The organism is Massilia sp. YIM B02763 (assembly GCF_030412015.1).
Taxonomy (GTDB): domain Bacteria; phylum Pseudomonadota; class Gammaproteobacteria; order Burkholderiales; family Burkholderiaceae_D; genus Telluria.
Window position 1 is genome coordinate 57672 of sequence record NZ_JASNRD010000004.1, and the last position, 114831, is coordinate 172502.

Annotated in this window: 99 protein-coding genes and 2 tRNA genes (2 of these 101 running past the window's edge); 33 read left to right on the forward strand and 68 right to left on the reverse strand. The window is 67.6% G+C overall.

The features are described from left to right. The 11 genes in view from flgL to flgB are tightly spaced (at most 45 nt apart) and all read right to left on the reverse strand, a layout consistent with a single transcriptional unit that may run on beyond the window. A protein-coding gene (gene flgL / locus QPK32_RS07785) for a flagellar hook-associated protein FlgL (RefSeq protein WP_290412226.1) crosses the window boundary here: on the reverse strand, positions 1-764 show its 5' portion. It extends 148 nt beyond the left edge of the window; the window shows 764 of its 912 coding nt (coding positions 1-764); it begins with the start codon at positions 762-764; its stop codon lies off the left edge, out of view. An 11-nt stretch (positions 765-775) separates the two neighbouring features. Continuing rightward, positions 776-2149 (reverse strand): flagellar hook-associated protein FlgK, encoded by a 1374-nt coding sequence (gene flgK, locus QPK32_RS07790; RefSeq protein WP_290412227.1) that lies wholly within the window; start codon positions 2147-2149, stop codon positions 776-778. 45 nt (positions 2150-2194) lie between these two features. Continuing rightward, entirely contained in the window at positions 2195-2548 is a 354-nt protein-coding gene (locus QPK32_RS07795) for a rod-binding protein (RefSeq protein WP_290412228.1), read from the reverse strand. Next, the gene (locus QPK32_RS07800) at positions 2548-3726 is read right to left on the reverse strand and encodes a flagellar basal body P-ring protein FlgI (RefSeq protein ID WP_374046711.1); all 1179 of its coding nucleotides are present in this window, start codon (positions 3724-3726) and stop codon (positions 2548-2550) included. Before QPK32_RS07800 ends, QPK32_RS07795 begins: the two co-directional genes overlap by 1 nt. A 7-nt stretch (positions 3727-3733) precedes the next feature. After that, the gene (gene flgH / locus QPK32_RS07805; protein ID WP_290412229.1) at positions 3734-4396 is read right to left on the reverse strand and encodes a flagellar basal body L-ring protein FlgH; all 663 of its coding nucleotides are present in this window, start codon (positions 4394-4396) and stop codon (positions 3734-3736) included. A gap of 2 nt (positions 4397-4398) precedes the next feature. Beyond that, positions 4399-5184 (reverse strand): flagellar basal-body rod protein FlgG, encoded by a 786-nt coding sequence (flgG, locus tag QPK32_RS07810; protein ID WP_290412230.1) that lies wholly within the window; start codon positions 5182-5184, stop codon positions 4399-4401. Between the two features lie 33 nt (positions 5185-5217). Then, the gene (locus QPK32_RS07815) at positions 5218-5943 is read right to left on the reverse strand and encodes a flagellar basal body rod protein FlgF (RefSeq protein WP_290412231.1); all 726 of its coding nucleotides are present in this window, start codon (positions 5941-5943) and stop codon (positions 5218-5220) included. Between the two features lie 14 nt (positions 5944-5957). After that, the gene (locus QPK32_RS07820) at positions 5958-7148 is read right to left on the reverse strand and encodes a flagellar hook protein FlgE (RefSeq protein ID WP_290412232.1); all 1191 of its coding nucleotides are present in this window, start codon (positions 7146-7148) and stop codon (positions 5958-5960) included. A gap of 41 nt (positions 7149-7189) precedes the next feature. After that, a complete protein-coding gene (locus QPK32_RS07825; RefSeq protein WP_290412233.1) occupies positions 7190-7861 on the reverse strand; it encodes a flagellar hook capping FlgD N-terminal domain-containing protein in 672 nt (223 codons plus the stop codon). Beyond that, on the reverse strand, positions 7861-8265 hold the full coding sequence (gene flgC / locus QPK32_RS07830) for a flagellar basal body rod protein FlgC (protein WP_290412234.1): 405 nt from the start codon (positions 8263-8265) through the stop codon (positions 7861-7863). Before flgC ends, QPK32_RS07825 begins: the two co-directional genes overlap by 1 nt. Before the next feature lie 25 nt (positions 8266-8290). Beyond that, positions 8291-8650, reverse strand: coding sequence for a flagellar basal body rod protein FlgB (flgB, locus tag QPK32_RS07835; protein WP_290412235.1), 360 nt, complete (start codon positions 8648-8650; stop codon positions 8291-8293). A 178-nt stretch (positions 8651-8828) separates the two neighbouring features. Here flgB and flgA point away from each other — a divergent pair, with 178 nt between their 5' ends. Next, the gene (gene flgA, locus QPK32_RS07840; protein ID WP_290412236.1) at positions 8829-9455 is read left to right on the forward strand and encodes a flagellar basal body P-ring formation chaperone FlgA; all 627 of its coding nucleotides are present in this window, start codon (positions 8829-8831) and stop codon (positions 9453-9455) included. On the opposite strand, the gene QPK32_RS07845 is transcribed toward flgA, so the two are convergent. From QPK32_RS07845 to QPK32_RS07925, 17 genes are read right to left on the reverse strand one after another with little or no spacing between them, the layout of a single operon-like run. Then, entirely contained in the window at positions 9445-10194 is a 750-nt protein-coding gene (locus tag QPK32_RS07845; RefSeq protein WP_290412237.1) for a glucosaminidase domain-containing protein, read from the reverse strand. The genes flgA and QPK32_RS07845 overlap by 11 nt on opposite strands. Then, positions 10181-10615, reverse strand: a complete 435-nt coding sequence (flgN, locus tag QPK32_RS07850; RefSeq protein WP_290412238.1) for a flagellar export chaperone FlgN — start codon at positions 10613-10615, stop codon at positions 10181-10183. Before flgN ends, QPK32_RS07845 begins: the two co-directional genes overlap by 14 nt. Before the next feature lie 4 nt (positions 10616-10619). Beyond that, positions 10620-10889, reverse strand: coding sequence for a flagellar biosynthesis anti-sigma factor FlgM (gene flgM / locus QPK32_RS07855; RefSeq protein ID WP_290412239.1), 270 nt, complete (start codon positions 10887-10889; stop codon positions 10620-10622). A gap of 29 nt (positions 10890-10918) precedes the next feature. Next, positions 10919-11875 carry a flagellar motor protein MotB gene (locus QPK32_RS07860; protein ID WP_290412240.1) on the reverse strand — a complete coding sequence of 319 codons (957 nt, stop codon included), beginning with the start codon at positions 11873-11875 and terminating at the stop codon, positions 10919-10921. A 12-nt stretch (positions 11876-11887) separates the two neighbouring features. Further along, positions 11888-12781, reverse strand: a complete 894-nt coding sequence (gene motA, locus QPK32_RS07865) for a flagellar motor stator protein MotA (protein ID WP_290412459.1) — start codon at positions 12779-12781, stop codon at positions 11888-11890. Between the two features lie 32 nt (positions 12782-12813). Beyond that, a complete protein-coding gene (locus tag QPK32_RS07870) occupies positions 12814-13545 on the reverse strand; it encodes a FliA/WhiG family RNA polymerase sigma factor (RefSeq protein ID WP_290412241.1) in 732 nt (243 codons plus the stop codon). Between the two features lie 33 nt (positions 13546-13578). Beyond that, entirely contained in the window at positions 13579-14052 is a 474-nt protein-coding gene (fliL, locus tag QPK32_RS07875) for a flagellar basal body-associated protein FliL (RefSeq protein ID WP_290412242.1), read from the reverse strand. Between the two features lie 49 nt (positions 14053-14101). Beyond that, complete coding sequence (locus tag QPK32_RS07880; protein WP_290412243.1) at positions 14102-15358, reverse strand: flagellar hook-length control protein FliK; 1257 nt, start codon at positions 15356-15358, stop codon at positions 14102-14104. A gap of 2 nt (positions 15359-15360) precedes the next feature. Next, on the reverse strand, positions 15361-15705 hold the full coding sequence (locus QPK32_RS07885; RefSeq protein WP_290412244.1) for a hypothetical protein: 345 nt from the start codon (positions 15703-15705) through the stop codon (positions 15361-15363). Then, positions 15698-16087, reverse strand: coding sequence for a flagellar export chaperone FliS (gene fliS, locus QPK32_RS07890; RefSeq protein ID WP_290412245.1), 390 nt, complete (start codon positions 16085-16087; stop codon positions 15698-15700). Before fliS ends, QPK32_RS07885 begins: the two co-directional genes overlap by 8 nt. 16 nt (positions 16088-16103) lie before the next feature. Further along, positions 16104-17513 carry a flagellar filament capping protein FliD gene (gene fliD / locus QPK32_RS07895; RefSeq protein ID WP_290412246.1) on the reverse strand — a complete coding sequence of 470 codons (1410 nt, stop codon included), beginning with the start codon at positions 17511-17513 and terminating at the stop codon, positions 16104-16106. 47 nt (positions 17514-17560) lie between these two features. Continuing rightward, the gene (locus tag QPK32_RS07900; RefSeq protein ID WP_290412247.1) at positions 17561-18025 is read right to left on the reverse strand and encodes a flagellar FliJ family protein; all 465 of its coding nucleotides are present in this window, start codon (positions 18023-18025) and stop codon (positions 17561-17563) included. Then, positions 18022-19338, reverse strand: a complete 1317-nt coding sequence (gene fliI, locus QPK32_RS07905) for a flagellar protein export ATPase FliI (RefSeq protein ID WP_290412248.1) — start codon at positions 19336-19338, stop codon at positions 18022-18024. Before fliI ends, QPK32_RS07900 begins: the two co-directional genes overlap by 4 nt. Beyond that, complete coding sequence (gene fliH / locus QPK32_RS07910; RefSeq protein WP_290412249.1) at positions 19335-20039, reverse strand: flagellar assembly protein FliH; 705 nt, start codon at positions 20037-20039, stop codon at positions 19335-19337. The genes fliI and fliH overlap by 4 nt, the downstream gene beginning before the upstream one ends. Continuing rightward, positions 20036-21058 carry a flagellar motor switch protein FliG gene (locus tag QPK32_RS07915; RefSeq protein ID WP_290412250.1) on the reverse strand — a complete coding sequence of 341 codons (1023 nt, stop codon included), beginning with the start codon at positions 21056-21058 and terminating at the stop codon, positions 20036-20038. Before QPK32_RS07915 ends, fliH begins: the two co-directional genes overlap by 4 nt. Continuing rightward, positions 21051-22718, reverse strand: a complete 1668-nt coding sequence (gene fliF, locus QPK32_RS07920) for a flagellar basal-body MS-ring/collar protein FliF (RefSeq protein WP_290412460.1) — start codon at positions 22716-22718, stop codon at positions 21051-21053. The genes QPK32_RS07915 and fliF overlap by 8 nt, the downstream gene beginning before the upstream one ends. A gap of 59 nt (positions 22719-22777) precedes the next feature. Then, positions 22778-23119: a flagellar hook-basal body complex protein FliE gene (locus QPK32_RS07925; RefSeq protein ID WP_290412251.1), complete on the reverse strand. Its 342-nt coding sequence runs from the start codon at positions 23117-23119 to the stop codon at positions 22778-22780. 342 nt (positions 23120-23461) lie between these two features. On the opposite strand from QPK32_RS07925, the gene QPK32_RS07930 reads away from it, so the two are divergent. Genes QPK32_RS07930 through flhA form a run of 7 tightly spaced genes read left to right on the forward strand, consistent with a single transcriptional unit; the run spans position 23462 to position 29795 of the window. After that, entirely contained in the window at positions 23462-24328 is an 867-nt protein-coding gene (locus QPK32_RS07930; RefSeq protein WP_290412252.1) for a FliM/FliN family flagellar motor C-terminal domain-containing protein, read from the forward strand. Continuing rightward, positions 24329-24688, forward strand: a complete 360-nt coding sequence (locus QPK32_RS07935) for a FliM/FliN family flagellar motor switch protein (protein ID WP_290412253.1) — start codon at positions 24329-24331, stop codon at positions 24686-24688. After that, the gene (gene fliP, locus QPK32_RS07940; protein WP_290412254.1) at positions 24685-25473 is read left to right on the forward strand and encodes a flagellar type III secretion system pore protein FliP; all 789 of its coding nucleotides are present in this window, start codon (positions 24685-24687) and stop codon (positions 25471-25473) included. Before QPK32_RS07935 ends, fliP begins: the two co-directional genes overlap by 4 nt. Before the next feature lie 40 nt (positions 25474-25513). Beyond that, positions 25514-25783: a flagellar biosynthesis protein FliQ gene (gene fliQ / locus QPK32_RS07945; RefSeq protein WP_290412255.1), complete on the forward strand. Its 270-nt coding sequence runs from the start codon at positions 25514-25516 to the stop codon at positions 25781-25783. A 7-nt stretch (positions 25784-25790) separates the two neighbouring features. After that, positions 25791-26570 (forward strand): flagellar biosynthetic protein FliR, encoded by a 780-nt coding sequence (gene fliR, locus QPK32_RS07950; RefSeq protein ID WP_290412256.1) that lies wholly within the window; start codon positions 25791-25793, stop codon positions 26568-26570. Beyond that, positions 26563-27705, forward strand: a complete 1143-nt coding sequence (locus QPK32_RS07955; protein WP_290412257.1) for a flagellar biosynthesis protein FlhB — start codon at positions 26563-26565, stop codon at positions 27703-27705. The genes fliR and QPK32_RS07955 overlap by 8 nt, the downstream gene beginning before the upstream one ends. Continuing rightward, positions 27702-29795, forward strand: a complete 2094-nt coding sequence (flhA, locus tag QPK32_RS07960) for a flagellar biosynthesis protein FlhA (protein WP_290412258.1) — start codon at positions 27702-27704, stop codon at positions 29793-29795. Before QPK32_RS07955 ends, flhA begins: the two co-directional genes overlap by 4 nt. A 163-nt stretch (positions 29796-29958) precedes the next feature. On the opposite strand, the gene QPK32_RS07965 is transcribed toward flhA, so the two are convergent. The 4 genes from QPK32_RS07965 to QPK32_RS07980 form a co-directional block, all read right to left on the reverse strand. Then, positions 29959-30831, reverse strand: coding sequence for a hypothetical protein (locus tag QPK32_RS07965; protein WP_290412259.1), 873 nt, complete (start codon positions 30829-30831; stop codon positions 29959-29961). Between the two features lie 83 nt (positions 30832-30914). Continuing rightward, complete coding sequence (locus QPK32_RS07970; protein WP_290412260.1) at positions 30915-31781, reverse strand: flagellin; 867 nt, start codon at positions 31779-31781, stop codon at positions 30915-30917. 244 nt (positions 31782-32025) lie between these two features. Further along, a complete protein-coding gene (locus QPK32_RS07975) occupies positions 32026-33198 on the reverse strand; it encodes a DegT/DnrJ/EryC1/StrS family aminotransferase (RefSeq protein ID WP_290412261.1) in 1173 nt (390 codons plus the stop codon). 10 nt (positions 33199-33208) lie between these two features. Next, the gene (locus QPK32_RS07980; RefSeq protein WP_290412262.1) at positions 33209-35395 is read right to left on the reverse strand and encodes a tetratricopeptide repeat protein; all 2187 of its coding nucleotides are present in this window, start codon (positions 35393-35395) and stop codon (positions 33209-33211) included. Positions 35396-35688: 293 nt separating this feature from the next. Here QPK32_RS07980 and dusA point away from each other — a divergent pair, with 293 nt between their 5' ends. From dusA to QPK32_RS08000, 4 genes are all read left to right on the forward strand, one after another. Next, entirely contained in the window at positions 35689-36687 is a 999-nt protein-coding gene (gene dusA, locus QPK32_RS07985; RefSeq protein WP_290412263.1) for a tRNA dihydrouridine(20/20a) synthase DusA, read from the forward strand. 370 nt (positions 36688-37057) lie between these two features. After that, entirely contained in the window at positions 37058-38842 is a 1785-nt protein-coding gene (locus QPK32_RS07990) for a methyl-accepting chemotaxis protein (RefSeq protein WP_290412264.1), read from the forward strand. A 75-nt stretch (positions 38843-38917) separates the two neighbouring features. Beyond that, the gene (locus QPK32_RS07995) at positions 38918-39268 is read left to right on the forward strand and encodes an energy transducer TonB (protein WP_290412265.1); all 351 of its coding nucleotides are present in this window, start codon (positions 38918-38920) and stop codon (positions 39266-39268) included. Positions 39269-39454: 186 nt separating this feature from the next. Continuing rightward, positions 39455-39832, forward strand: coding sequence for a YXWGXW repeat-containing protein (locus tag QPK32_RS08000; protein ID WP_290412266.1), 378 nt, complete (start codon positions 39455-39457; stop codon positions 39830-39832). Positions 39833-39884: 52 nt separating this feature from the next. Here QPK32_RS08000 and QPK32_RS08005 read toward each other — a convergent pair whose 3' ends face one another. From QPK32_RS08005 to QPK32_RS08055, 11 genes are all read right to left on the reverse strand, one after another. Then, positions 39885-40541: a NeuD/PglB/VioB family sugar acetyltransferase gene (locus QPK32_RS08005; RefSeq protein ID WP_290412267.1), complete on the reverse strand. Its 657-nt coding sequence runs from the start codon at positions 40539-40541 to the stop codon at positions 39885-39887. Further along, on the reverse strand, positions 40538-40915 hold the full coding sequence (locus tag QPK32_RS08010) for a VOC family protein (RefSeq protein WP_290412268.1): 378 nt from the start codon (positions 40913-40915) through the stop codon (positions 40538-40540). Before QPK32_RS08010 ends, QPK32_RS08005 begins: the two co-directional genes overlap by 4 nt. Further along, positions 40912-41637 carry an SDR family oxidoreductase gene (locus QPK32_RS08015; RefSeq protein WP_290412269.1) on the reverse strand — a complete coding sequence of 242 codons (726 nt, stop codon included), beginning with the start codon at positions 41635-41637 and terminating at the stop codon, positions 40912-40914. The genes QPK32_RS08010 and QPK32_RS08015 overlap by 4 nt, the downstream gene beginning before the upstream one ends. A 1-nt stretch (position 41638) precedes the next feature. Then, complete coding sequence (locus QPK32_RS08020; RefSeq protein WP_290412270.1) at positions 41639-41848, reverse strand: hypothetical protein; 210 nt, start codon at positions 41846-41848, stop codon at positions 41639-41641. A 2-nt stretch (positions 41849-41850) separates the two neighbouring features. Next, complete coding sequence (locus QPK32_RS08025) at positions 41851-42894, reverse strand: ketoacyl-ACP synthase III (RefSeq protein WP_290412271.1); 1044 nt, start codon at positions 42892-42894, stop codon at positions 41851-41853. Between the two features lies 1 nt (position 42895). Continuing rightward, positions 42896-43174, reverse strand: coding sequence for a hypothetical protein (locus QPK32_RS08030; RefSeq protein ID WP_290412272.1), 279 nt, complete (start codon positions 43172-43174; stop codon positions 42896-42898). After that, on the reverse strand, positions 43171-44793 hold the full coding sequence (locus tag QPK32_RS08035) for an HAD family hydrolase (RefSeq protein WP_290412273.1): 1623 nt from the start codon (positions 44791-44793) through the stop codon (positions 43171-43173). Before QPK32_RS08035 ends, QPK32_RS08030 begins: the two co-directional genes overlap by 4 nt. A 192-nt stretch (positions 44794-44985) precedes the next feature. Further along, a tRNA-His gene (locus tag QPK32_RS08040) sits at positions 44986-45061 on the reverse strand. 114 nt (positions 45062-45175) lie between these two features. Next, the gene (gene murI / locus QPK32_RS08045; protein WP_290412274.1) at positions 45176-46006 is read right to left on the reverse strand and encodes a glutamate racemase; all 831 of its coding nucleotides are present in this window, start codon (positions 46004-46006) and stop codon (positions 45176-45178) included. 147 nt (positions 46007-46153) lie between these two features. After that, a complete protein-coding gene (locus QPK32_RS08050; protein WP_290412275.1) occupies positions 46154-47686 on the reverse strand; it encodes a fumarate hydratase in 1533 nt (510 codons plus the stop codon). A gap of 40 nt (positions 47687-47726) precedes the next feature. Beyond that, positions 47727-48335 carry a TIGR00645 family protein gene (locus QPK32_RS08055; RefSeq protein ID WP_290412276.1) on the reverse strand — a complete coding sequence of 203 codons (609 nt, stop codon included), beginning with the start codon at positions 48333-48335 and terminating at the stop codon, positions 47727-47729. A gap of 286 nt (positions 48336-48621) precedes the next feature. Between QPK32_RS08055 and acs the strand changes: the two genes are divergently transcribed. Continuing rightward, positions 48622-50613, forward strand: coding sequence for an acetate--CoA ligase (acs, locus tag QPK32_RS08060; protein ID WP_290412277.1), 1992 nt, complete (start codon positions 48622-48624; stop codon positions 50611-50613). 98 nt (positions 50614-50711) lie between these two features. Here acs and QPK32_RS08065 read toward each other — a convergent pair whose 3' ends face one another. Together QPK32_RS08065 and QPK32_RS08070 are read right to left on the reverse strand one after the other, a co-directional pair. Beyond that, a complete protein-coding gene (locus tag QPK32_RS08065; RefSeq protein WP_290412278.1) occupies positions 50712-51008 on the reverse strand; it encodes a KTSC domain-containing protein in 297 nt (98 codons plus the stop codon). A 222-nt stretch (positions 51009-51230) separates the two neighbouring features. Further along, a complete protein-coding gene (locus tag QPK32_RS08070) occupies positions 51231-53933 on the reverse strand; it encodes a polysaccharide deacetylase family protein (protein ID WP_290412279.1) in 2703 nt (900 codons plus the stop codon). Positions 53934-54173: 240 nt separating this feature from the next. On the opposite strand from QPK32_RS08070, the gene QPK32_RS08075 reads away from it, so the two are divergent. Beyond that, positions 54174-54264, forward strand: a tRNA-Ser gene (locus QPK32_RS08075). Positions 54265-54360: 96 nt separating this feature from the next. After that, on the forward strand, positions 54361-55698 hold the full coding sequence (locus tag QPK32_RS08080) for an IS4 family transposase (protein WP_290412280.1): 1338 nt from the start codon (positions 54361-54363) through the stop codon (positions 55696-55698). A gap of 190 nt (positions 55699-55888) precedes the next feature. On the opposite strand, the gene QPK32_RS08085 is transcribed toward QPK32_RS08080, so the two are convergent. Genes QPK32_RS08085 through QPK32_RS08095 form a run of 3 tightly spaced genes read right to left on the reverse strand, consistent with a single transcriptional unit; the run spans position 55889 to position 57293 of the window. Next, a complete protein-coding gene (locus QPK32_RS08085) occupies positions 55889-56266 on the reverse strand; it encodes a hypothetical protein (RefSeq protein ID WP_290412281.1) in 378 nt (125 codons plus the stop codon). Beyond that, positions 56263-56790 (reverse strand): penicillin-insensitive murein endopeptidase, encoded by a 528-nt coding sequence (locus QPK32_RS08090; RefSeq protein ID WP_290412282.1) that lies wholly within the window; start codon positions 56788-56790, stop codon positions 56263-56265. The genes QPK32_RS08085 and QPK32_RS08090 overlap by 4 nt, the downstream gene beginning before the upstream one ends. An 11-nt stretch (positions 56791-56801) precedes the next feature. Next, positions 56802-57293 carry a type VI secretion system tube protein Hcp gene (locus QPK32_RS08095; RefSeq protein WP_290412283.1) on the reverse strand — a complete coding sequence of 164 codons (492 nt, stop codon included), beginning with the start codon at positions 57291-57293 and terminating at the stop codon, positions 56802-56804. A gap of 297 nt (positions 57294-57590) precedes the next feature. Here QPK32_RS08095 and QPK32_RS08100 point away from each other — a divergent pair, with 297 nt between their 5' ends. After that, positions 57591-58922, forward strand: a complete 1332-nt coding sequence (locus QPK32_RS08100; protein WP_290412284.1) for a sugar MFS transporter — start codon at positions 57591-57593, stop codon at positions 58920-58922. Positions 58923-58934: 12 nt separating this feature from the next. Next, a complete protein-coding gene (locus tag QPK32_RS08105; protein ID WP_290412285.1) occupies positions 58935-61481 on the forward strand; it encodes a family 20 glycosylhydrolase in 2547 nt (848 codons plus the stop codon). A 121-nt stretch (positions 61482-61602) separates the two neighbouring features. On the opposite strand, the gene QPK32_RS08110 is transcribed toward QPK32_RS08105, so the two are convergent. Beyond that, a complete protein-coding gene (locus tag QPK32_RS08110) occupies positions 61603-64080 on the reverse strand; it encodes a glycoside hydrolase family 95 protein (protein ID WP_290412286.1) in 2478 nt (825 codons plus the stop codon). Positions 64081-64242: 162 nt separating this feature from the next. On the opposite strand from QPK32_RS08110, the gene QPK32_RS08115 reads away from it, so the two are divergent. The 4 genes from QPK32_RS08115 (at position 64243) to QPK32_RS08130 (ending at position 70352) form a co-directional block, all read left to right on the forward strand. After that, a complete protein-coding gene (locus QPK32_RS08115) occupies positions 64243-64596 on the forward strand; it encodes a hypothetical protein (protein WP_290412287.1) in 354 nt (117 codons plus the stop codon). A gap of 80 nt (positions 64597-64676) precedes the next feature. Then, a complete protein-coding gene (locus tag QPK32_RS08120) occupies positions 64677-65984 on the forward strand; it encodes a TolC family protein (RefSeq protein ID WP_290412288.1) in 1308 nt (435 codons plus the stop codon). Beyond that, the gene (locus QPK32_RS08125; RefSeq protein ID WP_290412289.1) at positions 65981-67213 is read left to right on the forward strand and encodes an efflux RND transporter periplasmic adaptor subunit; all 1233 of its coding nucleotides are present in this window, start codon (positions 65981-65983) and stop codon (positions 67211-67213) included. The genes QPK32_RS08120 and QPK32_RS08125 overlap by 4 nt, the downstream gene beginning before the upstream one ends. After that, entirely contained in the window at positions 67203-70352 is a 3150-nt protein-coding gene (locus tag QPK32_RS08130) for an efflux RND transporter permease subunit (RefSeq protein ID WP_290412290.1), read from the forward strand. The genes QPK32_RS08125 and QPK32_RS08130 overlap by 11 nt, the downstream gene beginning before the upstream one ends. Here the strand turns inward: QPK32_RS08130 and QPK32_RS08135 are convergent. Continuing rightward, on the reverse strand, positions 70349-71230 hold the full coding sequence (locus tag QPK32_RS08135) for a PAS domain-containing protein (protein ID WP_290412291.1): 882 nt from the start codon (positions 71228-71230) through the stop codon (positions 70349-70351). The genes QPK32_RS08130 and QPK32_RS08135 overlap by 4 nt on opposite strands. A 341-nt stretch (positions 71231-71571) precedes the next feature. Between QPK32_RS08135 and QPK32_RS08140 the strand changes: the two genes are divergently transcribed. Then, a complete protein-coding gene (locus tag QPK32_RS08140; protein ID WP_290412292.1) occupies positions 71572-72984 on the forward strand; it encodes a GntP family permease in 1413 nt (470 codons plus the stop codon). A 53-nt stretch (positions 72985-73037) separates the two neighbouring features. On the opposite strand, the gene QPK32_RS08145 is transcribed toward QPK32_RS08140, so the two are convergent. The 5 genes from QPK32_RS08145 to QPK32_RS08165 all read right to left on the reverse strand — a co-directional run bounded on the left by QPK32_RS08145 (position 73038) and on the right by QPK32_RS08165 (position 80720). Further along, entirely contained in the window at positions 73038-73634 is a 597-nt protein-coding gene (locus QPK32_RS08145) for a PEP-CTERM sorting domain-containing protein (RefSeq protein WP_290412293.1), read from the reverse strand. Between the two features lie 26 nt (positions 73635-73660). Then, complete coding sequence (locus QPK32_RS08150; RefSeq protein ID WP_290412294.1) at positions 73661-75175, reverse strand: PhoX family phosphatase; 1515 nt, start codon at positions 75173-75175, stop codon at positions 73661-73663. A 191-nt stretch (positions 75176-75366) separates the two neighbouring features. Continuing rightward, positions 75367-76179: an alpha/beta hydrolase gene (locus tag QPK32_RS08155; RefSeq protein ID WP_290412295.1), complete on the reverse strand. Its 813-nt coding sequence runs from the start codon at positions 76177-76179 to the stop codon at positions 75367-75369. 222 nt (positions 76180-76401) lie between these two features. Beyond that, on the reverse strand, positions 76402-78210 hold the full coding sequence (locus QPK32_RS08160) for a phytase (RefSeq protein ID WP_290412296.1): 1809 nt from the start codon (positions 78208-78210) through the stop codon (positions 76402-76404). A gap of 11 nt (positions 78211-78221) precedes the next feature. Continuing rightward, positions 78222-80720 (reverse strand): TonB-dependent receptor, encoded by a 2499-nt coding sequence (locus tag QPK32_RS08165; RefSeq protein ID WP_290412297.1) that lies wholly within the window; start codon positions 80718-80720, stop codon positions 78222-78224. 283 nt (positions 80721-81003) lie between these two features. Between QPK32_RS08165 and QPK32_RS08170 the strand changes: the two genes are divergently transcribed. Continuing rightward, positions 81004-81858 carry a GGDEF domain-containing protein gene (locus QPK32_RS08170; RefSeq protein ID WP_290412298.1) on the forward strand — a complete coding sequence of 285 codons (855 nt, stop codon included), beginning with the start codon at positions 81004-81006 and terminating at the stop codon, positions 81856-81858. Continuing rightward, positions 81855-82889: an AraC family transcriptional regulator gene (locus tag QPK32_RS08175; RefSeq protein WP_290412299.1), complete on the forward strand. Its 1035-nt coding sequence runs from the start codon at positions 81855-81857 to the stop codon at positions 82887-82889. Before QPK32_RS08170 ends, QPK32_RS08175 begins: the two co-directional genes overlap by 4 nt. Here the strand turns inward: QPK32_RS08175 and QPK32_RS08180 are convergent. The 4 genes from QPK32_RS08180 to QPK32_RS08195 all read right to left on the reverse strand — a co-directional run bounded on the left by QPK32_RS08180 (position 82886) and on the right by QPK32_RS08195 (position 89031). Next, the gene (locus QPK32_RS08180; protein WP_290412300.1) at positions 82886-85069 is read right to left on the reverse strand and encodes an HAF repeat/PEP-CTERM domain-containing protein; all 2184 of its coding nucleotides are present in this window, start codon (positions 85067-85069) and stop codon (positions 82886-82888) included. The genes QPK32_RS08175 and QPK32_RS08180 overlap by 4 nt on opposite strands. A gap of 100 nt (positions 85070-85169) precedes the next feature. Further along, positions 85170-87485, reverse strand: coding sequence for a xanthine dehydrogenase family protein molybdopterin-binding subunit (locus tag QPK32_RS08185; protein WP_290412301.1), 2316 nt, complete (start codon positions 87483-87485; stop codon positions 85170-85172). Continuing rightward, on the reverse strand, positions 87482-88495 hold the full coding sequence (locus QPK32_RS08190; RefSeq protein ID WP_290412302.1) for a xanthine dehydrogenase family protein subunit M: 1014 nt from the start codon (positions 88493-88495) through the stop codon (positions 87482-87484). The genes QPK32_RS08185 and QPK32_RS08190 overlap by 4 nt, the downstream gene beginning before the upstream one ends. Continuing rightward, positions 88492-89031 (reverse strand): (2Fe-2S)-binding protein, encoded by a 540-nt coding sequence (locus QPK32_RS08195; protein ID WP_290412303.1) that lies wholly within the window; start codon positions 89029-89031, stop codon positions 88492-88494. The genes QPK32_RS08190 and QPK32_RS08195 overlap by 4 nt, the downstream gene beginning before the upstream one ends. Positions 89032-89384: 353 nt before the next feature. Here QPK32_RS08195 and QPK32_RS08200 point away from each other — a divergent pair, with 353 nt between their 5' ends. Beyond that, the gene (locus QPK32_RS08200) at positions 89385-91298 is read left to right on the forward strand and encodes a diguanylate cyclase domain-containing protein (protein WP_290412304.1); all 1914 of its coding nucleotides are present in this window, start codon (positions 89385-89387) and stop codon (positions 91296-91298) included. A gap of 36 nt (positions 91299-91334) precedes the next feature. On the opposite strand, the gene QPK32_RS08205 is transcribed toward QPK32_RS08200, so the two are convergent. The 8 genes from QPK32_RS08205 to QPK32_RS08240 all read right to left on the reverse strand — a co-directional run bounded on the left by QPK32_RS08205 (position 91335) and on the right by QPK32_RS08240 (position 100653). Then, positions 91335-91589 (reverse strand): hypothetical protein, encoded by a 255-nt coding sequence (locus tag QPK32_RS08205; RefSeq protein WP_290412305.1) that lies wholly within the window; start codon positions 91587-91589, stop codon positions 91335-91337. A 108-nt stretch (positions 91590-91697) separates the two neighbouring features. Next, entirely contained in the window at positions 91698-92495 is a 798-nt protein-coding gene (locus QPK32_RS08210) for a TorF family putative porin (protein WP_290412306.1), read from the reverse strand. 91 nt (positions 92496-92586) lie between these two features. Then, the gene (locus QPK32_RS08215; protein WP_290412307.1) at positions 92587-93288 is read right to left on the reverse strand and encodes a response regulator; all 702 of its coding nucleotides are present in this window, start codon (positions 93286-93288) and stop codon (positions 92587-92589) included. Continuing rightward, complete coding sequence (locus tag QPK32_RS08220) at positions 93281-96001, reverse strand: ATP-binding protein (RefSeq protein ID WP_290412308.1); 2721 nt, start codon at positions 95999-96001, stop codon at positions 93281-93283. Before QPK32_RS08220 ends, QPK32_RS08215 begins: the two co-directional genes overlap by 8 nt. 57 nt (positions 96002-96058) lie before the next feature. Beyond that, positions 96059-96643: a potassium-transporting ATPase subunit KdpC gene (gene kdpC, locus QPK32_RS08225; RefSeq protein ID WP_290412461.1), complete on the reverse strand. Its 585-nt coding sequence runs from the start codon at positions 96641-96643 to the stop codon at positions 96059-96061. Positions 96644-96675: 32 nt separating this feature from the next. After that, positions 96676-98754, reverse strand: coding sequence for a potassium-transporting ATPase subunit KdpB (kdpB, locus tag QPK32_RS08230; RefSeq protein WP_290412309.1), 2079 nt, complete (start codon positions 98752-98754; stop codon positions 96676-96678). A gap of 1 nt (position 98755) precedes the next feature. Continuing rightward, positions 98756-100564, reverse strand: a complete 1809-nt coding sequence (gene kdpA / locus QPK32_RS08235) for a potassium-transporting ATPase subunit KdpA (protein ID WP_290412310.1) — start codon at positions 100562-100564, stop codon at positions 98756-98758. Further along, the gene (locus tag QPK32_RS08240; protein WP_290412311.1) at positions 100564-100653 is read right to left on the reverse strand and encodes a potassium-transporting ATPase subunit F; all 90 of its coding nucleotides are present in this window, start codon (positions 100651-100653) and stop codon (positions 100564-100566) included. Before QPK32_RS08240 ends, kdpA begins: the two co-directional genes overlap by 1 nt. A 354-nt stretch (positions 100654-101007) precedes the next feature. Here QPK32_RS08240 and QPK32_RS08245 point away from each other — a divergent pair, with 354 nt between their 5' ends. From QPK32_RS08245 to QPK32_RS08265, 5 genes are all read left to right on the forward strand, one after another. After that, complete coding sequence (locus QPK32_RS08245; protein WP_290412312.1) at positions 101008-102594, forward strand: GGDEF domain-containing protein; 1587 nt, start codon at positions 101008-101010, stop codon at positions 102592-102594. Between the two features lie 128 nt (positions 102595-102722). Then, positions 102723-103199 carry a MarR family winged helix-turn-helix transcriptional regulator gene (locus QPK32_RS08250; protein ID WP_290412313.1) on the forward strand — a complete coding sequence of 159 codons (477 nt, stop codon included), beginning with the start codon at positions 102723-102725 and terminating at the stop codon, positions 103197-103199. Positions 103200-103355: 156 nt separating this feature from the next. After that, complete coding sequence (locus tag QPK32_RS08255; RefSeq protein WP_290412314.1) at positions 103356-104378, forward strand: alpha/beta hydrolase; 1023 nt, start codon at positions 103356-103358, stop codon at positions 104376-104378. 234 nt (positions 104379-104612) lie between these two features. Then, positions 104613-105281, forward strand: coding sequence for an outer membrane beta-barrel protein (locus QPK32_RS08260; RefSeq protein WP_290412315.1), 669 nt, complete (start codon positions 104613-104615; stop codon positions 105279-105281). 116 nt (positions 105282-105397) lie between these two features. Then, positions 105398-108082, forward strand: a complete 2685-nt coding sequence (locus QPK32_RS08265) for a TonB-dependent receptor domain-containing protein (protein WP_290412316.1) — start codon at positions 105398-105400, stop codon at positions 108080-108082. 166 nt (positions 108083-108248) lie between these two features. Here QPK32_RS08265 and QPK32_RS08270 read toward each other — a convergent pair whose 3' ends face one another. Continuing rightward, the gene (locus tag QPK32_RS08270; protein WP_290412317.1) at positions 108249-110711 is read right to left on the reverse strand and encodes a TonB-dependent siderophore receptor; all 2463 of its coding nucleotides are present in this window, start codon (positions 110709-110711) and stop codon (positions 108249-108251) included. A 211-nt stretch (positions 110712-110922) separates the two neighbouring features. Here QPK32_RS08270 and QPK32_RS08275 point away from each other — a divergent pair, with 211 nt between their 5' ends. The 3 genes in view from QPK32_RS08275 to pgmB are tightly spaced (at most 48 nt apart) and all read left to right on the forward strand, a layout consistent with a single transcriptional unit that may run on beyond the window. After that, positions 110923-111951 carry a LacI family DNA-binding transcriptional regulator gene (locus QPK32_RS08275; protein WP_290412318.1) on the forward strand — a complete coding sequence of 343 codons (1029 nt, stop codon included), beginning with the start codon at positions 110923-110925 and terminating at the stop codon, positions 111949-111951. 48 nt (positions 111952-111999) lie between these two features. Beyond that, positions 112000-114348 (forward strand): glycosyl hydrolase family 65 protein, encoded by a 2349-nt coding sequence (locus tag QPK32_RS08280; protein ID WP_290412319.1) that lies wholly within the window; start codon positions 112000-112002, stop codon positions 114346-114348. Beyond that, on the forward strand, positions 114345-114831 hold the 5' portion of the coding sequence (pgmB, locus tag QPK32_RS08285; RefSeq protein ID WP_290412320.1) for a beta-phosphoglucomutase. The gene runs 167 nt beyond the window's last position; 487 of the gene's 654 nt are visible here — the first part of the coding sequence; the start codon lies at positions 114345-114347; its stop codon lies beyond the right edge, outside the window. The genes QPK32_RS08280 and pgmB overlap by 4 nt, the downstream gene beginning before the upstream one ends.

Below are 114831 nucleotides of genomic sequence, written 5' to 3' on the forward strand. Positions count from 1 at the left end.
CTGACGTTGGTGTGGTTGGCGTCCAGCGTCTTGAGGATGTTCTGCTGGCCGCCCAGCACGGCGACCTTGCCGCTGACGAGGTTCAGCGCATCGTCGAAGGCGCCCAGGGTGGCCGCGACGGTGGTGCGCACGTCCGGGTCGTTGGCATCGACGTCGGACTTCGACAGCGCGTCGATGGTCTCGTCCAGCTTGTTGAGCAGCTTTTCCAGGTCGGCCACGTTCTGGTTCGCGACCTGGGTGATGCCGTTGCCGACCACGACGTTCTGCGCGTTCTGGTTGCCGGCATAGCTATAGCGCTGGCCCAGGGTGCCGGTGGCGTTGTAGGCGATCGGCGCGACGTTGGTGGCGGTGCCGGAGAACACGTAGCGGCCTTCCTGGTCGACCGTGTTGGCCGTGTACACCAGACTGTCGCGCAGCGAGGACAGCGAGGTCACCATCGCGTTCAGGTCGTCCGGGGTGTTGGCGCCGTCCGCGGCCCACACCAGCAGGTCGCGGCCCGCGTTCATGTCGTTGACCATATTCGTCAGGTAGCCTTCGTTCTTCGACATGCGCTGCTGCAGCGCCGCGATGTTGGCGCGGTACTGGTCGATGGCGGCTTCCTCGCGCTTCAGGCGCGACAGGCGCACGCTGTCGACGGGGTCGTCGGAGGGCAGCTGGATGCGGTCGCCGGTGGACAGCTGCTGGTTGACGTAGGTGATGCGCTCCTGGTTCTTCTGGAGCGAAGCGGTCATGAATGCCTGGTACTGGCTGGATGCGATGCGCATGGTCGTCTTCCTTAACCCATCATGGCCAGGGTGGCATCGAACAGCGCGTTCGCGACCGATATCACCTTCATGTTGGCCTGGTACATTTTCTGGTATTCGACCAGGCTGACCGCTTCCTCGTCTTCGTTGACGCCGCTGGTCGACGCCCAATCGTTCTCGGCCTGGGTGCGCAGGGTCTGGGCGGTGGTCAGCGCGCCCTTGTTCTGCTGGCTGTCCACGGCCAGCTTGCCGACCAGTTGGGTGTCGGCGTCGGCGATCAGCACGGTACCCACGCGGGTCACGCTGATCGACTGGTTCTTGATGTCGACCAGCTTCTGCAGGTTGCCCGTGTCGCCGGGGCCGGCGGCCACGCTGGACGAGAAGGCCAGGTCCGAGGTCTGGAAACCGGCCGCCACCGACACCATGTTCGACACGCTGTTCGGGTCGAACACGAACAGCGCCTTGCCCGGGGCGCCGCTCATCGTGGTACCGGCCTGCAGCTGGGTGTTGATCTTGTCCGTCAGCTGCCGGGCCAGGTCGGCCACGCCCTGCTTGGTCGGCAGCAGCGTGTCGTTCAGGTAGGTCGACAGGCCGCCCATCTCGCCACCCATCCTGGCCGGATCGAGGTCGAACTGGGTGCCGGCGAAGGTCATGCTGAAGGTCTGCGAGAGACCGCCGTCCGTGCTCAAGGTGGCGCCCACGCCGCCCAGCACCAGCGACTGGCCGTTGGCGAGCGAGACGTTGCGGCTGCCGTCCGGCTGGTCGTTCACTTCCAGCTTCATCAGGCTGGACAGGCTGTCGATCGCCTGGTCGCGCGCGTCGATCAGCGAGGAGACGTTGGTGCCGCCCGCGCTGGCCGCGGAAATCTGCGTGTTCAGCGAGGCGATCGTGGCGATCGCGCTGTTGGCTTCGTCGACGATGGCGCTGCGCTGCTGGCGGATCGACAGTTCCTGGGTGTTGAAGACGTTGTTCAGGCTGTTGAAGCGCTGGGACAGCAGGTTGGCCGCGGTGACCACCTGCTGGCGCAGCGGCGTCGAGGTCGGGTCGACGCCGGCGACGGCGTTCAGGGCGGCGAAGAACTGGTCGATGCCGTCCGAGACGTTCGACTTGTCGTCGGCCATCACCTGCTCGAGCTGGGTCAGGTAGGGCTGGGTCTGCGAATACGCGCCCAGTTCCGAGGCGCTGGTCCACAGCTGCTGGGTCTTGTAGCCGTCGGAGAAGCGGATCAGCGCCGTCACCGACACGCCGTTGCCGACCTGCGAGCCGGCCGACGGCGCGACCGACGCCAGCAGCGCAGCCTGGCGGGTGTAGCCCTTGGTCTGCAGGTTGGCGATGTTCTGGCTGGCGGCGTTCAAGGCGAGTTGCGATGCGATCGCGCCGGACAGTGCGTTGTTCAGGATGCTCATGGGCCGTTCTCTCGGAATACGTGTTCAGTAGTTACAGGCGACCGTTTATTGCACCTTATTAAGTGGTGCCGGCAACAACTGCTTCAAAATCGCGTCGGCCACGCCGAAGGCGCGCTGGTTGGCGATATTCCCGGCCAACATGTTGTCGACCATGTCCGTCATGTTCTGGTTGACGCGGTCGCGCGTGGGGCTGTCTTCCGGCGCCAGCGTGCGGGCGCTTTCGCGCATCTGGTGCAGCATGTGCGAGATGAAGAAGCTCTCGAATTCCACCGCGACCTTGGTCGCCTTGGCCACATAGGCCGGGTCGAGCGCGCCGTCGGCGGCGGCGGCCACCTTTTCATCCTTGGCGTTGTCGAGCGGGATCGGCTGGGCGGCCAGGGGATTGAGCTTGTTGTCCATCAGATCACCACCAGTTCGCCTTCGATCGCGCCGGCCTGGTCGAGGGCCTGCAGGATCGCCATGATGTCGTCGGGCGAAGCGCCCAGGCTGTTGACCACGTCGATGATGGTCTGCAGGCGCGCGCCCGGCGGCCAGTGGAACATCTGGCCGGAGCCCTGGTCCACCTGCACCTTCGACTGCGGGGTGACGGCGGTCTGGCCGCGCGACAGCGGGCCGGGCTGGCTCACCGCCGAGCTTTCCGAGATCACGACCTTGAGCGAGCCGTGGGTGACGGCGGCCGAGCGCACGCGCAGGCCGTCCGAGATCACCACGGTGCCGGTGCGCGAGTTGAACACGACCCTGGGCGTTTCCGCGCCCGCTTCGATGGGCATGTTCTCCAGGCGCGCGACGAAGGCCACGCGCTCGGTCGGGTTGGTCGGCGCGACCACCTCGATGCTGCTGCCGTCGGCGGTCGTCGCGATCGGGCCATAGCGGCGGTTGATCGCTTCGACGACGTTGGTGGCGGTATCGAAGTTCGGGTGGCGCAGTTGCAGCAGCACGTGCGCGCGGGTGGCGAAGTCGGTCGGGATCTCGCGCTCGATCTGGGCGCCGTTCGGGATCCGGCCGCCGGTGGGCGTGTTCACCGTCACCGAGGAGCCGCTCTTGCCGGAGGCCGACAGGCCGCCGACCACCAGGTTGCCCTGGGCCAGCGCATAGACTTCGTTGTCGGCCGCGCGCAGCTGGGTCAGCAGCAGCGTGCCGCCGCGCAGGCTTTTCGCATCGCCCAGCGAGGCCACGGTGACGTCGATCTGCTGGCCGCGGCGGTAGCCGGGCGGGAACACGGCCGAGACCATGACGGCCGCCACGTTCTTGTTCTTGGCGTCCTGGCCTTCCGGCATCTTGACGCCGAACTGCTTGAGCAGGTTGATCACCGACTGGCTCGAATACTTCACCTGGGTCGAGTCGCCGCTGCCGTTCAGGCCCACCACGAGGCCGTAGCCGACCAGCGGGTTCTCGCGCACACCTTCGACGCTGGCCAGGTTGCGCAGCGGCTGGGTGCGGGTCATCGGCAGGGCGGCGGCGCTGGCGGCTGACTTGACCGCGGGCGCGGCCGCGGCCGGCAGGCTGGCGATGGCGCACAGCGCCAGGCCGAGGGAAACGATCCGCGCGAGCGGACCGGTGCGAAGGAATCGGTTCATGTCGTCCTCAGAACGGCATCAAGGGGCCGGTGAAGAAGCGGGTCAGCCAGCCGGGGGAATTGGCATCGGCCAGCGTGCCCTGGCCGGAGTAGGCGATGCGCGCGTTGGCCACGCGCAGCGAGGACACCTGGTTGTCGCTGTCGATGTCGGCCGCGCGCAGGTAGCCTTTCAGGCGCAGGAATTCCTCGCCCTGGTTCAGTTGCAGGCGCTTTTCGCCGGCCACGCGCAGCAGGCCGTTGGGCATCACTTCCTGCACGATCACGGTCACGGCGCCGGACAGCGCGTTCTGCTGGGTGCTGGTGGCGTCGCCCTGGAAGCTGCGGTCGGCGTTGATGCCGATGGCGGTCTTGGGATAGGTCTTGCCGAGCGCGGCGAGCGGATCGACGGCGACGGTGGAGCCCTTGCTGAAGCTGGTGCCGGCCTTCTTGCTGGCCTGCGTGGTCTCCTGCAGGATCACCGTGACGACGTCGCCCACGCGGAACGCGCGCGCGTCCGAGGTCAGCGACACGGTGTCGGCGCTGAACACGCCGCCCGACACGCCGCGCCGCGCGGCCTGCGCCGGGGGCAGGTCGAACGGGTCGGCGGCGGGAGCGCGCAGCGGCACGTTCGAGGCGCAGCCCGTCAGCAGCGTGGCCGCGGCGAGGAAGCCGGCGGTGGCGAAGCGGATCATGATCAGCGCGCCGCCTGCGACAGGTACTGCAGCATGTTGTCGGCCGCGGACAGCACCTTGGTGTTCATCTCGTAGGTGCGCTGGGCGGCGATCATGTCGACCATTTCCTCGACCACCTGCACGTTCGAGCCTTCCAGCGCGCCCTGTTTCAGCTTGCCGAAGGCGCCGGTGCCCGGCACGCCCTCGTTCGGCGCGCCGCTGGCGCCCGTTTCCGAGAACAGGTTCTCGCCCAGCGCCTGCAGGCCGGCCGGATTCACGAAGGTGGTCAGCGTCAGCTGGCCCAGTTCGGTCGGCGCGGTGGTGCCCGGGACGGTCGCGCTGACCATGCCGTTCTCGCCGATGGTCAGTGCCGTCGCGTTGTTCGGGACGGTGATCTGCGGCACCAGGGGCAGGCCCTGGGCGTTGGTCAGCACGCCGTTCTGGTTGACCTGCAGCTGGCCGGCGCGGGTATAGGCCGGCTGGCCGTCCGGACGCAGCACCTGCAGGAAGCCGCTGCCCGAGATGGCGACGTCGAGCGGCTGGCTGGTGGTCTGCAGGCTGCCGTTGGTGAACACCTTCTGGGTGCCGACGATGTGCGTGCCGTTGCCCAGCTGGGTGCCGTTGCTGACCGTGTTGTCGGCGGTCTGGGCGCCCGGCTGCTGGTCGACCTGGTAGAACAGGTCCTCGAACATGACGCGGTCGCGCTTGAAGCCGACCGTGTTCACGTTGGCCAGGTTGTTGGCGATGGCCTGCAGCTTCGCGTCCTGGGCCTGCACGCCGGTCTTGCTGATCCACATTGCTGGATTCATGATGTTCTCTCTCTCTTAATCGGTGGCAGGCGCTTATGCGCCGATCAGGCGGTTGCCCGTCTCGTTCATCTTGTCGCTGGCCTGGAACAGCTTCATCTGGATCTCGAAGCTGCGGTTCAGGCTCATGGTGGCGACCATTTCCTCGACCGCCGAGACATTGCTGCCTTCGAGGGCGCGCGGGCGCACCTTGACGTTCGGGTCGGCCGCCAGGTTGGCGCCGTCGCGCGAGACGATCAGGCCGGCCTCGTTCTTGGTCAGTTCCGTGCCTTCGGCATTCACCAGGCGCAGGCGGTCGACCGTCTGCATCTCGGTCGCGCCCTCGGTCAGGATCGAGATGGTGCCGTCGGTGGCGATCTCCACCGCGGTGTGCTGCGGCAGCACGATCGGGCCGCCTTCGCCCAGCAGCGCGTGGCCGTGCACCGACAGTTCGCCGTCGGGGCCGATCGCGATCTCGCCCGAGCGGGTATAGGCTTCGCCGTCGCCGTACTGCACGGCGAGGTAGCCCTGGCCGCCGATGGCCACGTCGAGCGCGCGTCCCGTCTCGCGCACGCTGCCGGCGCGGGTCGAGATGGTGTCGGCCTGGGTGGTGGCCATGTGCACGTCGTCGTAGCCGTAGCCGCCCAGTTCGACGTTGCCGGCCGTTTCCATGCTGGCGCGGTAGCCGGCGGTATCCATGTTCGCCAGGTTATTGGCGTGCACCTGCTGCGCGCGCATCAGGTGCGCGGCGCCGGAGGCGGCGGTGAAGATCAGTTTGTCCATGGTCGCTCGGCGTCTTACAGGGCCTGCATCAGGGCCTGCATCATCTGGTTCTCGGTGGTCAGGACCTTCGAGTTGGCCTGGTAGTTGCGCTGCGAGGTCATCAGGCCGACCAGTTCCGAGGTGATGTCGACGTTCGAGCCTTCCAGCGTGCCGGTGGTCAGCTTGCCCGACAGGCCCACGCCCGGGGTGTTGTACAGCGGGTCGCCTGAATTCGCGTTGGCGGTCCAGCTGGTGTCGCTGGTGGCGGTCAGCGCGCCTTCGTTCGGGAAGGTGGCGATGGCCAGCGTGCCGACCACCTGCGACTGGTCGTTGCTGTACTTGGCCACCAGCGAGCCGTCCGACGACAGTTCGACGCCGATGAAGGCGCCCGAGGCGTAGCCGTCGCTGCGGTTGGTGGTCGTGGTGGCGTCGCCGGCGTACAGGGTGCTGCCGGTGTAGTCGAAGGCGACGGAACCCGCCGTGGCTCCCGGGGCCTGGGCCGTCGTATAGGTGACGGTAGCAGTACCGCCGCCGGTCAGTTTGCCGTCGGTACCGAACGTGAGCGGCGCGGTGCCGGCCACCGTCGCGGCGCCGTCGAACGAGTAGTACACCTGGACGCTGTTGCTGCCGTTCTTGACGAAGTACTGCGACACGGTGTGCTGCGCGCCCAGCGAGTCGTACACGAGCGACTGCTTGACCATGTTGTAGCTGGCGGTGTTGTCCTTGTTGAACGCGACGGTCGGCGTCTTCCAGTCGGACGACATGTTGCCGACGTAGTCGATGCCCTTGGTGGCCACGGCGGGGATCTGGCCCGTCGGTACCTGGATGTCGCCCATCGCACCCAGCGCGCTGCCTGCGGTGGTCGGACCGTAGCCCTGCACGCGCTTGCCGTTGCTGTCGATCAGGTAGCCCTGCACGTCGGCCGAGAAGATGCCCACGCGGCTGTAGGTGAGGCCGCCCTGCAGGTCGCGGCTGACGAAGAAGCCGCGGCCGTCGATGGCGGCGTCCAGCGCGCGGCCGGTGGTCACGGCCGAACCGTTCTGGGCGATGCTCTGGGTGATCGAGCCGATCTCCACGCCGTTGGCCTTGGTGCCGGCATACACGGACGAGAAGTTGGCGCGGCTGCTCTTGAAGCCGTAGGTGGCCGCGTTGGCGATGTTGTTCGAGACGGTGGTCAGTTGTTCGTTGATGGCCTGGATGCCGGACAGTGCGATGTCGAAGCTCATGTCGATTCCTTAATGTTCTCTGGAGCGGTAGAGGAGGGGGCTCAGGAGCCCGTCTTGCCGTTGAAAGCGGTAACGTACGAAGGATCGACGTCGCCCAGGTTGGACACCTGCAGCACGACGCCGCCGCTGGTCACGCGCACGCTGTTCAGGCGCGCCGACACTTCGATCGTGGGCGAGCTGCCGTCCGACGGCTTGGCCGCGATCTTGTAGGTGCCCGGCGCCAGGCCGAGCGCGTCCGGGTCGATCGTGAATGCCTGCGCGCCCGATGCGTGGGTGCCCAGGTCGATCGTGGTCTGGCGGCCGTCGCTGCCGGTCAGCACCAGGCTGGTGCCCGTGCTCAGGCCGTTCAGGTTGACGATGCCGGACACCTTGTTGCCCTCCAGCTTGACGGTGTCGGTCACGACCGACACGTCGGAACCCACCTGGCCGCCCAGCGCCAGCGTCTGCAGGCTGGCCAGCACGCTGGCGTTGGCGCTGGTGAGCTTGGACAGGTCCTGCAGCGCTTCCGTCTGCGACAGCTGCGACAGCTGGTTCACGTATTCGGTCGGGTCCTGCGGCGACAGCGGATCCTGGTTCTGGATCTGCGCGACCAGCAGCTTGGTGAACATGTCGCGGTTGGCATCGGTCGAAGCCTGGGTCGCGACCTTGGCATCGGCGTTGGCCGCGGCGTTGCTGCCGAACTGGCTGTTGGTGGCGGACGTCGTGGTCGTCATCAGTTGTCTCCCAGCTTGAGCAGCGACTGCTGCATGGATTTGATGCGGCCCAGCACCTCGACATTGGTCTCGAAGGCGCGCGACGCGGTCATCATGTCGGCCATCTCGGCCACTTCGTTGACGTTGGTGTAGTACACCATGCCGTCGGCGTCGGCCTTGGGGTTGTCCGGCTCGTGCGCGCGGCGCAGCGGCTCGGCGCTCTCGACGACGTCGAGCACCTGCACGCCGCCGCCGTTGTCGCCGCCCATGAAGGTCGAGAACACCGGCTTGCGCGCGCGGTAGGCTTCGGCCTCGGAGCCGGCGGACGCGTTGGCGTTGGCCAGGTTGCTGGCGATCGTGTTCAGGCGCACCGATTGCGCGGTCATCGCCGAACCGGCGATCTGGGAAATATCCTTGAAGCCCATTGCTATGCCTTACCGGGTGGGCGCGTTACTGGCCGTTGATGGCTTTCGCCAGGCCGCGCAACTGCATGTTGATGAAGGTCAGACTGGTCTGGAAGTCCGATGCGTTCTGCGAAAAGGCGGCCTGCTCGACGCCGATCTCGACGGTGTTGCCGTCGGCGCTCGGGTGGAAGGGCACGCGGTACAGCGCTTCGCCGTCGCCCAGGCTCGGTTCGCCGTTCTCGCTGTCGATGCGTTCCTGCAGCATGGCGCCGAAGTCGACGTCACGGGCCGTGTAGCCGGGGGTGCTTTCGTTCGCGATGTTTGCCGCCAGCACTTTCGTGCGTTCGGCGCGCAAGGCGAGCGTGTCGGCATGCACTCCGAGCGCCTCCTTGAAATTGATCGTCATTGCAGGACCTCCGTCGTGTGGACCACCGGGCCAAAATTGCACCCGGCAATGGATTGGTTAGAATCTGGCTTTTGTCAGCCGCTATTCTCTAATGATTGCTTTCTGTAAGGCAACCCTTGTCGTTTCGATACTGGCGCTCGTTTCGGCGTCCGCGCAAGCGGCACAACCATCGGTTCCGATGCAAATCGAACAAGCCGCGCGCGCCGAACTGGAGCGGCAAATGGCGGCTTCCGGCTTGACCGAACCGCAGTTCGACGTCGCCGTCGTGACCCGCCGCGCCGCGCCGCCGTGCGCCCAGAATGTCGCCGTCGAGACGCTGGATACCCGTTCTCCCCAGAGGATGCGCTTCCTGGCGCGCTGCAACGACGCCCCCGGATGGCGGCTCGAGTACGTGGTCCGCGCGCGCGTCTCGGCGATGGTGGCGGTGGCCGCCGCGCCGGTCGCGCCCAACGAAGCGTTGACCGATGCACAAGTCACGCTGGAGCGCCGCGACATCTCGAACGTTGCCGATCCGATCACGACTCCCGAAGATGCGGTCGGACAAATGTCACGTCGCATGTTGCGTCCAGGAGACATCTTGCGCAGCGGCCAGCTGTCCAGCCCCGTCCTCGTCAAGCGCGGCGATGCCGTCGTCATGACCGCGCGCCGCGACGGCATCGAAGTCAGCACGGCCGGCGAGGCGCTGGACGCGGGCGCCAGGGGCGCCGTGATCCGCGTGCGCAATGCCAATAGCGGGCAGGTCGTGCGCATGCGCGTGGCCGGGGCAGGAGAAGTCGAGCCCATCGATTCAGCCGTCAACCGCTGATACCCTGCAATTTCCCCGCCAGGCGCGCGAGCTTGGCGGCATACGCCGGGTCGGTCGCATAGCCGCCCTTGGCCAGCGCGCCCGCGAAGGCCTGGGCGTCGTTGCCGGCGCCCAGCGCGCCGCGGAAACGCGGGTTATCGGTCAGCATGCGCGCATAGTCGCGGAAGGCGCTGGCCTGGTCCGGATAGGCGCGGAAACGCGCACTGGTCTTGACGGCCGCGCCGCCCACGTATTCGGTGGTCTGGTTTTCGGCCACGTCGCCGTTCCAGCTGTTGCCTGCCTTGATGCCGAACAGGTTGTAGGTCGAGCTGCCGTCGCTGTTGCGCAGGGGGCGCTGGCCCCAGCCGGATTCCAGCGCGGCGTGGGCCGACACCAGTTCCGGCGCCACGCCCAGCCGGTCGGCCGCTTCGCGCGCCCATGGGGCGATGCTTTCCAGGAAGGCCTGCTGGTCGGGCGAGGCCGTGCCGTCGCCGGCGCCATCGACGCCCACGACGCCGGCCGCGCTGGCGGCCTGCTGGCTGCGCGCGGCCCACATGCGGCCCTCGGCCGACAGGCTGGCGCTGCTCGTGAAGTCGTCGCTGCCCTGACGGATGAAGGTGGCGACCTCGCCCTGCACCTCGTTGAAGATGCCCGAGAATTTCACCGAGGCGTTGCCGCCGTTGGACAGCGGCGCCGTCGCCTGCGTGGCCGCGGTCGGGCTCAGGGCCGGGATGGACGTCGTGAATTCAGCGTGGCGCATAGGTCGCCTCCTCGCCGTACAGCACGCGCTGCATCACGCCATGCTGCTCCGCCATCAGGCTGCCGTTGCGCAGCGTCGCTTCCTTGCAGTCGCGCACCAGCGCTTCGAGCTGGGTCCAGGCCCGGGAGGCGGCATCGCGGCGGGCGGCGTCGAGCGTGGCGAACAGGTCGCCCATCGTGGCTTGCGGGCCGAGCAGGGCGCGCACGAGCTGCACGCGCTGCTTGCGTCGTTCTTCCATCGCGTCCAGCTGCGGCATGAGCTGCCCGGCCAGTTCGGCCAGCTCGGCGCCGTGGCGGCGCAGGGCGGCCTGGAACTGGCGTTCGAGCAGCTCGCGGACGGCGCCGCAGGCGGCGATGTCGCCCTGGATGCCGTCCAGCAGGCGGGCGACGGCCTGGTCGCGGGTCATGCGGGTTGCGCTCATGCCATCAGCCCTTGCTGCCGTGGAAACGCTGGATCGCGCCGGCCAGGCGGCCCGCGTCGAACGGCAGCTCGCCCTTGGCCAGCGCGTCGCGCAGTTCGGCCACGCGGGCGGCATCGAAGTCGGGCAGGGCGGCCAGCGCGGCCTGGGCCGGCTTGAGCACGCTCGATTCCAGCACCGCGTCGGTAGCGGCGGCGGCGGCCGGCGCGGCAACGGTAGCGCCGCCCGTCTGCGGATTGAGCTGGATGGAGGGAGTGGAGACGCCTGTGATCTTCATGCGCTGTCCTCGGGATTTCGATTGGATCGTCATGGTTTGTTCGCCAGTTGGCCGCGCAGTTCCTGCAGCGCCTGTTCGCCCGGTTTCGAGATCGCCACGTCCTTGGTCAACGAGTCGGTCGCGGCCGGAGGGCCGAACATGCTCTTGATGCTCGCGGCCTGGCCGCTGGTCAGGATCATGAGTTCGATGCGGCGGTTGATGGCGGCATCCGCGTGGTCCGGATCGATGGGCGCCTGGTCGGCCATGCCGACCAGTTGCAGCACGCTTTCGCTGCGCATGCCGCCGCTCAGCAGTTCCCCGCGCGCGGCCAGGGCGCGGTTGGCCGACAGGCTCCAGTTGGAATAGCCGGTCGGACCTTTATAAGTGTACTGCAAGGAATCAGTGTGGCCCACAATCAACATCTGATTTTCCATTTTTTCGAACAGCGGGGCCATCGCACGCAACAGTTTTGCGAACTTGTCGGTCGGCAGCGGGCTGCCGCGCACGAACATGCCCTGGCGGTCCGTATCGTGCAGCATCACGCGCAAGCCCGTCGGGGTGACCACCGTGGCAAGATTCGATGCCAGGCCGGCATCGGCGCTCATCTTTTGCAGCGCATGGGCCAGCGCCGCCAGTTCCGACGCGGATTCGTAGCGGGTGCGCGCCGCGGTCTGGGCGCCGGCGTTCGGGCCCTTGGCGCCGCCGTCGCTCCTCGGCATCTGGAAGCGCTCGATCAGGCTGCCGGCCGGGTTGGTCGCCAGTTCCGGCTTGCGGCCGGTGGATTCCAGCATGCCGTTGGCCATGTTGTCGCGCACGATCTTCTTGGCCTGCTGGGCGTCGCGCGAGGCGATCAGCCACAGCACGAGGAACAGCGCCATCAGCGCCATGCAGAAGTCGGCGAACGCCACCTTCCAGGCGCCGCCGTGCTCGTCGTCGTGGTGCTTGCCGCCGCCACGCTTGACGATGGTTTCCTCGTGGTGCTTGTCGCCCTTCTTGTTCGCTTGCACTGCGCGCTCCGTTTAGGCCTTGCGCTTGGCCGCGCCGGCATCTTCGCCGTCGGCCATCGCATTGATCCACGCTTCCAGCTGGGCGAAGCTGGGCTTCGTGTTCAGCTGGATCAGGCGCCGGCCGGCGTCGATCGCCAGCAGGGGCGGCTTGCCGGCCACGTGGGTGCACAGCACGACCTTGACCGTTTCCATGGTCGACGCTTCCGAGTTGACCAGCTGCTTCATCATGCCCGAGATCGGGTCCAGCACGCCGTAGCAGAAGAAGATGCCGATGAAGGTGCCGACCATCGCGGCGCCGATGCGCTCGGCGATCTCGGCGGTGTCGGCGCCTTCGCCGACCGAGTTCATGGTCAGCACGATGCCCAGCACGGCGGCCAGGATGCCAAAGCCCGGCATCGCCTCGGCCACCTTGTGCAGCGACTTGGCCGGCTGCGAGAGTTCCTCGTGGATGGCTTCCAGTTCCTGTTCCAGCACGCCTTCCAGCTCGTGCGCGTTGATCTTGCCCATGGCCATCAGGCGGAAGTTGTCGACGATGAAGGCCAGCAGCTTCGGCTCTTCCAGGATCAGCGGGTAGCGCTGGAACATCGGGCTTTCCTTGGGCGCCTCGACGTGGGCGTCCAGGGCCTTCAGGCCGCCGGCGGCGGTCTGCAGCAGTTCGTACATCAGCAGCAGCAGCTGGCGCTGGAATTCCGAGTCGTGCTTGTGTTTGCCGGCGATCTTCTTCATCTGCACCAGCAGTTCGGCCAGCACGTGCTTGGGGTTGGCCAGCACGAGGGCGCCGAGGGCGGCGCCGCCGATGACGACCAGCTCGGTCGGGTGCCAGATCGCGCCGAAGGTGCCGCCCATCAGTGCGAAGCCGCCGAACACGGCGCCAAGCACGATCAGGATGCCAAGGATTTGCATGATTGTTACCTCTCTCTTGTTCTTTGTGGACGCGTTCAGGCCTGGGCCAGCGCGGCTTTCATCTTGGCCAGCGCGCTCTTGTTGAGCTGGCAGACGCGGGCGTCGGACAAGTCCAGCACCGCGGCGATTTCCTTGTAGCTGAGCTCGAACTCGTAGATCATCTGGATCACCCGCTGCTCCTTCTCGTTGAGGGCGCCCAGCGCCTGTTCGAGGCTGCGCCGCACCAGGAACTGCTGCTCCGGGCCCGGCGCGCTGTGTTCCTGCTCGGTCGCTTCCTGCAGCACTTCGTCGAAGCTGAGCATCTCTTCGGCGACGTCGTCGAGCAGGAACTGGCGCCATTCTTCCTGGGTCAGGCCGAGCGCCTCGGCCGCTTCCCGGTCGTTCGGCTCGCGGCCCAGGCGGCGCGTGAGCGCGCGCACGGCGTCGCGCAGCTTGTGGCTGTCCTGGCGCACGGCGCGCGGCCGCCAGTCCTGGCGCCGCAGTTCGTCGAGGATGGCGCCGCGCACGCGCAGCGAGGCGTAGCTGGAAAAGCCGGCGTCGGGCGCGCCGTAGCGGCGCAGCGCCTCGAGCAGGCCCATCAGCCCGATCTGTTCCATGTCCTCGCGTCCCATGGCGCCCGACGCCTGCGAATTGAGCTGGCGCGCGATGCGCTTGACCAGCGGCGCGTAGGCGAGCAGGTGGCGCTGCTCTTCCTTCTCGCTCATGCCCGCGTGAAGCGCGGCGTCGGCGTATTCGCTGCTGGCGTAGCTGTCGGCGTAGTCGGTCATGTAGGCCACGTCATTCCCCGCTGGTCGGTATCGTCATTCGATGATCAGCTTGCCGATCATGACTTGTGCGAACGGCTTCTCGTTGTGCGCCTGCTCGTAGTCGGCGTCGAAGGACTTGTTCAGCGCCGCGGCGTACTGCTCGACCGTCATGGCGGATGCCTCGGCCATCGTGTACGACGACAGGGTGCGCACCGCCAGGCTGCGCAGCAGCGGCAGGTTTTCCTTGGTTTCCTTTTCCTTGGCGGGATCGGCGGCGAGCACGAGGTCGGTCGACAGGTAGTGCGTGTCGGTGTCGTCCGGGCCGCGGCGCAGCATCACGATCACCTTTTCCAGGGTGACGTACTTGAGCGGCTTGCCTTCCTTCGGTTTTTCCTCTTCCACCTTCTTGGCGGAGCCCGCCGCCGCGGCGGGCTTGGGCATGAACCACCAGACGGCGCCGCCGGCGCCGGCGGCGCTGACGACCACGGCACCGGCAATGGCGACAATCATCTTGACTTTGCTGTTCATCGTTATTTACTCATCGAGCCTAGTTGAATAGGACGGGATGGGGCCCGTGTCATGAATCGCGTCCGCCCAGCGTGAAGGCGGAGGCGTTGGTGCTGGCCTCGGCCAGGGCGCGGCCCGGGGCGGTGTCTCCCTGGTCGCGGCCCTGCTGGCGGCCGCGGCCCTGTTGCTGCGGATCGCCGAACGGCGCGGCGCCGTTCTTCGGCGCCGGCGTCACCGTCACGGCGACATCGGTGTACTGGCGCTGCGACAGGTCGCTGCGCAGGTTGTCGCTGACGGTCTGCAGCTGGCGCAGCACCTCGCCGTTGGACGCCGAGATGTTCACCTCGAGCGTGCCGGCGCTGTGGCGGATCGCGATGTCGATGCGGCCCAGCTGCGGCGGCTCGAGGCGGATCACGGCCTGCTCGACGTTCTTGCCGACCTGGACGTTCAGGCGCTCGCCCAGCGCTTCCTGCAGGCTCTGGCGCCATGCGGTCGGCGGGCCGGACAGCTTGACGGTATCGGCGGCCGCCTGCGCCGGCGCGCTGCCGGCGACGGCGGCGCCGGCGACCGGCGTGGCCGTGGCCTGCGTGCCGGCGTGGTCGGCGCCGCCGTCCTTGGCATCGGCGCCGCCGGCGTTGCCGGCATCGACGTGGACCGCCACGCGCAGGGCGGCGCTACCGTCCTGTTGCGCGGCCTGCGCCGTTGCCGGCTGTGCCGGGGCGGGCGTCGCGGGCGTGGCGGCCTGCACTGCCGCCTTCGTCGCGGCTTGTGCGGCGGCTTGTGCGGCAGCCTGCGCCGCGGCCAGTTGCGGCTGGGCGGCGCGCGCACCGTCCTGGCCCACAGCGTCGGCGGCCGGGGCGTCGGCGCCGGCGCCGGCATCCCTGGCGCCGGCCTGACCGCCCTGGGCCGCCTGCAGCGCCTGCGCGACCTGGGCCGCGGGCAGGGGCATCAGCGGCATCGCCATCGCGGCCAGCAGCGCATTGTCCGGTGCGGGGGCGGCGGCATCGTCGCTGCCGTCGCCCGCCGCGTCCTGGCCGTCCGCTGCCGCGGGGGCCGTGCCGTCGGTGCCATCGGCCTTTGCCGCCTTGGCGGCGAGCGACGCCTGCAGCGCCTGCGCGTCGGCCTGCTGGCCGAGCCACTGGGCGAACGGCTGCGCGCCCGGGGCGGGGCTGGAGGATGCGCCGGCGCCGGCCGAGGCAGCGGCGCCGGGGTTGGCCGCGCTGTCCGCCGCGGCGGTGGCGCCCGCGGCCGGCTGGGCGCCCGGCGCCGCCTGGACCGCCGGCGCCGGCGCTGCCGGCGTGGACGAGGTGAAAGTGGAGAGCATCATGGTCATTCCTGGCTTGCGCCTTCTTCTATATCGTTGTGCATCGCGTAGGCGAGCCAGCCTTCCTTGTTGGCGCGCATCGTTTCCAGGCGCGTCGCGAGTTCCCGGGCGGCCGCGGCGGCGGCGGCCGCCGCGTCGTCGTGCTGGCTGCGCAGGCGCACCAGCACCAATCGTTCGGCCGCATTCCACGGGCCGCGCGCGGCCAGCGCCTGCAGGGCGGGACCGAGGGCGCGCGCATGCTCGCCCAGCTTGTCCCAGTCGGCGCCGGCGGCGGCGGCCTGCAGGGCGTCGCCCATGGCCAGCAGCCGCGCGCGGCGGTCGCCCTGGACGCGCGTCGTGTCCTTATCCATTGCGCGCCTGCACGCCGGCCCAGCCCGCGCGGATCGTGGTCATGATCTTCACGACTTCGTCGATCATGGCCGGGTCCTGCTTGATGCCGGCGCCGTGCAGATGCTGGACGCAGAACTCGTACAGGTTGGACAGGTTCGACACCACCTGGCCGCCGCCGTCGAAGTCGAGCGAGCTGGACAGGCCATTGATGATGTCGATGCACTTGTTGAGGCTGGCTGCGCGCTGTTCGTAGCGCTTCGCCACCATGTGCGCGCGCGCCCGGGCCAGCTCGTCGAGCAGGCCGTCGGTGAGCAGCAGCACCAGCTCGACCGGCGAGGCGCGCGAGGTTTGCGCGTCCAGGCTGGTGGCGTGATAGCTGCCGTAGGCTTCTTGGTAGGACATCGGTGTTCTCTCAGGATTATTTCTTGTCGTCGCCGAACAGGGCGTCGAGCATCGTCAGGTTGGTCTGCATCGTCGACTGCAGGGTCTGCAGGTCGGTGAACTGCTTCAGGTAGCGGTCGTAGGACGAGTTGTACTGGTTGTCGCGCTTGGTCTGCAGGTCCGTGATCGCGGCCTGCGCCTTGCCGTTCGCCTCGGTGCGGCTCTTGAGCTGGCCGTTGGCGCTGTTGCTCCACTGGTTCAGGTAGGTGTTCAGCGCGCCGGCGGCGCCGCTCGGCGCGCTGGCGCTGCTCGAACCGAGCAGCTTGTCCAGCCCGTTCGGGTCGACCAGCAGCTGCTTGTTCAGGCGCGTCGTATCCAGCGACAGCGTGCCGTCGCGGTTGGCGATGATGCCGTAGGCCGCCAGCGAGCTCGAGCCCGTCGGGCGCAGGATCGACACCAGCTGGCTTTGCAGCGACTGCACGCCCGAGTCGTGGGCGAAGCCGCCGGCCGCCGTGCCGGCCGCCGCGTCGCCCGGCGCCAGCAGGGCATCGATGGAGGACTTGAGCTTGTTGTAGGCATCGACGAAGGCCTGCACGTTCTTGGCGGTACCGCCGCTGTCGCTGGCCACGGTGAGCGTGATCGGGTTCTCGGTGCTGGACTGGGCGCGCGTCACGGTCAGCGACACGCCGTCGATGTTGGTGAAGGTGTTCGACGATTGCTTGATCGGGGTGCCGGTCTTGCCGCCCAGGAGGACGATCGCATCCTGCGCCGCCGTGACGATGGTGCGGTTGCCCAGGCCCGACTTCAGGGTCGCGTCGCTCACGCCGGAAGCGTCCAGCGAGATCGTGTTGGCGACGCCCGTGTTCTTCGAGGTCATGACCAGGCGCGTCTCGTTGCCGATCGTGACGACGCCGGCCGAGACCTGGCCGTTGTTGCCGGACGCCTTGTTGATCGCGGCGGCCAGCTCGCGCACGCTGATCTTGCCGTCGCTGTCGGTATCCGCCGTCGCCGACAGGTCGACGTCGAAGGTGACCGGGGTGCCGGTGGCGCCTGCCGTTTCGTCGGACAGCTTGACGGTCAGCTTGCCGCCCGGCGTGGCCGCATTGGTGATGTTGTTGTACGAGACCTGGCCCGCAGTGGCGATCTGCTGCACGAACAGGCTGTAGGTGCCGGCGGCCGCCTGCGGCTTGGCGGCGGCGCTGCCGATGGTGGTGTCGGAGACGGTGGCGCTCGACGCCAGCACCGACTTGCCCAGGCCGGTGAGCGAGGCGAGCGAGGTCTGGAAGGTCGAGATCGCCGAGCTCAGCGTCGTCAGGGCCTTGGCCGTGGCCGAGGTCGACGCGGTCTGCGACGTGATCTTGCTGTCCAGGGCGGACACGGCCTTTTCCGCCAGGGCTGCGGCTGTCGAAGTCGGTTCGTAGGTCGGTGCGGTGATCGTGCTTGCCATGCTGGCTCCTTGTCCTTGTCGTTGTCGTTGCGTTGCTTGCGTGTCGATCAGCCGGCGCGGCCGGCCAGCCACGACTGGGTCGCGACATCGTCTTCACGCTTGCGCTGGCCGCGCTCCTGCGCGTGCGCGAACGCCGTCTCGTGTTTCTCGAGTACCTTGCCGAGCAGTTCGCGGCGGGTCCAGGCCTGGGCCAGGTTGCGCTGCGAGACCGCCATGTTCGCCTCGTGCAGGTGCAGGTCGGTGCGGTGCACGTCGGCCAGCGCGAACACGGCCTGCTTGTAGTCGCCGCAGTTCATCGCCAGCAGCGGCGACAGCGGACGGCTCCCAGCGGTGGCAGATGCGCCGCTGCCCTCGGCCAGCGCGGTCAGCTTGTCGACGCTGGACTGGTAGCGCGCCCGCACCGCTTCCTGCTTCGCCATCTCGGCCTGCAGGCGCTCGACTTCCGTGCTGCGCAGGCGCACCAGGGTGTCCAGACTCCGTATCGTGTTCGTGCTCGTGTTCTTCTTCGTCATGCCATCAACGCCTTCAGTTGTTCGATCGCCGGGGCGAACGGCGTGTCTTCGCGCGTGCCCTGGCACAGGAATGCCTCGATGTGCGGATGCAGCTTCACGGCGCGGTCGGTCTCCGGATCGGCGCCGGGCTGGTAGGCACCCAGCGGGATCAGGTCGCGCACGCGCGCGTGCCTGGCCATCGTCGCCTTGAGCTTGCGCGCTGCCTGCGCATGTTCCGGCGCGACCACCTGCGCCATGCAGCGGCTGATCGACTGGGCCACGTCGATGGCGGGGTAGTGGCCGCGCTCGGCCAGTTCGCGCGACAGCACGATGTGGCCGTCGAGGATCGCGCGCGCGCTGTCCACCACCGGATCCTGCTGGTCGTCGCCTTCGGCCAGCACCGTATAGATGGCGCTCATGCTGCCGCTCGCGCCTTCGCCGTTGCCGGCCGATTCGACCAGCTGCGGCATGTGCGAGAACACCGACGGCGGATAGCCGCGCGTGGCCGGCGGTTCGCCCAGCGACAGCGCCACTTCGCGCAGCGCCATCGCGTAGCGGGTCAGCGAATCGCACAGCAGCAGCACGTTCTGGCCGCGGTCGCGGAAGTGCGCGGCGATCGAATGGCACAGCTCCGTCGCCATCACCCGCATCAGCGGACTTTCGTCGGCCGGCGCCACCACCAGCACGGCGCGTTTCAAGCCATCGGGGCCGAGCGAGCGCTCGACGAACTCGCGCACCTCGCGGTTGCGCTCGCCGATCAGGCCGACCACGATCACGTCGGCCACGGTCTGGCGCGTGATCAGGCCGAGCAGCACCGACTTGCCGACGCCGGAACCGGCCATCAGGCCTACGCGCTGGCCCTTGCCGAGCGTCAGCATGGCATTGATCGCGCGCACCCCCACGTCCAGCGGTTCCTCGACCGGCGCCTTCTTCAGCGGATTGACGCGCGGCGGCGTCGTCGACAGCACCTGGTCGCCGCCCAGGCGTCCCAGCCCGTCGATCGGTTCGCCCAGCCCGTTCACCATGCGTCCCATCCAGGACGGGCCGATCGAGATGCTGGACGGGCCGGCGGCCGGCACCACGCGGGCGCCGGTGGCCAGGCCGTCGGCCTTCTTGAACGGCATCAGGTAGGTGACCTTGTCGCGGAAGCCGACCACCTGGGCGTCGAGCCAGTCGCCGTCGACGGTCTCGATGCGGCAGCGCTGGCCCGTGTGCAGCTTGCAGCCGACGCTCTCGAGCAGCAGGCCCTGGACCGCGACCAGGCGCCCGGTGGGCGTGGCCACCGGCACCGCGCCGATCTCGAGCGAGCGCAGGGTATCGGCGAGGGCGCTCACGCGGCCTCCTTCTCGTCGTCGGCGGCGAGCAGCGCGTCGTGGACCTGCTCCATGCACGCGGCCAGGCGGCCCTGGCAACCGGCGTCGACTTCATGGTCGCCCGACTTGACGCGGCATTCGCCCGGCTCGAGGCTCGGGTCGGGCAGCAGGTTCCATTTCTTGGCGCGCTTCGGATCCAGTTCCTGGATGCGCTTGAGCTCTTCCGGATTGAGCAGCACCTCGACCTCGTCGCGCGACGGCGGCATCGCGGCCAGCGCCTCGTCGACCAGGTTCAGCATCTGTACCGGCTGCAGCGCGAGTTCGGCGCGGATCACCTGGCGCGCGATCTTGCCGACCAGGTCCACGACTTCCTTGCGCTGGGCGTTGCGGTATTCGGTGGCCAGCGTCTTCAGGCTCTCCAGCATGGCGTCGACCGGCTGGGCCAGCGACTCCAGGTGCGCCAGCGCGCGTTGCATGCCTTCTTCGTGGCCGCGCGCCGCGCCTTCGGCATGGCCGGCCGCGTAGCCTTCGGCCTGGCCCTGCTCGAGGCCGCGCGCATGGCCGGCGTCGTAGCCGTCCTGCTGGCCCTGGGCATAGCCGTCCGCGACCGCGCCCTGCCAGTCCGCTTCCGAGGACGGGGAGGGCGCGTCGCCGTCCGCACCGTGCTTCTTGGGTGCGAGCTGGGCCAGCGGCGGGAAGTGGAAAGGCCGGAACTGCTTCATTCGGCGGTCGCCTCGGCAAACAGCTGCACTTCGATCTCACCGTTGTCGACCAGTTCCTTCACCTGCGCCATGATCTCGCGGCGGGTCTGCTCGATGCGCGACATCGGCACGGGGCCGGAGCGGCGCATCAGGTCCTCGAAGCTTTGCGCCTGGCGCTTGGGCATGGCGCCCAGCAGGGCATCGCGCAGGGCCGGCTCGGCGCCCTTGAGGGCGATCGCCCACTGCTCCAGCGGGATCTCGTCGAGCAGGCGCGTGATGGTCTGTTCGGTCTGGCGCGACAGGATGAAGAAGTCGTACATCGACATCTCGATCTGCGACACGACGTCCGGGTCGTGGGCGCGCAGCAGCTCCACCATGCCGGCGCGGTTGTTCGGCAGGCGATTCAGGATCTCGGCGGCCTGGCGCACGCCTTCCACCGTGGTGCTCTGGGTGTCGAGGGCGGCCAGGCAGCGCGTCACCAGGTCTTCCAGCTCGCGCAGCAGGTCGCGGTCGATCTCTTCCAGGCGCGCCAGGTTCAGCAGCACCAGCTCGCGGCCTTCTTCCGGCAGCGCGTCGATGATCTGGCCGGCCAGCGCGGGCGGCAGGAAGGCCAGGAACACGGCCTGCATCTGCACGTGCTCGGCGGCGATGTATTCGGCCAGCCACTTCGGCGAGGCGTACTGCAGGCGCGCCATCATCGGGCGGATCGCGTCGCCGTAGATCGTGTTCAGCACGCTGTTGGCGATGTCGCTGCCCAGCGCCAGGTCGAGCGAGCGCTTCAGGTAGGTGCGCGAGGCGCCGTGCAGGCCGCTCTGCTGGCGGTAATCGTCGAAGAACTTCTGGATCGAGGACTTGACGGCGTCGACCTTGATGCCGCTCATCCGGCTCATCACCTGGGTCAGCTCGATCAGTTCTTCGCGCTCGAGGCAGCGCAGCACGGCCGCAGCCGGTTCCTCGCCGATGGACAGCAGCACGATGGCGGCCTGTTCGACCGGGCTCAGTGCCACTTCCTGCTCGTCGTTATTGTCGAAATCAGCCATTTTTCTTCTGCACCCATTGTTTCACGACTTCCGCCACCCGTTCCGGCTCCTTGCCGGCCAGGACCTTCAGGTGATCGACCAGCACGTCCACGGCCGAACCGGCCGGCGGCAAGTCGTAGTTTTCCAGCAGCGGCTGGACCGGCAGCGCGCCGGCCAGCGCCGGCGCCGTGCCCGGCAATGCCGCGAGCGCTGCACCTGCCGCGCCTTCCGGCGCGCCCAGGGCGGCGGCACCGCCTGCCGGCGCGGCGCCCGCCAGGGCCGGCGCGGCGCCGGCGGGAATCGTCGCCAGCGGCGCGGCCGGGGCCAGGCGCTGGGTCGCGATGCGCATCAGCGGGCGCAGGACCAGGAACCAGCCCAGGATGGCGCCGACCGCCCACATCGCCCAGCCGGTCATGTCGGCCACGTTGTCGCGTTCCTGCCACCAGGGCTCGGGCGCCACCGGTGCCGGGAAGGTCAGCGAGGACACGGCCAGCACGTCGCCGCGCTTGGCGTCGATGCCCAGGCCGCCGCGCAGGATCTTGTCGATGTTGGCGATTTCGGCCGCCGTCCATCCCGTCTTCGGCGTCGTCGCCGTGGCATTGTTCAGCACCACCGCCACCGACAGCTTCTTCAGGCGGCCGCGCGAGCGCTTGATCTGGGTGATCGCGCGGTCGTAGGCGTACTGGCGGGTGGTGGCGTTCTTGCGCGCGCTGCCGTCGTCGGCCTTGGCGTCGGTGGCGGCGGCGCCGTCCGTGGCGACCGGGTTCTGCGGCACCGGCGGGCGGTTCGACAGGGTGCCCGGCACGCCCATCGGCATGCGGTTCTTCTCCATCTCCTCGCGCATCGCCTCGCTCGTGACCTTCGGCGCGGCGCCGTAGGTTTCCTGGGTTTCCTCGACCTTGTCGTTGTCGACGTCGGCCGTCACGCTGACCTTGTAGTTGTTGGCGCCCAGGATGGGGCCCAGCAGTTCGTTGACGTTGGCGCGGGTCTCGTCCTGGAAGCGCTTGGCGGCGGCGTCGCCCTGGGCGGCGCCGTCGAAGCCGTCGGCCAGGTCGACGCGCGAGGACAGGTAGTTGCCGTTCTGGTCGACCAGCGACACGCGGTTCGGGGCCAGGCTGGCCACGCTGCCCGAGACCAGGTTGACGACGGCGGCGATCTGCTCGTTCGACAGGGTCTTGCCCGGCTTGAGCGAGACGACGACCGAGGCGGACGACTTGTCGCCGTCGCTGGCGACGAAGGATGTCGACTTGGCGATCGCCAGGTGAACTCGCGCCGAGGCGATGGCGTCGATCGTCAGGATCGACTGCGCCAGTTCGCCTTCCAGGCCGCGCCGGAAGCGCACGTCCTGCACGAACTGCGACACGCCCAGCGGGTCGTTCTTGTCCATCAGTTCCAGGCCGGCCGGCAGCTGCGCGGTCACGCCCTTGGCGGCCAGCAGCATGCGCACCTTGCCCAGCTGGCCCGACGGAACCATCACCTGGCCCGACTCGGGGTGCACGCGGTAGGGGATGTGCTCCGCTTCGAGCACGCTCATCATGTCGCTGGCGGCGACCTTCTCGCGCGCGCCGAACACCGGCTTGTAGCCTGCCTGGTCGTTCCACATGTAGAGCATGAGCGCGGCGGTGATGCCGATGGCGAGCACCAGCATCGGGGTCAGGTTCTTCGACAGCGCCGGCGGCATGGCCAGGCGCTTGCCCGCGAGGGCGGTTTTGAGGGCGGCAATCACGTCGCTGTTTCCTGTCAGACGGGCAGTTTGAGCAGCTCGTCCACGGCGCCCATGACCTTGTTACGAACCTGCATCAGCATCGAGAACGACAGGCTGGCCTGCTGCGAGGACAGCATGGCGCCGACCAGGTCGTCGCTCTTGCCGCTGTCCACCGCCGCCATCTTCTCGCCGGCCGCGCGCTGTTCGTTGTCGACGCTGGCGACCGCGTCCTTCATGGCCTGCGTGAACGAGACGTTGCCGTCGGCGCCCTGCATGAGCTGGCCGGCGTCCATGGCCGGCGCCACGGAGAGCCGGGCGGCATCGTTGTTCAGCGCAGCCAGGTCGGCGCGGATCAGACCGGCAAGTTCAGTTCCCATCGTGTTGGACTCCATGCTGAATGCGTTGATGATTGGTAAATAATGTGCACCGAGTATCAGTGAAAAGTTGCCGAACAATTCATTGTATTACTTGAATTGTTAAATTTTCAGTGTCTCGCCGCTGCTTGGTTTCTCTCGCGGAACCAGAGAGAATAGCTGCTGTCGTTGAATTGCCCTGGACGGATTTTTTTGGATTTCCGGGCATTGATGAGTGCATCTTACCGTAGGGCAATCAGTAAATCAAAGAGGAATATCATCAGATGCGACACAATTTCCCGGGTATAATAGTTGCCCAGAGGAATGAAAATATAGCATCAACGCTTATTATTTTTGTAACCAAATATGCCCAACGCCACCACTGACACCACCACGCCGCACCAGGTGCTGGACCCCTGCCTGCTGGGGCGTCCGGTGCACCTGCTGCCCCAGTTCGCGGCGCGCCTGCAGGACGACCTGGATGCTGCAATGCAGGGTAGCGCGCGCCGCTACTGGGCGGGCTGGCGCCTCGAGCAGGCCGAATTCGGTCGCGTGCCGCAGGATGCCGCACTGCGCTGGATGGCGGTCGCCGGCGCCATGGGCACCGTTTCGGTAGCGTTCGAGCGTTGTTTGCTGCTGACACTGTTGGAGCGGCGCTACGGCGGGCGTCGCGTCGCCGCAACGCCGCGGTCCGACCAGGAAGAGCGCCGCAGCGAGCGCGTGACGGCCACCGAAGAGCGCTTGAACGTCGTGTTGACGCAACAGATGGTCGATTTGTTGTATGCACGCGTCGCCGCCAGCGCCGCCATGGACGTTGCGCCGCAACCGGTGGCGGCGAATGCCCTGGGCACCGCGGCGATGCCGGGCGCGACCGGCTGGGCGGTCCAGGTGGTCGTGCGCAACGCGGACGACGAGACGCGCCGCTTCTGGATCGCGCCGGACCAGCAATTGATGGCCGCGATCCTGGGCAGCCTGCGCCCCGAACAACCCCGCACGCATGCCGCGCGCGGCCCCTCCGAGCCGCTCGCCGCCAAGCTGCAGGTCAAGCTGGATGGCCGCCTGGTCAGCAAGGAAATTACCCTCGGCGCACTGTTCGACCTTAAAGTAGGCGACGTAATCCCCGTTAACGTGGGCCGCGCCGATGTCCTGCTCGACGAGGCGCGCCTGTTCACCGCCGCCGTCGCCGAGAGCCGGGGCAAGCTCTGTTTAACCTCTTTTGAAGATGCCGAATAAATGGACATGAACCTGAACGACCAACTCGCCGCCGGCGGCGACCTGATCATCGACGACCTGGCCGGCGACGAGGCGGCCGCTCCGGCGGAAAGCCCGCGCGCCCCGCGCCTGCCGCAGATGATGCGCCGCATCCCGGTGACGCTGACGCTGGAAGTGGGCTCGGCCCGCGTCTCGCTGCAGGAACTGATGGCGATCGGTCCGGCCAGCGTGATTCCGCTCGACGCGCTGGCCGGCGAGCCGCTCGTCATCAAGGTCAACGGTGCCCCGATCGGGCGCGCCGAAGTGGTGGTCGCGGGCGAGCAGTACGGCCTGAAAGTGATCGACCTGGACGGACTCAACCTGGACATGCTCGCGCCATGATGCGTTCGACGAGCGGCGCGCGCACGCGCCGCTGGATGCCGGCGCTCGCCGGCGCCGCGTTATTCCTTCCCTTGTTGCTGGCCGCCGCCGGCGCCACGGCCGCCCCGCAGGGACCGGACGTGCTGCCGGGCGTGATCCCGGGTTCGACGAGCGGCCTGACGGTGAAGTCGCAGATCCTGGTGCTGATGACCATCCTCGGGCTGCTGCCCGTGATGATCATGATGATGACCAGCTTCACGCGCTTCGTGATCGTGCTGTCGCTGCTGCGCCAGGCCCTCGGCCTGCAGCAGGGCCTGCCCAACCGCATCATCACGGGCGTGGCGCTGATCCTCACGCTGCTGGTGATGCGCCCGGTCGGCACCCAGGTCTGGAACGAGGCCTTCGTCCCCTACGACAAGGACCGCATCTCGCTCGAGCAGGCCCTCAAGACTGCCGAAGTCCCGCTGTCGCGCTTCATGCTGGCCCAGACCAGCAAGACGGCGCTGGCCCAGATCGCGCACCTGGCCGGCGAGCCGGCCGACATGGAACCGATGCAGCGCGGCTTCACGGTCAAGATGGCCGCCTTCGTGCTGTCGGAGTTGAAAAGCGCCTTCCAGATCGGCTGCATGCTGTTCATCCCTTTCCTGATCATCGACCTGGTGGTGTCGTCGGTGCTGATGGCGATGGGCATGATGATGCTGTCGCCGCTGGTGATCTCGCTGCCGTTCAAGCTGCTGCTGTTCGTGCTGGTCGACGGCTGGACCCTGACCGTGAATACCCTGGTCAGCAGCATCCACGGCGTCTAGCGCCTTCAACGTGTATTCGTCCGCATAACGATATAAACGCATGACTCCCGATATCGCCGTCGACATCGTCGTCGAAGCCCTGCAGCTGGTGATGCTGCTGGTGATGGTGCTGGTGCTGCCCGGCCTCGTGGCCGGCGTCATCGTGGCGCTGTTCCAGGCCGCCACCCAGATCAACGAGCAGACCCTGAGCTTCCTGCCGCGCCTGCTGGTCACGCTGCTGGCCTTGATCGTGGCCGGCCACTGGATGGCGGTCAAGCTGATGGACTATTGCGTGGCCGTGTTCCAGCGCGCGGCGCAGCTGGTCGGATAGCGCCGGCGTGATCGACGTCGTCAACCTGCTGCTGCCGCTGATCGGCGCGCTGTGGTGGCCGTTCTGCCGCATCATGGCGATGCTGTCGACCGCCCCGGTGATCGGCGACGCGCTCGTGCCGATCCCGGTGCGCGCGCTGCTGGCGATGGCGCTGTCGTTCATGATGCTGCCGCTCACGAAGGGCGGCGCGATGCCGGACCCGTTCTCGCTGGCCGGCGTGGTGGCGATGTTCGAGCAGGCCGTGATCGGCGGCGTGATCGGCTTCGCGCTGCAGCTGACGATGGCGGTGGTGAACATGCTGGGCTTCCTGGCCTCGAGCCAGGTCGGCTACTCGATGGCGCAGATGAACGACCCGGTCAACGGCCAGCAATCGGACGTCGTCTCGGGCCTGCTCGGCCTGGTGGCGATGCTGGTATTCTTCGCCGTCGACGGCCACCTGGTGCTGGTCGGCGTGATCGGCCAGAGCTTCCATGCCTGGCCGGTGGGCGGCGGCTGGAATCCGCTGCTGCTGCAGGCGGTGGCGCTGAACGTGGGCTGGGTGTTTTCGGCGGCGGTGCTGCTGGCGCTGCCGATCGTGTTCTCGACGATGGTGGTGCAGATCGGCTTCGGCTTCCTGAACCGCGTGGCGCCGTCGCTGAATCTGTTTTCGCTGGGCTTTTCGCTGGTGACGATCTTCGGCCTGATGATGCTGGTGCAGGTCGTGCGCTTCGTCCCCGAACATTACGTGCAGATGACCAACCAGGTGCTGGAGATGCTGCAGCAGCAGATGAGGAATTCCCATGGCTGACGGCGGCAGCGGCGGCGACAAGACAGAAAAGGCCTCGCCCCAGAAGCTGCGCAAGGCGCGCGAAGAGGGGCATGTGGTGCGCTCGAAGGACCTGGCCACGGCGGTCGGGATCCTGGTCAGCCTGAAGCTGTTCGTGGCGCTCCTGCCCGGCTACCTGGAGTCGTTCCGCGCGCTGTTCCGGCTCGTGTACGTGCCGCTGGGCGAGGCCGGGTCGATGGAAAACGCGATGTCGGTGGTGTTCGGCGATGCCGCCATGCTGCTGGTGAAGATGGTGCTGCCCCTGCTGGGCGTGCCGCTGGCGATCATGGTGGCCAGCGTGGTGCCGGGCGGCTTCGTGTTCGCCACCAACAACCTGGTGCCGAAGCTGGACCGCTTCGACCCGCTGCGCAACCTGGGCCAGCTGGCCTCGGCCAAGCACTGGAGCGGCGTCGCCACCTCGGTCGCCAAGGCGGCCGTGCTGGCGATCGTGCTGGTGCACGTGATGCGCTCCGGCCTGTCGGCCTGGGTCGACCTGCAGCGCATGCCGCTGTCGGATGGCCTGGTCAAGGGCGCGTCGATGATGCTCGACGGGGTGATGGCGCTGGTCGCCGTGTTCCTGCTGTTCGCCATCATCGACGTGCCGCTGCAGTCCTTCCTGTTCGCGCGCGGCCAGCGCATGAGCAAGCAGGAAGTGAAGGAAGAATACAAGAGCACCGAGGGCAAGCCCGAAGTGCGCGCGCGCATCCGCCAGCTGCAGCAGCAGCTGGCGCGGCGCAACGTGAACAAGACCGTGCCGACGGCCGACGTGGTGATCGTCAACCCCGAGCACTACGCGGTGGCGCTGAAGTACGACGCCGACCGCGCCGAGGCGCCGTTCGTGGTGGCCAAGGGCGTCGACGAGATGGCCCTGTACATCAAGGCGATCGCGGCGAAGCACAAGATCGAAACGGTATCGCTGCCGCCGCTGGCGCGCGCGATCTACAACACCAGCCAGGTCCAGCAGCAGATCCCGGCGGCGCTGTACCAGGCGGTATCGCAGGTACTGAACTACGTGCTGCAATTGAATGCGTTCCGTGCAGGCCGGCGCCAGGCGCCCCCGCGGTTCCCGAATGAAGTGGCCGTGCCGGCCCATTTGAGCGAGGTAAAACCGACATGAACCAGATCCAGAGCCTGATTGCGGAGCTGCGCCGCCACAAGTACGCCACCCCGGCGTTCCTGCTGGCGCTGCTCGCCATGATCATGCTGCCGTTGCCGCCGGTGCTGCTGGACGTCCTGTTCACCTTCAACATCGTGCTGGCCCTGATCGTGATCCTGGTCTCGGTGTCGGCCAAGCGTCCGCTCGACTTCTCCGTGTTCCCGACCGTGATCCTGGGCACGACGCTGATGCGGCTGGCGCTGAACGTGGCCTCCACGCGCGTGGTGCTGCTGCACGGCCACGAGGGCACGCACGCGGCCGGCCAGGTGATCGAATCGTTCGGCAACGTCGTCATCGGCGGCAATTTCGTCGTCGGCCTGGTGGTGTTCGTGATCCTCATGATCATCAACTTCGTGGTCGTCACGAAGGGCGCCGAGCGTATCTCAGAGGTCTCGGCGCGCTTCACGCTCGATGCGCTGCCCGGCAAGCAGATGGCGATCGACGCCGACCTGAACGCGGGCCTGATCAACCAGGAAAAGGCCCAGCAGCGGCGCAAGGACGTGGCCACCGAGGCGGACTTCTACGGCGCCATGGACGGCGCCTCGAAGTTCGTGCGCGGCGACGCCATCGCCTCGATCCTGATCCTGCTCATCAACATCATCGGCGGCGTGGCGATCGGCTCGCTGATGCACGACCTGTCGTTCGGCGACGCCTTCCGCCAGTTCGCGCTGCTGACCATCGGCGACGGCCTGGTCGCCCAGATCCCGGCGCTGCTGCTGTCGGCCGCCGCCGCCATCCTGGTCACCCGCATCAGCGATTCCGGCGACTTCGAGGACCAGGTGAGCGGCCAGCTGCTGGCCCAGCCGAACGTGCTGTACTCGGCCGCCGGCGTGATGGTGATCCTGGCTTTGGTGCCGGGCATGCCGTGGTTCTACTTCATGGTGTTCGCCGCCGCCCTCGGCTACGTGGCATGGCGCCTGTCGAACCGCGTCACGCCGCCGGACAACGCCAATGTCGCCGCCATCGAGGCGGCCCTGCGCGACGAACGCGCGCCGGAACTCGACTGGCAGCAGCTGCCGGTGGTGCAGCCGATCTCCGTGGCCGTCGGCTACAAGCTGGTGCACCTGGTCGACAAAACCCAGGGCGAGGTGCTCGTCAAGCGCATCAAGGGCGTGCGCCAGAGCCTGTCGGAGCAGATGGGCCTCCTGCTGCCCGCCATTGGCGTGCGCGACGACCTGACGCTGCGCCCGAACCAGTACGCGATCGCGATCAACGGCACCGTCGTGGCCGAGGGCGAGGTGCAGCCGGATGCGCTGATGGCGATCCCGTCGCCCAATGTGTACGGGGAGCTGGACGGCATCCCGGCGATCGAGCCGGCGTTCGGCATGGCCGTCACCTGGATCGAGCCGGACCAGAAGGCGCACGCGCTGGGACAGGGCTACCAGGTGGTCGAGGTGGCCAGCGCCATCGCCACCCATACCTCGAAGGTGGCGCGCGACTACATGTCGGAACTGTTCCGCCACGAGGACGTGCCGGCGCTGATGGAACGCCTGACGGCGCTGTCGCCCAAGCTCGCCGGGGCGCTCGACAAGGCCCTCACGCATACGCAGCTGCTGCGCGTGTTCCGCGTGCTGCTGGCCGAGAACGTGTCGCTCAAGGACATCGTCGTCATCGCCACCACGCTGCTGGACAGCGCCGAAACGACCAAGGATCCGATCCTGCTGGCGGCCGAGGTGCGCTGCGCGCTGCGGCGCCAGATCGTCTCCGGCCTGTACGGCAAGAAGAAGGACATGCCGGCCTTTAACCTGTCCGGCGAGCTGGAAAACATGCTGCTCGGTTCCCTCAACCAGGCGCGCCAGAACGGCGGCGGCAAGGTCGTGCTGGACAACTACCCGATCGACCCGCAACTGCTGTCGCAGCTGCAGCTGAACATGCCGGTGGCGCGCGAACAGATGAAGCAGCAGCACACGCCGCCGCTGCTGCTGGTGCTGCCGCAGATCCGGCCGCTGCTGGCCCGCTATGCGCGCCTGTTCGCGCCGGGGCTGCACGTGCTGTCGTATAACGAGATTCCCGAGAACCGCGAAGTGTCGATCGTCGGCACCGTGGGCTGAGCGTTGAAAGAACGAATCGTTGCCTCTGCATTACAGGCCGTATCCATGTGCACATTTCAGGCGACGTCTTGGTCGACGAAGGATACGAAGCCGGGATGGTCTGCGTTGTGGTCCCGGCCGTGGTCGGCCAATCACGCATCGTCGAGGAGCATCCGATGCGTGATCAGGCTACTTGCGGAAATGGCGTGGACGGCAATAGCAGCGCCAGCTCCGCCATCGCGCGAAACACTGGCAGGCTAAGGGCATCGGCCGCCTCGGCCGAAGGCACGCGCGCATGCACGTGCCCGTCCGGCAGTGTATCGCGGAACGTCCACGCCAGCACGCGCAGGCCGGCGCGCTGCACGGCTTCCTCGAGCTGGGGCTGCATCCAGCGCAGGCGCGCCGCGGTACGCTTGTCCGATGCGTACAATTCCATCGCGATCCCATCGGCCACCGGCAACGCCTGGATGGTGACGACGGTGCCGTCGTCCAGTACCAGTTCCAGGCGCAGGGCGGCGCGGCCGCGCCGGCGCCGCTTCGGCTGGCCCGCCGCTTCGTCGTCCGCGGCGAGCACGCGCAGGTGCTGCTCGCGCGCGCCGTTGGCGTGCACGGTGAAGCGCCAGGCGTCGAGCGGCGTGGCGGGCACGTCCGGCTGGCGCAGCATGCGCGGATCCTGGCCGCTTTGCAGCAAGGCGGTGGGCAGCTGGCCCTCGCGTGCCTGTTGTTCGCGCGCCGCGACCTGGGCGCCGTAGTTGCGCACCGTGCCGCGCCAGTTCGCCGCCAATGTGGCGCCATCCTGGGTCGGCCAGACCAGCTGGCGCGACATGGCCAATTGGTCCGGTCGCATGGCCGCGCCATCCTGGCCGGGGGCCGCGTCGCCGCCCTGCGCCAGGCCCGGCGCAGGCTGGGCGGCCGGCAGCGCCAGCGCCTCGGCCTCCGCCTGCAGCAGCACGGCGGGCAGAGCGGTGGCGACGGGGCCGACGGGCGGCACGGCCGGAACCGGCACGGCGGGCGCGGGGAGGGTCGAGGTGGCGGTGGGAATCGTGAGACTGGCCATGATGTCGGCAGGTTGAAAGTAAAAAGGCCAACCGTGCGGTTGGCCTTCGAAACATTCCGGACGCTAGCGCCCGAAGCGGCCCATTACTGGAGCAGCGACATGACCATCGAGGACATGCTGTTGGTCTGCTTCAGCATCGCGGTGCCAGCCTGCAGCAGCATCTGGTTCGACGTCATGTTGGCCGATTCGCTGGCGAAGTCGACGTCCATCAGGAGACCGGTCGCGTTCTTGGTGTTGGTGCTGATGTTCGACAGGTTGTTGTACACGTGGTCGAGGCGGTTGGCCGCAGCGCCCAGACCCGAACGCAGGGTATTGACCGAGTCCAGCGCGGTGGTCAGGTTGCCGATGGCGGTGCCTGCGGCGGCGGTCAGTTCGGTGCCGGCGGTACCGGAGTAGGTGCTGACTGCGCTCGATACATTGGTCTGCACGGTCGACATGGCCGACGACAGGTCCACGTCCATGGTTTCGGTCGACGAAGCGCCGATCTGGAACGTCATCTTATTGGCGATCAGGGTGCCTGCACCCGAAGCGTTACCAACCAGCAGCGTCTTGCCGCCGAAGGTAGTATTTTTCAGGACGTTGGCCAGTTCCTTGCCCAGATCGTTGTATTCCGCCTGCATGGCGGTCTTGTCTTGGGCGGTCGACGAACCGTCGGCTGCCTGGGTTGCCAGATCCTTCATGCGGATCAGCATGTTGCTGACTTCGTCCAGTGCGCCTTCGGCGGTCTGCAGCATGGCGGTGGCGTTCTGGGTGTTGCGCATGGCCACGGCCATGCCCGAGCTCTGAGCTTTCAGGCGCGAAGCGATCTGCAGGCCGGCAGCGTCGTCCATTGCCGAGTTGATGCGATAGCCGGTCGACAGGCGGGTCTGCGAGGTCGACAGGGCCGACTGGTTACGGGTGATGGCGTTTTGTGCCGACAGTGCAGCGTTGTTGGTGTGAAGGCTCAGCATGGTTGGCTCCCTTGAATTCAGTAATCCGGCGGTCCGGTTTCGGTAATCTGTGAGATTCGTTCGAGATTGTCTCGCTCTCACAAGTACAAGACGACCGATTAAAGCCGGGCATTAAGTGCCATGCGGAAATTTTTTTAAATATTTTTTAGGCGATGTAAAGAATGCAAGGAAGGGCCCGCATGCGCCGGCACCGGCCAGCAAAAAGCCGGCGCGAGGCCGGCTTCGGAGGGGAGCGGGCGTGCGCTCACTCGGACTGCAGCGCCGCGCGGATCACCTGGCCGACCACGTGGATCTTGTCGGCATCCATGGTCTGGCCGGTCGGCAGCACGATGACGCTCGCGGCCACGGCCTCGGTGGCCGGCAGCAGCAGGCCGGCATGGGGAAACAAGGAGCGGTAGGGTTCCATCTTGTGGCAGCCGGGCCAGAAATAACGGCGCGCCAGGATGTTCTCGGCGCGCAGCGTATCGACCAGGCGGTCGCGCGGCACCGCGCAATCGGGCGCGACCTCGGCGATCACGTACTGGTAGTTGTTGCGTTCGGCCTCGTCGTATTCGACCAGTCGCACGCCCGGGATGCCGGCCAGCTCCTCGCGGTAGGCGCGGTAATTGGCGCGGTTGGCCGCGATCACGTCGTCGACGGCCTTCAGGTTCACGAGGCCCATCGCGGCGGCGATCTCGATCATCTTGCCGTTGGTACCGGGATAGCTGACCTGGTCCAGGCCGGAAAAGCCGAAGTTGCGCATCAGGCGCATGGTGCACGCCAGCTCGTCGTCGTCGGTGACGACGGCGCCGCCCTCGAAGGAATTGAAGAACTTGGTGGCATGGAAGCTCAGCACCTCGCAGGCGCCGAAGCTGCCGATCTTGCGGCCGCCGTGCGTGCAACTGAAGGCGTGGGCGGCGTCGAACATCAGCTTCAGGCCGAATTCGTCCGCTATCGCCTGCAGTTCCTCGACCGGCGCGGCGCGTCCCCACAGGTGCACGCCGATGATGCCGCTGGTGCGCGGGGTGATCATCTTGCGCACGGCGGCCGGGTCGAGCGTGTGGGTGGCCGGGTCGATGTCGGCGAACACCGGGGTGATGCCCTGCCACTGCAGCGCGTGGGCGGTGGCGACGAAGGTATAGGCCGGGACGATCACCTCGCCCTCCATGCCGAGCGCGCGGATCGCGATCTCGAGGGCGATGGTGCCGTTGCACATGGCGACGCAATGCTTCACGCCCAGGTGCGCGGCGACTTCCTGTTCGAACTGCTGGACCAGCGGGCCGTCGTTGGACAGCCAGCGGCGGTCGAAGATGTCCTCGACGTGGCGCATGAAGGCGTCGCGGTCGCCCATGTTCGGGCGGCCGACGTGCAGTTGCTCCTCGAAGGCGGGAGCGGCTCCGTTGATGGCCAGGTCGGCGCGGCGGCGGATTGATTTCACGGCGGCTTCCTCAAGAGACGGATCGGGCGGATTCAGGCACCAGTTCGGACAGCTCGACGCGCAGCGGCGCCGGCGCTTCTCCCGCGCACCAGCGCTGCCACATCTTGCGCAGCCCCAGTTCCAGGCCGGCGGCGGCCACGCCCGGATAGCCGAGCACCGACTTCAGGAAGCGGTCGCGCATGGTGGCGCGCATGGCGGCCAGTGCCGACAGGTTCTGCGACAGGAACACGCCCAGCTTGACGTAGGTTTCGTCGTCCTCGGTAATGAAGGTGTTCAGGCCCAGGTGGGTCATGAATACGGTTGCGGCATAGCTGGGATTGGTCGCACCCACGGTCGCCAGCGTCGGCACGCCCATCCACAGCGCGTTGCCCACCGTGGTCGAGCCCGTGTACGGGAACGGAGACAGGCAGATGTCGACATCGTAGTGCTGCCGCATGTATTCGTTGGTCTTTGCTCGCGGTCGAAACAGCAGGCGCTCGCGGCCGACGCCTTCGGCCGCGAACCAATCGATCAGCACGTCGTCGATGCCGGTCTGCATGCCGCCGAGCAGCATTTTGGAATCCGGAATCGCATGCAGCAGCTTCGACCACTGGGCGATGACGCCGCGGTTCAGCTTGCTCGCGCGGTGGAAGCTGCCGAAGGTCAGGTAGCCATTCTTCAGGGCCGGCAGGCCGTTGACCTCAGGTGCACCCTGTTCGGGCATGAACGCCGTGCCCATCGGCAAGCGTACGATCTGCTCGCTGAACTGGTCGTCGTAACGCCCTTCGGGCAGCAGGAAGCGATCGGCCAGGATATAGTCCATCGCCCGTAGGCCGGTCGTACCGGCATAGCCGATCCAGGTTGCCTGTACTGGCGCCGGCTTACGTGCGAAAAGTGTCAGGCGGTTCAGGCCCGAGTGACCGGAAAGATCGATCAGGATGTCGATCCGGTCTTCGCGGATCAGCTTGTCTGCCTGCTCATCGTTCAAGCCGACGATGGGACGCCAGGCCTTCACCAAGTCGCGGTTCTTCGCGGTCATCGCATCCTCGACGACGTTGTTGTAGTAGACGTAGAGCGATACTTGCTCGCTGTCCGCCATGGCTTCGAACATCGGTGTGATGAAACGCGACACCGCATGGGTGTACAGGTCGCCCGATACGAAACCGATGCGCAGTTGGCGGTGGGGATCGCGGTCGTTCGCGTGCGGTTGCTGCAACCCTCGCAGCGGAGTTTCCCAGCGTTCGCCGAACTCGAAATGCTTGCGTGTCAGTTCCGCGCCGTCGTGACAGGAATGGCTCAGCATAAACAAGGCGATGCTGTGGTTATAGGGAGAAGGTTCGAGGTCCAGCATGCGCCAGGCCAGTGACACGGCTTCTTCCCACTCACCCATGGTAAACAGCGCATGGGCCAGATTGCGCAGCGCAGTCATGTTGTCGGGTTGGAGTTCGACGGCGTGGCGCAATATGTCCAGAGCGGACGTCAGGTCGCCACGAACCTGCTCGGCGCCGCCGAGGTCGGCCAGCACGGCCGCGTCGTCCGGCCTGAGTTCGCGTGCCCGTTGCAGTGAAATGGCAGCGGCATCCTTCTGCTTGAGTGCCTGATGCGCCAGGCCCATCTGGTGGTGGGCCTTGAAGTGGTTTGGACGGCGTTCGACAGCGGCGCGGTAATGCTCGATCGCGTTGTCGTAACGGTGCAGGGAATGTAGCAGGAAACCAAGGTCGTAATGGGCATCCACATGGTCGGGGTCCAGTTCGACGACCCGCTGCAACATCCCGATGGCTTCCTCATTCTTGCCTTGGCGGTGCAGCACGGCGACCAAGCTCAATAGCATGGCCGTATTGTCGGGAGCCAGTTCGGCGGCACGGCGTGCGCTTTGCTCGGCATCGATCGGATGGCCTGCGCGCAACAGGGTATCGGCCAAGCCCTTGTGCACGTCGGCAGTGTCCTGGAAGCGCAGCGCCTGACGATAATAATCCTGGGCCGCATCCAGTTCGCCGAGTTCCAGCATGGCTGCTCCTAGGACCGCATGCAGCCCCCTGAATTTCGGATTCAGTTCGAGCGCGCGGCGTACGCCGGCGGCGCCCTCGGCCAACTCCCCTTGCCTCAGCAGGGCAATGCCAAGCAAGGCATGGGCGTTCGCGTCGCGCGGGTTCATCCGGACTGCGCGGCGGTGCTGTTCGATCTCGTTGGTAGGGCGGGGTACGGCGATGGAATTCATGAGGAACCTTGCGTGCGCTAAAGATCGGCAATCACTGTCGTCGGCAGTGGGCCATGCGATTGGAATTTCTTTGCGGAAATACTCTCCGTTGCGATTTTAAATGCACGGCGGGGCGAAGTGGCGGATTTGTTGCGGATAGCACGACAAATTTTTGGATTCGTTAGCAGAAGATAATCGCTTTACCGCCAAGCGCCATGCATCCGGGACACCGCCGTCCCGCGGCTTGCGCATGGCCTTCACGCCCGCTCGGCGGATGGTCTACAATGCAGGGTTCGACCATCGCCGAATACCCCATGAAATCAGAGGCTTACAAAAGCAGGCGCTTGAGCGTGGCGCCCATGCTCGACTGGACCGACCGCCATTGCCGCGCTTTCCATCGCCAGATCACGCGCCATGCCTGGCTGTACACCGAGATGGTGACCACCGGGGCGCTCGTCTACGGCGACGCCGAGCGCCACCTGCGCTTCGACGACATCGAGCATCCGGTCGCCCTGCAGCTGGGCGGCAGCGATCCGGCCGACCTGGCCAAGAGCGCGAAGCTGGGCGAGCAGTGGGGCTACGACGAGATCAACCTGAACTGCGGCTGCCCGTCCGAGCGCGTGCAGAAGGGCGCGTTCGGCGCCTGCCTGATGCAGGAACCGCAACTGGTCGCCGATTGCGTCAAGGCGATGCGCGACGCCGTGTCGGTGGACGTCACCGTCAAGCACCGCATCGGCATCGATTACCAGGAAGAATACGGTTTCGTGCGCGACTTCGTCGGCACCATCGCCGACGCCGGCTGCCGCACCTTCATCGTCCACGCCCGCAATGCCGTGCTCAAGGGGCTGTCGCCGAAGGAAAACCGCGAGATCCCGCCGCTGCGCTACGCCGTCGCCTACCAGCTCAAGCGCGAATTCCCGGACCTGGAAATCATCATCAACGGCGGCATCAAGACGAACGACGAAATCGCCGTGCACCTGGAACACGTCGACGGCGTGATGGTCGGGCGCGAGGCCTATCACAACCCCTATGTGATGGCCGGCTGGGATGCGCGGTTTTACGGCGACGACGCCCCGGTCAAGTCGCGCGAGGAAGTGCTGGAAGCGATGATCCCCTACATCCGCCGGGAACTGGAGCGCTACGGCCCGCTGGGCTTGAAGCTGAACAGCATCACGCGCCACATGCTGGGCCTGATGGCGGGCCTGCCGGGCGCGCGCGGATTCCGCCAGGTACTGTCCGACTCGCGCAAGCTCACCGTCGGCGATCCCGAACTCCTCCTCGAAGCCGCCGGACGCCTGCGCCAGGCAGCCTGATTTTTCTCCCTTCTTTCCCGCCGATCGCATGACGGTGACGCCCTTCGCGTCGCCGTCGTGTTCAACTTTCGCCACACTTTGTTACTTATTGTTGCAGGTGTGAAATGCTTTTCGTAATTGCTCTTGCTCAATGGAAAGAAGAGAACCATAATCGGGGTTCTTCTCGGCAAATGACTGCTTGTCATATTGTTGTATAGGAATTGTATTGTTGTTGTAACGAAACATTCCTGTTGTTGTGCATGGTTTCTGTCTGCGAAGACGCTTTTGTTTTACCTCGAAGAGATACGCGAAGTCCATGGAAGATGGGCTCTCCGTGATAACACGGCAGCCGCCAAGCGGATCCGAATAATTGAAACAGGGAAGATAGGGAATGAATCTTGCAAACATGAAGGTCGGCGTGCGCCTGGGCCTGGGCTTTGCCCTTGTGCTGGTACTGCTGGTCATCGTCACCGTGGTCGGCATCGTGCGCATGGCGCAGATCCAGAACCGCCTGGACCACGTGGTGAGCGTCAGCAACGTCGTGAACCGCCTGGTGGTCGACATGCGCCACAACGTCAGCGAGCGCGTCGCGTCGCTGCGTACCCTGACCCTGATGACGGATCCGGCCGACATGGAACCGGAACTGGCCCGCTTCAAGGATGAAACCGCCAAGTACGACGCGCTCCAGCAAAAACTGAGCGCCAAGTTCGCGGAAGAAGCATCGGATCAAGAAAAAGCCCTGTTGAAACAGATCAAGGAAGCGGAAAGCGTCGCCATGCCGGCGATCGCCAAGGCCTCCGAACTGTACCTGGCCAATAATGCCATGGACGCGACCCGCGTCATGATCAAGGAAATCCGCCCGGCCCAGAAGAAATGGCTGGAAGCGCTGGACCAGCTGGGCGCGATGGAAGACAAGCAGAACGCCCAGACCAAGGCCGACGCGGAAGCGCAGTTCTCGAATGCCCGTAACTTCATGCTGGTGCTGCTGGCCGTCGCCGTCGCGATCGGCATCGCCGCCGCCACCTTCATCACCCGCGGCCTGCTCAAGCAGCTGGGCGGCGAACCGGAATACACCGCCAAGATCGCCGGCAGCATCGCCCACGGCGACCTGTCGATCGCCATCGAGACCGACGCCACCGACCGCGGCAGCCTGCTGACCGAGATGAAGCAGATGCGCAACAGCCTGGTCGACATCGTCAGCCAGGTCCGCCGCGGCACCCATACCATCACCACCGCATCGCGTGAAATCGCCGCCGGCAACGCCGACCTGTCCTCGCGTACCGAACTGCAGGCCAGCTCGCTGGAAAAGACCGCGTCGACGATGGAAGAACTGACCTCGACCGTCAAGCAGAACGCCGACAATGCCCGCGAAGCGAACCAGCTCGCCGCCGCCGCCTCCGACGTGGCCCGCAAGGGCGGCGCCGTGGTGTCGCAAGTGGTGGGCACGATGGGCGAGATCAACAGCTCGGCCAGCAAGATCGCCGACATCATCGGCGTGATCGACGGCATCGCCTTCCAGACCAACATCCTGGCGCTGAATGCGGCCGTGGAGGCCGCCCGTGCCGGCGAGCAGGGCCGCGGCTTTGCCGTCGTGGCATCGGAAGTGCGCAACCTGGCCCAGCGCTCGGCTGCCGCCGCCAAGGAAATCAAGACGCTGATCGGCGACTCGGTCGAGAAGATCAGCCGCGGCTCGAAACTCGTCGGCGAAGCCGGTGTGACGATGGACGAGGTGGTCGACAGCGTCAAGCGCGTGACCGACATCATGAGCGACATCGCCGCCGCCAGCGCCGAGCAGAGCGCCGGCATCGAGCAGGTCAACGTGTCGATCATCGAGATGGACGGCATGACCCAGCAGAACGCCGCGCTGGTCGAACAGGCCGCCGCCGCCTTCCAGAGCCTGCAGGACCAGGCCGCGGAACTGCAGCGCGTGGTCAGCATCTTCAAGCTGGCTGCCGGCGAAGAGCCGGTGGTCGAGCCGGCACCGGCGGCGTCCGTGTCCACGGCAGTCGTGGCGCGTGCCCCGGCAGCGCGTGCGGCCCGCCCGCAGCTGAAGAAGCCGGTCGCAGCCAAGGCTGCGCCGCAGGAAGAACAAGGAGACGAGGCGCCGGCAGCGAAGGCGCAGACTTCGAAGAAAGTCGCTGCGGCCGCCGCCAGCGACGATTGGGAAGAGTTCTGAGCCGCCAGGCTCGCTAGATCCGCCGGCGTTCGCGCCGGCATTTAAAAAAAACTTTATTTTTCAGGGGAAACTATTATGTCCAACAAGAAATTCGTCGCCAGCCTGTTCGCCGCTCTGTCCATCACCGCCTTCGCCGCACCGGCCTTCGCCGCCGAAGTGCCGGCCAGCTTCGACCCGTCCAAGTGCAAGGTCGAGTACCCGAAAGCATCGCTGATGAACGAAGAGCAGGGCACGACCTCGATGTCCTTCCTGGTCAATGCGGACGGCTCGGTGGCGGATTCCAAGCTGGACAAGTCGAGCGGCTTCAAGGGCCTGGACAAGGCAGCCCTGAAAGGCCTCGCCGCCTGCAAGTTCAAGCCGGGCAGCAAGGACGGCGCACCGGCCCAGACCTGGACCAAGGTCGACTACGCCTGGAAGCTGGACTGATCCGCACCCGCTCCGCTCACACAAACCGGCCCTCGCGGCCGGTTTTTGTTTATCCACGTACGGCGTGGCACTCATGTAACCCATCTGTTCCTACTTGTTTCGAATGTAAGAACTTGCTTCATTCCAGCCGTGCATGGTTTCGCCTGGCTATAGTGAAGCCATGCAAACACAAGAAGGAGAAGCATCATGAAACGCATCCTCTGCGCCACTGCCGCCGCCCTGATCAGTACCGCCGCCGTCCTGCCGATGCAGGCATCCGCCGCCGACCGCGTCGTCATCGTCCGCGAAGCGCCACCGCCGCCGCGCCATGAAGTGGTGCCGCCGGCCCGCCGCGGCTACGTCTGGGCGCCGGGTTACTGGAACTACAGCGGCCACCGCTACGTGTGGGTGAGGGGCCACTGGGAACGTGAACGCCACGGCTACGCCTGGCGTCGTCCGGAATGGCGCGAGGACGGCCGCGGCGGCTGGGTGATGGACCGCGGCGGCTGGGGCCGCGGCGACAGCGACCATGACGGCGTGCCGAACCGGTTCGACGACCGTCCGAACAATCCGCATCGTTCGTAATCCGCCTGCGGGGCGGGCAGCAGAAGAGGGCGCAGCATGGCTGCGCCTTTTTTCATCCGCCGGTGACTTGATAGCGCGCGGGCCAGACGGTCGCTCCCGCCTTGACGTCGCGATAGACATCGGCGCCCACGCCGACCATGGCGCCTTGCCCGATATGGCGAGCCTGCAGGATGTTCGCGCCGGCGCCGATCAGCACTTGCTCGTCGATGCGGCAGTCGCCACCGATGAAGACCTTCGGCGCCACGATGGTGTGGCGGGCGACGACCGTATGGTGGCCGACGATGGCCGAGGTGTTCAGCAGGCAGAATGCGTCGATGCGTGCATCGACGCTGACGACGACGCCATGCGCGACGAAGCTGCCGGCCCCGATGCTTGCGCCTTCCGCGATGACGGCATGCGGCGACACCAGCGCGGGGAAGTCGAAACCCAGTGCCGCCAGCCGCTCGGCCAGCTCGGCGCGCTGGCCCAGGCCGGCCTGGTTGACGGCGCCGAAGCCCAGCACGATGCCGTCGTAGTCGCCGCGGCGGCGCTCCAGCTCGTCCAGGTAACCGCAATAGCGCAGGCCGACGCGTCCTTCGCCCGTGGCGTAGTAGTCCTCGACCGTGTAGCCGCGCAGGCGCGCCACTTCCAGCACTTCGCAGGCGAAGCCGCCGCCGCCGACGATGGCCAGCGTTCTTGCCTTGCCCACGTTATCCATGAACGCACTCATACGAGGAACTCCACGATGTCCTTGTTGCGCGAATAGGCGAACACCACCTGGCGGCCGCCGAACAGTACGGCCGGTACGGGGCCCAGCACCTTGACCATACGGTGCGCGCGGATTTCCCGGTCGACGTCCTCGAGGCTGTCGGCCTCGTAGCACAGGTGGTGGTAGCCGCCGCCCGTCTTGTCGAGGAAGCGCCAGGTGAACGATTGCTCGCCGGCCGGGCAGATGAACTCGATGTTGATGTTGTCCAGCGCGTACAACGCCAGTTCCGCCTGCTGGATGGGATCGAATACCTTGTCGACCAGGCGCAGTCCCGGCAGTGCGCCGGCCGCGGCCTCGATCGAGCGGACGACATAGCCGATGTGATGGACCTTCATGCCAGCGTCGCTCCACCGTCGACGGTGAGTACCTGGCCCGTGACGTGCGAGGCCGCATCGGACAGCAGGAAGCCGGCCAGCGCCGCCACCTGTTCGGGCGCGACCAGGCCCAGCGGGCTACGCCGTTCCAGTTCGGCGACGAATTCCTCCGTATAGACATGGGCCTGGGCACCCGTCATTTCCGTGCGCATGAAACCCGGCGCGATCGCGTTCACGCGCACCGGTGCCAGCTCCAGCGCGGCGCCGCGCACCATGGCGTCGAGCGCGGCCTTGCTGGCGCCGTAGGCGACGATGCCGCGCTCCGGGCGGTTGGCGGCCACCGAGGAGATGGCGACGAAGGCCGCGCCGGAGCCCGCATGGACCCGCTTCGATGCGAAGGCCTGCAGGACGGCCATGGCGCCCAGCACGTTCACGCGGAACAGGTCTTCGGCGCGCGCCAGGTCCACGCCGCGCAGCGGTGCGATGTACTGCTGGCCGGCGCAATAGACGACGTGGTGGATCGGGCCCGCCTCGCGCACGATGCCGGCGAACAGGTCCTTGACGCTGGAAAGGTCGCCGATGTCGAAGGTACGCGCCACCACGTGCCCGTTGTCGGCGGCCAGCGCGTCCAGGCGCTCGCGCCGGCGCGCCACGGCGAACACGCGTTCGCCGGCCTGCGCGCGCTGCGCCGCGATGGCGGCGCCGACGCCGCTGCTGGCGCCGATGACGACGGTCGTGCGCACGTCAGGCCGGCACCAGGGCGAGGATGTCGCCCACGGTCTTGAAGCGTTCGAAGTCGGCCGGCGAGACGTCGACACGCTTGCCGTCGAGCCAGTTCAAGATCATCAGCACGGCCATCGAGTCGTACTCGGGGATGGATTCCAGCGGAGTGTCCATGGCCAGCGCTTCGCCGGTGTCGATCACTTCGCTGAACTCGTCGAGGAGGGCGCTCATCGTCATTCCTTTCTATCGTCGATGATGACGGGTGGGGCATACAGGTCTTCCACGTCGAGCACGGCGGCGCCCCAGCTCAGGCCGATGCCGAAGCCGGACAGCAGCAGTTTCTTCCGGCCGTTGCGGTGTAGCTGCGCCGACAGGAAACCGTTGATGGTGCCGGGGATCGATGCCGAATTCTGGTTGCCGTAGACGGCCTGGGTCTGGTCCGGCACGCGTTCCTCGGGCAGGCCGAGGCGCTTGCGGATATTGTGCAGGATGTACTTGTTCGGCTGGTGCAGCACGAAGTAGTCGATCGCTTCCGGTGCCACGCCGGCATGCGCGAAGATTTCCGCGAACATCGTCGGCACGACCTTGATCGTGAAGTTGAACACTTCGGCGCCGTTCATGTACATGGAACCCTGCGGGCCGCGCGGCTCGGCTTCGTCGCGGATGCCGCTGCCGGGAATGTACAGCGCGCGGTGGCCGGCGCCGTCGCTGTGCAGCGCAAAGTGAGCAGGGCCGGCGGCGTCGGCGCGCGTGACGAGCGTGGCCGCGCCGGCATCGCCCATCAGCGGGGCGAAGGCGCGGTCGTCCTTGTCGGCGAAGCGCGAGGCGACGTCGCCGACCACCAGCAGCACGTTCGACAGGCCGCCGGCGACCAGCGCGAACGCGGCGTTCAGGCCGTAGACGTAGCCGCTGCAGCCCAGCGCGATGTCGTGGGCCATGACGTCCGTGCTGCAGCCGAGGCGGTGCGCCAGGTGGATCGCGGTGGACGGCGCGCGAAAGTCCGGCGTCTGCGTGACCATGATGACGGCGTCGAGCGTTTCGGGCGCGACGTGCAGGCCGTCCAGCAGCACGCGCGCGCTGTTCAGACACAGGTCGCTCGTGGTGACGCCGGGGGCGGCGATGTAGCGGCTCTGCAGGCCGAGCGTCTTTTGCAGGCGCTCCAGTTCCGCGTCCGTGAAGCCGAATTCCTCGCGCAGTCCGGCCGCCGGGCGCAGCATGCCGCCGACGGTGGTGACGACGCCGGCGATGCGCGCCGTCTGAAAGCTCAGTTTCGCCATGTCAGCCGCGCGCCGCCGCGTCCGCGACGTAGCGGCACCACGTGCCGAAACGCAGGAACGGCGAGCGCGCCGCATCCATCAGCGTCTCGTCGGCCAGCATGACGTAGCGTCCCAGCCCGATCTCGAGTTCCGTCTCGGTCGCCATCACGACGTTCAGCAGGGCGAGCGAGTCGAAGTAATCCATCAGGTTGGTGTCGGCTTGCGGTGCGCCGAGATTGTCGACGCCGGCGTCCTTGGCGACGCGCTGCACGACGTCGGCGAGGGTCTGTTCGATGTTCATGTGCTTGATTCCTTTGTGTCCGCATACGCGAACGAGATATAGGCAGGATCGTCGACGGCGCGTTCGAGGCGGTAGTCCTTGCCGCCATCGGCGCGTGCGCTGCCCGGCACGAAGCCGAGGCGGTCGTACAGCGTCGCGACCTGCATGTTCTTCGAGCCGGGCCGGTAGCGCGCGCGCAGGCCGTGCGCGGCCGCCGGGTGGCGCGCCACCATCGCCAGGATCTTGTCTTCCACGCGGCGGCCCAGGACGCGGCAGCTCAGCAGGAAATTCACGATCTCCCCATCGACGAGGATCAGCACGCCGACGATGCCCATGTCGCCGAATTTATCACGGACGTGGAAGTCGAAGACGGTGCCGCGCCGCATTAGACCGTGCACGTCGTTTTCGGACAGGCGCTCACAGGTCAGGTTGAACTGGTTGGTCTTGTTGACCAGCTGCGCGATGCGGTCCAGGTGCTTGGCGTCGTTGACGGCGCAGGTGACGAGGATGTCGAGCGAGGCGATGTAGTCCTCGAGCGACTGGAAGCCGGTGCGCGCAGCCTGGCGCGACTGCTCGGCGCGGTACTGCGCGCTCTTGTCGCGGTCCTCCGCCGTGATGCGCAATGCCTGTAGACCGGGAATGGCGGCCAGCACGCCCGCGCCGGTCAGGAAGCTGTTCGCATCGAACTGCACGCACTGCACTTCCGGCAGCGTCGAGCGCACTTCCTCGATCTCGAACGGGCTGTCGTCGATGAAGACGAAGCTCGACAGTCCGAGGTTCAGGTCGTCGGCGATCTGCGCGATCGACACGCTCTTGCGGTCCCAGTTCGCCTTGACGCTGGCGAAGTCGGACAACGCGAGGGGCATGCGGCGCCGCTCGAACAGCTCGGCGATGTCGTCCGCATTGTTCTTCGTGACCAGCGCCAGCAGCACGCCGCTATCCTTCAACTGGCGCAACTGCCGCTGGAAGATCGCGTGGACGATGCCCGGGTAGTTGCGGTCGACCTTGATGCCGTCCGGCCCGTCTTCGCCCAGCACGCCGCCCCACAGCGTGTTGTCGGCATCGAGCACGCAGACCTTCTTGCGCGGCTGCTGGTACTGGCGCACGCGGTCGAGCACCAGCTGCATGATCTTCGCGACCGCGGCCGGGCTGTACGGCGACTGGAACACGAATTTGTTCTTGGTGCGGTAGAACTGGCTGCTGCCCATCTCGAGCGCGACGCCGAACAGGTCGAGCACCGCCACGTCCGGCACGTCGGCCGCCAGGTGCGCGATCGCGGCATTGATCTCCATGACGGCGATGCGCGCGGCGTCCGTATCGGCCTGGTGGAAGTGCAGCGCGTGCGGAGGGAGCACCAGGTTCGACACCAGCAGCCTGGTCGCATTCGATGCGCGGAAGGTGCGGATCTGCCCGGCCAGTTCATCTTGGCGCGCGCGTGCGCCGGCGTCCGCATACACGTCGAGGAAGTAGTCGGTATCGAGCAGCAGGACGGCCACGTCCGCATCGCACTCCTGCAGCAGGAACTGGCCGACCTGTCCCAGCTCGGCGTACTGGAGTGCCCAGTCGCCGGTTTCTTGCAGGATCTCCGGCAGCTTGCCGAATACCTGGCCGACGGTATTGGAAACGATCTGTAACTTCATCTGCCGACGCGAGAGGGGAGGATAGTTGATGCAGGGCATTATACTGCGTCCGCCCGGCGGTGATCTCGTCGAATGTTGCTGCTGGGATACGGTGGCTGGAGATTTCCATTGTCGGGATGGAAAGGGCTTCCGGGGGCGGACAAAACAAAACGGGCCGCAGCGATGAAGCGTGCGGCCCGTTCCAGGAATTCTTGGGGTGGCTGATGGGACTCGAACCCACGACAACAGGAATCACAATCCTGGACTCTACCAACTGAGCTACAGCCACCACTGACTTGCTTTTCTGTCTCGTTGTTGCCGAGACAGAACGAGATTATATAGGCTGATCCCCGATCTGGCAAATCTATTTCTCCCAATAGTGCCGAGCCGGGCGGGGCATGCTTCAGGCGGCGTCGAACGTCGCTTCGTACACGGGCGGGTCGATGCCGACCAGGACGTTGAACGCGGCCGACAGCGCCGTGGCGCTGGCGCTCGTATAGGCTTCCAGGCTGCCGGGAGATGCATCCTGGCGCAGCAGTCCACCGCCTTCCAGCAGGCGCACCAGCTGACGCGTGACGGCTTCGCCCGTGTCGACGAGGGTGATGCCTGCGCCGCCGGCTTCCAGCGCTACCTGCTCGATCGATGCCTTCACCAGCGGATAGTGGGTACAGCCCAGGACCAGGGTGTCGACGCCCTGTTCGACCAGCGGCGTGACGTAGCGGCGCAGCATGGCCGTGGTGCCTTCGGCATCGTTGGCCTCGATGCGTTCGACCAGGCCGCGGCAGGGCTGCAGCAGGAACTCGGCCTGCGTCGCCCCACTGACTTCGTCGCGCAGGCGCAGGAACTTGGCGCCGGCCAGCGTGCCTGCCGTGGCGAGCACGCCGATCTTGCCGTTGCGGCTGGCGGCTGCCGCCGGCTTCAGGCCCGGTTCGACGCCGACGATGGGCATGTCGGGGAAGTGCTCGCGCAGCACCTTCACGGCGGCGACGGTCGCCGTGTTGCAAGCCACCACCAGCGCCTTGATGCCGCGCGCGACGAGGAAGCGCGCCACCGCGAGCGAACGCGCGGCCACCACCTCGTCGGACTTGTCGCCGTAGGGGGCGTAGCCGGCGTCGGCCACGTAGATCAGGTGTTCATGGGGGAGCCGCGCGCGGACGTGGCGCAGGATGGAGAGGCCGCCAAGGCCGGAGTCGAAGACGCCGATGGGGGCGTCGAGGGAGGGCGGGGTGTGCATGGCGTGATGTTGACGCAAGCGGGTGGTGCGGTCGTGCCGGCAAAAAATTGGGTCCCTGCCTTCGCAGGGACGACGCGTGAACGGTCGCACCGTATCCACCGTCGCCCCTGACCTAGCCGGCCGCCTTGGCAGGGGCCCAATTTCATATCAAGCTGCGTTGACGGGAATACCCTTCAGCGACTCGATCTTGGCCGCCCACTCCTTCGGACCCGTCGTGTGCACCGAGGTACCCGTCGAATCGACGGCCACGGTCACCGGCATGTCCTTGACCTCGAATTCGTAGATCGCTTCCATGCCCAGGTCCTCGAAGCCCAGCACCTTGGCCGACTTGATCGCCTTCGACACCAGGTAGGCCGAACCGCCGACCGCCATCAGGTAGGCCGACTTGTGGTTCTTGATCGATTCGATCGCCGCCGGGCCGCGCTCGGCCTTGCCGATCATCGCGATCAGGCCCGTCTTCTCGAGCATCATGTCGGTGAACTTGTCCATGCGGGTCGCGGTGGTCGGACCGGCCGGGCCCACGACTTCGTCGCCGACCGGATCGACCGGGCCGACGTAGTAGATCACGCGGTTGGTGAAGTCCACCGGCAGCGGTTCGCCCCTGGCCAGCATGTCCTGGATGCGCTTGTGCGCGGCGTCGCGGCCGGTCAGCATCTTGCCGTTCAGGAGCAGGGTCTGGCCCGGCTGCCAGGACGCGACTTCTTCCTTGGTCAGCGTGTCCAGGTTCACGCTCTTCGATTTCTGCGTGTCCGGGGTCCACTGCACGTCCGGCCAGGTCGACAGCGCCGGCGGTTCGATGTAGGCCGGGCCCGAGCCGTCCAGCACGAAGTGGGCGTGGCGGGTGGCGGCGCAGTTCGGGATCATCGCCACCGGTTTCGACGCCGCGTGGGTCGGGTACATATTGATCTTCACGTCCAGCACGGTGGTCAGGCCACCCAGGCCTTGCGCGCCGATGCCCAGCGCGTTGATCTTGTCGCACAGCTCGATGCGCAGCTCTTCCAGTTTGTTCTGCGGGCCGCGCTGCTTCAGCTCGTACATGTCGATGTCTTCCATCAGCGACTCTTTCGCCATCAGCATCGCCTTCTCGGCCGAGCCGCCGATGCCGATGCCCAGCATGCCCGGCGGGCACCAGCCGGCGCCCATCAGCGGCACGGTCTTCAGCACCCAGTCGACCAGCGAGTCGGACGGGTTCAGCATGACGAACTTGGTCTTGTTCTCCGAGCCGCCGCCTTTCGCCGCCACTTTCACGTCGACGGTGTCGCCCTCGACCAGTTCCATGTGCACGACGGCCGGGGTGTTGTCCTTGGTGTTCTTGCGCTCGAAGTGCGGGTCGGCGACGATCGATGCGCGCAGCTTGTTGTCCGGGAAGTTGTACGCGCGGCGCACGCCTTCGTTGACGGCGTCCGTGACGGAACCCGTGAAGCCTTCGAAGCGCACGCCCATGCCCACCTTCAGGAACACGTTGACGATGCCGGTGTCCTGGCAGATCGGGCGCTTGCCTTCGGCGCACATCTTGGAGTTGGTCAGGATCTGCGCGATCGCATCCTTGGCCGCCGGGCTCTGTTCGGCCTCGTAGGCGCGCGCCAGGTGCTGGATGTAGTCGGCCGGGTGGTAGTAGCTGATGTACTGCAGTGCGGCGGCGACCGATTCGATCAGGTCGTCTTGTTTGATGACAGTCATGAGGATCTCGCTAGGGGGACTTGGGGTGCTTGGGTGCGTTTCAGTGCTGCTTGGGGTTGCCGGTATTCGACATGATGCGGTCGGTGTAGGCGATCGCCATCGCCGACAGCAGGAAGACGGCGTGAATGCACGTCTGTGCGATCAACGTCTTCTCGTTGTACGCGTTGGCGTTGATGAAGGTCTTCAGCAGGTGGATCGAGGAGATGCCGATGATCGCCATCGCCAGCTTCGTCTTCAGTACCGACGCGTTCACGTGCGACAGCCATTCCGGCTGGTCCGGATGGTCTTCCAGGTGCATGCGCGACACGAAGGTCTCGTAGCCGCCCACGATCACCATGATCAGGAGGTTCGAGATCATGACGACGTCGATCAGGCCCAGCACGACCAGCATGATCGTCGTCTCGTTCAATTTCGTCGGGGCGGGCGCGCCCGGTACGGACACTGCCGCGATGATGTGCTGCAGCGCTTCCTCGCTGCCCATCGCGGCCATGACGAGGTCGGCCAGCTCGACCCAGAAATGGTACACGTAGACGCACTGCGCCAGGATCAGGCCCAGGTACAGGGGCAGCTGCAGCCAGCGGCTGGCGAACATGAAATTGGCGAGCGCCGAGCGCTTCTTGGCGGCGGCAGGGGATCGTGGTTCGTACATCGGGAAGAGGACTCCGGTGAAGCAGCGGGAAGACAACTCGGCATTCTACACCCGCCGAGCTCCACTGGCACCTTCCTTCGATGTTGCGGAAAGCTTGCTAGAATGACCTTGGGATGCCGAGGCGAGGCCGCCGGCGCGTATGGACGCGATCCATGCAAGCGACCCCTGTAAGCGCTCAGTAAGCGAGCCCGCATAAGGTATGTGGCAAAACTACCAGGATCCCGACCTGCGGCCCGCGTGTGGCCGCCGTAACCGATCGGGAATCCGCATGACTAAGGAGACTAGTATGGCCGAGAACGAGAACAGCCTGCAGGGCCTGCAGGAAAACCGCGTATTCAACCCGTCCGCGGAATTCGCCGCCCAGGCGACCATTTCCGGCATGGAGGCGTACAACAAGCTGTGCGCCGAAGCCGAACAGGACTACGAAGGCTTCTGGGCCCGCCTGGCCCGCGAGAACATCGCCTGGAACAAGCCTTTCACGCAAACCCTCGACGAGTCGAACGCGCCCTTCTATAAATGGTTCGCCGACGGCAAGCTGAACGCGTCGTACAACTGCCTCGACCGCAATATCGAGAACGGCAACGGCGACAAGACCGCCATCATCTTCGAAGCCGACGACGGCACCGTCACGCGCGCCACCTACCGCGAGCTGCACGAGCGCGTCGCCAAGTTCGCCAACGGCCTCAAGTCGCGCGGCATCAAGAAGGGCGACCGCGTCGTCATCTACATGTCGATGTCGATCGAAGGCGTGGCCGCGATGCAGGCCTGCGCCCGCATCGGCGCGACGCACTCCGTCGTGTTCGGCGGCTTCTCGGCGAAGTCGCTGCAGGAGCGCATCGTCGATGCCGGCGCCGTCGCCGTCATCACGGCCGACGAGCAGCTGCGCGGCGGTAAATCGCTGCCGCTGAAGGCCATCGTCGACGAGGCGCTGGCCATGGGCGGCTGTGAGACCATCAAGGACGTCATCGTCTACAAGCGCACCGGCGGCAACATCCACTTCCAGGAAGGCCGCGACATCTGGCTGCACGACCTGGTCGACGGCCAGAGCGCCGAGTGCGAGCCGGAGTGGGTGGATGCGGAACATCCGCTGTTCATCCTCTACACCTCGGGCTCGACGGGAACGCCGAAGGGCGTCCAGCACTCCACCGGCGGCTACCTGCTGTGGGCGATGCTGACGATGAAGTGGACCTTCGACATCAAGCCGTCCGACGTCTACTGGTGCACGGCCGACATCGGCTGGGTCACGGGCCACACCTACATCGCCTACGGCCCGACCGCCGTCGGCGCCACGCAAGTCATCTTCGAAGGCGTGCCGACCTATCCGCACGCGGGCCGCTTCTGGGAAACCATCGCCAAGCACAAGGTCAGCATCTTCTACACGGCGCCGACCGCGATCCGCTCGCTGATCAAGGCCTCGAACGCGGACGAGAAGGTGCATCCGAAGAGCTTCGACCTGTCCAGCCTGCGCCTCCTGGGCACCGTGGGCGAGCCGATCAATCCGGAAGCCTGGATGTGGTACTACAACAATGTCGGCGGCGCGCGCTGCCCGATCGTGGATACCTTCTGGCAGACCGAGACGGGCGGCCACATGATCACGCCGCTGCCGGGCGCGACGCCGATGGTGCCAGGGTCCTGCACGCTGCCGCTGCCGGGCATCATGGCCGCCATCGTGGACGAGTCGGGCGCCGACGTGCCGAACGGCCAGGGCGGCATCCTGGTCGTCAAGCGTCCGTGGCCGTCGATGATCCGCACGATCTGGAACAACCCGGACCGCTTCCGCACCGCCTACTACCCGGAAGAGCTGGGCGGCAAGTACTACCTGGCCGGCGACGGCGCGATCCGCAACAAGGACACGGGTTACTTCACGATCACGGGCCGCATCGACGACGTGCTGAACGTCTCGGGCCACCGCATGGGCACGATGGAGATCGAATCGGCGCTGGTGGCGCACCCGCTGGTGGCGGAAGCCGCCGTGGTCGGCAAGCCGGACGAGACGACGGGCGAGGCAATCTGCGCCTTCGTCGTGCTCAAGCAGGCGCGCCCGAGCGGCGAGGAAGCGAAGAAACTGGCGGCCGAGCTGCGCAACTGGGTCGGCAAGGAAATCGGCCCGATCGCGAAGCCGAAGGAAATCCGCTTCGGCGACAACCTGCCGAAGACGCGCTCCGGCAAGATCATGCGCCGCCTGCTGCGCGTGCTGGCCAAGGGGGAAACGATCAGCCAGGACGTCTCGACGCTGGAAAACCCGGCCATCCTCGAACAGCTGAAAGAATCTGCTTGAGTGCGGGCCGATTTAGGAGTTTAATCTCCTGACAGATTGCAGAGTTGATGCCGCGCTGGGAAACCGGGGCGGCATTTTTTTATGCGTTTCAGGCGCTCTTATGCGCCATCGGTATCGCTGTTCCCGCCGAAGGCTTTCATCAGGGCGTCGCGGTCGATGGCCGCTTTCCCGGCGCTGGCGGTGGCGCGTCCGCGTTTTCCCGTGAACTCTTCCTCGATATTGTCGCGGTAATAACTCCACGGCGAGGCGGACGTCGACAGCTTGCGCCAGGTGTCGCTGCCGACGGCGGCGTAGTCGATGGCGGTGCCGTCGTCGAATTCCACGCGCAGGGTGCGCTCGCGCTGGTCGTAGCCGATGGCGCGCAGCTTGCCGGCGTTGATCTTCTTCATTTCCATCGTGGGCTCCTGGATGATGAGGCGTCGTCCCTGCGCAGGCAGGGATCCAAGTACTCGTAGAGTTAACGGATCCGGAGCCGCCTCGTTGACTGGCCTGGCAACATAAACCAACGTCATTCCCGCGCAGGCGGGAATCCATGCTGAGTTGGCTAAAGATGCTCAGCATGGGTTCCTGCCTTCGCAGGAAGTCGTTTCCGGCAATGCCGGGAACGACGTGGCGGCTTATAATTTTTCTAGTTGCTGCCGCGCATACCCTGCACTCGCACTGTTGGGCGCCAGCTCCAGATACGTCTTGTACGCCGCCTTCGCCTTCACCCCATCCCCCGCCCGCGCATACGCATCGCCCAGGTTCATGTACGCGATCGCCCGCGACGGATCCATCTTGATCGCATTCTCGAACCAGCGCGCCGCCTCCGCGAACTTGTCCTGCTTGTAGTAAACGAAGCCCAGGTTGTTCGCCGCCAGCGCGAAGTTCGGCCGCAACTTCAATGCCTCGGTGAACTGCGCCTCCGCCTGCGCATACTGCTTTTCCTTGTACAGCTGCAGCCCATGGTCGTTGGCGCGCTGCGCCTGCTGCCGGCTCGACACGGGCACTGCCGCCGGCGCCGTGATCGTCGCCGTGCCGCCCTGCAAATCCTTCACGACGACGGTGGACGAAGGCGCGGACGCCTTCGCATCGAGCTTGCTGTTGAGCGCGATCGCATCGTTCGACAGCTGCGCCGTGTTCGTGTTCAGGAACTCTGTCTCTTCCGGCAGTTCGAACACGAAGTCGCCGCCTTCCGATCCCGGCAAGCTGCCGAAGGCGGGCGTCTGCTGCGACACGCTCGACACGGCCGGCGCCACGTAGGCGGCCAGCTCCGTCGCGGTGATCAGGCCGTCGCCGTTCAGGTCGGCCTTGCCGCCCAGGCCCTGCATCAAGGTCCAGGTGAACACCGAGTGGCCGTTCGGCCCGCCGTCCGACACCAGCTGGTCGGCGCCGCCGGCGGTCAGCATCTGGCGTCCCAGGCGGCGCGCGTTATCGCGCAGGAAGGACGCGTTGGCGCCGCCGCGCGTGAGTCCCAACCCGCTGTAGCAGGCATCCATCACGAAGAACGCGTGCTTGGCCTGCAGGCTCTCGGCGATGTTCTGGATCTCGGTCATCGGGATCGCATCCGTCGCCAGCTGGTTCGGATCGGCGTCGTAGGGAATGATGTAGCCGAGATCGCGCCCCGAACTGAGCTTGCGCGTGGCGCCGTGGCCGGCGAAGAACACGAAGATGCGGTCGTTCGGCTGCAGTCCTCCATGCGCCAATTTGTCGTGGAAGGCGGCCAGGATGCCCGTGCGCGTGGCCTGTTCGTTCTTCAGGGTGATGACGCGTTCCGGCGCGAAGCCGAACTTCTGCACCAGCAGCTGGCCGACGCCCTCGGCATCGTGCACCGCATACTGCAGGCGTGGCCACTTCGGATAGTTGTCGACGCCGACGAGGATCGCCCACGAATTCGCATACCCCGTGGCGGCTGCGCGCGGCATCGGCGCCGGCGCTGCGGCGGCGCTGGCCTTGAAGGTTGCGCCGTCCCAGCCGGCGAACTGGTAGCCCTCGGCAGCCAGGCGCTCCAGGATCGCGGGCAGCGCCTTCACGGTGCGCTCGTGGATGTCGTGGAACAGGACGATGCCGCGGCCTTCCTTGTCCACGGCGCGCAGCACGCGGTCGGCGATGGACGAGGGCACCGGGTCGGCCCAGTCGAGCGAATCGATATTCCACATGACCGACTTCAGGTGCGCGTTCTCCAGCAGCTGCAGGCCTTCCTTGTTGCGCGCGCCGTAGGGAAAGCGGAACAGGTCGGAGCGTTGCGGATCGACGGCCTTGAGCAGCGTATCCGTATCGAGGATCTCCGAACGCAGTCCGGCGCCCGTCTGCTTCGACAGTTGCGCATGCGAGAAGCTGTGGTTCGCGAGCACATAGCCCTGCGCCTTGAGCTTGCGGCTGACGGCCGCGCCGGCATTGAGCTTGGCCGCGCCGTTCGCATCGAGCGTGCCGAGGTTGCGCCCGACGCTGAAGAACACGGCCGGCGCATCGTACTGCTTGAGGATGGCGGCGATCTCCTCGCTGTAGCGGCGGTGCGGGCCGTCGTCGAAGGTCAGCACGATGGTCTTCTTCGGCAGCGTCTTGCCGAAGATCTCCGCTTCCTCGCGCGCTTTCGTCGGCGCCGCCGCTGCCGCCGGCTCGCCGGGTTCGACGGGATCGGGCTTGGCGGGGTAGGGCAGCACGACGCCGTAATCCTTCAGGATGCGGTCGCGCTGGTACTGCGTCTTCAGGTAGGCGACGTAGCTGTCCCACTTCTCGCGCTTCAGGACGATGGAGCGGGACTCGTAGCGCCCGAACACGGCGCGGATCTCCTTCTCGTACATGCGCTCGACCTCGGCCAACGCATCGAGGTCTTCCGAGATCCGCTTGTGCAGCTTGATGGCGGGGAGCGCGGAATCCTGGGCCACGCGGTCGAGCAGCGACTGCAGCGTCTCGCGGAAGGCCAGGCGGTCGGCATCGTACAGGCCTTCGCCCGATTCGACGTAGTCGAGCAGGCCGCCGACCTGGTCGAAGCGGCGCGCATCGTTCGAAGAGACCAGTTGGCCGAGGGCGTTATCGACCCTGGCGATGCGCTCCTGGTTCTCATGGAACAGCTGCTGGCCGACGCGATTCGCCTCCGCCCGCGCCTCGGCGGACAGCGCTTCCTCGTCCAGCGTCAGCACGATCATCTTGCGGTAGGCGGCTAGCATCTGGCGCATGTCCGAGGCGATGGCGCTGGCCTGTGGCGACTGCGCGGCGCTGTTGCCGGGCTGCTGCGGGGCGGGTGGCGTGTCGGACTTGCGGCTGACGAGATAGGTGCCGCTGGCGGCGCCGGCTGCGGCGACGGCGAAGATGATGGCGTAGAGGGATTGGCGTTTCACGGCGGGCAGTGGCTCGGATGGGAGAATGTTTTATCTGAGCAACAATACCATTATTGCACTATCGCGGGCCACCGAAACTCCAGGGGTTGTGGTGTCGCAAACAACACCCCGTCGTCCCTGCGGAGGCAGGGATCCAAGTCAGGTTGCGCACGCCGTGCGCGACATGGGCACCGAACACCCTTGTACTGCCGGGAATAGTTGCTATAATAGGCGGCTTCGCAGAGATGCGAAAACCCATCAGGAGAGATGGATGAGTGGTTTAAGTCGCACGCCTGGAAAGCGTGTATAGGTTCATAGCCTATCGGGGGTTCGAATCCCCCTCTCTCCGCCAAGAATGTAAAGCTTAAAAGGCCACCCTTTGGTTAATTCCAGTCACTTAAGGCATTGACCAGTCGACGGTTTGAGCTAAAACGGATTCACGTGCAACGTGAATCCGTTTTTTATTATGGCTCTCCAACTTGACCTGGACGATGCGGCTGAGCTGGCACCGCATGAGTTCGAGCGATTCGCCAGCCTGATCGATCCTGCATGGATTGACGAAGCCCTGAGGCAAACCGGAACCGTATCGCTGCGACGGCGGCGCCTGCCCGCTGAGCACATGGTCTGGTTGGTGATCGGCCTAGCCTTATTTCGCAATGAGCCGATCTGGCACATCGTCCAACAGCTCGATCTTGCCAACGGACCGACGCTGAACGCTCCTGCTCCTAGTGCTGCTGTCGCAGGTCGTGAACGCCTGGGAGAAGCGCCGATGGCGTGGCTGTTCGAACGGTTGGCAAGCTGCTGGACAAGCGGCGCTGTACTGGAGCACGGGCGATTTCATGGACTGCGAAGTTACGCTGTCGATGGTGTCGTATGGTCGCTTCCCGACACGCCAGCCAATAGCGAGCAATTCGGACGAGGCTCGAACGCAAATAGCAATGGCGCTTGGCCCCAATTGTGCGCAGTCTGTCTGATGGATACCTATACGCACCTGATCCGCGCCGCCGAGTTTGGCGATTATGGAACCGGGGAACTGAGCTTTGCCAGACCGCTCATGCACAAGGTGCCGGACGAGTCCCTGACGATCTTCGATCGCGCCTACTTCTCGGCCGCCTTCTTGCTCGACTGGCAGCACGCAGGGCAACAAAGGCATTGGCTCATGCGAGACAGAACCGGGTTGCGTTATGAAGTCGTGTGTCAGTTCACACCGGACGACTGCCTGGTAAGGATGCCGATCTCGCCGCAGGCACGCAAGCAGCGCCCCGACTTGCCATCCCATTGGCAAGCACGTCTCATCACCTGCAAGGTCGGCGGCGAGCGTCGGCAGTTTCTGACATCCCTGTGCGATGCGCATCGTTTCCCTGCACGCGAGATCGCTGCGCATTACGTGCAGCGCTGGGAAATCGAATTGGGGTTTAGGGAAATCAAGCAGGGCATGCAGAAGAATGCGACGACGTTGCGCAGCAAGCTGCCTGCACTGGTACGTCAGGAAGTGTGGGGCACGCTCATTGCCTACAACCTGCTGCGTCATGAGATCGCCCAGATGGCCGATGAAATGCACGTGCCGCCACAACGATTGAGCTTCCAGTGGCTGGCCCTGGCCATCACCTCGGCCCTGTACCACTGGCCTTTGCAAACGCCTGGCACCTTCCCCAAGCGCCTGGCTTTGCTGCACCAGCAGGCATGTGCCTACCTCTTGCCAGAGCGTCGAACGCGATCGTATCCACGAGCAGTCAAACAGCCCAGATCCAAATTTCCAATGAAAAATGCCAGTCAGCTTAACTGACTGGCATTAACCCTCGGGTGGCCTTTTTGCATTTGTTTCATGGCGGAGAGAAGCAGGGCCCCTGCGGGCCCTGCGCGGGGGATTCGAAGGCCTCGCCCCTGCAAGGGCGTGCCTTCCGAATCGCCACTTTGCTGCCGCCCTGGCGGCAGCCCCGTGCGCCGAGGGCGCACGACGCAATCCCCTAGCAGATCTAGCAGATCGACCCGTACGTGCTCTTCCCCTTGGCTACGTCCAAGCCGAAATAGCAGGTGTAACCGTCACGCTTGTCCCAGACACAGGAGAGGTCACTCCTGTCTCGTATTCGGTGATCAGGGGCAGCCCCACAGGTATCCTTGTTGTCAGGTCCGATCTGGTCGAACAGCTCCTTTGCGAGCGGCCCCCTAAACGTGAATGCGACCTTCCGGTCGTTCTTCGTTGGCGGCACTGTATCGCCCAATTCGCCGCCGTACACCCAGTAATCGCCTTTGAGTGGCTTAGGGCCACCGGCCGAGGTTTCCTGCTTCTCGGCCGCCTGCGTCAGTGAGTACAAGGTGAGGGCTGCGACGAGGAACACTATACGCGCGCTCATGATCCGTACCTCGGCCAAAGCTCGACATGGAAGTGGTTGTTGTGGCCTATGAGGGACTTGACGCGAGCACCACCCAGCGCCGTTTGCACTCGCTCGTCGTTGAAGTAAGCGATCTTAATCCACGGGTGCTCAACAAACAGGCTAATCAAATTCGTAGTGGCCTCAAAGTCGTACTCCTTGTCCCTGTAGGTGCAGCGCGCAGCTTGCCCCGTCATGTAGTCCTTGCGAACCGGCCGGCAATCCATCTCGATGCCTTTCTGGTGCGATTTGTGGTTGTCGTAGGCGAAACCGCCATCGATGCTGATGTTGCCGATCCCGAATTTCCGGTCACACATGGATTGCCATTGGCGCTCGATCTGGAAGATCAACGTAAGCAAGTTGGGGTGCGCATACTGCGCCAGGTGGCCAGTGCCCGGCACGTCGTGGAGTGTCCCGTACACGTAATATCCTGCATCCTCGGGCGCCTGTGGCAGCATGAAGTAGCCTCGCCGGTCTTTCGGTTGAATTGGAACGCCATCAGGCATGGCTTCCTCCGTTATGCGCACTTGTTGCAGGCGAGATCCCAGCCACCAGCGGTGTTACCGCCTGCGCCGCCGCCAATCTTCTGCTGGGTGTATTTCCACTTCACCTTGGAAAACCGCAGGCCGATTTCATCATGCAGCAGGCCACCGTTTCCCATGGACTGGTCGATATTGGCGATGATGACGTTCTCCAATTCGACCTCGTAATACTTTACCGGTTTGCCGTCGCCGTCTGCACGCATGAACTCCAACTTGGCCTTCGGGACGGTTTTGCCCATGGAGCAGGTCTGCATGAGGGTTGGCGAGGCGAGGTCGACCAGCTTGGACAGTGAAATGGTACGGTGCTCACACCGCTCCGCCGTGTGACCGCCTGCTGTAGAAGCGGTTGCGCTACGAGGCTGAGTCACGCCCCAATGTGCCGAGGTGACTTCGATCCAGCCCTGATGCGTTGAATCTTGCGACTCGCCCTTGATGCCGTCGATTTGCAGATAGACGTCGATTGCCATGGTAGAAATTCTCCGATGAGGTTGCTCGTTCCTGCCTTCCAGCGACAAGCGACTATTGTTTGGGCATTGGAACGAAAGCACGTTGGAGCTGATCAATTAGACGCCGAGTCTGCTTAGGTGATTGGCGTAAAGAAGCATCGGGTCGGCGCCTCGACTGGTACAGGCATGAGATTCCGTGATGTGTCAGGCTGGTTCGAAAAACTGGTCCAGGCGGCCGCAGAACGGGAAGACCGAGCATTGTCGATGTCAGTCCACGCTCGTGCTAGCATGCCTCATCCATAACAAGGGAGCCGCAGCATGGACATGAGCGTCGACCAGCCGAAGCAAGTCACGGCCACTTCCACCCGCGCCGTCGTCACCGGCATGCTCTTCGTCGGCCTCCTGTTCTTCATCCTCGGCTTCGTCACCTGGCTCAACGGCTTCCTGGTCCCGTTCCTGAAGATCGTCTGCAGCCTCAATAACTTCCAGGCCCTGTGGGTCACCTTCGCGTTCTACATCGCGTACACGGTGATGGCGCTGCCGTCCGCCGCGGTGCTCAGGCGGACCGGCTACAAGAACGGCATGACGCTGGGCCTGGCCATCATGGGTTGCGGTGCCTTGCTGTTCATCCCGGCCGCGCAGACCACGCACTACGGACTGTTCCTGGCCGCGCTGTTCACGCTCGCCACCGGGATGACCCTCATGCAGACGGCCATCAACCCCTACATCGTCTGCCTCGGCCCGCGCGAGAGCGCGGCCATGCGCATCAGTATCATGGGGCTCTTCAACAAGGGCGCGGGCGTGGTCGTGCCGCTCGTGTTTTCCTCGCTGATGCTGGCCGATATCGACCGCTTTTCGCATACCGCGCTGGCGACGCTGGAGCCGGCCGCACGTGATGCCATGCGTGCCACGCTGGCGCAGCGCCTCGTGTTCCCGTACGCGTGCATGGCCGGGCTGCTGTTCGCGATCATGGTCTTCATCCACTTCTCCAGGCTCCGCGAGATTCCGCTCGATGCCGAAGAAGGGGACGACGTCGAACGCCTAGGCGTGCTGCAGTATCCGCAACTGGTGCTGGGCGCGCTGGCCCTGTTCGCCTACGTTGGCGTGGAGGTCATCGCGGGCGACACCATCGGCTTGTACGGCCACGAGCTGGGCGTCCCCAACTTCGGCGTGCTCACGTCGTACACGATGGTGTGCATGGTGCTCGGCTACCTGATCGGCGTGGTGGCGATTCCGCGCTGGCTGTCGCAGCAGCGCGCGTTGCTGTGCTCGGGCCTGGCCGGACTCGTGTTCACCGTCGGCGTGGCCACCGGTTCGCCGCACGACAGCGGCATCGCGCAGGCCTTGCTGGGCTGGACGGGGATCGTGCCGGTGCCGAACACCGTCATGTGCCTGGCGCTGCTGGGCCTTGCGAATGCGATGGTGTGGCCAGCCATCTGGCCGCTCGCGCTGCAGGGACTCGGGCGTCACACGGCCAGCGGTTCGGCCTTGCTGGTCATGGCGATCGCCGGCGGCGCCGTGCTGCCGCTGCTGTACGGGCGCCTGTCCGATGCCGTCGCGCCGCGCGAAGCCTACTGGCTCATGCTGCCGTGCTATGCGCTGATTTTCTGGTATGCGGCGCGCGGGCACGCCATCCGCCACTGGCGCTGAATGGAGACACCGTTGATCGACCGGACACGCTACGCACGCTGGCTGCTGGTCGCCTTGCTGGCCGCGCCATTGGCCCAGGCGCGGGAAGCGCCGGCGACGCAGGACACCGCAGCCAGCGTCGCCAGTGGCGCCAAGCTGCAACTGCGCTGGGAGCTGCAGCGCAACCTGTACACGCAGCAGGCGCCGGGCGGCCGCACGCAGGCGCGCCTGATCCTGACCAACAAGGACAGCAAGCCGTTGCCGCCGCAGGGCTGGTCGCTGTACCTCAATTTCATGGAGCGCGTCGAAACGGGTGCCTTGCCGGGCAAGGTGATCCTGGAGCAGGTCGCGGGCGGCTTGTTCCGCCTGCGTCCCGCACCGGATTTTCCCGGCCTGCAGCCGGGCCAGACGCTGGACATCGTCTACTACCACCCGGACCCGGTCATCAAGCTGTCGCGCGCGCCGGCCGGTCCCTACCTCGTCTACGACGCGACGCCGGACGCCGGCACGGCCATCGACTTCGCGCTGCTGCCCGTCACGCGGCCGGAACAGCTGGACCGCGGCGCCAGCGGCATCCCGCCCTTGACCACGCCGCAGGACACCTATCGCCGCAACGCCCGTGCGGACTTGCTGCCCGCCGCCGCGGTCCCGCCGGTGCTGCCCACGCCCTTGCAGCTGCGGAAGGGGAGCGGCACGCTGCGGCTGACGGCGCGTCCGCGCATCGACGCGCCGGCCGCATTGAGCAACGAGGCGGCGCTGGCACGATCGCTGTTTCCCGCGAACCTGCCGGCTGGCGGCCCGGCCCTGAGCCTGAGCGTGGGCAAGGTGAAGGACCAGTCCTCGCCCGAGGCCTACAGCCTGAGCATCCGCGCAGGCAGCGGCATCGCCATCGTCGGCAACAGTGCGGCCGGCGTCGCCTACGGCCTGCAGACGCTGCGCGACCTGATGCCGCTGCCCGGCACGCCGGACCTCACGCTGCCGGAAATCGAGATCGTCGATGCGCCCCGGTTCGGCTACCGCGGCTTCCAGCTCGACGTGGCGCGCAACTTCCACGGCAAGCAGACGGTGTTCAAATGGCTGGACCTGATGGCGCGCTTCAAGCTGAACCGCTTCCACTTCCACCTGACGGACGACGAAGGATGGCGTCTCGAGATCGCGGGCCTGCCGGAGCTGACGTCCGTCGGCGCCGTGCGCGGCCACGCGGCGCGGGCCGGCCTGCGGCTGCAGCCGGCCTACGGTTCCGGCCCCGATCCTAAGGACCCCCGTGGCAGCGGTTACTTCAGCCGCGCCGACTACATCGAGATCCTGCGCTACGCGCACGCGCGCCACATCGAGGTGGTGCCGGAGATCGAGATGCCGGGCCATGCGCGCGCCGCCATCCAGGCGATGGAAGCGCGCTACCGGCGCTTGGCAAGGGCAGGGGACAAGGACGCGGCCAGGTACTTGCTGACCGAGTTCGAGGACCGCTCCGTCTACAAGTCGCCGCAGATGTACACGGACCACGTGCTCAATCCGGGCCTGGAATCGAGCTTCACCTTCATCGAGCACGTGGTCGACGCCATCGTCGCGCTGCACCGCGAGGCCGGCGTGCCGCTGCACACGATCTTCATGGGCGGCGACGAAGTGCCCGACGGCGCCTGGGAAAAGTCGCCCGCCGCGCAAGCGCGCATGCGCCAGGAAGGACTCGAGACGACGGCCGACCTGTGGGATGATTTCTACGAACGCGTCGATGCCATGCTGCGCCAGCGCGGCCTGTTCACGTCGGGTTGGGAAGAGATCGGCGCCCGCCAGACCGTGCTGCACGGCCGCCGCAAGCTGATCCCGAATCCCCGCTTCACGCAGCGCGGCTTTCACGCTTACGTCTGGAACAACACGCCCGGTGCCGAAGACTTCGCCTACCGCCTCGCCAATGCCGGCTACGATATCGTGCTGGCGCCGGTGACCAAGATGTACATGGACATGTCGTACAACGCCAATCCGGAGGAGCCGGGCGTGAACTGGGGCGCCTACACGGAGCTGGAGGATGTCTACGACTTCATCCCGTTTGACTACCTGAAGAACGCGCCGGATGCGGCCCGCATCGGCAAGGACGGCCTTACCGACTTCGGCAAGCGCCGACTGCGCGGGCTCGAAGCCACGATGTTTACGGAGACGGTGCGCGACCCGGCCCTCATCGACTACCTGGTCATGCCGCGCCTGCTGGCCGTGGCGGAACGCGCCTGGGCGCCCGACCCTGCCTGGGCCACGGAGACCGATCCGGCCAGGGCCGCGGCGCTGTATCGCGATGCGTGGACCGGCTTCGTCAATACACTGGGCCAGCGCGTGCTGCCGCGCCTGGACCTGGACGGCGTTGGCGTCAGTTACCGCATTGCGCCGCCCGGTTTAATAGTGGAGGGCGGCCGCGTGCTGGCCAACCACGTCCTGCCCGGCATCACGCTGCGCTATACGACCGACGGCAGCGCGCCCACGGCCGCCAGCAAGCAGGTGACCGGGCCGATCGCTGCACACGGCACGATCAAGGTGGCGGCCTTCGACCGCAACGGCCGACGTGGCCTGGTCGCGACGATCGACCACAGGTAACCTGCCTAAAAGGCGGGCACGCCAGCGGACACCGCATGCCTGCTGGCTTTCGCTCCCCGGGGTAGGTTGTTCTCCACAGAAATTGTGGATATCTCCCGCCCCCTGTGGATATCGTTCCCGGTCAGGTTGCCCGCATCTCCGCCCGGCCGCGCGCATCCAGTTCGAGCGCCACCGCGCGGCCATCCACGTGCAGCCGCACGCGCTGGCCCGCTTTGCCCTGTATGGACAGGCGCCGCATGCGGCCGCCGGCCCAGTCGAGGTCCAGCTCCAGGCCGCCGCGCGCCCGCACGCCGTACAGCGATCCTTCCGGCCAGGCGGTGGGCAGCGCCGGCAGGATGCGGACTTCGCCGCCCCAGGACTGCACCAGCATCTCCAGGATGCCGGCCGCGCCGCCGAAGTTGCCGTCGATCTGGAAGGGCGGGTGGGCGTCGAACATGTTCGGGTAGGTGCGCACGGGGCCCAGCAGGCCGCGCAGGATGCCGTGGGCGCGTTCGCCGTCGCCCATGCGCGCCCACAGCGCCAGGCGCCACGCAGTGGCCCAGCCGGTCGACATGTCGCCGCGGTTGTCCAGCACCTTCTTTGCCGCCGCCACCAGGTCCGGCGTGTCGCGCACGTTGATCTGCTCGCTCGGGTAGACGGCGTACAGGTGCGATACGTGGCGGTGGTGCTGTTCCGGCGCCTGCGCGTCCCAGTCTTCCAGCCATTCCTGTAGCTGGCCCTGGGCGCCGATGCGGTCCGGCGCCAGGCGCGCACGCATGTCCTTCAGCGTCTGCGCAAAGGCGACGTCCGGATCGTGCAACTGCGCGTGCGCGGCGATCGTCCAGGCGAACAGGTCGCGCACGATCTGGCGGTCCATCGCCGGGCCGGCGCAGACCGCCACTCCCGGGTGGTGCTCGTTCTCCGGCGAGATCGACGGCGAGGTGACGAGCCCGCGGCCGTCCTTGTCCTCGACCAGCGTATCGACGAAGAACAGGGAAGCGCCTTTCAGCAGCGGGTAGATGCGGTGCAGGTAGGCCTGGTCCGGCTCGTACTCGTAGTGGTGCCACAGCGTCTGGCACAGCCAGGCGCCGCCGCAGGGCCACATGCCCCAGTTCGGACCGTCGATGGGGAAGGCGGCGCGCCACAGGTCCGTGTTGTGGTGCGCGACCCAGCCGCGCGCGCCCCAGCCCTGGCGTGCGGCGACGGCGCCGCTGGCGGCCAGTTCCTCGACCATGCGCAGCAGCGGTTCCGTGCACTCGGGCAGGTTGGCCGCTTCGGCCGGCCAGTAGTTCATCTCCGTATTGATGTTGATAGTGTACTTGCCGCCCCAGGGCGGGTTCGTGCCTTCGTTCCAGATGCCCTGCAGGTTGGCGGGCTGGCTGCCGGGACGCGAGGACGACAGCAGCAGGTAGCGCCCGTACTGCAGGTACAGGGCGGCCAGCGACGGGTCCAGCGTCTGTGCGGCGGCGCGGATGCGGGCGTCGGTCGGCTGCATCGGCTGAAGCGCGCCGTCGTCCGTCCCGATACGCAGCGACAGGCGCCGGAACGGTTCCTGGTGCGCCTGCACGTGGTCCGCGCGCAGCGCCGCGTAGGGCTTGCGCGCCGCCGCATCGGTATGGCCGCGCACGATGCGCACCGGATCGCCCCCGATGTCGCCGTGGCGCACGTAGCTGGTGGCGGCGCCCACCAGCAGCGTGATCTCGCGCGCGCCGCGCACGCGCAGGCGGCCTCCCTCCACCGTGACCTTGCCGTCGCCCAGCGCCAGCACGCGCACGGCGTAGCGCAGCGCGCCCTTCACGCCGGCGTTGTCGGCGTTGCGGCCTTGGACCAGCAGGGCGCGCGGACCGTCGGCCGCGACGGACAGGCTGTCCGGCACGTCCTCGATTTGCAGGGGCTCGCGGAAGTCCCAGGCGACGCCGGTCTGCAGCACCGGATCGCCGTCCTTGCTCGACCGGGTATTGCCGTACCTGACCTTGTATTGCGGATGGCGGTAGCCCACGTCGATGTCGAGGCGGTCCGGCCCCGTCGCGCGCAGGTGCAGCACCACGACCTGGTCGGGCAGGCTGGCGAAGCTCTCGCGCAGGTGGCGCGTGCGTCCGCTGGTGAAGGAGGTCGAGGCGATCGCCGTGTCGAGGTCGAGCGCGCGGCGGTACCTTGCCGCGCCGGAGAGTCCCAGCACGTCGACCAGCAGGTCGCCGGCCGCGCCGTACGGCATCTGCGTCGCCGGCTTGGCGATCATGGCGTCGCTCACCAGGTCGCGCGCTTCGGCGTAGCGGCCGGCGTCGATCAGCGCGCGCACGCGCGGCAGCGCGTCGCGCGAACCCGGGTTGGAAAAGTCGTAGGGACCGCCCGCGTACAGCGTGTCCTCGTTCAGTTGCAGGCGCTCCTGGGCCGGGCGGCCGAACACCATCGCGCCCAGGCGGCCGTTGCCGAGGGGGAGGGCCTCGACCCACTGCGCGGCCGGCTGCGCGTACCACAGGGCCAGGCGTTCGCGCTCGCCGCCGCCGTCCGCGACCGTCGTGGCGACGGCCGTGGCACGGGCCAGGCCCGGCCAGATCATGGCCAGGCCGGTGGCGGCCAGCACGTGGCGCCGGGTCGAATCGATGCCGCTCTTTGTCATGCGTGTCTCCGTATGTTTTATCGGTGGCGCATCGTAACATGCACATCTCTGTAATTGTCATGCGCTAACATGGGCGTCGATCCGGTATCATGCAAGCGTCGAACCGAATTTGTACGGTACGATCGCACGCACAGCCAACCGACATCCTCCTGCACGCCACCTATGCGCCGCTGGTTCATCATCTTCCTGCTCGTGGTCTATCCGTTCCAGCTCGCGCTGGCGACAGCGGACCGCTGCTGCGTGGTGACGGCGGCCGGCGTGAGCCACCATGCGCAGGCGGGCGAGGCCAACGCCACCGACGTGGCGGTGGTCACTGCCGGCGACGAGGGCGCCGGCGCGGCCGATCCCCATTGCGCCGCCTGTTCGTTCAGCCACACGGCCGCGGCCCCGCCGGGCGCGACGCCCGCGCCATTCCCCCATGCGCACGCGGCGACTTTCGCCGCGCTGCTGCCCACCTACGCTTCCTTCCCCGCGGGACGTCCCGAACGTCCCCAATGGTCCAACGCTGCCGCCTAGCGTGCAGCGCCTTGCCTGACGGACCGGCAGCGGTCCGCATGCCCCTGCACGCCTGATCCATCCAACCATCGGGAGCAACCATGCACATCCACTCCAGGCGCCTTCGCGTCCTGGCGGCGGCGCTCGTGGCCTGGTGCGGGGGCGCAGTCGCGCAACCGCACGGGCCCGCGCCGTCCGCCATGGCCGCGGTGCCTACACTGACACCTGCACCCCAACCCGCGGCGGCGCTCGACCTGCAGGCCGCCATTGCGCTGGCCCTCGAACGCCATCCGCTGCTGCGCGCGGCTGGCCATGACGTGGCGGCCGGAGAAGCGGACGTCGACCAGGCGGGCCGCCTGCCCAATCCGGAACTGGCCTGGCTGCGCGAAGGCGAGCAGGCCGGCAGCCGCACCACCACCGTCCAGATCAACCAGCCCATCGAATTCGGCGGCAAGCGCGGGGCGCGCGTCAAGCTGGCCGAGGGCGAACTCGCGCTGGCACGAACCGAGCTGGCGCTGCGCCGGCAGGCGATCCGCGCCGACGTCATCGACGCCTATTGCGCCGTGCTCGCGGCCCGCGAGCGCCAGCACATCGCCGATGCCACGACCGCGCTGGCAGCGCGCAGCACAGGCGTGGCCAGCGGCCGGGTCGCCGCCGGCAAGGTGTCGCCCATCGAGGCGGCCAAGGCGCGACTGGCTCAGGCCGAAGCGAAGGCCGAGGGCGAACGCGCGCTTGCCGAACTCGCGGTCGCACGCACGCAACTGGCGCAGCTCGTCGGCGATGCCGCCGCCGGACAGCCGCTCGCGCCCATCGACGCCGATGCCTTGCCCGAGGCCGAGCCGCTGGACGCGCTGCTGCGGCGCGGCCTGGATGCCGCCGCCGACGTGCGCCGCGCCCAGGGCCGGCTGGCCGTGCAGCGCGCGCAAGCGGACGTCGAACGGGCGGCGCGCATTCCCGACCTGACGCTCTCCGTCGGCAGCCAGCGCGACGACCAGGCCGGCCGGCACCAGGCCGTCGTCGGCATCGCCGTGCCGCTGCCGCTGTTCGACCGCAACGGCGGCAGGCTCGCGGCCGCGCGTGAACGCGGCGCGCGCGCCGAGGCCGAACTGGAAGCGGCGCGCGACGCGGCCCGCGCGGAACTGGGCACGGCGCACGCGCGCTACCGCCAGGCGCGCGCCGAAGCGCAGCTGCTGGAACGCGACGTCGTGCCCGAGGCGCGCTCCGTCTACGAACTCACGCTCAAGGGTTTTGAATACGGCAAGTTCGGCTTCCTCGACGTGCTCGACGCCCAGCGCACCTGGTTCCAGGTGCGCTCGCGCAGCTGGCAGGCGCTGCGCGACGCCTGGCGCGCTCGCGCTGAGCTGGAACGCCTGGCCGGCCCGGCCCAACCATTATCGAAAGCACCATGATGAACAAGAAGCAGAAAACCGCGATCGCGCTGATGTGCGCGGTCGCCGCCTTGCTGGCCGCCCTGATGCTGTGGCGCCGGCCGGACGGTCCACCGCGCCCGCAAGCGCCATCGCAGGACAGCGAAGGCCACGAACAGCACAAGGACGCCCACGGCCACGACGACCGCCACGCCGCCGCCGGCGTGGCCCCGGCGGCGGAAGAAGACGGCGCGATCGCCATGACGGCCGCCCAGGTCGCGGCCAACGGCATCGCCGTCGACAGTGCGCGCGCCGCCAGCATCGGCGAGCGCCTGCACTTGCCGGCCCAGGTCGTGGCGGATGCCGACCGCAGCGTCGCCGTCGCCGCTCCCGCCATGGGGATGGTGCAGTCGGTGCTGGTGTCGCCCGGCGCGGCGGTCAGGCGCGGCGACGGGCTCGTCGTCCTGAGCAGTCCCGAGGTCGCGCAATGGCGCGCGGATCTCGCCGCGGCCGGCCAGCGCCTGCAGCTGGCGCGCACGGTGCGCGAGCGCGAGCGTCGGCTGTGGGAAGAGGGCATCTCGGCGCGCCAGGACTTCGACGCGGCCGACAGCGCGCTGAAGGAGGCGCAGATCGCGCAGCAGGCGGCGCGCCAGCGCCTGGCCGCGCTGAACATCGACGGCGGCGCGCCGTCCAGCGCCGTGACGGTGCGTGCGCCGCTGGCCGGCATCGTCGTCGAGCGGCCCGCCGTGGCGGGCATGGCGGCGGATCCGGGCAAGCCGCTGCTGACCATCGCGGACCTCGGCCGCGTCTGGATCGAGGCCGCCGTGCCGGCCGACAGCCTGGGCCAGGTGAGCGTGGGCATGCCGGCCAGCGTCAGTGCCACGGCGCTGGCGCAGGAGCTCAAGGGCACCGTGTCCTTCGTGGGGCCCGTGCTGGGCGCGGCCACGCGCACGGCCGTCGCCAGGATCGTGCTGCCGAATCCCGGCCTGCGCCTGCGTCCCGGCATGCTGGCGGACGTCGACCTGATGGGCCGGCAGGGCGAGGCGGCGGTCACCGTCGCCAACGACGCCCTCCAGACCATCCACGAACGCACGGTGGTGTTCGTGCGCACGCCGGCCGGCTTCGCGGCGCGTACGGTGACGACGGGCCGTTCGGACGGCCGGCGCACCGAGATCGTCGCGGGCCTGGCGGCCGGCACGCCGCATGCGGTGGCCGGCAGCTTCCTGCTCAAGGCGGAGCTGGGCAAGGGAGAGGCCGACCATGACCATTGACGCCACGGACCGATCGTTCTACGGGCGGCTGATCGCCTTTTCCATCGCGCGGCGCTGGCTGCTGATGTTCGCCGCCGCCTGCCTGGCCGCGCTGGGCGTGGCCAGCTACGGGCGCCTGCCCATCGACGCGGTGCCGGACATCACCAACGTGCAGGTGCAGATCAACAGCGCCGCCGCGGGCTACTCGCCGCTGGAGGTCGAGCAGCGCATCACCTTCCCCATCGAGACGGCGATGGCCGGGCTGCCGCGCCTGGAGCAGACCCGCTCGCTGTCGCGCTACGGCCTGTCGCAGGTGACGGTGGTGTTCGAGGACGGCACCGACCTGTACTTCGCGCGCCAGCTCGTGAACGAGCGCCTGCAGCAGGCCCGGAGCGCGCTGCCGGCCGGGATCGAGCCGGCGCTGGGACCGGCGGCGACGGGCCTCGGCGAGATCTTTTCCTGGACCGTCGAGGCGGCGCCGGATGCGCGCAAGCGCGACGGCACGCCGTACACGCCGTCCGACCTGCGCGAGATCCAGGACTGGATCGTCGCGCCGCAACTGCGCGGCGTGCCCGGCGTCACCGAGGTGAACACCATCGGCGGCTACCTGAAGGAATACCAGGTCGCCCCCGACATGGCACGCTTGTCGGCCCTGGGCCTGTCGCTGGAGATGCTGATGCGCGCGCTGGAGCGCAACAACGGCAACGCGGGCGCCGGCTACATCGAGCGCGGCGGCGAGCAGCTGGTCGTGCGCACGCCGGGGCAACTGCGCTCGCTGGACGACATCCGCGACATCGTCGTCGATGCCGGCGCCGGCGCGCCGATCCGCGTGCGCGACGTCGCCCAGGTCGAGATGGGCCGCGAGCTGCGCACCGGCGCCGCCACCGAGAACGGCCGAGAAGTCGTGCTGGGCGCCACCTTCATGCTGGTGGGCCAGAACAGCCGCACGGTGTCCGCCGCCGCGCGCGCCCGGCTGGAAGAGGTCAATCGCTCGCTGCCGCCGGGCGTGCGCGCGCTGCCCGTGTACGACCGCTCGGTCCTCGTCGACAAGGCGATCCGCACGGTGCGCAACAACCTCGTCGAAGGCGCGCTGCTGGTCGTCGCGATCCTGTTCCTCTTCCTGGGCAACCTGCGCGCCGCCCTGATCACGGCGGCCGTGATCCCGCTGACGATGCTGATGGTGTTCACGGGCATGCTGCAGGCGGGCGTCAGCGCCAACCTGATGAGCCTCGGCGCGCTCGACTTCGGCATCATCGTCGACGGCGCCGTCGTCATCGTCGAGAACTGCGTGCGCCGCCTGGCCCATGCGCAGGGCGCGGCGGGGCGGGCCTTGACGGCGCGCGAGCGCTTCGCCGAGGTGGCCGCGGCGGCCGCGGAGGCGCGCCGGCCGCTGCTGTTCGGCCAGCTCATCATCATGACGGTGTACCTGCCCGTGTTTGCACTGGGCGGCGTGGAGGGCAAGATGTTCCACCCGATGGCGCTGACGGTCGTGATCGCGCTGGCGGCGGCGATGCTGCTGTCCGTGACCTTCGTGCCGGCCGCTGTCGCCTTGTGCGTGACGGGGCCGGTGGCGGAGCGCGAGAACCGGCTGATGGCGCGCGCGCGCCGCTGGTATGCGCCGCTGCTCGATCGGGTGCTGCGCAACCGCCCGGTGGCGCTGGCCTTCGCCGTGCTGGCCGTGCTGCTGGGCGGCCTGCTGGCCACGCGCCTGGGCACCGAGTTCGCGCCCAACCTGGAAGAGGGCGACCTGGCGCTGCTGACGCTGCGCATCCCCGGCACCAGCCTGCAGCAGTCGGTGCAGATGCAGCAGCAGCTGGAACGCACGCTGCTGGCGCAGTTCCCGGAGATCGACCGCATGTTCGCGCGCATCGGCACGGCCGAGGTGGCGACCGACCCGATGCCGCCGAACGCCGCCGACAGCTTCATCATGCTGCGCCCGGAAAGCCAGTGGCCGCGGCCGCGCCGCACCCATGCCGAGCTGGTGGAGGCGATCCGGAAAGCGGCCGGCCGCATCCCCGGCAACGCCTACGAGTTCTCGCAGCCGATCCAGCTGCGCTTCAACGAGCTGATCTCGGGCGTGCGCAGCGACGTGGCCGTGAAGGTGTTCGGCGACGACCAGGACGCGATGATGCAGGTGGCGCGCCAGGTCGCGCAGCGCCTGGAACAGCTGGCCGGCGCGCAGGAGGTGCAGGTCGAGCAGACCGAGGGCCTGCCCACGCTGACCCTGCGGGTGGACCGCCTGAAGGCGGCCCGCTACGGCCTGAACGTGGCCGACGTGCAGGAGGCCTTCGGCACGCTGGTGGGCGGCCGCGACATCGGCCTCGTGTTCGAGGGCGACCGCCGCTTCGCCATCACCGTGCGCCTGCCGGAAGGCCAGCGCAACGACATCGAGGTGCTGGGCCGGCTGCCGATCGCGCTGCCGGAAAAGAACGGCCATGTGGACAGCATCCCGCTGTCGAGCATCGCCACGCTCGCCCTGGTGCCGGAAGCGAACCAGGTCAGCCGCGAGAACGGCAAGCGCCGCATCGTCGTCGGCGCCAACGTGGCCGGGCGCGACCTCGGTTCCTTCGTGGCGGACCTGCGTCGCGAGCTGGCGCAGGTGAAGCTGCCGCCCGGCACCTGGCTCGGGCTGGGCGGCCAGTTCGAGCAGCTGGAGGCGGCGGGCAAGCGCCTGGCGCTCGTCGTGCCGGCCGCGCTGGCGCTCGTGTTCGCGCTGCTGTACCTGATGTTCAACCGGCTTGCCGACGGCCTGCTGGTCTTTTCCGGCATTCCATTCGCCATGACGGGCGGCGTGGTGGCGCTGTGGCTGCGCGGCCTGCCGCTGTCGATGTCGGCAGCCGTCGGCTTCATCGCGCTGTCCGGCGTGGCCGTGCTGAACGGCCTCGTGATGCTGAGCTTCATCCGCGGCCTGCTGGATCAGGGCGTCGACGCGCGCCGGGCCGTGCGCGAAGGGGCCGAGGCGCGCCTGCGGCCCGTGCTGATGACGGCGCTGGTGGCATCGCTGGGCTTCCTGCCGATGGCGCTGGCGACGGGGACGGGGGCCGAGGTGCAGCGGCCGCTGGCGACCGTCGTCATCGGCGGCATCCTGTCGTCGACGGCGCTGACCCTGCTGATCCTGCCGGCGCTGGCCGACCTGGTCTACGGCCGCGCCAGGCGCTAGCGCCCCGCGCCCGTATCGATGAACGCGGCGACGGCGCCCATCACGCGGCCCCGTTCGTCGCGCAGCGGCACCGCGTTCATCGTGACGTGCAGCCGGTCGCCGTCGGCGAAGCGGGCGACGAGCTCGCGGCCCCAGGTCTCCTCGCCGCTGGCGGCGGCGCGCTGCAGCGGCAGGTGTTCGGGCGCGACGGCGTCCTCGCCGTCGTACACGTCGTAGGGGCGGATGCCGGGGCCCGTCATGGAGGGACTCTCGCCCGGCGCCAGGCGCAGCAGGCGCCGGCAGGTGGCATTCGCCGTCACGTGGCGGCATTCGCGGTCGTGGGCGATGAAGATGGCGACGGGCGCCGTGTCCATCACGCTTTCCAGTTCGGCGGCGCGGCGCCGTTCGCGTTGTTCGCTGTCGCGCAGGGCGGCGGTCAGGCGATGGCGTTCGGTGATGTCTTCCACGGAGGCCGATACGCCCAGCAGCTTCTGGCTGCGGTCGAACACGGGATGGACGCTCAGGCGCCAGGTGCGTTTGTCGCCCGGGTTCGCCTCGGTGGCGCCGTCGAACACCATGCCGACGACGGGCTGGCGGCTCTGCATCACCTGGTGGAACGCGGCTTCGGACGCATCGGCCACGCCGGGCACGAGGTCGCGCAGCGTCTTGCCGATATGGTCGCCGGGCGTGAGCCCGTTGATGTCGGCCAGCAGGCTGTTGATGCGCAGGAAGCGCCCGTCGGTGTCGAACACCGCCATGCCCAGCGGCGCCTGTTCGAACAGCGATTCCAGATGCAGCACGGTGCGCCGCAGCTCACGCGCTTCGCCGGCCAGGGCCGCGAGGTGCTGCTGTTGCCGGGCCAGTAGGATCGCGGCCAGCAAGCCCACAGGCATTAGCATCAACAGGATCTCCGTGCTCGTGCTGGTCAAAAGCGCCCCCACTCCGTCATTTTTTTATTTAACAATTATAAGCATCATGCAAGCATTGGATGCAATTTCTTGATGCTTGTTATTCAAATTTGTTGCAGAGAAAGCCAGCTTAGCAAAAGTAATTTCTACAAAGAATTCACTGTTGGCAAGGAATGTTAATTCTTGGTTATCGCTATCATCCCGTGCACGGTCATGTTAAAACCGTAATTTTACGTATAGGAAGCTATTGATTCCTGAATAATAATTGGCTTGGGCCGTCAAGAGATCGACGTCACGATCCGGCCCGCACGACCAACCATGGAGGATGCACCTTGTCGTTCCTGATCGTCCTTGCCGCGCTGGCATTCCTGATGTTCGCCGCCTACCGCGGCTACAGCGTCATCCTGTTCGCACCGGTCGCCGCGCTCGGTGCCGTGCTGCTCACCGAGCCTGGCGCCGTCGCACCCGTCTTTTCCGGCATCTTCATGGAAAAGATGGTCGGCTTCGTCAAGCTGTACTTCCCCGTGTTCATGCTGGGCGCCGTGTTCGGCAAGGTGATCGAGCTGTCCGGCTTTTCCGAATCCATCGTGAACGCGGCGATACGCTGGATCGGCCGCGCGCGCGCCAACGCCGTGATCGTGGCCGTGTGCGCACTGCTGACCTATGGCGGCGTGTCGCTGTTCGTCGTCGTGTTCGCCGTCTACCCGTTCGCGGCCGAGCTCTACCGCCAGAGCAACATCCCGAAGCGCCTGATGCCGGGCGCGATCGCGCTGGGGGCGTTCTCGTTCACGATGGATTCGCTGCCGGGCACGCCGCAAATCCAGAATATCATTCCCACGACGTTCTTCAAGACCACGTCGTGGGCCGCACCCGTGCTGGGTACGATCGGTTCGCTGTTCATCGTCGCGGTCGGCCTGGCCTACCTCGAATGGCGGCGCCGCGCGGCCATGGCCAAGGGGGAGGGCTACGGCACGTCGCTCGTCAACGAACCGGAGCGCACGCAGTCCGCGGGGGCGGATCCGTCCTTGCCGCATCCGGCGCTGGCGATCCTGCCGCTGCTGACGGTCGGCGTCGTCAACTTCGCCTTCACGCGCCTGATCCCGGCCTGGTACGGCGACGTCTACACGGTGGCGCCCGAGATCCTGCCGGGCGTGCACGCGCCGGTGACGGCCACCATCAAGACCGTCGTCGCCATCTGGGCCGTCGAGGTGGCGCTGCTGCTGGGGATCCTGCTGGTCGTCGCGACGGCCTTCCGCCGCGTCGCGGCGCGCTTCGCCGACGGTTCCAAGGCGGCCGTCGGCGGCGCGCTGCTGGCGGCCATGAACACGGCCTCCGAATACGGCTTCGGCGGCGTGATCGCGGCGCTGCCCGGCTTCATCGTCGTCGGCGACGCGTTGAAGAGCATTCCGGATCCGCTCGTGAACGCGGCGGTGTCCGTCAGTTCGCTGGCCGGCATCACGGGGTCGGCCTCGGGCGGCATGAGCATCGCGCTGGCGGCGATGTCCGACCTGTTCATCCAGGGCGCGCGGGCCGCGCACATTCCGCTCGAGGTACTGCACCGCGTGGTGGCGATGGCCAGCGGCGGCATGGACACGCTGCCGCACAACGGCGCCGTCATCACGCTGCTGGCGGTGACGGGGCTGACGCACCGCGAATCCTACCGCGAGATCTTCGCCGTCACCATCATCAAGACGCTGGCCGTGTTCTTCGTCATCGGCGTGTACTACGCCACCGGCCTGGTCTGAGACGCAGATCCGCCCGGGCGCGCCGGCCCGAACGGATCCTCAACGATCAACCATCAACCGCGCTTGCGCCGGCGTGCCGCCATCAGGCCCAGCATGCACAGCGCCGGCACCATCATGGCAGCCGTTCCCGGTTCCGGCACCTCGGCCGCGACCGTGCTGGCGGCCGTGATCGTGAAGCTGTCGCCGGCGCGCAGGCCCGTGGTGGCGAGCAGCCAGTCGCTGCCGGCCGCAGCGCCGAACGGATTCCCGAACTGGAACTCGGCCCATTCCGGCGTGGCGAACGCGATGTTCGCGGCCTGCGGGCCGAAGCTGACGGCGCCGATCGTGCCGAAGGCCGGCGTCACGCTGCCGCTGGCCGCGAACGTGATGCCCGTCAGCGAAAAGCTGAACTGCTCGAGCGCCGCGCCGCCGATGTTGCGCACGAGGGCGTTGAACGCGAGCGGGCCGGCCAGGTCGGCTTCTTCCAGCGTGAAGCGGAAGGTGGTGGGTGCGAAGGTGGCCAGGTCGAGGTCGAACGCGACGGTACCGGCGCCGCTGTAGTCGGCGCTGGGGTTGCTGCCGCTGGCGCCCTGCAGGACGACGGCCTGGGCGCCCTGGGCCAGCGCCAGGCCGGCGGCGAGGAAGAGGGAGGCGGGAAGTTTCGCGTGCATGGTGGTCTCCTGTCGATGGCGCGCGCTCACAGCGGGCCCTTGGCCCATGGGCCGGAAATGGCGAAGGTGATGCCCGGGGTCTGGATGTTCACGAACAGGTAGCGGCCCGTCGGGTCGAAGCAGGCGCCGGCGAACTCGTTGCCGCGGTGGTCGGCCGCGAGGCTGGCGTCCTTGCCGGCGGCGCCCAGCTGGGCGGCGCTCAGCACGACGTTGTTCTTGGCGAAGATGTAGGCGTTGCCGTCGCCCGTGATGCCCATCAGGCGCTGGCCGAAGCCGAACATGTCGGTGGTGGCGCTGGACGCGTCCTCGCAGATCAGGATCGCGTTGCGCGGGCTGATCGTGAGGTTGTCGCCCATATTGCCGACCGTCGTGTTGGGGCTCGAGTAGATGCAGGTCATCGTCTGCGCGGCCAGGTCCAGTTCCCAGATCGCGCCGCGCTGCACGCCGCCGCCGGAGGTGTCCATCACGAACATCTTCCCTTGCGCGTACCAGATGCCTTCGCCGCGGTTCATGCGCAGCGCGCCCTGCTGCCAGCCCTGCAGGAACGGGCCGGCCGCGCCCGAGATCATGGCGCCGGTGGGGCCGGCGGCATTGCCGCGGTTGGCGTCCGGGTCGGCGATGTCGACCCATTCGAGCTGGTAGGTGTCGCCGATCAGGCCGCCGGCCAGGTTGGCGTTGACGATGCCCTTGGCGCGTGCCATCTGCAGCACGCCGCCGCGCGCCAGCACGCCGTAGCCGCCCGTCTTGATGAGCGGGACGTAGCGGTAGAAGCCCGACTTGCCCGACTGGTCCTCGGTCATGTAGACGTTGCTGGTGGCCGGGTCGACGGCGGCCGCCTCGTGCGCGAAGCGGCCCATGCCGACGATCGGCTCGCCCGTCGTCTGCGTCGTCTCCGTCGATACCTCGAACACGTAGCCGTGCTTCTTGCCGGAGCCGGACAGCGCATCCGAACCGATTTCCTCGCAGCTCAGCCAGGTGCCCCAGGGCGTGACGCCGCCGGCGCAGTTGCCGTCGGTGCCGCCCAGGCTCGGCGTGACGCTGACCCAGTTCCCGTCGCGGAACAGCAGGTTCGTCGTGCCGCCGCCCAGCCGCGTCGACGCGCCGGCGCTGCTCGCGCCCGTGTCGTAGACGCCGAAGGCATTGATGAAGCGGTCCTGCGCCACGGCATGCGCCTCGTGGTTGCGCACCAGGACCAGCTCCGTGCTGCGGCCGACCTTGCGCGACAGGACCACGCCCATGCCGTCGTGGGCAGCGGGGCAGGCGTGGCCGTCGGTCATGGTGTCGCCGGTCCAGCCGAAGCTTTTATAGGTGAAGCCCGGCGGCAGCTGCAGCAGCGGCAGGCCGGTCGTCATGTCGTTGACGGGGGCGATCGGGCCGTAGGGGCTGTCGATCAGGTTGCTGGTCTTTCCTGCAGCCGAGCTGGCGGCAAGGACTTCCCGTGCCTGCAACGCGGCGAAGGCGCCGACGAAGGGCAGGGTGCCGGCGCCGGCCAGGCCCTTGAGCAGGTTGCGCCGCGACGGCGAGATGGCGTGGTTCGTCATGCTGAACTTCTCCCAAAGTCAGATGAAACGGTCATGGAGCCGGCGCGCGGCCGGCGTGGGACCGTGCTGCGGATGGCACGGTTCGATGCATTAAAACAAACGAACATGTCACGCGAATGACAGCAAAATGACAACATCGTGCATACGCGTGCGCCGCGTACGACGGCGGGGAGGAGAGGCTGGAAGCAGCGTCAGGCGGCCAGGCGCAGCAGCCAGTCGCGCAGGGGACGCGCCGCGTCTTCCCAGCGCGGATCGAGCATCAGCGCGTGGGCCAGGCGCGGCACCATCGTGGGGACGCCGCCGTAGTAGCCGGCCGTGCCCTGGACGGCGTCCGGGCGGATGAAGCGGTCGTCCAGGCCGCCCAGCACGAACATCGGCGGCACCTGCCAGGGCATGGGCGCGAATGGACGCCAGCCCTGCAGCTCGACGCCGACGTGGCGCGATTCGCCCTGCACGCGGCTGGCGAAGCGCGCATAGTCGGCGTCCGGCAGGTCATTGGAGAACAGGTGGGGCCGCAGGATGGCGGGGTCGAGCAGCTGGTCGCCCGGCATGCCCAGGCGCGCCAGCTGCTTGAACAAATCGGGCGAGTTGATCCACATCTGCCAGGCCGAGTAGGCCAGGCCCCAGGGCGGCACGGATGCCATCAGCGCGACCCCGGCCGCATGGCCGCCGCCGCGCAGCCAGTCCTGCACGACGGCACCGCCCAGCGAATGGCCGACGACGACGAGGGGCGCGTCGCTGCCCGCGGCGATGGCCGTCGCCGTGCGCCGCAGGTCGGCCGTGTAGTCGGCCAGGCGCCAGTCGTTCAGGCGCTCGCGTCCGGCGCTGCCGCCATGGCCGCGCAGGCTCAGCGCGTGCACCTCGAAGCCGGCATCGGCCAGGTAGGGCATGAAGTGTTCCTGCCACACCCAGGCCCCGACGCAGATGCCGTGCACCAGCAGCACGCGCGGGGCGTTGGCGAGGGGACGGGACGGGCGGCGGACGAGGGTTTCGAGGGGCAGCATGGTCGGCGGACAGGAACGATGGCGCTTCCGATATTAGCGCAGAGACGCAAATATCGCCGGACGCTTGGCCGTAGGGTGGACGGCTCCGCCGTCCACGCGTCCAGCAGGCGGGCGCGATTCCGCGGTGCCGGCCTTGGTTGAACGCGTGGACGGCAGGGGCGCGCGATTCCGCGGTGCCGGCACCGGTTGAACGCGTGGACGGCAAGCCGTCCACCCTACCGCTCACTCCAGTTTCAGTGCGCGCTCCACGTCCTCCCACGCCACCAGCTTGAAGTTCTGCGGTCCATCCGGCAGCCGCTTGTGCCCGTCCTGCACCACCAGCAAACCTTTCGCATACGGCCCGCCCAGGCGCGCCGACGTCACGTCCAGGCCATCCGTCTCCGATGCGCCGTCGATGCCGGCCTGCGCATCGATGCCGATGCGGAAGGCGCCGCGCACGCGGAACGGCGGCGCCGCGTCCAGCACGACATAGCTATTGTTGCCCTGGCTCGACACCACCAGCCAGTTGCCCTTGCTGCCGTGGTAGATGCCCATGCCCTCGACGTCGGCGTGCAGCACGTCGCCCACCGGCAGCACCATGCGCGGCACCGCCGGCCGCGATGCATCGGCATCCGCGACCCAGACGCCGCGGTCTTCCTCGCCCATGAACAGCAGGCCCGTCCTGTCGTCGGCCACGCAGCCCTCCGGCTGGCTCGCCAGGCGGAAGCTGCGTTTCAGCTCGGCCCCGAAGCGGTCGGCGGCGCGGGTGATGCGGTAGTGCAGGTAGCGGCCGTCCTTGTCGTTGACGAAGGCGTCCAGTCCGCCCTGGGGCGTGCGGTACAGGCAGGCGCCGTAGATGTCGTCGAGGGGCGTCGGGATGCGCGCCGCTTCCGCCACCTTGCCGGTCGCGTTGATCGCGAACAACACCATCGCGTTCTCGTCGCGCTGCGTCGCCATCGCGAGGTCGAAGCGCTCGGCGCCGAAGCGCAGGTCCTGGCGCACGTCGACGTTGTTCAGCCGGCCCGATTCCAGCAGCTGCAGCTGGCGGCCCTGCAGGTCGTACACGAGCAGGCCCTGCTTCTTGTTGGTGCCGAGGACGCGCGCGCCGCCCGGGTCGGATGGGTGCACCCAGATCGCCGGATCGTCGGCGGCGTCGCCGGCGCGCGCGACGGGTTCCGTCTGGGCGCGCGCCGTGACGATCGGCAGCGTCCTGGCGGGCGCCTCCTTCGTTGTCCATGCCAGGCCGGCGGGGCGCCAGCCGTCTTTCGCATGCGCCAGCAGCGGCGCGCCGGCAGCCAGGCCGTTTGCCTGGATGGCGAGCGGCGCCTGCGCCTGCCAGGCGCCGTTCACGTGGCGCCACGCGTGCAGCGTGCCTTTCGCATCGAGCGCGGCGACCCCGCCCGGCAGCACGGCGATGGCGCCGGCACCGCCGGCCAGCTTGCCGAACGGTGCGCGCAAGTCCACGGGACGGCGCGTACCGCCACTTTCCGGATCGGCATCGTAGGCCCACAGCCCGAGGCCGGCCTCGCCGACGTACAGCGTGGCGGTCGCATCGTCGACGCGGCAGTGCTTCACGCCCGGCGGCAGCGCCAGGTGGCGCACCAGGCGTGGCGTCGGTCCCAGCAGCCATTGCTGCGCCTGGCCATCCTTGGCGACGAGGAAGGCATGGTCGAGGCGCTGGGCGTCGCGGTACAGGCAGGCCGCCTCGATGCCGAAGCCCGTCTCCGGCAGCGCCGGCAGGGCCCGCAGCGTGCCGGTTGCGGCATCGGCGGTATCGGCGGTATCGGCGATAACGGGCAGCGCGCGTTCCGTATTGGCGTCGACGACGAGGACCAGCGCGCCGCCGGCGCCAGCGCGCACGTCGAACTGGCGCGGCCGCAGGGCCAGGGAGGCGCGTTCGGCGCCGTCGGGGCCGACCAGGCGCAGCGCGCGCTTGTCCAGCGCCAGCCAGGCGCCGCCCGGCAGCGCGGCGACGTCGCCGGCCGTGGCCAGTGCGGACGGGACCTGCTGGGCCAGGACGGGGAATGCCGCCGCCAGCAGGGAAACGAACATCGGGGACTTCATCAGAACAGGCTCGCTTTCAGGCCGACCTTGTAGGTGCGGCCGTATTGTTCGTACTGGGCGTTGTGACCCTTCTCGCCCTGGTACACATAGTATTTTTCGTTGTTGAGGTTGGCCGCCTCGAAGGACAGGGCCACGCGCTTCGTCAACTGCCACTGCAGCGAGAAGTCGACCTGCTTCTGGGTGTCGACCACGCGGTCCTGCATCGGATCGAGCACGTCGGCGCCCAGTTCCAGCAGGTAGGGCGATTTGTAGTTGAGGGCGACGCGGGTGCTGACCGGGCCGGCCTCGTAGCCCAGCATCAGGTTGGCCATGCGCTTGGACTGTCCGGGCATGCGGATGCCGCGGCCGGCGCGGCCGCCGCTGGCGGCATCGTAGCTGGCGATGTCGGCCGACGAGGACGTCAGCGTGCCGTTGACGCCGACCAGCAGGCCGTCGAAGGGGGCCGGCAGCATGCGCAGCGGCTGCTGCCAGGCCAGTTCGATGCCGCGCACGGTGGCGCTGTCGCCGTTGGCGTAGGAGACGGCGCTGGTATAGCCGGCCCAGGTGCCGCTGCCGGCCAGGTTGGTCGAATACGTGAAGTTCTTGATGTCCTTGTGGAACACGTAGGCCGACATGACGCCGTCGCGGCCGATCGTGCGCTCGATGCCCAGGTCGATGTTGCGGGCCTTGAGCGGGGCCAGGTCCGGGTTGCCGATGGTGGCCTCGGTGGCGCTGTCCAGGCTGACGCCCGGCGCCAGCTGGCTGAAGTTGGCGCGCACGACGGCGCCCGTCCAGGCGGCGCGGATGCTGGTGGCGGCATCGACGTCGAAGCGCGCCTGCACGCTGGGCAGCCAGTTGGTATAGGAGCGGCCCGCGCGGCGCGTGCCGATGCGCTCGTCCTCGGCCTGGAAGCCGTCCGCCGCGAACTTCGTGTGCTCGGCGCGCACGCCGGCCAGCAGCCACCAGGGGCCGTGCGAGAACGCGGCCTGCAGGTAGCCGGCGTCGATGTCCTCCTTCATGCGGAAGTCGTCGAGCGCCGATTCCACGGCCAGGCGTGCGCCTGCGCGCGGCAGGCCGGCGACCCGGGCGCGCAGCAGCGCCGGATCGATGGCGGTGCCGATGGTGCCCAGCGCATAGTCGAGCTGGTGGCCGGCGACGAAGGCCGTCATCGAGGTCGGGCCCGGGCCCCAGTAGTTGCCGCTCGTGGCCTTGCCGCTGTTGTAGGCCCACTGGTTCGTATCGTTGTCCTTGTCGCGGCGCGTCGTCTTGGCGCCGAATTTCAGCGCGCCGCGCCAGTCCGCGAGGTCCATGTCGCGGGCCAGGTCGACGCGCAGCTGGTGGGTGCTGTCCTTCGAATAGCGCTGCTGCAAGGTGATCGCGTTGAGCGCATAGCTGGCGGGGTCGAACACGGCGGCGGGGGCGATCAGCTGCGGCTTGACGCCGTCCGTGAAGCCGATGCCGGCGAAGTTGGAGACGCCGCGGAACCTGCCGTCGTTGATCGATTCCGGCGTGTCCTCGGTGGCGCGGCTGCCGGCCGCCTCCAGGTGCAAGGTCCATTGCGGCGCGATGCGCTGGTCGGCCACGGCGCTCAGCGAGCGGATCTCCTGGGTAAACTTGCGCTGGCGCAGGCGGCGCTCGACGCGCGCCGTGTCGGTGACGCCTTCGGCGAGGTCGCCCTTCTTCACATTGCTGACGGTGAGGCGGTCGCGCACCTCGTCGTCCGAGAAGCGGCTCACGAAGCCGTGCAGCGCATAGCTGGACGCGGCATCCGGACGGTAGTCGAGGTTCAGCGCGCCGGCGTAGCGCTCGCGCACGGGCAGGTAGTCGCGCAGCTCGAAGCCGGACAGGCGGTTGCCGTTCCAGGCGCCGCCCGTCTCCACGTTGTCCGAACCGAACTTGCGCTTCTCGCCGGACAGGCCGGCGGCCACGCCCAGCTTGCCGTCCATGAAGCGCTGCGCCCACAGCGCGTTGCCGTTCGGGCTGGTCTGCGAGGTCAGTTTGTCGTGGCTGGCGCCGGCGCCCACGGTGAGCAGGCTGCCCGGCAGGTCGAACGCGGACAGGGTCTTGACGTCGATGCTGCCGCCCAGCGCATTGGCGTCCTGGTCCGGGGTCAGGGTCTTGGTCACGGTCAGCGAGCGGATCAGGCCAGCCGGCAGCACGTCGAGCGCCACCGCGCGCCGGCCCGCCTCGGGCGACGGGACCAGGGCGCCGTTGATGGTCACGCTGTTGTAGTCGGCATCCAGGCCTCGCACCACCACGTAGCGGCCTTCGCCCTGGTCGCGCTGCACGGCCACGCCGGGCAGGCGCGCCAGCGCCTCGGCCGCGTTCTTGTCCGGCAGGCCGCCGATGTCGTCGCTGCTGACGACGCTGACGATGTTGTCGGCCTTTTCCTGGGCCGCGATGGCGGAGGCCAGGCTGGCGCGCTGGCCGGTGACGACCACGGTCTGGTCGGCGTGGGCGAGGCCGGCGGCCAGCAGGCTGGCGCCGAGGGCGAGGGGTGTCCGGGCAAAGTGTCGCATGGTCTTGGGCGATGATGTCGTTGGAATGCGGCGCATTCTCGGGCGCCAATGTGACGGATCGGTGACGCCGCCGCCGCGCCGCGCATGCCGCGCACGGCCAGGCCGCTGCGATGAGCCGAAATGACCCGTCCGGCCGCGCCGGTGCACGGGGGCGGCATGGGGCGTTGAGCCGTAAAGACTCTCCCGGCGGGCGCCGCGTGAGCCGTTCGGACCCGTGCGCGGATGCGACAGGCTTGCCATCCTGTCATGCTGCCGTCACATGGCCGCGCTATGGTCCCCCGCCATGCCTGCCATCGTCCGTCCCATCGTCCTGTCCCTGTGCGTGCTCGCCGCGCTGGCCTTCCTGTACGCCACCGGCGGCGTCGCCAAGCCGCTCGCGACCTGGCACTGGATCGACGTGCTGGAAGAGGGCGGCACCGCGCTGCTGGCGGCCGTGTGGGGCTTGCTCGTGCTGGCCAGCCGTCCGGGCGGACGCGTCACGCGCCTGCTGGCCGGAGGCCTGGCCTGCATCATGTTCGGCTCCTGGGCCGACTGCATGGACGAGTTCTGGCGCGTCGACAAGGGCGCCATGTGGGACAAGGCGCTGGAGGGACTGGTGCCGCTGGGGATGCTCGTGCTCACGGCCGGCATGTATTACTGGCGCAAGGAGCAGGCCCACCTCAACGAGCACCTCAAGAAGCGCGAGCGCCTGTTCCGCAGCCATCGCCCGTTCGACCGCGTGACCCAGCTGGCCGATGCCGGCTACCTGCGCGAGCAGCTGCGCCGCGAAGGGGAGCAGGGCGGTCCGTGCGCGCTGGTCCTGCTCGACATCGACGGCTTCCACCGCATCAACCGCGAGCACGGCCAGCCGGAAGGGGACCGCGCGCTGCAGGCCGTGGCGCACATGCTGCTGCTGAACCTGCGCAACGACGACCTGCTGTGCCGTTATGCGGGCGACCGCTTCGCCGTGCTGATGCCGGGCCTGGAGCTGGACGAGGCGCACTACGCCGCCCGCCACCTGTGCGCGATGGTCGGCGCCATGCGCCACTATGCGGGCGCACGCCGTGTGTCCATCAGCCTGCGCCACGACTGCGCGCCCGCGCGGGGCGCACCGGACAGCCTGCTGGCGGACTTGTGCCGCCGGATGGACGCGGCGTGATCGCCTGGCGGGCGGCCACCGAACCGTCGATCCCGGCGCGCCAGCAGCCGGCGCTGGCGCTCGAATACGGCCGCGCGCGCGATGCCGGCGACGGCGCGCTGCTGCGCGGTACTGGGTTGGAACCGCTGTTGGAACCGGACCTGCCACCCGGCCTGATGGTGGCCCCGAGCCAGTACCTGCAACTGCTGTCCAACCTGCTGCGCGCGCTGGACAGCCCGGATACCAGCTTCATGCTGGGACAGCAGCTGCTGCCTGGCCACGACGGCGCCGCCAGCCATGCGCTGGTGCAGGCGCCCACGCTGCGCGCGCTCCTGGGCACGCTGTGCCGCTGGCATGCGCGCCTGGCGCCGCTGCTGCGGCCCCGGATCGAGACCTGGGACGAGGTGGCGGTGCTGTACTGGGTCGACAGCCAGGGCGCGCCCGGCCTGCGTCCCGCGCTGGTGGAGATGCACATGACGGCCGTGGTGGCGCTGTGCCGCTGGCTGGGCGGAGAACGGCTGCCGTGGCGCTTCTGCTTCAACCGCGCGGCGCCCCGTCACGTCGAGCAGCACCAGGTGCACCTGGGCAGCGCACTGCGTTTCGACTGCCAGCTCGACGCCATGCTGATCGACGCCGCCTGGCTCGACCGTCCCTGGCCGCGCGGCAGCGCGGTGGCCGCGGCGCTGGCGGAGAACGCGGCGGAGGCCGAGAGCCCATGCGCCCCCGGCTTGCCGGCGGCGCTGTACGACTATCTGCTGGAACGCGTGCGCACGGCGCCCACGCTGGAGCGCACGGCGTTCGACTTCGGCGTCAGCCCGGCCACCCTAAAGCGCCAGCTGGCCCGCCACCATACCCATTTCCAGGCCGAGCTGGACCAGGTACGCACCCACGTGGCGCTGTGGCTGTTCCAGGCGCGCCGCTTCGACAACGACGCCGTTGCGGATTACCTCGGCTTCCACGACGCCGCCAATTTCCGCCGCTCGTTCAAGCGCTGGACGGGCATCACGCCCGGTCCGCTGCGGGCGGCGCTGGCCGGGGCGCTGTCCGTCTAGCGGCCGGCGGCCGGGACGGCCGGGGCTGCGGACGGCGCGACCGGATCGAGCCGCACCATCGTGCAATCCTCGGCCGCGCAGGCCTGGGCCAGGATCTGGCGCCGGTCGTTGATGTCGCGCGCGCCGACCAAGGTCCAGCCCGGCGGCAGCGCGGTCAGCGCATGCAGGTCGCGCAGCACCCCGTCTTCGTACAGGAAGGCGTGCTGGGCTTCGTCGCCCGCCAGCAGCGCGCCGCCGACCACGGCGCCGGCGTTGTTGATGCCCTGGGCGACGCCGTAGCTGCCGCCGAGCGTGCCGAGGTCGCGCATGATGCCGTTCTGGTACAGGAAGGGATGGTAGCCGCTGCCGAACGGATCGTAGACGTATTCGGCGCCGCCCACCACCTGGCCGGCATCGTTGATGTCGAAGGCTTCGCTGTTGACGCCGTCGCCGATGGCGCCGATGTCGGTCAGCACGCGGTCCTTGTAGATGAAGCCGCGGCGGTCGTACGGGCTGCGCTCGGTCTGCTTCTGGGCGGTGCCGACCACCTGGCCGAAGCGGTTGATGGCTTCCACGTAGCTGAATTCGCCGTTGAAGGAGGGGATGACGCGCAGCACGCCCAGGCTGAGGACCCAGCCGCGCCCGCGCTCGCCGGGGCCCCAGGCGCCGTTGCCGGCGACGTCGCCGCGCGCGTTGACGGCGATGCCCTCGCTGCCGGCCCAGGAACCGTAGCGGCCCAGGTTGGCGACGCCGGCGGCGGTTCTGATGAACGCGTTGCCGTTCCACGTGCCGACGATGACGCCGCCGTCCGTGATGCCGCGTCCGGTGCTGCCGGGGGCCAGCGCGACGATCGTGGCGACGGCGTTGCCGTCCCAGACGGCGGCGGCGTCGCCGTAGCTGCCGACCACGTGGCCCAGGTTGTTGATGGCCTGGGCATCGAAGCCGCGCGGCACGGCCGTCATGGTGAACGCGGGCGTGACGGTTGGCTGTGCCGTGGCCGCCGGCGGTACGGTCAGCACCGCCAGCGCCAGCAGCGCCAGGCCGCCCCAGGCGTGCCTGCTCGAGGGCCGGCGCCGGGGCCCGCGGCGCAGCAGGGCCGCGCCCAGTACCACGCCGGCCGCCAGCATCGCGCCGGGCGCGGGTTCCGGCATCGCCGGGATCAGGTCCAGGCGCACGGCGCGGCATTCGTCGGTGACGCCGTTGCAGGCACGGGCCAGGATCTGGCCGGCATCGTTGATGTCGGCGGCCGACACCAGAAGCCAGTCGCCGAGCGGGTCGACGAGGGCGTTCAGGTCGACGATGCCGTGCTGCGCGTACAGGAAGGCGTGGTAGTCGTAGCCGCCGCCGTTGCCGCTACCGCCGCCGACGTCGGACAGGCCGACGGCCCACCCCAGGTTGTTGAGCGCGAGGGCGCGCGTGGAACTGCCGCCCAGCGAGCCGAGATCGATCATGCCGAGCGTGTCGGAGGCGAGGAAGGCCAGTTCGGCGCTGCCGTCGGCATTGGTCGACCAGCCGGCCAGCGTGCCGGCGTCGTTGATGTCCAGCCCTTCGCTGATGCTCCCGCCCAGCGTGCCCCAGGTGCGCAGCGTGCCGTTCCGCCAGGTATAGGCCTGGCGGTTGCGGTCGGACCAGTCGTCGTCCGTGGCATCGGCGTCGTTCAGCGTGCCGACCAGCGTGCCGGCATTGTTGACGGCATTGGCGACGTCGTTGCCGCCGTCGAAGGGAAAGCCGTCGTCGACCTGGGCCACGCTGCCCTGCGCGTAGTAGAAGCCCGTGGTGGGGCCGTCGATGAAGGAACTGGCCAGCCTGCCCGCCACGGCGCCGGCGTCGTTGATCGAGGTGGCCGCGCTGTGGTCGGCGCGGGCCGGGATGATGGTCAACGCGTCCGCCGCGAACACGAAGGCCTGGTCGCGGTAGGTGCCGACGATGTCGCCGCGGTCGTTGATGCCCAGTCCTTCGCTGCCGGGCAGCAGGACGCCGTAGGACAGCACGGAGGCGGGCGACCAGGTCGCCGCGCCGCCGCCCGCCGTGCCGACGACCTGGCCGGCATTGTTGAGGGCGGCCGCCGTGAAGTCGGCCGGCAGGAAGGTCGGCGCATACCGTGGCGAATACTGGGGCGCGGCCGGCGCCGGGACGACGACGCCGCACAGCATCGACAAGCATGACAGCAATAATTTCAAGCAATGTTTGCGCGCGGACATGGCATATCCTGGATGGCGAGGATGGATCCCCATCATCCGGCATGCATGCCGCGCGCCTGCTGCGCCAGCTCAGGTGCCGGCACTGCGTTTGCTCAACTCCTCATCGATCCGGACCGTCCACCGGGATCTCGTGGTCGCCCATCAGGATCTTGTCCGGCGTGATCGGCGTGGTGCGCAGGCGCTTGCCCGTCGCGTGGAAGATCGCGTTGGCGACGGCCGCCGACACGCCCACGATGCCGATCTCGCCCACGCCCTTGGCGCCCAGCTGCTTGCTGACGATGCGGTCTTCCTCGTCGACGAAGATCACCTGGATGTCGTGGATGTCCGCGTTCGCCGCGACGTGGTACTCGGCGTAGTTGTGGTTCATGAAGCGGCCGAGGCGGTGGTCGGTGAAGGTTTCCTCGTGCAGCGCCTCGCTGATGCCCCACACGACGGCGCCGCTGACCTGGCTGGCCGCCGTCTTGGCGCTGATGATGCGTCCGGCCGCCACGGCGCTGACGGCGCGCGTCACGCGCACCATGCCCAGCAGCTCGTTGACGCGCACCTCGACGAAGATCGCCTGGTGCACCGAGCGCGCATACTTGCGCTGCTTGAGCATCTGCGGCGTCATCAGGAATTTCTCTTCGACGCGGTCCTTGCCGGCCTTGGCCAGCAGCTCGGTCAGCGCCACGCCCTGTTCGGGCAGTCCGCGCAGGTGCAGGCGGCCGTCGTTGAACTCGACCTGGTTGATCTTCTTGCCCTTGAAGATGCCGCCGGCCTGCGACTGCGCCATCTTCAGCAGCGTGGACTTGAGCTTGTCGCAGGCGCCGTGCACGCCGCCGCCCACCGTGGTCACGTGCGAGGAACCGCCCTCGATCGGCGCCAGCGGCAGCGTCGAGTCGCCCAGCTGGAACGTCACCTGTTCCATCGGCAGGCCGAGCTGCTCGGCCGCGATCATCGCCATCACGGTATAGGTGCCGGTGCCGATGTCGGTCGCCGCGCTCGAGACGACCAGGCGGCCGTCCGCATGCAGCACGGCCGACACGCGCGCCACCATCACCAGCGAATCCCAGATGCCGGTCGCCATGCCCCAGCCGATCAGCTCGTCGCCTTCGCGCATCGAGCGGGGCTCGACCGGACGGTCCTTCCAGCCGAAGCGCTCGGCGCCCTGCTGGTAGCACTGGCGCAGTTCCTTGCTGGAGAAGGGCTTGTCCTCCAGGTGGTTGTGCTCGGCGTAGTTCTTCAGGCGCAGTTCGAGCGGGTCCATCTTCAGCTTGTACGCCAGCTCGTCCATCGCCACTTCCATCGCGTGCACGCCGTGCACGGCGCCCGGGGCGCGCATGTCGATCGGGGTGGCGCGGTCCTGCGCGACCAGCTTGTAGCCGAGGTGGATGTTCTCGCAGGCGTACATCTGGCCGGACCAGTTGACGACGACCTCGACGTAGTCTTCCAGGCGCGAGGTTTCCTGCAGCGCCTCGTGCCAGATCGCCTGCAGCTTGCCGTCCGTGCCGGCGGCCAGCTTCACCTTGTGCCAGGTCTCGGGACGGTGGCCGAAGCTGAACATCTGCTGGCGCGTGAGCACGACCTTGACCGAGCGCTTCAGCTTCAGCGCCGCCATCACGGCCAGTGGCAGCTGGTACTGCGGACGCAGGCCGGAACCGAAGGCGCCGCCCACGTAGGGGTTGCGCACGGTGACCTTGTCCTTGGACAGGCCGAACACGTGCGACACGTACCAGCGGCTGTTCTGCGAGCTCTGGGTCTTGTCGTAGACGGTCAGGTGGCCGTCTTCCCCGTACAGCACGGTGGAGGCGAACATCTCCATCGGGTTGTGGTGCTCGACGTTGTTGTAGTACTCGGCCTCGATCTTCACGGGCGCCGCGGCGAACGCGTCGTCGGCCTTGCCCTTCGACGAGGGCGGCGTGAAACCCGCCTTCAGGGGACGCGGCTTGTAGGCCTTGTCCAGGCTCTTGAGCAGGTTGGTGTCGTGCTCGGCGACGTCGTAGGTGATGTCGACGAGGGCGGCGGCGTGGCGCGCGGCCTCGAAGGTCTCGCCGACGACCAGGGCCACCGGCTGGCCGCTCCAGAAGATCTCGCCCGAGAACAGGGGGCGGAAGGGCGAGCCGCCCGGCGCCGTCATGTCCTTGTAGGCGAGGTCGTTGGAGCGCATCTTGGGGCGGTTCTCGTGGGTGATCACGGCGATCACGCCCGGTACCGCCTCGGCCGCGCTCGTGTCGATGCGCTTGATGCGGCCCTTGGCGACGGTGCCGCTGACGACGACGCCGTAGGCCAGGTCGGGCGCGCTGAACTCGGCGGCGTACTGGGCGCTGCCGGTGACCTTGGCGCGGCCGTCGACGCGCGACACCGGCATGCCGGCGCGCACGCGGCCCGTGCCGGCGGGCGCCGTCGGGGTCTTCAGGTCGGGAATCAGGTCTGTCATTGCTGTACTCCCTGTGCTTTGTCGGTGCCGCGTTGGGCGACGGTGAGTGCCTGGACGATGGCGTTCTTCGCCAGCACCAGCTTGAAGTCGTTCTGGCCGTAGCCGCGCGCGCCCTGCAGGATGCGGTCCGCCGCGGCGGCGAAGGCCGTCTCGCTCGCGGCCTTGCCGACCAGCTCGCGCTCCGCGTCTTCCACGCGCCAGGGCTTGTGCGCCACGCCGCCCAGCGCGATGCGCACGTCGCGGATGGTGTCGCCGTCGAGGTCGAGCGCGGCCGCCACGGACACGAGCGCGAACGCATACGACAGGCGGTCGCGCACCTTGATGTAGGCGCTGTGGTCGACGAAGCGCGCCGCGTCGGGCAGGGTGATGTGGGTGATCAGCTCGCCCGGCTGCAGGTTGCTGTCGATGTCGGGACGGTCGCCCGGCAGGCGGTGGAACTCGGCGAACGGGATCGCGCGCCCGCCATCGGCGGAACGCACGTGCACGGTGGCGTCCAGCGCGCGCAGGGCCACGCACATGTCGGACGGATGCGTCGCGATGCATTGCTCGCTGGTGCCGAGGATGCCGAGCTGGCGGTTGATGCCGGCCTTGGCCGGGCAACCGGTGCCGGGTTCGCGCTTGTTGCAGGGCGTGCCGACGTCGTAGAAGTACACGCAGCGGGTGCGCTGCAGCAGGTTGCCGCCGTTGGTCGCCATATTGCGCAGCTGCGGCGAGGCGCCGGCCAGGATCGCCGAGCGCAGCAGCGGGTAGCGTTCGCGCACCAGCGCGTGGTAGGCCGTATCCGCATTGCGCGCCAGCGCGCCCAGGCGCAGGCCGCCCTCGTGTTCCTCGACGACGTCGAGGCCCTGGGTGGCGACGGCATTGATGTCGACGAGGCTGGCGGGCTGCATGGTGCCTTCCTTCATCAAGTCGAGCAGGTTGGTGCCGCCGGCGACGGGGCGCGCGCCGGCGGCCAGTGCCGCCAGCACGCCGTCGACGTCCTTGGGTTGGGTGAAGGTGAATGGATTCATGCCAGCACCGACCCTGTCGTGAAGCCTTCCTTCGGATCCGTCGCCTTGCCCGGCTGGGCGGGCTCGATGCCCAGCACCTCGCTGACCGCGCGCGCGATCTGCGGATAGGCGCCGCAGCGGCAGATGTTGCCGCTCATGAGTTCGCGCACGTCGTCGAAGGACCTGGCCTCGCCCTCGGCGATCAGGCCGGCGGCCGAACAGATCTGCCCCGGCGTACAGTAGCCGCACTGGAAGGCATCGTGTTCGATGAAGGCCTGCTGCAGCGGATGCAGTTCCTCGCCCCGGGCCATGCCCTCGATGGTCGTGACTTCGTGGCCGTTCTGCATGACGGCCAGCGTGAGGCAGGAATTCACGCGGCGGCCGTCGAGCAGCACGGTGCAGGCGCCGCACTGGCCGTGGTCGCAGCCTTTCTTGGTGCCGGTCATTCCGGCGCGTTCGCGCAGCAGGTCGAGCAGGGTGACCCAGGATTCGACCTCGAAGTCCCGGTCCTGTCCATTGATGCGCAGCCGGATGGGGTGTTGCTGGTAAGCGTCCATGGGCCGTCCTTTCGTTAGCGAAGCGTCCACTTTACGGTCCGGGCCCACGCCATTCGGTTAGGTTACACACATAATGAAAAATCAAGACAAAGTTGCAAGGAATAGCCAGGATGAATGATGCACTGAGTAAAAAACAAATGATTCTCCCCAATTGTTTCGTTGTAAAATGAATCAACAGTTTTGGTCATGTAATAATCTTTTCAAAATTACAACGTGCCCGGAGATTTGGTACAGGGCCGTGGGATTCAGATAGAATTTCTCTACCGCCCGCGCTTGCCTCCACATATCCATTTGCCTCATCCGGCCAAAACCCTGCCGGTTCTTTCTTCGCCGCACAGCGGCAAGGATCGTTCATGCTCAGCCAACAGGAACTCGCAGAAGAACAACGCATCAAGGCCCTGCATTCGCTCGGCGTCCTCGACACGCCGCAGGAGGACCGTTTCGACCGTTTTACCCGTCTTGCATCGGCCGCTTTCGGCGTGCCGATCGCCTTGGTGTCGCTCGTCGACAACAACCGGCAGTGGTTCAAGTCGGGTGTCGGATTTCACGTTTGCGAAACGCCACGCGATATCGCGATGTGCAGCCATACGGTCGCGCTCGACGAACTGTTGGTTGTAAGCGACACTTTGGCCGATGAACGCTTCCGCGACTTTCCCTACGTCCGCGGCGAGAAGGGCATCCGTTTCTATGCCGGGCAGCCGCTGCACAGCCTGGACGGCCAGCCCGTCGGTACCCTGTGCATCCTGGACCTGCAGCCGCGCGATTTCGGCGTGGCCGAGCGCCGCATGCTGCGCGACCTCGCGCAGATGGTGCAGGACGAATTGAACCGGCGCGTGGTGGTGGCGGCGCGCGACGCGGCCCAGCAGGCGCTGCGCGAATTGAATGCCCAGCTCGAAAAGCGCGTGGCGGAGCGTACCCGCGAACTGCACGCGAAGAACGAGGCTCTGCAGCACGAGATGCGCCAGCGCGCCGCCGCCGAAAGCGCGTTGCGCCAGAAGCAGGAATTGCTGGACGCCGTGCTGGAATCGGTCGAAGTCGCCGTCGTCGCCTGCGATGCGCAAGGTCGGCTGACGCTGTTCAACCGCGCGGCGCGCGAATTCCACGACCTCGACGCGAGCGGCGTCAGCGCGGCCGAGTGGCCGGCGCACTACCACCTGTATGGCGAGGACGGCGTCACGCCGCTGAAGGAAAGCGAGATCCCGCTGCTGCGCGCCCTGCACGGCGAGCGGATCCTGGACACCGCCATGACGATCGGCATTCCCGGCCGTCCGGCGCGCCACCTGCTGGCCAGCGGCCGCCCGATCCAGGGCGCGGGCGGCGAGCCCCTGGGCGCCGTGGTCGCGATGCAGGACATCACCGAGCTGGCGGCTTCGCGCTCGCGCATCATCGAGAGCGAGGAATGGCTGCGCACCATCGCCGACAACGTGCCGGCGCTGATCGCCTACATCGACACCGACCTGCGCTACCGCTTCGCCAACCAGCGCTACCAGGAATGGTTCGGCGTGCGCAGCGAGCACATGATCGGCAAGACCGTGCCCGAGGCGATGGGCGAGGCGTTCTACGAGCCGCGCCGCGCGGCGCTGGCGCGCTGCCTGTCAGGCCACGGCTCGCACCTCGAGATCGAGGAGCAGCGCCGCGGCCGCACGCGCGTGATCAGTTCGACCTACCTGCCGCACATCCGCGAAGGCAGGGTGCAGGGCATCTACGTGCTGTCGACCGACGCCACGTCGGCGCGCGAATACGAGCGCCAGCTGCACGCGCTGGCGCACTCGGACCACCTGACGGGCCTGCCGAACCGCCGCAGCTACGAAGAGCGCCTGGCCCAGGCCATCGCGCGCTCGCGCCGCAGCGCCATGCCGCTCGCGCTGTGCTACCTGGACGTCGACCACTTCAAGCAGATCAACGACACGTTCGGCCACGCGGTGGGCGACGCCGTGCTGCGCGAGTTCGCCAAGCGCCTGTCCGGCACCGTGCGCAGCACCGATACGGTGGCCCGCCTGGCCGGCGACGAGTTCGTGATCGTGCTGGAGCAGGTCGGCTCCCCGCTCGAATGCCAGCGCGTGGCCGACAAGCTGCTGGAGGCGATCCGTCCGCCGTTCCAGGTCGACGGCCGCACGCTCGACGTCACCAGCAGCCTGGGCTTCGCCTGGTGCCCGCGCCCCGAACTGGCGGCGCTCACGCATGCGGCGGACGATGCGCTGTACCAGTCCAAGCGGGCGGGCAGGGACCGGTCGTCGGTGGTGGTGCTGGCAGGCTGCCCGGCTTGATGGCTTGGTGGGCACCACGTGCCCGCCAAGCCTTTCTCAATGCGCCGGCGCGGCCACCGGCTGCGCGCCGGCGTCCTGTTCCGGCGCATGGCCGGAGGCGCCGGTCGGCGCCTGGGCGGTGTTCTTTTCCTGTTGCTGCTGTTTTTCCTGGCGTTCCTGCTTGATGCGGGCCTCGTAGGCCAGCTGGTTCTTGCGCGTCTGCTGGATCAGGACTTCGTCGCGGCCGGCGAAGGCGGCCGAGGAGAGGGTAGCGAGGGCGAGGGCGATCAGTGCGGTCTGGTGCGTTTTCATGGTGCGTGTCTTCGATGGAACGTGGCCGCGGGGTGCGGACCGATGAGATGATAACACTCATATGATGGGCTCGCTCAGCCGGCCCTCCCGCCCCCGCGTCCGCTCGCATCAGAAGGTGTGCACGACCTGCAGCGTCACGCCGTTCTTGCCCAGGAATTTGCCGTTGCGGGCCGAGGTGTAGGCCGCTTCCTCGGCATTGGTGGCCACGAAGGCCAGCGTCGCCGTGGTCGTGCCCCATGCCTTGCTCACGCCGACCTTCCAGTCCGTGTAGCTGGCGTTGGCCGAATGCTGCACGTGCTGGCGGCCGCCGTGCAGCACGATCGTGAAGCCGTTGCCGGCATCGAGGTTCGCGCCCGCGTCCACGTAGCTGCTGTAGCGGCTGTCGACGAAGCCGAACAGGTTCGTCAGCGCGTTCGAGTACTTGATGTAGTACGGACCCTTGCCGACCTGGGCGTAGACCTCGCCCGTATTGCCGTTCACGTAGCCCGGCACGTCCTTCAGGTCGTTGCCCGGGTAGATGTAGCCCAGCACGCCCACATCGTAGGTAAAGCCGCGGCCCAGCTCGCCGCGCTTGCCGGCATAGACGTCCATCTCGACGTTGCCGCCGCCGCCGGCGTCCTTGGCCCAGGTGATGCTGGACAGCCAGGTGCCCACATAGAGGCTGGTATCCGCGTCGAGCCAGTCGACGCCGCCCTGGACGGCGGCATGGGTGCGCGTCTGCGAGATGCCGCGGTAGCGGTAGTCGGTGATCGCGCCCAGGTTCCAGGTGACGGGCGAGGCCGGCGCCGCGGCTTCGGGAGCGGCGGCTTCCGGGGCGGCCGGAGCCGGGTTGGCTTCCTGGGCCTGGACCGTGGCCGCGGCGGCCAGGGAGACGAACGATGCGATGGTGGCGATGAGGTTTTTCATGGTTTTCACTTTCGTAGGGATGAGTCGTGCCCTCGCCGTGCCCTAGGGCGCGGCGCAGCAGGTCTTCGCTGTAAAAAGGGGATTCCTGTCGCTAGAGCGGGACGGCGAGGCGGTAGCCCACGCCCGTTTCCGTGATCAGGTATTGGGGTTGCGCGGGGTCGTCCTCCAGCTTGCGCCGCAGGTGCCCCATGTAGATGCGCAGGTAGTGCGCGTTGTCGATCGAGTGCTGGCCCCACACTTCGCGCAGCAGCTGCGGATTGCTGACGACGCGGCCGGCATGCTTGGCCAGCGCCGCCAGCAGCCGGTATTCGGTGGGCGCCAGGCGCACGCCGCGGCCGTCCTTGGTGACGGCATGCGCCTGCAGGTCGACGGCGACCTGGCCGAAGCGCACGACGGCCGACTGCTGCTCGCGCGCCTGGCCCTGGCGCTGGCGCCGCAGCGCCGAGCGGGCCCGGGCCAGCAGCTCCGCCGTGCCGAACGGCTTGGTCAGGTAGTCGTCGGCGCCGGCATCGAGGGCGCGCACCTTTTCCGATTCCAGCGTGCGCGCCGACAGCACGATGACGGCCGCGCGCGACCACTCGCGCAGGTCGGCGATGAAGGCGACGCCGTCGCCGTCCGGCAGGCCGAGGTCGAGCACCACCAGGTCGGGCTGGCGCGTGCCGGCCGCCATCAGGCCCTGGCGGCAGTCGCCCGCCTCGAACACCTGCCAGCCTTCGTCTTCCAGCGCGGCGCGCACGAAGCGGCGGATCTGGGCCTCGTCCTCGACGAGCAGCGCGACCGGCTTGTCATCCATGGTGGTCCTCCAGCGGTTCCTCGATTTCCGGCACGGCCGGCGGTTCGCCCCGTTTCAGGGCGATGACGATGCGCGCGCCGCCGCCCGGGGCCTGCTCGGCGCGGATGGTGCCGCCATGCGCCTCGACGATGGCGCGGCAGATGGCCAGGCCCAGGCCCACGCCGGGCGTGTTCGATTCCTTCTCGCCGCGCGTGAACTTCTCGAAGATCGCTTCCTCGCGTCCCGGCGGCAGGCCCGGGCCGTTGTCGGTCACGCGCAGCTCGATCCAGTCGCCGCGCACGCGCGCGTCGATCCTGACGGTGGAGCCGCGCGGCGTGTACTTGGCGGCGTTTTCCAGCACGTTGCACAGCACGCGCTCCAGCAGCGGCGCGTCGAACTGCACCAGCGGCAGCTCCGGCGGCAGGCGCGTCTCCACGTGGTGCGCGGCCAGCACCTCGCGGCTGACGCGCAGCGCGCTGCCCACCACTTCCTCGATCGATTGCCAGTCCAGGTGCAGGTGCACGCCGCCGCTCTGGATCCGGGCCATGTCGAGCAGGTTGGCGACCAGGGTGCTCATGCGCAGCGCCTCGCTCTTCAGGGTGCCGGCCAGGCTCAGCTGCAGCGCCGACAGCGGCGGCGAGGAAGCGGCCAGCGATTCCGACACGCCCACCAGCAGCGTCAGCGGCGTGCGCAGGTCGTGGCCCAGCGCGGCCAGCAGCGAATTGCGCAGGCGCTCCGATTCCATGTCCACCAGCGCGCCCTGGGCGACCTCGATGTAGTGCACGCGTTCCAGCGCGATCGCCGTCACGGTGGCGAAGGTGTCCAGCTGCTGGCGCTGTTCCGGCGCCAGGATGCGGTCCGGCTGTTCCGGCGCCAGCGCGAGCACGCCGCGGGTGCGCATCGGCGCCACCAGGGGCAGGTAGAACAGGGGACTGGCGGGCAGCGTGTCGGTGCCCATGCCGGCCGGCAGCGCATGGTCGAACGCCCATTGCGCGGTGCCCGGTTCCACCTGCAGGCCGCCGGCCGCGGCATGCGCGGGAACGGCCAGCTTGCCGTCGTCGTCGGGCAGCAGCAGCACGGCCTCGGCGCGGAAGGCGCGCGCGACGAATTCGCGCGAGGCATCCAGGATCTGGTCCGACTGCAGCGCCCCGGACAGCGTCGACGAGAACTCGTACAGCGCGCGCCAGCGGTTCTCGCGCTGCTGCGCCACGCGCACCTGGAAGCGCAGCAGGGCCGTCAGCTGTCCCGTGATCAGGCCGACGGCCAGCATCGTGCCGAAGGTGACGACGTACTGGAAATCCGACACGGCGAACGAGAAGCGCGGCGGCACGAAGAAGAAGTCGAGCAGCGCCACGCTGATGCAGGTGGCCAGCACGGACGGGCCGCGCCCGAACAGGTAGGCCACCAGCACGGTCACCAGCAGGAACAGCATGGCGATGTTGGGCAGGTCCAGCCAGGCCGACAGGCCCCAGGCCAGCAGGCCCGTGCCCAGGCTGGCGGAAGCGCCCAGCAAATAACGGAGCGGAGGCGGATTCGGATTCAGGCGCCGCGACGCGCCGTCCTTGCGGCCCCGGGCCAGCAGCGCCCCCACTTCGCGCGGCGGCGTGGCGACCTCGATCAGGTCGACTTCCGGCGCCAGCGCGGCCAGGCGGCGCGCCAGCGGCTTGTGCCAGGGCAGCGCCGCGCGCTGCGGGCGGCCCAGCACCAGCTTGGACAGGTTGTGGTTCTCGGCGTACTCGGCCAGCACCTGGGCCGCGTCGCTGCCCGGCAGCACGGCGGTGACGGCGCCCAGCTTGTCGGCCAGGCGCAGGTGGTCGAGGACGTGTTCGCGCTGCACCTCGGACAGGCGCTGCAGCGCGGGCGTTTCCACATACACGGCGTGCCAGCGCGCGCCCAGCTGGTTGGCCAGCCGCGCGCAGGCGCGCACCACCTGTTCGCCGGCGCCGACGCCGACGCAGGCCAGCAGCACGGCGCCCGTCTTCCAGATCGCATCGATCGACTTCTCGACGCGGTAGGCGCGCACGTCGCCCTCGATGCGGTCGGCGGTGCGGCGCAGCGCCAGCTCGCGCAGCGCGATCAGGTTCCCCTTGCGGAAGAAGTTGCCGGCGGCGCGCTCGGCCTGGGCGCCCTGGTAAACGCGTCCCGTGCGCAGGCGTGCCAGCAGCTCGTCGGCCGGCACGTCGACCATCACCACCTCGTCGGCGCGGTCGAAGACGGTGTCGGGCACCGTCTCGGCGACGCGGATGCCCGTGATGCCGCCCACCACGTCGTTCAGGCTTTCCAGGTGCTGGACGTTGACCGTCGTGTAGACGTCGATGCCGGCGTCGAGCAGCTCCTCGACGTCCTGCCAGCGCTTGCGGTGGCGCGAGCCGGGCACGTTCGAGTGGGCCAGCTCGTCCACCAGCACGAGGCCGGCGCCGCTGGCCAGCGCGGCGTCGATGTCGAACTCGGGCAGGGCCTTGTCGCGGTAGACCACTTCCTTCGGCGGCAACAGCGGCAGGCCCTCGACCAGGCGTGCCGTCTCGCTGCGGCCGTGGGTCTCGACCACGCCCACCAGCACGCTGCCGCCCGCGGCATGCAGGGCGCGCGCGGCGCCCAGCATCGCGTAGGTCTTGCCCACGCCGGCCGAGGCGCCGAAATAGATGCGCAGCCTGCCACGGCTGGCGCGCCGCTCCTGCTCGCGCACCTGTTCCAGCAGCATGTCCGGGTCCGGCCTGTCGTTCGTCTTTGCCATCTTGTGCTTACGTATCGTTGGGGCATGCGGTGGGCACATGGTGCACACCCTGGGGTCTTACTTCCTGGCCGGGGCGGTCCGGTCGAGGTCCAGGTTCAGTTCCAGCACGTTGACGCGTTCCTCGCCCAGGAAGCCCAGCAGCGCATGCCCGGTATGCGCATGGATCAGCTGCTCCACGCGCGACTGCGGCACGCCGCGCGCCCTGGCCACGCGGCCGGCCTGGTACAGCGCCGCCGCGGGGCTGATGTGCGGGTCGAGGCCGCTGGCCGACGCCGTCACCAGGTCGACCGGCACGGGGGCGCGGTTGTCCGGATCGGCCGCGCGCAGGGCCTCGATGCGGCCCTTGACGGCATCGAGCAGGGCCGGGTTCAGCGGACCCTGGTTCGAGCCGGACGAGCCGGCCGCGTTGTTCGGCATCGGGCCCGTGGCCGACGGGCGGCCCCAGACGTACTGGGGCGCGCTGAAGGCCTGGCCGATCAGGCGCGAGCCGCGCACCTTGCCGTCCTGGACCACGAGGCTGCCCGCCGCCTGGTCGCGGAAGGCGATGCGGGCCGCGCCCGTCACCAGCGCCGGGTAGACGGCGCCGCACAGCACGGTGAGCGCCACCAGGGTGGCGAGGGCGGGGCGGATCTGCGAAGTCATGTTCATGGTGTTTTCCTCGATTCGGGCCGGGTTCACGCCAGGTGCAGCGCGGCCAGGATCATGTCGATCAGTTTAATGCCGATGAAGGGCAGGACGATGCCGCCCAGTCCATAGACCAGCAGGTTGCGGCGCAACAGCGCGGCGGCGCCGATCGCGCGGTACTTCACGCCCTTCAGGGCCAGCGGGATCAGCACGACGATGATCAGGGCATTGAAGATCACGGCCGACAGGATCGCCGAGCTGGGGCTGGCCAGCTGCATGATATCCAAGGCCTTCAGTTGCGGATAGGTGGCGACGAAGGCGGCCGGGATGATGGCGAAGTACTTGGCGATGTCGTTGGCGATCGAGAACGTGGTCAGCGAGCCGCGCGTCATCAGCATCTGCTTGCCGATCTCGACGATCTCCAGCAGCTTGGTCGGGTTCGAATCCAGGTCGACCATATTGCCCGCTTCCTTGGCGGCCTGGGTGCCCGTGTTCATCGCCACCGCCACGTCGGCCTGGGCCAGCGCCGGGGCGTCGTTGGTGCCGTCGCCCGTCATCGCCACCAGGCGGCCTTCCGACTGGTACTTGCGGATCAAGGTCAGCTTGTCTTCCGGCGTCGCTTCGGCCAGGAAGTCGTCCACGCCCGCCTCGGCCGCGATGGCTGCCGCCGTCAGGCGGTTGTCGCCCGTGATCATGACGGTCTTGATGCCCATGCGGCGCAGCTCGGCGAAGCGTTCCTTGATGCCGCCCTTGACGATGTCCTTCAGCTCCACGACGCCCATCACGCGGCCGCCGTCGACCACCACCAGCGGCGTGCTGCCGCGGCGCGAGACGTCGTCCACGGCCGTGCCCACGGCTTGCGGGTACTCGTAGCCCAGGCCCAGCACGTACTTGCGCATGGTGTCGGCGGCGCCCTTGCGCACGGGGCGCTCTTCCAGGTCGACGCCGCTCATGCGAGTCTGCGCCGTGAACGGGACGAATTCCGCCTTCAGCTCCGCCATCTCGCGAGCGCGCAGGTTGAACTTCTGCTTGGCCAGCACGACGATGCTGCGGCCTTCCGGCGTCTCGTCGGCCAGCGAGGCCAGTTGCGCGGCCTCGGCCAGTTCGCGTTCCGTCACGCCCGGGGCCGGGATGAAGGTCGACGCCTGGCGGTTGCCGAGGGTGATGGTGCCGGTCTTGTCGAGCAGCAGCACGTCGACGTCGCCCGCCGCTTCCACGGCGCGGCCCGAGGTTGCGATCACGTTCGACTGCATCATGCGGCTCATGCCGGCCACGCCGATGGCGGACAGCAGGCCGCCGATGGTGGTCGGGATCAGGCACACGAGCAGGGCGACCAGCACGGTGATCGTCACCGGCGAGCTGGCCAGGCCCGCGGCCTTGGCGGCGGCGACCGAATACAGCGAGAACGGCAGCAGCGTGGCCGTCACGACCAGGAACACGATGGTCAGGGCGACCAGCAGGATCGTCAGCGCGATCTCGTTCGGCGTCTTCTGGCGGCGCGCGCCTTCGACCATGGCGATCATGCGGTCGATGAAGGCTTCGCCCGGATTGACGGCGATCTTCAGCACCAGCCAGTCGGACAGCACGCGGGTGCCGCCGGTGACGGCCGAGAAGTCGCCGCCGGATTCGCGGATGACGGGCGCGGATTCGCCCGTGATCGCCGATTCGTCGACCGAGGCGACGCCCTGCACGACGTCGGCGTCGGCCGGGATGATGTCGCCCGCCTCGACCAGCACGAACATGCCCTTGCGCAGGTCGGTGGCGGGGCAGGGCAGCCACTGGGTGCCGTACTGCGGCGTGGTCAGCTTCTTGGCCATCACGGTCTGCTTCAGCGCGCGCAGCGATGCCGCCTGGGCCTTGCTGCGGCCTTCGGCCAGGCTTTCCGCGAAGTTCGCGAACAGCACCGTGAACCACAGCCACAGGCTGATGGCGAAGATGAAACCGGCCGGTGCTTCGCCGTTGCCCCGGAGGGCGTCGAGCCACAGCAGGGTGGTGATGATCGAGCCGATATAGACGACGAACATCACCGGGCTGCGCCATTGCTGGCGCGGGTCGAGCTTGCGGAAGGCGTCGACCGTGGCCGGACCGACCAGCTTGGGGTCGAACAGGGTTACGTTGGGGTGGGCCATCTTATTTCACCGAAAAGAGTTGCAGGTGTTCGGCCACCGGGCCGAGCGCCAGTGCGGGAACGTAGTTCAGCACGCCGACCAGCAGCACCGCGCCGATCAGCAAAGTCACGAACAGCGGGCCGTGCGTGGGCATGGTGCCGGACGTGGTGGCCAGGCGCGGCTTCGCCGCCAGCGAGCCGGCCAGCGCCAGCACCGGCACGATCATCGCGAAGCGGCCGAGCCAGACGGCCACGCCGAGCAGGGCGTTGTAGAACGGCGTGTTGGCGGACAGGCCCGCGAAGGCGCTGCCGTTGTTGTTGGCGGCCGAGGTCAGGGCGTACAGCATCTCCGAGAAGCCGTGCGCGCCGGGGTTGGCGATGCCGGCGACGCCCAGGTCGCTGCTGACGGCCAGCGCGGTACCGGCCAGCACGACGATCGGGGTCACCAGGATGGCGATCGAGACCATCTTCATGTCGTAGGACTGGATCTTCTTGCCCAGGTATTCCGGGGTGCGGCCGATCATCAGGCCGGCGATGAAGACGCCGAGTACCGCGAACACCAGCATGCCGTACAGGCCCGAACCGACGCCGCCGAACACGACTTCGCCGAACATCATCAGCGCCATCGGCACCAGGCCGCCCAGCGGCATCAGGGAGTCGTGCATGGTATTCACGGCGCCGCAGGACGCGGCCGTGGTCACGGCGGCGAACAGGCTCGAGGCGGCGATGCCGAAGCGGGTTTCCTTGCCTTCCATATTGCCGCCGGCCTGGAGGCTGCTCGCGGCCTGGTCGACACCGAGGGCCTGCAGGCCCGGATGCGCCTGCGTTTCGGCCCACATGGCGACGAGGGTCATGGCGACGAACAGGATGGCCATCGCCGCGAACACGGCCCAGCCCTGGCGCGCGTCGCCGACCATGCGGCCGAAGGCGAAGCACAGCGCGGCCGGGATCAGGAAAATGGCGACCATCTGCACGAAGTTGGTCAGCGCCGTCGGGTTTTCGTACGGGTGCGCCGAGTTGGCGTTGAAGAAGCCGCCGCCGTTGGTGCCGATCATCTTGATGGCTTCCTGCGAGGCGACGGGGCCCATGGCGATGGTCTGCGTCGCCGCGGTCAGCTGCTCCGTCACCGGATTGCCGGCCGCATCCTTGAGCGGCTGGCCGTCGGCGCCGAGCTTGGGCTGCGAATAGGTGACCGGGTCCAGCAGCGCCGCTTCCTGGTAGGGGGCGAAGTTCTGGATCACGCCTTGCGAGGCCAGGAACACGGCCAGCAGCACCGACAGCGGCAGCAGCACGTAGACGGTCGAGCGCACCAGGTCGGCCCAGAAGTTGCCGACCGACTTGGACGAACGGGCAGCAAGGCCGCGCACCAGCGCGAACACGACGGCGATGCCGGTGGCGGCCGAGAAGAAGTTCTGGCCGGCCAGCACGACCATCTGGCTGAAGTAGCTCATGGTCTGTTCGCCGCCGTAGCCCTGCCAGTTGGTATTGGTGACGAAGCTCAGCGCGGTATTGAACGAGGAATCCGGCGACACGTTCGCCAGGTTCTGCGGATTGAACGGCAGGAAGGCCTGCAGGCGCTGCACGGCATAGACGAGCAGGGCGCCGGCGCCGCTGAACAGCATCAGCGCGAACGCATAGGTCTTCCAGCCCATGCCCTGGTCCGGCTTGACGCCGGCGACGCGGTAGCACAGGCGCTCGAGCGGCGCCAGCCAGGACAGGCCCGGCACCGGACGGCCGTCGCCGACGGCGGCGAGCACGCGCCCCAGCGGCCAGGCCAGCAGCGTCACGACGGCCATGAAGACCGCCAGCAGCACGATGGCATCGGTATTCATCAGAGGTTCTCCGCGTTCAGCAAGGCGACGACGAGGTAGACGAGGACGGCCGCCGCGGCCAGGCCCACGCCCCAGTAGATTGGATTCACGAGTTGACCCCCAGCTTGTCGCAGGCGTGGGCCAGGCCGCAGATCAGCGCCGTCAGGGCGACTGTCGCGGCAATATAAAGGATGTCCATCTTTCCCTTCCAGGATGGTTGTTGACGACCATGCCAGTCTGGGAGGGCAGCACGAAAATAGGCGTAAACAGTTGCCAGGCAGGTATATATGCGGTGTAAACGCCCCGCTGTCACGGTATCGATTTTGTTGTTTTACGGCAACCAGTTGTCAGGGCGGCAGCGACTTCGTTTGCCGTCTCTGGGAAAATCTTGTCAAGCGCCCTGCCGTGGCATGCAACATTTGCGGTGCCACGCTTTCGTTCATTTCGTTTACATGTCGAGCTGCATGCAAGATCCTGACAATCACGCCACCGACCACGCCGATCGCCTCCGGCGCCTCGACCGCCTGCGCCAGCCGATGGTGGTGCGCCTGGGGGTCTTGCTGGGTGGATTCTGCCTGCTGCTGTTGTGCCTGCACGGCTGGAGCCTGTGGGCGTCGCGCCAGCACCAGCTCGAGCAGACCGGCATCAGCACGGCCAATATGGCGCGCGCGCTGGCGTCGCATGCGGAGCGCTCGATCAAGATCGGCGGGGGGATCCTGTCCGAGATCGTCGAACGCGCCGAGCACGATTCGCTGGAGGGGGAGAGCGGCGAACGCATCCACCAGCGCATGCAGGCCATCGTCGCCCACACGCCCGAGCTGCAGGAGGTGTTCATCTACGGCCCCGACGGTACCCGGCTGGCCAGCTCGCTGCCCAAGCTGGTCCGCGGCAATAATGCGGACCGTCCGTACTTCCAGTACCACAAGACGCATACCGACCTCGGGGTGCTGGTCGGCAAGCCGATCTACAGCCGCTCCAGCGGCGTGCTGGCCGTTCCACTGTCGCGCCGCATCAACCGTCCCGACGGCAGCTTCGGCGGCGTGGCCATGGCCTCGCTCAAGCTGCAGTTCTTCGGCAAGTTCTACGACAGCTTCGACGTCGGCCCCACCGGCACCATCCTGCTGGCGCTGGACGACGGCACGCTGCTGTACCGCCGGCCCTTCAAGGAATCCATGGTCGGCAGCAGCATCGCGGAAGGACCCGTGTACCAGCTGTACAAGAAGCACGGTCCGGTCGGCACGGCCATGCTGGTCTCGCGGATCGACGGGGTCGAGCGCCTGTACAGCTACCGCCACCTGGACGGCTTCCCGATGATCGTGGCGACGGCGCAAGCCAAGTCCGAGATCCTGGCAGGCTGGTGGGTAGCCGTGATCAAGATGAGCTGCGTGGTGCTGTTCGCCGTGGCCGTGCTGGCCTGGGGCGGCAAGCGCATGATCGGCCAGCTGCGCGTGCGCGAGGCGCTCGAGGACGAGCTGCGCCGGGCCCGTGCCTCGCTCGAAGTGCACAATGTCTCGCTGCGCGTACTGGCCGACAGCGACGGGCTGACGGGACTGGCCAACCGGCGCCGCTTCGAGGAAACGCTGGCGACCGAACACGAGCGCGCGCGGCGCAGCCGCAGGCCGTTCTCGCTGATCATGACGGACGTCGACTTCTTCAAGAAATACAACGACCGCTACGGCCACGTGGCGGGCGACGCCTGCCTGCGCCTCGTGGCGCGCGCCATCGCCAGCGGCCCGCACCGGCCGGCCGACCTGGCGGCGCGCTACGGCGGCGAGGAATTCGCGGTGATCCTGCCGGACACCGACCTCGACGGCGCGCGCGCGGTGGCCGAAAAGATCCGCGCCGCCGTCGAAGCGCTGGCCATCCCCCATGCCGACAGCCCCACCGGCTTCGTCACGCTCAGCCTGGGCGTCTATACGGGCCATGCCGCCATCGACGGCAGCGACGTGCCGAGCGACTGGGTCGCGGCGGCCGACGGCATGCTGTACCAGGCCAAGGCGGGCGGCCGCAACCGCCTGGCCGCGCGCGCCAGGATGGCCGTCGCCGCTTGAAGCATCCGCCCCATGCCGCCGCGCGCAGCGGTGCGGCGGGAGCGGGGCGATCCGCTTACCATGGTCATGTCACATCTTCTTACAAATATCGCTTGCTATTCGATAGCGCGCGATTTAATATTCAAGCCATGGACGCCAACGACACATCGACGAAGCAGGCAGCAAAGGAAAACCGGAAACCCCCGGTGCTCGACGACCTGCTGTGCTTCACGCTGTACTCGACGGGCCTGGCGATGAACAAGGTGTATCGCAAAGCCTTGCGCAAGCTGGACCTGACCTATCCGCAATACCTGGTGCTGATGGTGCTGTGGGAGAAGGACGAGCTGACCGTGTCCGAGATCGGTGCGCGCCTGTTCCTCGATTCGGCCACGCTGACGCCGCTGCTCAAGCGGCTCGAAGCGGCCGGACTGGTGAGCAGGGCCCGCTCCGCCGCGGACGAGCGCCAGGTCGTGATCAGCCTGACGGAAGCGGGCCGCGCCCTGCAGGACGAAGCGGGCGCGATCTTCGACGAGGTGCTGTGCGCCACGTCGTGCACGCCGGGCGAGTTGAACGTCATCAAACAGCAGCTCGAAGGGCTGCGGGCGAAACTGGCGGACAACGCGTGAGGGCAGTACTGCTTTTGCGGGCGTCCATGAAATAAGTAGTGCGCTATTTAATAGGGAATTACAGATTAATAAGTAGTGCGCTATTAAATAGTGTTTATAGGTAGTGAAGTAAAAAAACATCCACAACGACCACGCAAGACATTGAAAGGAACCACCATGAAAACCGTCGCCACCATCCTGTCCGCTTCCCTGTTCGTCATCGGCGCCCAAGCCGCCATGGCAGCCCCGGCCGTGCCGGCCGCCGAACACCAGACCCAGGCCTTCCTGAACGTACTGAACAGCAGCGGCGGCAAGCCGATGGAACAGATGAGCCCGCAGGAAGCGCGCCAGGTGCTGATCGGCGCCCAGAAATCGGTGCAGGTCGACCTGTCCGGCGTGGACGTCAGCAACCGCACGATCACCCAGGACGGCCAGAAGGTCGACCTGACCGTCGTCCGGCCGCACGGCGCCAAGGGCGCGACCCCGGTCTTCATGTTCTTCCACGGCGGCGGCTGGGTGCTGGGCGACTACCCGACCCATGCCCGCCTGGTGCGCGACCTGGTGAACTATTCCGGCGCGACCGCGGTGTTCGTGAACTACACCCCGTCGCCGGAAGCGCAATACGGCGTGGCGATCAACCAGGCCTATGCCGCGACCAAGTGGGTGGCCGCCAACGGCAAGGAAATCAATGTCGACGGCAGCCGCCTGGCCGTGGCCGGCAATAGCGTCGGCGGCAATATGGCGGCCGTCGTCAGCCTGATGGCGAAGGACAAGGGCGCACCGAAGATCCGTTACCAGGTGCTGCTGTGGCCCGTGACCGACAACAATTTCGAGACCGCGTCGTATAACGAGTTCGCCAATGACCACTTCCTCACCAAGAACATGATGAAATGGTTCTGGGATAACTATACGACCGACGCCGCCAAGCGCAACGAGAACTATGCCTCGCCGCTGCGCGCCAGCACCGAGCAGCTGAAAGGCTTGCCGCCCGCCCTCGTGCAGACCGCCGAGCTGGACGTACTGCGCGACGAAGGCGAAGCGTATGCGAAGAAACTGGACGCCGCCGGCGTGCCGGTGACCGCCACCCGCTACAACGGCATGATCCACGACTATGGCCTGCTGAACCCGCTGGCCAAGGTGCCGGAAGTGCAATCGGCGCTGCTGCAGGCGGGTACCGAGCTGAAAGTGCACCTGAAATAAAGTGCGAAGGGTGCGTAACCCGTACACGGTACCAGCGTCGCCCCTGCGCAGGCATGGACCCAATTTTTTAGCGCCGTCGCAACGCACGCGGAATTGGGCCCCTGCCTTCGCAGGGGCGACGTCGTTATATGCCTGACATGCATATTTATTTACAACTTGTTAAAAATTAGTTCGTTCATGTTCTACAATTAACCGGTACGCTGACGTCGAACACGCAAACACGGAGAGAAGACGATGCACGCCACCGGCCTTGCCGCCGCCATCCTGTTCGCCGTGGGCGGCGCCCACGCCCAGACCCTGGTTCCCGAACCGGAACCGTCCCCGGTCCTGCTGCCGCAGCCGGCCGCGACGCTGTCGTCGACCCCGCTGCTGTCCCAGCCTTTCGCGAAGATCCAGCCGACTTCGCGCACTTACCTCAAGAACCTCGCCGAGCCGGACCGCATGCCGCGCGACCCGGCCGCCTTCGGCCGCTACGTCACGGATCCGCGCCTGCTCGCCGGCGTGCAGCTGACGCCGTTCATCGCGCTGGAGGGCGGCTACGTCAACCTGTATGACCGCGGCACTTTCCTGGCCAGCTACACGCGCCCGGAAGAGGCGAACGGTGCGTTGAACGTGAAGGGCATGCATACCCATGCTGCCGCGAGGATCACGATCCCGGCGGGCGACCGCTGGGAAGCCTTCGGCAAGGTGGGCGTGGCCTACAGCGAGTACAAGCATCGCGACGAGCTGCACAGGTCGGTGCAGGAAACCGACACGGGCGTGTACGCGGGCGCGGGCGCGAAGTACAAGCTGAGCGAGAAGGCTTCCGTCTCGGGATCGTTCGAACGCTACGGCAACAGCGAGCGCTGGGGGCCGAATACCAATAACAACAGCATCAAGGCCAACGTGAACCTGGGTTTCTGATCGCCGGATCCAGGTTTTTATTTGTAGTTGCATAAGCTTGTACGAAATAAATCGTTCCGGCTGAGCAGTGCTGTTTGGTAAAGTCCGCGTCCCCAAAAGGACTCACCACAACAAGCATGAAGACCAAGCATCTGCTGGCCGCCCTATCCGGCGTGCCGCTCATCGGCCTGCCGTACAACGCGCAGGCGCAAACCGAACCGGCCTCCACCACGGCGACCGCACCCGCATCCGTCGTCGTCACCGGTTCGCGCATCGCGCGCGCCAGCCTCGAAGGGCCGTCGGCCGTCACCATCCTCAAGGGCGAGGACATCACGCGCCAGGGCTACAAGAACGTGTTCGACGCCCTCAACAACCAGGTGCAGAACAGCGGGTTCACCCAGGGCGCCGACTTCGGCAATACCTTCACGCCGTCGGCGAACACCATCAGCCTGCGCGGCCTGGGCCCGAACCACACGCTGATCCTGCTGAACGGCCGCCGCCTGGCCGACTTCCCCGTCGCCTACGACGGCACCGTCAACTTCACCAACCTGGCCAATATCCCGTCCTCGATCGTCGAACGCATCGAGATCCTGTCCGGCGGCGCCTCGGCGATCTACGGCTCGGACGCGATCGCGGGCGTGGTGAACATCATCCTCAAGAAGAAATTCGACGGCGTCGACGTCAACGTCAAGGCCGGCGGCACCACGCGCGGCGGCGGCGCCGAGCGGCGCCTGCAGGTGACGGGCGGACGCCAGTTCGACCGCCTGTCGACCGTGTTTTCGCTGGAGCTCGACGACCGCAACCCGATCGCCGCCTCCCAGCGCGACTTCATGGCCACGCGCCAGGGCACGCCCACCAACGTGCTGTCGCGCCGCGACGCCACCGTCGGCCGCTACATCGACCAGGACTGCGCCCAGGTGGGCGGGCTGTTCGGCGGCAGCGTGGCCAGCTACGCTTCGCGCACGGGCAACTACTGCGCCAGCAACAAGGTCAGCCCGACCTACTGGTCCGTGCAGACCCAGAACCTGAGCAAGAACGCCTTCGGCAGCGCCACGTATGAACTGAACGACGACACCACGCTGTTCGCCGACCTCCTGCTGGGCCGCAACGACACGCAGAACAATACGCGCGGCCCGTCCTGGACCTCGTCCTCGACCAACGGCAGCTACTTCCTGAACCGGAACACGGGCCACTACGAAGCCTGGACCCGCTACATGTCGCCGGAAGAGATGGGCGGCGTGTCGCGCTACAACCGCCACTGGAAGGACGAATCGGTGGCCGCCTCGCTGGGCGCGCGCGGCCACGTCACCGGCACCAGCTGGAAGTGGGAGGCGGGCTACAGCGCCTCCTGGTACGAAAGCAAGAGCCGGACGCCGCGCGCGCTGGCCAATATCGACAGCTTCTTCCTGGGCCCCAAACTCGGCCTCGACAGCAACGGCATCGCGATCTACGCGCCGGACCCGGCGCGCCTGGCGCGCCCGCTGACGGCCGCGGAATTCGACGGCATCACGGGCCAGGCGCAGAGCGATGACGAATCGTGGACGCACACGCTGTCGGCCAGCGCCAACGGCGAAGTGCTGCAACTGCCGGCCGGGCCGCTGCAAGTGGCGGCCGTGGTCGAGGCGGGCCGCCAGGGCTTCTCGAACCGCCCGGACGAACGCATCAACCAGGGCTACTTCAACCTGGCCACGACGAGCGACGTCACGGCCGGCACCCGCACGCGCTACGCGGCCGGCGTGGAAGCCAACATTCCCGTGACGACGATGCTGACGGCGACGCTGGCCGGCCGCTACGACCGCTACGAATTCGCCGAGCGCGACAGCGGCAAGTTCACCTACAACGGCGGCCTGGAACTGCGCCCGGCGAAGGACCTGCTGGTGCGCGCCAACTACGCGACCAGCTTCCGCGCGCCGGACATGAACTACATCTACAAGGCGCGCGGCACCGGCTATTACGCGTCCACGACCGACTACTACCGCTGCGGCCTGGCCGGCCAGCCCCTGTCCGGCTGCGAATTCGCCAGCGTCTCGCCGGGCGTGGACTACGTCCAGCTCGGCAGCAAGGACCTGAAGCCGGAGAAGGGCAAGTCCTACGGCGCCGGTATCGTGTGGTCGCCGAGTGCCGCCTTCGACGCGTCGATCGACTACTGGAAGATCCGCATCGACGACCTGGTGACGAACCTGGACGCCGACCAGCTGCTGCGCGACGAAGCGGCCTGCCGCCTGGGCACGCAGGACATCGGCTCGCCGACCTGCGTCGACGCCATCGCGCGCATCACCCGCTTCGCGGCGAATTCGCCCGTGCGTCCGGGCGAGATCAAGGAAATCCGCGTCAACCCGATCAACGCGGCCCAGCAGGAAAGCAGCGGCATCGACGTCAGCGCGAAATATGCGCTGAGGACGGGCACCTATGGCACCTTCACGCTGCGCGGCAACTACGCGAAGACGCTGACGCGCCGCTCGCGCCAGTTCGCCGCCGACGCCGTGAAGGACGACCTGCATGCGCTGGACAGCATGGACTGGCCGGACAAGCTGGCCGCGAGCCTGAACTGGGACCGCGGCCCGTGGTCGGCGACGCTGTTCGCCACCCGCTACGGCAAGATCCCGAACCAGGCGCAGACGGACTACCTGTCGCCGTCCACGCTGTTCAACACCAGCGTCGTCTACCGCGTCACGGACCGCCTGACGGTATCGGCCATCGTCAACAACGTCTTCAACCGCGTCAAGCACGACGATTCGGCGGGCTGGCCGAACTATGCGGTGGGCAACTACAGCCCGGCGGGGCGTACGGGCTGGGTGGAGTTGAATTACCACTTCCTGTGACGGTCGAACGCGTGGACGGGGAACCCGTCTACCCCACCCGTGACACAGACGTCCTGGTAGGGTGGACGGCTTGCCGTCCACGCGTTCGACGGACGTGTGACATGGACGAAAAAAAGGCAGGACCGAGGTCCCGCCAAGAGGGTACGGAAGATAGAACCTTCTCCGTTCAGAACCGGTAGTTCAGCGACGCTTCCCACGCCCTGCCGAACAGCGGCCGCGCATTGATCGGCCCAGTGCTCGCGCCCACCAGGCGCGAATTCCCTTCCGTCAGCCCCAGCTCGTTGGTCACGTTCGTCCCCGTCAGGCGCAGTTCCAGGCGGTCCGAAAGCTCGGCCAGCACGCCGATGTCGAGCGTGTCGTACTTCGGCAGGTATTGCGTGTTGGCCTGGTCGGCCCAGCGCGCGCCGATATGCGAATACGTGCCGTAGAACTTCAGCGCGCGGTCGCCGATCGGCAGGCGGTAGCTGGGCGAGAAGCGGTACTGGAACTTCGGCTGGCGCTGCACCTGGTTGCCCGCGATGGCCGGGTTGTCCTTGTAGGTCGAGTCCTGCCAGTCGCCCGTCAGCTGCAGCTGCAGTCCCGCGAGCGGGCGCACCGCCAGTTCGAATTCCACGCCCTTGCCCTTCGAGCCGCTCACCGAATACAGGATGTCGGTGGTGGTGATCTGCTGGAACGAAATGCCCTTGAAGTCGGTCCAGAACGCGTTCACGTAGGCGCTGTAGACGGGCGTCGCCGTCTTGAAGCCGACCTCGTACTGCGTCACCTTCGGATTCGGAATGCGGTTGCGGTCGTCCAGCACGGCCTGGCTGCCGGCATTGCGCATGTCGTCGAAGTAGATGAAGGTGTGGCCCTGGTTGGCGCGTACGAACACGCTGGAGTTCTTCGTCAGCTTGTACAAGCCGCCCACCGTGAAGGAATTGGCCGAGTCGTCGCGCGCATAGCGGGTGAAGGTCCCGCTGGGCATCGAGGTGCCGTTGTTGTACACGGTCAGCGGGTTGTTGTCGGTATCGCCCGTCATCTGGTTCGAGACGGAGCCGGACAGGCTCTGCTTCTCGTGGCGCATGCCCGCGTCGACCTTGATGCGGTCGTTGATGCGCCATTCGTCGGCGATGAAGACCGCCTTGTTGTCGCCATCGTAGGAAGCGATCGGCGCATAGTTGACGTTGCCGTCGGTGCCGCGGTTGGACACGATCACGCCATTGTCCAGGCGCGCGTCGATCAGGCGCGCATTCGGCGTGGCCGTCATCAGGTGGCTGTTGCCGAGGTACCAGGTGTCGCGCGATGTGTAATCCGCATAGTAGCCCCCCACCGTGAGCGTGTTGTCGCGGCCGATCTCCCGGCTCACGCGCAGCTCGTCCGTGAACGAGCGCAGCTTCTTCTCCACGGCCCACAGGCCCGCCTGCACCACCTGCTGGTCGGCGCCGACGGTGCCGCCGCCGTTCGTATAGGTCAGCGCGCCGCCGGCGGCGGGCCGGCCGGCCGCCGCCAGCGCCGCCGCATTGCCGTTGGCCGACGCGATCGACTGCGCCAGGTAGTCGGCCGCGGTCAGCGGGTTGTTCCCCGTGAACATGGCGATGGTGTTCAGGTCGTCCCTGAAGTAATTCAGCTTGTTCGACACGTCCCAGCCGTTCATCTTCTGCTGGTAGTCGGCGCCGAACAGCGTCGACTTCAGGCCGCGGCCGTCGCCCAGGTCGTAGTTCAGCGTCTTGCCCGGCGCCGCCTCGACGGTGAAGTGGCGTAGTTCGTTGCTCATCAGCGTGCCGGTGAGCGGATCGAAGCCGGGGAAGGACGAGATGCTGCGGCCCTCGTTGGACGAGATCAGCGGCACGCCCGTGTAGAACGCGTTCTTGTCGTCGGTGTGGCGCGCATAGACGGTCAGCTCGCCGCCGTCGAGCTTGCGCGTGATCGATGCCGACAGCTGGCCGCCGTCGTCGGCGGGGAAGCCGGCGTCGCGCACGCCGTCGGTCTTGCGCCAGAAGCCGCCGACCATGCCGTACCACTTGTCCGCCAGCTTGCCGCTGTAGACGCCGTCGATGCGTCGCAGGCTGCCCGTGCCCGTCGTGACGCGGATATTCCCCTCCGGCGTGTCGCCGCCTTTCTTCATGATGAAGTTCATCGTGGCGCCCGGCTGGCCGCTCGAATAGATCGTGCTCGGGCCGCCGCGCAGCACCTCGACGCGCTCGATGGTGTCGTCCAGGCGGAACGCCGAGGAGCCTTCGAAGAAGGACAGCACGGGCACCGGATAGATCGGGTTGCCGTTCATCTGCACCGACACGAACGGCGAATCGCTGCCCGACGGGAAGCCGCGCACCTCGATGTTGGCGCCGGACTGGCCGCCCGTCGCTTCCGCATACACGCCCGGCACGATCTTGAGCACGTCCGCGGTGCTGCTGGGCGCCGCCATCTTGAGCTGCTCCTCGGTGGCGGCCGTGATCGAGAAGCTCGTGTCGATCCTGCGCGTGCCGCTGGCCGACGCGGTGCCGGTCACGACGACCTGCTGGATCTCCTTCTGGACGTCGGCCGCCGGGAGGGGCGAGGATTCCTGGGCTGCCACGTGCGCATGCAGCGCGAGGGTGGCGACGGCGAGGGCGACGGCATGCAGCCGCGGCAACTGGACTGGCGTTTTCATCGGATTGTCTCTCTTATGGATGAGGATTGTTCGGGGGCGTCTCCTCCCCCGCGGCCTGCCGATCTTGCATCTCGGTCAAGCAAGTCGGGCCATTGAATCATCGAATTGTTATCGATGTCAATCGTATTGTTATCGATGTCATTTTTTGTCGACAGCACAAGGGAATCTGGCATAATGCGATCCGGACTGAAGCTCTCATTTGACGGATCACATGGCGCAGCAACGCAAAAAACCGGCGGCAACCGACACGGCATTGACGATGGAAGACCTGGCGCGGATCGCCGGCGTGTCGACCATCACGGTGTCGCGCGCGTTGCGCGACAGCCCGCTGGTGACGGAAAAGACGCGCGAGAAGGTCCGGAAAATCGCGGCCGAGCAGGGCTACCGCTTCAACGTCAGCGCGCGCAACCTGCGCATGGGGCGCTCGTACTCGGTGGCCGTCGTCGTCGAGATGACGCCCGCGAAGGGCCGGCCCATGTCCGACCCGTATCCGCTCGAACTGCTGGGCGGCATCACCCAGGAATTGACGACGGCCGGCTACAGCGTCGTGCTGACGTCGCGCCAGCTGCTCGACACGGCGCCCGTGCAGGGCGCCGACGGCCTGATCCTGCTGGGGCAGGGCTCGCACGGCGAGGCGGTACGCGCGCTGCAGGGTTCCACCGTGCCGCTGGTCGTGTGGGGTGCCCCGGAACACAGGAACGAGAAGCGCGGTGCCGACCACGTCGTCGTCGGCAGCGACAACCGCAAGGGCGGCGCCAGCGTGGCCGAGCGCTTCCTCGACCAGGGCCGGCGCCGGCTGGTGTTCCTCGGCGACGTCGACCACGCCGAGGTGCAGGAACGCTGCGCCGGCTTCGTCGACGCGCTGTCCGGCCGCGCGCCCGTGCACATCCTGCGTCCTAAGGCCTTCACCTTCGAGGCCGGCTTCGAATGCGTGCGCGCGCTGCTCAAGAAGAAGGCCGGCCATGCCAGCGACGGCCTGTTCGCCGCCAGCGACCAGCTGGCGATGGGTGCCATCCGCGCGCTGACCGAGGCCGGCCTGCGCGTGCCGGAAGACATTTCCGTGATCGGCTACGACGACACGCCGGGCGCCGCCAGCTTCGTGCCGCCGCTGACGAGCGTGCACCAGTACCTGCGCGACGGCGGCGTGCTGCTCGCGCAAAAGATGCTGCAGATGATCGAGGGCCGTGCCGACGTGCACTCGGAGATGCTGCCCACCACCCTGATCGTGCGCCAGACCTGAGCGGCGCACCATCGCATGCAACCATACACCGCACACAAGGAAACCGCCGTGGAGAATGACATCGATAACATGCCGCTGCCGGCACTGGCGCTCGACCCGGAGCCGTGGTGCATCCGCGAGCGCGCCGCCGACCCCGCGCGCGCCTTCCTGCACGAGACCCTGTTCACGCTGGGGAACGGCTACATCGGCATGCGCGGCACGCCGGAGGAGGGCCATGGCCCCGGCGGCGCGGCCGGCGGCACGCTGGAAGGCACCTACCTGAACGGCTTCCACGATACCGAGACGATCCACTATCCGGAGAACGCCTACGGCCTGGCGCGGACCAACGAGTTCATGCTCAACGTGCCGAACGCCAAGCGCGTCGCCGTGGTCGTCGACGGCGAGCCGTTCACGCTGGAGACGGGCAAGGTCCTGGCCTACGAGCGCCGGCTCGACTTTCGCACCGGCGTGCTGGAGCGCCGCGTCGAGTGGGAATCCGGCACCGGCAAGCGCCTGCGCATCGCCAGCCGGCGCCTGGTCTGCCTGGACCGCAAGCACGTGGCGGCGCTGGAAGTGGCGGTGACGCCGCTGAACTTCTCGGGCGAGGTCGGTATCTTGTCCGACGTCGACGCGGCCGTGACGAACATGCAGGCGGGCGACGATCCGCGCGTGGGCTCGGCCATCACGGGCCCGAGCCTGCAGCTGGCCGGGGGCGAGGTAGGCGCGAGCGACGTGCTGGTGCTGCAGCGCACGCGCCATAGCGGCTTCCTGCTGGCCACGGCCACCGACTCCGTGCTGGACGGCGCCGAGGCGCGCGTCGAGCCTCTCGCGAGCGGCCATGCGTTCGCCCTCGCCGCCGCTGCGGGCGACACCGTCGTGCTCCACAAATTCATCGCCTACGCCAGCTCGCGCGACGTCGAGGAGGCGCGCGTCGCATCCCACGCGCGCGCCGAACTGGCCGCCGCCCGCGCCGCCGGCTTCGAGGCCCTGGTGCGCGAGCAGGCGCTCTGGCTGGACGGCTTCTGGCGCGAGGCCGACGTCGTCATCGAGGGCGACGACGCGCTGCAGCAGGGCGTGCGCTTCAACCAGTTCCACCTGCTGCAGTCGGTCGGGCGCGACGGCAAGACGAATATCGCGGCCAAGGGCGTGACGGGGGAGGGCTACGAGGGCCACTATTTCTGGGACACGGAAATCTACGTCTTTCCCTTCTTCCTGTTCTCGCGCCCCGAGATCGCCCGGGCGCTGCTGCAGTACCGCTACGACATCCTGCCCCAGGCCCGCGCGCGGGCGCGCCAGATGTCCCATGCGCGCGGCGCCTTGTATCCGTGGCGCACCATCGCGGGCGAGGAGTGCTCGGCCTACTACCCGGCCGGAACCGCCCAGTACCACATCAATGCCGACGTCGCCTACTCGATCCGCCAGTACCTGCTGGCGACGAACGACTTCGACTTCATCGCCCGGTACGGCGCCGAGATCGTGCTGGAGACGGCCAGGATCTGGCTGGGTCTCGGATCGTACGACCGCCAGGGACGCTTCTGCATCAACGAGGTGACGGGGCCGGACGAGTACACGGCCCTCGTCAACAACAACTACTACACGAATGCGATGGCGCGCATGCACATGACGTTCGCGGCCGACATGGCGGATCGCCTGCGCACCGAGCGCCCGGACGACCATGCGCGCGTGGCCGCCCTCATCGGACTCGAACAGGGCGAAATCGACGCCATGCGCGCCGCCAGCGCGGCCATGCGCCTGCCCTACGACGAGGCGCTGGGCATCCACGAGCAGGACGACAGCTTCCTGTCCAAGAAGCGCTGGGACTTCGCCGGCACGCCGGCGGACAAGTACCCGCTGCTGCTGCACTACCACCCGCTGGTGATCTACCGCCACCAGGTGTGCAAGCAGGCCGACGTGGTGCTGGCGCTGCTGCTGCTGTCGAACGAATTCTCGCTGGACGACAAGCGCCGCGACTTCGACTACTACGAGGCGGTGACGACGCACGATTCCTCGCTGTCGTCCTGCATCTTCAGCATCGTCGCCGCCGAGGTGGGCTACCGCGACAAGGCCTACGCCTATTTCATGGAGACGGCGCGCCTGGACCTGGACAATACCCACGCCAACACCGAGTACGGCGTGCACACGGCGGCGATGGCCGGCACCTGGCTCGGCGTCGCCTATGGCTTCGGCGGCATGCGCCTGGATGAAGGCGGCCTGCGCTTCGCGCCTACGCTGCCGGACAAGTGGAACGGCTACCGCTTCAAGGTGCACGTGCGCGGCGCGCTGCTGGAGGTGGCCGTCGACGCCGGCGGCGCCGACTACCGCCTGCTGGCCGGCGAACGCCTGGCGCTGGCGCACCACGGCCGCGCCGTCGCACTGGACGCCGCGCACCCATCGATCCGCATGGAGAACCTCGCATGAGCACGCACACCACCCGCTTCAAGGCAGTCATCTTCGACCTGGACGGCGTCATCACCGACACCGCCCGCTACCACTACCTGGCCTGGAAGCGCCTGGCGGACGGCATCGACACGCCGTTCGACGAAGCCTTCAACGAGGAACTGAAAGGCATCCACCGCATGGGATCGCTGGAGCTGATCCTGGCGCGCGCGCCGCGCGCCTTCGACGCCGACGAGAAGCTGGCGCTGGCCGATGCCAAGAACCGCCACTACCAGGAACTGGTGGCGACGATGACGCCGAAGGATCTGCTGCCCGGCGCGCTGGAGGCGCTGGAACAGGTGCGCGCCGCCGGCCTGAGGATCGGCCTCGCGTCGGTCAGCAAGAACGCGTTCACGGTGCTGGACCGCCTGGGCATTCGCGACCGCTTCGACGACGTGGTCGATGCCGCCACCGTCCGGCGCGGCAAGCCCGATCCGGAAATCTTCCTGACGGCGGCCGCTCACC

Coding starts and splice junctions, on each gene's coding strand:
- QPK32_RS08030 (WP_290412272.1), bottom strand. CDS start 43,174: ATGAACATCGAACAGACCCTCGCCGACGTCGTGCAGCGCGTCGCCAAG.
- QPK32_RS07815 (WP_290412231.1), bottom strand. CDS start 5,943: ATGGACAAACTGATCTTCACCGCCGCCTCCGGCGCCGCGCACCTGATG.
- QPK32_RS07900 (WP_290412247.1), bottom strand. CDS start 18,025: ATGACGAAGAAGAACACGAGCACGAACACGATACGGAGTCTGGACACC.
- QPK32_RS07935 (WP_290412253.1), top strand. CDS start 24,329: ATGGACATGAACCTGAACGACCAACTCGCCGCCGGCGGCGACCTGATC.
- QPK32_RS08255 (WP_290412314.1), top strand. CDS start 103,356: ATGAAAACCGTCGCCACCATCCTGTCCGCTTCCCTGTTCGTCATCGGC.
- QPK32_RS08010 (WP_290412268.1), bottom strand. CDS start 40,915: ATGAAGGTCCATCACATCGGCTATGTCGTCCGCTCGATCGAGGCCGCG.
- fliQ (WP_290412255.1), top strand. CDS start 25,514: ATGACTCCCGATATCGCCGTCGACATCGTCGTCGAAGCCCTGCAGCTG.
- QPK32_RS08155 (WP_290412295.1), bottom strand. CDS start 76,179: ATGCTGCCCCTCGAAACCCTCGTCCGCCGCCCGTCCCGTCCCCTCGCC.
- fliF (WP_290412460.1), bottom strand. CDS start 22,718: ATGCCGCCGGCGCTGTCGAAGAACCTGACCCCGATGCTGGTGCTCGCC.
- QPK32_RS08095 (WP_290412283.1), bottom strand. CDS start 57,293: ATGGCAATCGACGTCTATCTGCAAATCGACGGCATCAAGGGCGAGTCG.
- QPK32_RS08200 (WP_290412304.1), top strand. CDS start 89,385: ATGCTCAGCCAACAGGAACTCGCAGAAGAACAACGCATCAAGGCCCTG.
- QPK32_RS08110 (WP_290412286.1), bottom strand. CDS start 64,080: ATGACAAAGAGCGGCATCGATTCGACCCGGCGCCACGTGCTGGCCGCC.
- QPK32_RS08025 (WP_290412271.1), bottom strand. CDS start 42,894: ATGGCGAAACTGAGCTTTCAGACGGCGCGCATCGCCGGCGTCGTCACC.
- QPK32_RS07995 (WP_290412265.1), top strand. CDS start 38,918: ATGTCCAACAAGAAATTCGTCGCCAGCCTGTTCGCCGCTCTGTCCATC.
- QPK32_RS08035 (WP_290412273.1), bottom strand. CDS start 44,793: ATGAAGTTACAGATCGTTTCCAATACCGTCGGCCAGGTATTCGGCAAG.
- QPK32_RS08265 (WP_290412316.1), top strand. CDS start 105,398: ATGAAGACCAAGCATCTGCTGGCCGCCCTATCCGGCGTGCCGCTCATC.
- QPK32_RS07965 (WP_290412259.1), bottom strand. CDS start 30,831: ATGGCCAGTCTCACGATTCCCACCGCCACCTCGACCCTCCCCGCGCCC.
- QPK32_RS08165 (WP_290412297.1), bottom strand. CDS start 80,720: ATGCGACACTTTGCCCGGACACCCCTCGCCCTCGGCGCCAGCCTGCTG.
- QPK32_RS07820 (WP_290412232.1), bottom strand. CDS start 7,148: ATGAGCTTCGACATCGCACTGTCCGGCATCCAGGCCATCAACGAACAA.
- QPK32_RS08065 (WP_290412278.1), bottom strand. CDS start 51,008: ATGGAAATGAAGAAGATCAACGCCGGCAAGCTGCGCGCCATCGGCTAC.
- QPK32_RS08180 (WP_290412300.1), bottom strand. CDS start 85,069: ATGTCCGCGCGCAAACATTGCTTGAAATTATTGCTGTCATGCTTGTCG.
- fliD (WP_290412246.1), bottom strand. CDS start 17,513: ATGGCAAGCACGATCACCGCACCGACCTACGAACCGACTTCGACAGCC.
- QPK32_RS07970 (WP_290412260.1), bottom strand. CDS start 31,781: ATGCTGAGCCTTCACACCAACAACGCTGCACTGTCGGCACAAAACGCC.
- QPK32_RS07925 (WP_290412251.1), bottom strand. CDS start 23,119: ATGGGAACTGAACTTGCCGGTCTGATCCGCGCCGACCTGGCTGCGCTG.
- QPK32_RS08005 (WP_290412267.1), bottom strand. CDS start 40,541: ATGAGTGCGTTCATGGATAACGTGGGCAAGGCAAGAACGCTGGCCATC.
- QPK32_RS08125 (WP_290412289.1), top strand. CDS start 65,981: ATGATGAACAAGAAGCAGAAAACCGCGATCGCGCTGATGTGCGCGGTC.
- QPK32_RS08245 (WP_290412312.1), top strand. CDS start 101,008: ATGCAAGATCCTGACAATCACGCCACCGACCACGCCGATCGCCTCCGG.
- QPK32_RS08270 (WP_290412317.1), bottom strand. CDS start 110,711: ATGAAAACGCCAGTCCAGTTGCCGCGGCTGCATGCCGTCGCCCTCGCC.
- QPK32_RS08250 (WP_290412313.1), top strand. CDS start 102,723: ATGGACGCCAACGACACATCGACGAAGCAGGCAGCAAAGGAAAACCGG.
- QPK32_RS07955 (WP_290412257.1), top strand. CDS start 26,563: ATGGCTGACGGCGGCAGCGGCGGCGACAAGACAGAAAAGGCCTCGCCC.
- QPK32_RS07915 (WP_290412250.1), bottom strand. CDS start 21,058: ATGGCTGATTTCGACAATAACGACGAGCAGGAAGTGGCACTGAGCCCG.
- flgG (WP_290412230.1), bottom strand. CDS start 5,184: ATGAATCCAGCAATGTGGATCAGCAAGACCGGCGTGCAGGCCCAGGAC.
- QPK32_RS08185 (WP_290412301.1), bottom strand. CDS start 87,485: ATGACAGACCTGATTCCCGACCTGAAGACCCCGACGGCGCCCGCCGGC.
- kdpC (WP_290412461.1), bottom strand. CDS start 96,643: ATGACTTCGCAGATCCGCCCCGCCCTCGCCACCCTGGTGGCGCTCACC.
- QPK32_RS08000 (WP_290412266.1), top strand. CDS start 39,455: ATGAAACGCATCCTCTGCGCCACTGCCGCCGCCCTGATCAGTACCGCC.
- kdpB (WP_290412309.1), bottom strand. CDS start 98,754: ATGGCCCACCCCAACGTAACCCTGTTCGACCCCAAGCTGGTCGGTCCG.
- fliS (WP_290412245.1), bottom strand. CDS start 16,087: ATGTCCTACCAAGAAGCCTACGGCAGCTATCACGCCACCAGCCTGGAC.
- acs (WP_290412277.1), top strand. CDS start 48,622: ATGGCCGAGAACGAGAACAGCCTGCAGGGCCTGCAGGAAAACCGCGTA.
- flgH (WP_290412229.1), bottom strand. CDS start 4,396: ATGATCCGCTTCGCCACCGCCGGCTTCCTCGCCGCGGCCACGCTGCTG.
- fliH (WP_290412249.1), bottom strand. CDS start 20,039: ATGAAGCAGTTCCGGCCTTTCCACTTCCCGCCGCTGGCCCAGCTCGCA.
- QPK32_RS08055 (WP_290412276.1), bottom strand. CDS start 48,335: ATGTACGAACCACGATCCCCTGCCGCCGCCAAGAAGCGCTCGGCGCTC.
- QPK32_RS08170 (WP_290412298.1), top strand. CDS start 81,004: ATGCCTGCCATCGTCCGTCCCATCGTCCTGTCCCTGTGCGTGCTCGCC.
- QPK32_RS08205 (WP_290412305.1), bottom strand. CDS start 91,589: ATGAAAACGCACCAGACCGCACTGATCGCCCTCGCCCTCGCTACCCTC.
- QPK32_RS07795 (WP_290412228.1), bottom strand. CDS start 2,548: ATGGACAACAAGCTCAATCCCCTGGCCGCCCAGCCGATCCCGCTCGAC.
- fliP (WP_290412254.1), top strand. CDS start 24,685: ATGATGCGTTCGACGAGCGGCGCGCGCACGCGCCGCTGGATGCCGGCG.
- flhA (WP_290412258.1), top strand. CDS start 27,702: ATGAACCAGATCCAGAGCCTGATTGCGGAGCTGCGCCGCCACAAGTAC.
- flgM (WP_290412239.1), bottom strand. CDS start 10,889: ATGAAGATCACAGGCGTCTCCACTCCCTCCATCCAGCTCAATCCGCAG.
- QPK32_RS08130 (WP_290412290.1), top strand. CDS start 67,203: ATGACCATTGACGCCACGGACCGATCGTTCTACGGGCGGCTGATCGCC.
- QPK32_RS08090 (WP_290412282.1), bottom strand. CDS start 56,790: ATGCCTGATGGCGTTCCAATTCAACCGAAAGACCGGCGAGGCTACTTC.
- QPK32_RS07880 (WP_290412243.1), bottom strand. CDS start 15,358: ATGATGCTCTCCACTTTCACCTCGTCCACGCCGGCAGCGCCGGCGCCG.
- QPK32_RS08260 (WP_290412315.1), top strand. CDS start 104,613: ATGCACGCCACCGGCCTTGCCGCCGCCATCCTGTTCGCCGTGGGCGGC.
- murI (WP_290412274.1), bottom strand. CDS start 46,006: ATGCACACCCCGCCCTCCCTCGACGCCCCCATCGGCGTCTTCGACTCC.
- QPK32_RS07800 (WP_374046711.1), bottom strand. CDS start 3,726: ATGAACCGATTCCTTCGCACCGGTCCGCTCGCGCGGATCGTTTCCCTC.
- QPK32_RS08085 (WP_290412281.1), bottom strand. CDS start 56,266: ATGAGCGCGCGTATAGTGTTCCTCGTCGCAGCCCTCACCTTGTACTCA.
- QPK32_RS07980 (WP_290412262.1), bottom strand. CDS start 35,395: ATGAATTCCATCGCCGTACCCCGCCCTACCAACGAGATCGAACAGCAC.
- QPK32_RS07825 (WP_290412233.1), bottom strand. CDS start 7,861: ATGACGACCACGACGTCCGCCACCAACAGCCAGTTCGGCAGCAACGCC.
- QPK32_RS08220 (WP_290412308.1), bottom strand. CDS start 96,001: ATGGCAAAGACGAACGACAGGCCGGACCCGGACATGCTGCTGGAACAG.
- QPK32_RS08120 (WP_290412288.1), top strand. CDS start 64,677: ATGCACATCCACTCCAGGCGCCTTCGCGTCCTGGCGGCGGCGCTCGTG.
- QPK32_RS08275 (WP_290412318.1), top strand. CDS start 110,923: ATGGCGCAGCAACGCAAAAAACCGGCGGCAACCGACACGGCATTGACG.
- QPK32_RS08135 (WP_290412291.1), bottom strand. CDS start 71,230: ATGCTAATGCCTGTGGGCTTGCTGGCCGCGATCCTACTGGCCCGGCAA.
- QPK32_RS08145 (WP_290412293.1), bottom strand. CDS start 73,634: ATGCACGCGAAACTTCCCGCCTCCCTCTTCCTCGCCGCCGGCCTGGCG.
- QPK32_RS08215 (WP_290412307.1), bottom strand. CDS start 93,288: ATGGATGACAAGCCGGTCGCGCTGCTCGTCGAGGACGAGGCCCAGATC.
- QPK32_RS08195 (WP_290412303.1), bottom strand. CDS start 89,031: ATGGACGCTTACCAGCAACACCCCATCCGGCTGCGCATCAATGGACAG.
- QPK32_RS08210 (WP_290412306.1), bottom strand. CDS start 92,495: ATGAAAAACCTCATCGCCACCATCGCATCGTTCGTCTCCCTGGCCGCC.
- flgN (WP_290412238.1), bottom strand. CDS start 10,615: ATGAGCGCAACCCGCATGACCCGCGACCAGGCCGTCGCCCGCCTGCTG.
- QPK32_RS08160 (WP_290412296.1), bottom strand. CDS start 78,210: ATGTTCGTTTCCCTGCTGGCGGCGGCATTCCCCGTCCTGGCCCAGCAG.
- QPK32_RS08190 (WP_290412302.1), bottom strand. CDS start 88,495: ATGAATCCATTCACCTTCACCCAACCCAAGGACGTCGACGGCGTGCTG.
- flgB (WP_290412235.1), bottom strand. CDS start 8,650: ATGACGATCAATTTCAAGGAGGCGCTCGGAGTGCATGCCGACACGCTC.
- QPK32_RS07930 (WP_290412252.1), top strand. CDS start 23,462: ATGCCCAACGCCACCACTGACACCACCACGCCGCACCAGGTGCTGGAC.
- QPK32_RS08100 (WP_290412284.1), top strand. CDS start 57,591: ATGGACATGAGCGTCGACCAGCCGAAGCAAGTCACGGCCACTTCCACC.
- QPK32_RS07870 (WP_290412241.1), bottom strand. CDS start 13,545: ATGACCGACTACGCCGACAGCTACGCCAGCAGCGAATACGCCGACGCC.
- QPK32_RS08050 (WP_290412275.1), bottom strand. CDS start 47,686: ATGACTGTCATCAAACAAGACGACCTGATCGAATCGGTCGCCGCCGCA.
- QPK32_RS08115 (WP_290412287.1), top strand. CDS start 64,243: ATGCGCCGCTGGTTCATCATCTTCCTGCTCGTGGTCTATCCGTTCCAG.
- flgC (WP_290412234.1), bottom strand. CDS start 8,265: ATGGGCTTCAAGGATATTTCCCAGATCGCCGGTTCGGCGATGACCGCG.
- flgK (WP_290412227.1), bottom strand. CDS start 2,149: ATGAGCATCCTGAACAACGCACTGTCCGGCGCGATCGCATCGCAACTC.
- QPK32_RS07990 (WP_290412264.1), top strand. CDS start 37,058: ATGAATCTTGCAAACATGAAGGTCGGCGTGCGCCTGGGCCTGGGCTTT.
- flgA (WP_290412236.1), top strand. CDS start 8,829: ATGCAAATCGAACAAGCCGCGCGCGCCGAACTGGAGCGGCAAATGGCG.
- QPK32_RS08020 (WP_290412270.1), bottom strand. CDS start 41,848: ATGAGCGCCCTCCTCGACGAGTTCAGCGAAGTGATCGACACCGGCGAA.
- QPK32_RS07845 (WP_290412237.1), bottom strand. CDS start 10,194: ATGCGCCACGCTGAATTCACGACGTCCATCCCGGCCCTGAGCCCGACC.
- QPK32_RS08150 (WP_290412294.1), bottom strand. CDS start 75,175: ATGACGAACCACGCCATCTCGCCGTCGCGGCGCAACCTGCTCAAGGGC.
- dusA (WP_290412263.1), top strand. CDS start 35,689: ATGAAATCAGAGGCTTACAAAAGCAGGCGCTTGAGCGTGGCGCCCATG.
- fliL (WP_290412242.1), bottom strand. CDS start 14,052: ATGAACAGCAAAGTCAAGATGATTGTCGCCATTGCCGGTGCCGTGGTC.
- kdpA (WP_290412310.1), bottom strand. CDS start 100,564: ATGAATACCGATGCCATCGTGCTGCTGGCGGTCTTCATGGCCGTCGTG.
- QPK32_RS07885 (WP_290412244.1), bottom strand. CDS start 15,705: ATGGATAAGGACACGACGCGCGTCCAGGGCGACCGCCGCGCGCGGCTG.